The organism is Mycobacterium gordonae, assembly GCF_017086405.1.
GTDB lineage: Bacteria > Actinomycetota > Actinomycetes > Mycobacteriales > Mycobacteriaceae > Mycobacterium > Mycobacterium gordonae_D.
Genome location: NZ_CP070973.1, coordinates 2937249 through 3052591, shown reverse-complemented (window position 1 = coordinate 3052591; position 115343 = coordinate 2937249). Strand labels below are relative to the sequence as shown.

The following is a 115343-nucleotide window of genomic DNA, read 5'->3' as shown; positions in this document are numbered from 1 at the left end:
CCGGCGTCAGCTCGCCGTCGCGGACCTGACGTTCCACGTCGGGTCGAATCTTGCGCACCCCTGGATTGGACATCACCCGGTCCAGGACCGCATCGCGCACCATCTGCCAGGTCCAGTCGACCTGCTGCTCGCGGCGGCGCGCCTGGAACTGGCCGGCTTCGGTAAGCACTTCGCGGTGTTTCTCGATCGTTTCCCACAGCTCGGCCAACCCCGTGCCCTCGACCGCGCTCATTGTGAGAACCGGTGGACGCCAGAGCGATTCGCGCGGATGGATCAACCTCATCGCGCCGGAGAGTTCGCGCGCAGCCACCCGTGCGTCCTTGAGGTGCTCACCGTCGGCCTTATTCACCACCACGATGTCGGCAAGCTCCAGGACGCCTTTCTTGATGCCCTGCAACTGATCCCCGGCGCGCGCCAGGGTGAGCAGCACGAAGGTGTCGACCATGTTGGCCACCGCCACCTCGGACTGCCCGACTCCGACGGTTTCGATCAAGATCACGTCAAAGCCCGCCGCCTCCAACAGGACAACGGTTTCCCGGGTGGCCTTTGCTACCCCGCCGAGCGTCCCTGATGTCGGAGAGGGCCGGATGTAGGCGTCGGGGTGCGTCGCCAGACGTGCCATGCGGGTCTTGTCGCCCAGAATCGAGCCGCCGGTGCGCGTAGACGACGGGTCGACGGCCAGCACCGCGACCTTGTGGCCGCGGTCGATCAGGTGCATGCCCAGCGCCTCGATGGTGGTCGACTTACCCACCCCGGGGACGCCGGTGATCCCCACCCGGTGCGCGTTGCCGGCATCCGGAAGCATCGCCAGCAGCAACTGCTGCGACTGCTCGCGATGGTCGGAGCGGGTGGATTCGAGCATCGTGATGGCCCGGGGCAGCGCCGCGCGGTCGCCCGAGCGGATCGCGTCGGCCAGTTCCTCGACGGATGTCATCTAGGCGGCCACCCCGCGGTCGCGTCGACACTGAACCTAGGCACACGACACGCCGCGCACGGTGTGCGTGGCATCAGTCTCGACGCAAAGTCACCTTCGCACCCACGAGTCCTGCGTGACTCCTGGGTCTGGCGTGACCTCTGTGGCATGGCGCACACTAGTCCAGGTCATATCCCAGCCGGTCGGCCAGTTTGTGCAGCAGGCCGATCGCGGAGTCGGCGATCACCGTTCCGGGCGGATAGATCGCGGCGGCACCGGCCTGGTAGAGCTCGTCGAAATCGCCGGGCGGGATGACACCGCCGACCACGATCATGATGTCCGGGCGCCCCACCTCGGCCAACGCGTCGCGCAATGCCGGCACCAACGTCAAGTGGCCGGCGGCCAGCGAGGAGACCCCGACGACGTGCACGTCGTTGTCGGCCGCCTGCCGAGCGACCTCTTCGGGGGTGGAGAACAACGACCCGACGTCGACGTCGAACCCGATGTCGGCGAACGCCGTCGCGATCACCTTCTGGCCCCGGTCGTGCCCGTCCTGGCCCATCTTGGCGATCAGGATCCGGGGCCTGCGGCCGTCAGCCTCGGCGAATGTCTCGACGAGTTCGGTGGCTTTGGCGATATTGGGGGCTGTTCCCACCTCGTCACGGTAGACCCCGGCGATGGTGCGGATCTCAGCCTGGTGACGTCCGTAGACCTTCTCCAGCGCGTCGGAGATCTCCCCCACCGTCGCCTTGGCCCGGGCCGCATTGATCGCCAGCGCCATCAGGTTGTTACCCAGCCCGTCTTCGCCGGCCGGGCCGCTGGCCGCGGCCGCGCGACTCAACTCGGCCAGGGCGGCCTCGACGGCACCAGCGTCGCGATTCGCCCGCAGCTCTTCGAGTTTGGCCAACTGCTCCGCGCGAACCCGGCTGTTTTCGACCTTGAGCACCTCGATCTCTTGGTCCTCGACCACCTGATACTTGTTCACCCCGATCACCGGCTGCTGACCGGAGTCGATGCGGGCCTGGGTCCGCGCGGCCGCCTCCTCGATGCGCAGCTTCGGGATACCTTCGCTGATCGCCTGGGCCATGCCGCCGTGCTCGGCCACCTCCTCGATGTGGGCGCGCGCCTTCTGCGCCAGCTGGTGAGTCAGCCACTCCACGTAATACGAACCGGCCCAAGGGTCGATGGGTCGGGTGGTGCCCGACTCCTGCTGCAGCACCAGCTGGGTGTTGCGCGCGATGCGGGCGGAGAAATCGGTGGGCAGCGCCAGCGCCTCGTCCAGCGCGTTGGTGTGCAGCGACTGGGTGTGCCCCTGGGTCGCGGCCATCGCCTCGATGCACGTGCGGGCGACGTTGTTGAACACATCCTGGGCGGTTAACGACCAGCCCGAGGTCTGCGAATGGGTCCGCAGCGAAAGGGATTTGGCGCTCTTCGGCTCGAATTCGGCGACCAGCTCGCTCCACAGTAGCCGGCCGGCGCGCAGCTTGGCGACCTCCATGAAGAAGTTCATCCCGATGCCCCAGAAGAAGGACAGCCGCGGCGCGAACTTGTCGATGTCCAGGCCGGCGTCCAGGCCCGCCTTGATGTACTCGACGCCGTCGGCCAGGGTGTAGGCAAGCTCCAAATCGGCTGTGGCGCCAGCCTCTTGGATGTGGTAGCCGGAGATCGAGATGGAGTTGAACTTCGGCATCTTGGCGCTGGTGTAGGCGAAGATGTCGGAAATGATCCGCATCGACGGCTTGGGTGGGTAGATGTAGGTGTTGCGGACCATGAACTCTTTGAGGATGTCGTTCTGGATGGTGCCGGCCAGCTTGTCCGGCGGCACCCCCTGCTCCTCGGCGGCCACCACGTACAGCGCCAGAATCGGCAGCACAGCACCGTTCATGGTCATCGACACCGACACCGCGGACAGGTCGATGCCGTCGAACAACTGGCGCATGTCGAGGATGGAATCGATTGCCACACCCGCCATTCCGACGTCACCCTGCACGCGCGGATGGGCGGAGTCGTAGCCACGGTGGGTGGCGAGGTCGAAGGCCACCGACAGACCCTTCTGGCCCGCGGCCAGGTTGCGGCGGTAGAAGGCGTTGGACTCGGCGGCGGTGGAGAATCCGGCGTACTGCCGGATGGTCCACGGCTGGTTGACGTACATCGTCGGGTAGGGTCCGCGCAGGAACGGCGCCTCTCCGGGGAAACTGTTGAGCGGGTAACCTTCGTCGCCCGCCGCGGCCCGGTCGTCGGCGATGTACACCGGCTTGACGTCGATGCCTTCTGGTGTCTGCCACTGCAGTTGCTCGGGGGTGTACCAATGGGCCTTGGCCGCGGCGGCGACATGCTCTTCGACGGCCGCGGCCGTCGGTTTCGGCGCGCTCCGATCACTGCGCAGCGGAACGTCGGCAAAGCTTCCAATTGACGAGGGAACTGTGACCGGAGCCGCTTCACCGGCGACATCGTGGAACGTCACCGTTAAGCCCCCAACCTGGTGAGCAGATTCGAAAGCGCTTCGACTGCATTGATTTTCATGGTCAAGAATTCGTCGGGCCGGTGCTCGACTCCGGCCACCGCCTGCTCCGGGCCGGCGAGGTACACCCGCGCGATGCCGGCGTCGCGGGCGGCCCGCACCACGCCGGACACCTCACCGGGGTAGCGCTTGTCGGTGCCGCAGATGACCGCCGCCTTGGGTGACCCCGCTGCCATGGCGGCCTGCGCGACGCCCGCCGCGTCGACGGTGCCGGGGTTGATCGCCTCAATGCCACCGGATGCCAACAGGTTTGCCGCAAACGTGGTGCGAATGTTGTGCTCGGCCAACGGGCCCAGCGGCAGCAGCAGCGCCTGCGGTCGCTTGCCGTGCTCGGCGAGATAGCCGTCCGAGCGGTCGCGCAGCGCCTCGAACTCGGCCGCATAGCGCCGGACGTGGCCGGCCCTGCTCAGCGAATCACCCTGCGGCAGCGGGGCTTCACCGAGGTTGGGGAATTCGTTGACGCCGGTGATCGCGATGCGGCGGTGTGCGATGTCCTCGGCACGCCGCGCGGCCAGCTCACCGATCTGCGCGACCAGGTAGTCGCGGGCGTCGACGAACCCGCCGCGCGATTCGATGGACTGGAAGTGCTGCCAGGCCCGCTCGGCCAGCTGTTTGGTGAGGTCCTCCACGAACCACGACCCGCCGGCCGGGTCGAGAACCCGTCCGACGTGCGACTCCTCCAGGAGCAGCAGCTGAGTGTTGCGGGCGATCCGGCGCGCGAAGCTAGTGCCCGTGCCCGGCCAGCCGCCGGGGATGGACACGTCGAACGCGTAGACCAGCACCGTGTCAGCGCCGCCCACACCGGCGCCGAAGGCCGCCAGCGTGCACCGCAGCATATTCACCCACGGGTCGCGCTGGGTCATCATCGGCAACGAGGTCTCGGCGTGCACGACGGTCGCGCCGCCGTCGGGGTCGCCGGCCACCTCGGCAACCCGCGCCCACAACTGACGCACGGCGCGCATCTTGGCCACCGTCATGAATTGGTCGTCGTCGGCGGCGAGCCGGAAGCTGATCTGACGCAGGGCCTGCGGCACCGGCAACCCCGCTTCGGTCAGCACCCGCAGGTAGGCTACGGCCGCGGCGATCGTCGCGCCGAGCTCCCAGGCCGCGGTGGCTCCCAGGTTGTGGAAGGCGGGTCCGTCGACGGTGATCGCCCGCACACCCTGCCGGTCGGCGGCGCGCCGCGCCACGGCGACGACGTCGTCGAGCGTCGCGGCGCTGCGCTCACTCAGCGTCGCGGTCAAAGGGTCGCCGCCCAGGTCGACCGACACCAGCGCGAGTTGATCGGCCTCGACCTTGTCTAGCAGGGTGAATATGGCGTCAGCGGCCGCTACGTAGTCAACGCCGGCATCGAGGACGACCGGAGCCATGCTCAGGTAGACGCCGTCGAGCAGCGCCGCCAGCTGATTGGGCGCCACGCCCGACTCCCCCACCCGCAACAGCAGCCCGCTGACCCCCTCGCCGAGCGCGGCCAGCAACGCCGCGTTCGCCTCGCCCACCGGGGCGCCCGGCAAGGGAAACGCCTCCACGACCTTCCAGCCGGACTTGACGTCGCGTGATGCGTCGCCGCCGCGCAGGAAGGGCCAATGCCCTGGTAGCGGCGGCTCTGGCAGCTCGTCGAAAGCGGTGTAGAGCGGCCGGATGACGAAGCCGTCATAGGTCGGGGTGTCGAGGCGATGCTCAGGCCGGTCGCCCAGCTCGGCTGGATCGATCCGGGCGCTCTTCGCCAATACACCGGCAACCGCACTGCGCCAGCGCCCGCGAACCTGTTCTAGGTCGGCGAGTTCGGGTACGTCAATGGACACCGATTTACTCCTGTATCCGCAGCAACAGACTGTCTTGCTTCGGCTCACTTCCGGCTTGTCGCTTAGCTAACCAGGCTAATTGATCGGCACCGAAATCCAGGAATCGAGGTGCCGCCGAGCAGAACGGCGCCACAGCGAAAGGCCAGCCCGGGGAAACTGGATATTCATCTTGGCCCCGTACCCTAGGGAGCCGTGACGACCACCGCGATCAGCAGAACCACCGATACGGTGCGCGGTATCGCCATCGCTCTGGTCGCGGCGGCGCGTCAGGCGTCGGTACCGCGCATCATCACAACCGTGGTGGGAATCACAGTTCTGGTGGTGGTGGCGCTGCTGGTTCCGCTGCCCACGGCGCTGGAGATGCGCGACTGGGCCCGCTCGTTGGGGCCGTGGTTTCCGTTGGTGTTCTGGCTCGTGCACACCGTCGTCACGGTGCTACCGTTCCCCCGCACGGCGTTCACGCTGGCGGCCGGTCTGCTGTTCGGGCCGGTAATCGGGGTGCTCATCGCGGTGACCGCCAGCACAGCCAGCGCCGTTCTGGCGACGCTGCTGGTCCGCGCGACGGGATGGCGGTTGAACCGCCTGGTGCGCAGCCGCACCATCGGGCGGCTCGATCAGCGATTGCGCGAGCGGGGGTGGCTGGCCATCCTGTCGCTGCGGTTCATCCCTTTCGTGCCGTTTTCGGCGATCAACTACGCCGCCGGCGCCTCGGCCGTGCGGGTGGTGCCGTACATGTGGTCCACGGTCGCCGGCCTGCTGCCCGGCACCGCTGCCGTGGTGATCCTGGGCAACGCGTTCGCCGGGGACGCCAACCCGTTGATGGTCCTGGTGTCGGTGTGCACCGGAGCGCTCGGATTGTGCGGACTGGGCTACGAGATCCGCCAGTACCGGCAACACCACCGGCACACCGCCGAGCCGGCGCCCCAGCCCGCGCCCGAGCACGAACCGGCGGTAACACCCTGAGCGCTGCGCCCGCCGCGTAGGGTCGATTCTGATGTCACAGGCGCAGTTCATGCGCACGATCGTGCTGCTGGCCGGAGCGTTCCTCTCGGCCGTCGTAGCGTCGTGGCCGTTGCTGGCGCGCGGGCAGTCGCGCATCTACAGCTGGCGCCTGTCGCTTGTCGCGCTGCTGAGCACGGCAGCGTTTGTGGTCGCCATCTTCCTTCCAGGAGTCCGGAAGCCCGTCGCGCAACCCCTCGTCGATTTGCCCGCGTTACCCACGATCGGGCCGGGCACCGCCGTCGCCGTCACCTACACCGACGGAACCGGCGGCATGGTCTGCACCGCAGGATTTCTGGTGCGCACCACCACCGGCCAGAACGGGGTGCTCACCGCCGGCCACTGCAACAAGCCCGGCGAGGCCAGCCGGGTGAGCATGAATCACGGCGGCGGCCCGTATCAGAGTGTGGGGACCTTTACACAGACCGTCAGCGAGGGCACCCGCGGCGAGGCCCACGACATCGGGCTCATCACCCTCGATTCCGACGCCATTCCACGCAGTGCCTCGATCGCGGGGGCGATGCCGGTCGCCCGCGTTGCCGATGACGTGCAGGTCGGCCAGCAGCTGTGCAAATTCGGGATGAAGACCGGGCGGGTCGAATGTGGGCAGGTCACCGACGTCACCGAAAGCAAGGTCGTGTTCTTGGCGACCAGCCAGTGCGGCGACTCCGGCGGACCCGTGTACCTCATCCAGCCTGACGGCGCGGCAGCGGTGGGAATTCACATCCGCGGCGGGCGAGCCAACGACCCGAATCCCGGATGTTCGCTTCCCGCAACGTTTTCCGTTGCGGAGTTGGTGCGGCCGTGGCTCGACCAGTGGGGCCTGACCGTGGTGACCGGCTGACTGGGCGCCTTCCTCTGCCGGCGAAGTTGCCGCCACGGTTGCGCTGTGGGCCGAATGCGCAGCCGTCACTGCCATTTCGACGGCAAACCGGGCAGGGGCAGACTCAGCCGGAACTGCGCACCCCCGTCGTGAGCCAGGCACACCAAATCACCACCGTGCGCTCGCGCCAGCGCGCGGGCGATCGGCAGTCCCAGCCCGGCACCGCCGTGGTCGCGGGCGCGTCCGGCGTCCAGCCGCACCAACCGCTCGAAGACGCGGTAGCACTCGTCGTCAGGGATGCCCGGGCCGGTGTCGGTCACGGTGACCTGGGCCGCCCCCGGGTCCGCGGTCACGTCGATCGTGACGGTGCCGCCGGAGGGGGTGTGCCGTCGGGCGTTGTCCAGCAGGTTCGACAGAATCTGCGCGACGCGCGTTGGGTCCGCCCGGACGGTCAGCTGCTCGGCGCCGGTGCGCTCGATCGACAGTTGGGGCGCCAGCATCGCGGCCCGCTGCGCCTCACTGTCCGCGACACCGGCTAGGTCGGTGTCGTGGATGTCCAGCGGCAGCCCGGCGTCGATGCGGCTGAGATCGAGCATGTCGGCCACCAGCCGGCCCGCGCGTCGGGCGTCGGACTGCAGCAGGCTGGCCCGCCGGTACTGCGCGCTGCCTTCCGAGCCGCTCTCGTGGGCGGTGAGCTGTTCGGCGGCGGCTTGGATGCCCGCGATCGGGGTGCGCAACTCGTGCGCGGCGTCGACCAGGAATTGCCGGGTAGCGGCCTCGGCTCGCTGGGCGGCCTCGGCGGCCTGCCGGGCCCGTTGCTCGGAGTCTTCTAGAGCGTCCAGCATTCCGTCGAAAGCGCTTGCCGCCCGCCCTAATTCGGTGTCGGTACGAGATGGGAGCAGCCGTCGGCCGCGGTCGCCGGTAGCGATGTCCCCGGCCAGGGTGGTCAACCGGCCCAAGGGCCGCAGGGCCGCCTTGCTGACAGCAATCAGCAGCAGCGCGGCCACCACGAGTGTCACCAATCCGGCACCGATCATCAGTTGCCGCAACTGTCGGGTCACCTGGGTGGTCTGCGTGGTATCGGCGACCAGAATCAGCCGGGCGCCATCGGGCAATGGGTGCACCACCACCGTGGCGGTGCCGTCAGGCGGCGGCCCGGGCGGCGGGTGCGGGGGTGGTCCTGTCGGCGGTACGGGCAACGGTCCTGGCCGGCGACCGAACGGAGGCGGAGGCCCGGGCGGCGGCACCACCGGGCCGGCTTTGATGTCGGGGCTGATACCGGGGTCACCGAAGGTGGCGCCGTCCGCCATGACCACCAGCGCCCGCACGGTACCGCCGTTGAGCTGGGCCGCCAGCAGATCAGGTGGGGTGTTGGCGGCGACCAGGGCGTCGGCGCGCGAGGTGGCGGCCAGCAGGCGGTCGTGCAGGCTGCGACGCGCCTGCAGGCCCAGGCTGACGTCGATCGTCACGCCGAGCACCGCCAGCAGGACGGCCAGCAGGGCCACCACCAGCAGCACTACGCGCCGCTGCAGCGACGGGGTGGCGGTGGTGGGGTTTTGGGTCATGATCGCTGCGGCTGCAGGCGGTAGCCGATGCCGCGGACGGTCTGCACGATCCGTGGCCCGTAAGTCTCGAGCTTGCGCCGCAGGCTACTGACGTGCACCTGCACCAGGTTCGCGTCGTAGGCGTCGTAACCCCAGACAGCGTTGAGGATCTGATTGGCACTGACGATCCGGCCGCGCTGCTCGATCAGGAATTGCAGCAACCGCAATTCGGTGGCCGTCAAGTCCAGCGGGTGTCCGTCGCGAGCCGCCACGCCGGCCTCGGCGTCGAGGATCACATCGCCGAACCGCACCACCGTGGGCAGTCGCCCTCGCCGCCGCAGCACCGCGCCCACCCGCGACACCAGCTCGGCGAGCTCGAAGGGTTTGACGACGTAGTCGTCGGCGCCGCCGTCGAGGCCCCGCAACCGGTCCGGCAGCCCGTCGCGGGCGGTGATCAACACGATTCCGACGTCCCCGTACTCGCGGACGACGTCGATGAGTTCGAATCCGTCCCGTCCCGGCAGCATGATGTCGAGCACCACCAGATCGGGCCGCAGACCCGCCAGTGTTTGCTCCAATCCTGTTCCATCGCAACGGGTGTCGGTGTGATACCCGGCATCGGTCAATGCTTCGCTGACCATTTCCCGGATGGTTTCGGAGTCCTCGACCACCAGTACGCGCGGCGTGCCGACACTGAACTGATCCGTCGTCATGCCCCCATTCTTAGTCGCGACCGTGACGTGCCCGCGAATTTCCGGCGGTATTTCACGGTGGCAGCGCACAATCCCCGTATGAACTCCGACGTCAGCAACAATCCAGCACCACCTCGTCGGCATTCCACCGGCGCGCTGGTCGGCGCCGGGCTCGCCGGCGTGGCTCTCGGCGCGGCGGCCGCCTTCGCGGTGACCGGCCTGGTTTTCACTGTCCGCGTCCAGTTGCCCCCACCGCCGTACCCGCAGCTCTCCTCGGCGCCGGCGCCGCCGCCGTCCACCATCGCGCCGACGTCGACGTCGCCCGGCCTGCTGCCCGAGCGGCCCTCGCTGCCCGTGCCGCCCGGGCCGCCTTGATTTCTTCAGATCCACTTCAAGTTCGGCTTCTACCGTCGCGATTACCACCAATCCGACGACGTGAGGAGTCTCATGACCGCCGACCACACCACGACGACTGACTCGTCAGCCGCCGTGCCCGAGCCCGCGTCGCCCGTCGCACCCGTTACACCCGTTACACCCGTTACACCCGTGGTGGCGGAGAAACGCCGTCATTCCACGCGAGTGGTGCTTGGCGCCGGCCTCGTTGGCGGGCTCTTCGGTGCTTTCTTCACCGCGGGCGCCGCATTTCTGATCATGGCTTTCGGCTTCGGGCCTCCCCGCCGCCCCTGGCCCAGGGTTCGGCCCGGCCGGCGCATCGCACTACGGTTTCATGCCGCCCGGCGGACCGGGTGGTCCCGGCGGTCCGGGCGGTCCGGGCGGTCCGATGGCCGGACCCAAGGGGCCGCTCGGCATGGCACCGCCCATGGGGCCGCGCGGCCCCGGGATGCGGCCGCCGTTTCCCGGTCCGATGGGGCCGGGTGGCCCGGGTGGGCAGCAGCCGCCTGCACCGGGACAGGTGCCGGCACCTCCTTCGGCCGCGCCGAGCGCGTCGCCGACCGCGCCGCGGTAGCCCTCTCCCGTCCCCGTCCAGCCGCGAGGGTGCACAAAATGCCGCACCCACCGGCGTGTCGCTGCACCTCAGCGCACCCTCGCGGCCAGCGGCGAAGCGCGTGGCACCCGCGAGACGAGGAGGATCCCCGACGCTGAGTGCCCGAGCACGTCGGACGCCCGTCGGGTGGGCACGGATCCTCAGCCAGCGGGGGGTCGACCGGGTGTTGGCGGATTACCGTGCCCGCTACCCGCGCGCATGGCAGAACTTCAAGCGCGTGCTCGAAGAGACGCTCGAGGTACGGCTGAACTAAGCGTCCCGTGGTACCTTCGCCGTCATCGCCGCGAACAGCGCCAGGAAGAACACCGCCGGAAGCGCATTGGCCACCTTGTCCCGGACCCGGATATGGGCGCCCACGGCCAGCACGAAATACACGGTGAGCATCGCCGTGGTCAGCCTGGCCAGCCCCGGGAACCGGGTGACCGACGCCAACCCCACCGCGGCGGCCGCCTTCACCACCGGCAGGACCGGGCGGACGTTCTCGGGCACTTCGACGGTGTCCAACACCTTCTTGATCGGGGGCACCTGCACGGCGCACGCTACCGCGTCCACAGCGTGGAACGTCGCGAGCGCCGCATAGGTCTTGGGTGAAGTCAAAGTGCTCATCCGTCAATCCTATTGACGCAACTCCGGGGGCCCGCCCAGTGGGCGCTCCACCGGCTTGTTGGCTATCGCCTCCGCCTTGGCAACCGCCTGAGCGACCGTCGGATCGGTCTCGGTGGAGAACCAGTCGGCAACATCGGCATCGTCAGCGCCGGCGGCGTGCCTGGGTGGCTCGTCAACAGGAGACGGCTCGAACCGGAACACCCCGTCCTCGCCGGGCTTGCCCAGCAGGCGGGTGAAGCCCTGCAACGCCGCATTGAAATCGCTGGGCACGACCCAGACTTTGTTGGCGTCGCCGCGCGCCATCTCCGGCAACGTCTGCAGATATTGGTAGGCCAGCATCTCGGGCGTGGGCCGGCCGGCCTTGATGGCGGCGAACGTCTTCTCGATGGCCTTGGCCTCACCTTGAGCCCGCAGGTAGGCGGCGGCGCGCTCGCCCTGGGCACGCAGCACCCGCGACTGCCGATCGGCTTCGGCGGACAGGATAGCGGCCTGCTTGGCGCCCTCGGCAGCCAGGATCTGAGAGGCCTTCTGCCCTTCGGCCTGCATGATCGCCGCTTGTCTGGTGCCCTCGGCGGTCAGGATCATCGCGCGCTTCTCACGGTCGGCCTTCATCTGCTTCTCCATCGAGGCCTGGATCGACGGCGGCGGGTCGATGCTGCGCAACTCCACCCGGGCGACCCGCAGACCCCAGCGACCGGTCGCCTCGTCGAGCACGCCGCGCAGCTGAGCGTTGATCTGGTCGCGGGAGGTCAGGGTCTGCTCGAGGGTCATGCCGCCGACCACGTTGCGCAGCGTCGTGGTGGTCAGTTGCTCGACGCCGACGATGTAGTTGCTGATCTCGTACACCGCCGCCTGCGGCACAGTCACCTGGAAGTAGACGACGGTGTCGATGTTGAGGGTGAGGTTGTCCTCGGTGATGACGGGCTGCGGTGGGAACGAAACCACCCGCTCACGCAGGTCCACCCGCGCCCGGACGCGGTCGATGAACGGCACCAACAGGGTCAACTGACCGCTGACCGTGCGGCTGTACCTACCCAGCCGCTCGATGACCGCGGCCTCGGCCTGCGGGATCAACGCGACCGACTTGGCCACCACGATGATCGCAAAGATCACCAGAACGGCCAGCAACACCAGACCAGCTACCGCACCTTCCACCGGGATTCCCTTTCTCGAAAGCCCAACGAACTCTTACAAACTTTGGAAGACCACCGCAGTGGCGCCGTCGATCTTCACGACGGTCACCGACTGTCCGGGTTCGTACACGTCGGTGTCATTGAGCGGGCGCGCTGTCCACACCTGCCCGTCCAGCTTCACCTGCCCCTCGTCACGGGCCACCCGGTCGAGCACCAACGCCTTCTTGCCCTCGAGGGCCTTGATGCCCATGGCCGGAGCCTTGGCCGACGTCAGCCGCCGCCTGAGCTCCGGCCGCACCACAGCCAGCAGCAGCACCGACACGATCAGGAACACCAGTCCGTCGGCCCACACCGGCCAGTCGGTCAGCCAGCTGGTGCCGGCCGCGGCCAGGGCGCCACCGCCCAGCATCAGCAAGAACATGTCCCCGGTGAGCGCTTCGGCACCAGCGAGCAGCAGTGCGGCGATCAGCCAGATCAGCGCGGCAGGCATGGGCACAGAATACGCGTGATCCACCTCAGTGGCGGTGAACAACTACACTGCGAGGTCATGTGGTGCCCAAGTGTTTCGCTGTCCATGTGGGCCAACGCCTGGCTCGCCGGCAAGGCCGCGCCCGACGACGTCCTGGACGCGTTATCTCTCTGGGCGCCAAGGCAATCGGTGGCCGCGTATGATGCCGTCGCCGCGGGCCACACCGGCCTGCCCTGGCCCGATGTGAACGAGGCCGGTACGGTTTGCCTACTGCAGACATTGCGGGGGGCGGTCGGCCGCTCGACGGCGTCGCTGCGCGGCACCATCAACGTGGTCCTGCCGGTACCCGGCGATGTACGCGGCCTTTTCGCAGGAACGCAGTTCGCGGCCGACGCGCTGACCGCCGGTGAAGCCGTGATCATCAGCCATCCGACCGACCCGCACACCGCGATCGGCCTTGTCCCCGATTTCACCTACAGCGATTGCGAAGACAAGGACGGGGCAGGCGAGCCCGAATTGTGTGCGCTCACATGGATGGTGTACTCGCTCCCCGGGCCTCCGGCCTACGACTGTCACGACCTCGGCGGCGCCGAATACGAGCTGCGCTCCGCGGTGCGTTCAGCCGCCGACGCACTGGGCGTGATGGGTCTGGGATCGTCCAGTGGTGTCGACAACCCACGTGGCCTGGTCGAGCAATTGCTGGAATCGCAACGGCAACACCGGGTTCCCGATCATGCGCCGTCACGTGCGCTGCGTGTGCTGGAGAACGCGGCGCATGTCGACGCGATCATCGCGGTCAGCGCCGGGCTCAGCCGGCTACCAGACCGCATGACCGCCGCCCCGGAACTGATCGGCGCGCAATCGTCGTCAGAAGGTCAGATCGCCAACAATGCGTTGCGGCCGTTGACCGCTGTCGTGCGGTCGGCGCGCATGGCGGCGGTCGACGCCATCCTGCATTCCGCCTGGACGGACTAGCAACTAGCCCGCTGCGCAGTGCGGCGGACGGCACGGGTCGCCGTCGATACTGCCCAGACAGCCGGGCACCGGGCTGGGGCCGGCGATCCGCACCGGCTCCCGGCCGGCGCGCAGCTCGTCGATCAAATCGATTGCCAGGCGGGCGAATCGCGGATCAGCATTGGGCGTCCCGGCGCGAGCCAGCGCGATGCCCAGTTCGTTGGCCTGCAAACGCAACTCGTGGTCTAGATCCCACACCACCTCGATGTGGTCGGCGACAAAGCCAATCGGACAAACGATCACGGCCTCCGTGCCGGCATCGGCCAGCGCCGTGAGATGATCGCCGACATCCGGCTCCAGCCATGGCACCTGCGGTGGTCCAGAGCGCGACTGCCAAACCAGATCGTGTTCGGAATACCCGACCGCTGACGCAACCAGCCCTGCCGCATAGGCGACTTGGCGGCTGTAGAGGTTGGGCCCGCAACGCTGATCGGCGGCCGTGGGAATCGAGTGCGCGGTGAACACCAGGCGCGCGTCGTGTGGCACAGTCGCGGCCGCGGCGCGGACCGCGTCGGCGAACATCTCGATGAAGAGCGGGTGGTCGAAGTAGGTCCGCAGCTTCACCAGCTCCGGCGCCCCGGCACCGGCCGCCGCCCGCGCCCGGGCGATGTCCTCGACGTACTGGGTACAGCTGGAGTAGCCACTCCACGCCGACGTGGTGAAGGTCGCGGCGCGACGGATACCGTTGTCGCGCATGGTGGCAACGGTGTCCTCGACAAAGGGCGCCCAGTTCCGGTTGCCGAAATACACCGGCAGGCCCTGTTGCCGCTGCAGTTCGGCGATCAGCGCACGATTGATGCCATTGATCGGTGAGACGCCGCCGAAATGCAGGTAGTGCTCGGCAACGTCATCCAGCCGTTCCGGCGGCACGTTCCTGCCGCGGGTGACGTTCTCCAGGAACGGCCGGACCTGGTCGGGCCCTTCCGGCCCACCGAACGACAGCAGCAGGACCGCATCGAATTGCATTGCGTATCAGAGCAACTGGGTGTGGGCGCCGCCGTCGGCGTAGATGATGTCACCCGTTGTCGCCGGCAGCCATTCGGACAGCAGCGCACACACCGTCTTGGCGACCGGAGTGGGATCCTTCATGTTCCAGCCGATCGGCGCCCGCTGGTCCCAACCCTCTTCGAGCAGCTGAATCTGGGCACCCGCCTCGTCACCCAGCGCGCCGCCGACGATCGCGGCCATCGCCAACGTCCGGATCGGTCCTGCCGCAACGAGGTTCGAGCGCACACCGAACTTGCCGGCCTCCCGCGCGACGAAGCGGTTGACCGATTCCAACGCACTCTTGGCGACCGTCATCCAGTTATAGGCCGGCATCGCGCGGGTGGGGTCGAAGTCCATGCCGACGATGCCGCCACCGGGATTCATGATGGGCAACAACGCTTTTGCCAGCGAGGCGTACGAATACGCCGAGATGTGGATGCCCTTGGCGACGTCCTCGTAGGGCGCGTCGAAGAAGGGGTTGATGCCCATCCCGCTCTGCGGCATGAATCCGATCGAGTGCACGACGCCGTCGAGCTTGTTGCCCTCGCCGATGACCTCCTGCACCCGGCCGGCCAGACTGTCGAGGTGCTCTTGGTTCTGCACGTCGAGTTCGATCAGCGGGGCCTTCTCCGGAAGCCGGTCCACGATTCGCTGAATCAGCCGCAGCCGATCGAATCCCGTCAACACCAGCGAAGCGCCCTGCTCTTGAGCGACCTTGGCGATGTGAAACGCGATCGATGAGTCGGTGATGATCCCGGACACCAGGATCCGTTTGCCTTCGAGCAGTCCTGTCATTGTGAGTCCCCTTTTGCTCTCTTAGTGGCCCATGCCCATACCGCCATCGACCGGGATGACCGCGCCGGAGATGTAACTCGCGTCCTCGGAGGCCAGGAAGCTGACCACGCCGGCGACCTCGGCGGCGGTGCCGACCCGCTTGGCCGGGATGAATTGCAGCGCCCCTTCCTGGATTCGCTCATCCAGGGCTCGCGTCATATCGGTGTCGATGTATCCGGGGGCGACCACATTGGCGGTCACGTTGACCTTGGACAGCTCCCGGGCGATCGAGCGTGCCATGCCGATCACCCCGGCCTTGGAGGCCGCGTAGTTGGCCTGGTTGCCGATGCCCCAACTGCCGGAGACCGAACCGATATAGATCAGCCGGCCGAACTTCTTCCGCTGCATGCTGCGTGCGGCCCGCTGGGTCACGCGGAACGCGCCCGTCAGGTTCGCGTCGATGACCTTCTCGAACCGCTCTTCGGTCATCCGGATCAGGAACGCGTCCGCGGAGACTCCGGCGTTGGACACCAGCACCTCAACCGGGCCCTGGTGCTCTTCGACCTCTTTGAAGGCGCGATCCACGGCGTCGTTGTCGGTGACGTCACACTCGACGGCGAACAGCCCTTCCGGCGCCCCGGATCCGCGGTGCGTGACGGCAACCTTGTGGCCGTCGGCGGCCAACCGCTGTGCGATCGCCAGTCCGATCCCGCGGTTTCCGCCGGTGACCAGGACCGACCGGGATACGAAGGGGGGTTTGCCGCCGTCGGTGGCGGCCTCGCGGGTGGTATCGGTGGCTGTGTCAGTCACCCCGTCAACCTAGCGCCTGGACGCTGTAGGGCCGAAATTGGGCCGTCGTCAAGACCGGCGGGCACTGCGCAGGACCATGTCCACCGCCGCCCCGATGACGTCGTCATCCGGCAGAGTGCCGAACATCAGCGACGGGCACGCGACGACGCCGGAAAGCATCGAGATCGCCGCCTCCAATTCCGCACCGTCGAAGGCATCCTGCAGGATGCCGCGAATGGTCCGCTGTCCGTCGGTATTGATCTTGTTGCGGACTTCTCTCATCATGTCGTCGGTCGCCCACTGGGCCATCGCCGAAAGCACCTGATCGAGCCGATGGTCCAGCACGGCCTGGCGGAAAGTCGTGAGCTCGCCGATCAGATCGGTGCGGAGATCGCCGGTCGGCTGGTGATGCTCGACCTCGCCGAGGGCCTCCAGCGCAATGGCCGCGAGGTCGAACCGAGTAGGCCAGTGCTTGTAGAGGGTGGTTTTGGAGTATCCCGCCCGCTCGGCGACATGGGCGTGCGTCAGCGCGTCGGATCCCTCCCGCACCAGCACGTCGAAGGCGGTACGCGCGACGTCGGCCCGGGTTCGGACGATCCGGGCGTCCTCGCCCGTCTCGCCGGCCTGGGGACCGCGGCCAGGGGCCATCGATGCGTGTCCTTTCCGCTACCAGTTCTCGCAGATGGTTCAGGAAAAAGCTAGCTGATGGACACCGCAGCCAGAAGCGTATTGCCCTTTCACTATTGAACTAGTAGTACATTAATGGAAGATTTGTACTGCAAAGCTGCCGAGTCAGAAGGTTCGCCCATGAGTCCGAAAATCGATGCCGGCGCGTTGCTGGCCCGCCAGGCCGACCAGGTCGACACCCGCTATCACCCGTCCGCGGCACTACGGCGCCAACTGAACAAGGTCTTCCCCACCCACTGGTCGTTTCTGCTCGGCGAGATCGCGCTCTACAGCTTCATCGTGCTGCTGTTGACCGGGGTCTACCTGACGCTGTTCTTCGACCCGTCGATGAGCGAGGTCACCTACAACGGCGCCTATCAGCCGCTGCGCGGCGTAGAAATGTCGCGGGCGTATGAAACCGCACTGAACATTTCCTTCGAGGTGCGGGGCGGGCTGTTCGTGCGTCAGGTGCACCACTGGGCCGCGTTGATGTTCGCCGCCTCGATCATGGTGCACATGGCGCGCGTCTTCTTCACCGGCGCGTTCCGGCGGCCCCGGGAGGCCAACTGGGTGGTCGGGTCATTGCTACTGATCCTGGCCATGTTCGAGGGCTTCTTCGGTTACTCACTTCCCGACGACCTGCTCTCGGGCACCGGTCTGCGGGCGGCGTTGTCGTCAATCACCTTGGGAATTCCGGTGATCGGCACCTGGCTGCACTGGGGGCTGTTCGGCGGGGACTTCCCGGGAAACATCCTCATCCCGCGGCTGTACGCCATCCACATACTGGTCTTCCCCGGAATCATGCTGGCGCTGATCGGCGTGCACCTGGCACTGGTGTGGTTCCAGAAGCACACCCAGTTCCCGGGTCCCCGCCGGACCGAGCACAATGTCGTCGGCGTGCGGGTGATGCCTGTGTTCGCGGTGAAGTCGGGTGCCTTCTTCGCCGCGATCGTCGGAGTGCTGGGCCTGATGGGTGGGCTGCTGCAGATCAACCCGATCTGGAACCTGGGGCCCTACAAGCCTTCTCAGGTCGCGGCGGGCTCGCAGCCCGACTTCTACATGATGTGGACCGACGGCCTGGTCCGGCTGTGGCCAGCCTGGGAGCTGTACATCGGGCACTACACCGTTCCGGCCGCCGTCGCCGTCGCCGTGTTGATGGGTGTCATGCTGGGCGCCCTCGTTGCCTATCCGTTCCTGGAGAAGCGATTCACCGGTGACCGCGCGCACCACAACCTGTTGCAGCGTCCCCGCGACGTCCCGGTGCGCACGTCGATCGGGGCAATGGCGATCGCGTTCTACATCGTGCTGACGTTCTCGTCGTTCAACGACATCATCGCCTACCAGTTCCACATCTCATTGAACGCGATGACGTGGATCGGCCGGATAGGGATGGTGGTGCTGCCGCCCTTCGTCTACTTCATCAGCTACCGCTGGTGCATCAGCCTGCAGCGCAGTGACCGCGCCGTGCTCGAACACGGCGTCGAGACGGGCATTATCAGACGCCTGCCGCACGGCGCCTACGTCGAACTGCACCAGCCGCTGGGTGCGGTCGACGAAGCCGGTCACCCGATCCCGCTGGAATACCAGGGCACACCGATTCCCAAGCGGATGAACAAGCTCGGCCTTGGCGGGCGACCCGGCCAGGGCAGCTTCCTGTTCGCCGATCCACCGGCCGAGGCAGCGGCGCTGCGCGAGGCCGCCCATGCCGGCGAGCAGCGTGCCCTGACCGCGCTGCGTGAACGCCGCAACGGTAGCGGCGGCGGCCACGACGCCCACAGCAACGGGCACGAGGAAATCACGCCGGCAAGCGACGGTGGTATGACCTAACTGTGGTCGGGTGAGAACATGAGGACACGCCCAGTTCCGTTGTCGGTCACGTAAACCTGACCCCGGCTATCGACGGCGACACCATACGGATTATCGAGATGGTCCAATGGCACCTCAGTAGCCTCGGTGAGGTCGGCCGCAAATTTGAGCACCCGTTTATTCCCGGAGTCGGCGACGTAAAGGTTGCCGGCGGCGTCCACCGCCAACCCCTGCGGATGCGCCAGGAATTCGGCCGCCACCTGTTTGGGGGTACCGTCGCCGTGGGTCGGGATCTTCCACACCCGACTTCTTTTGGAGTCGGACACATACACGTTGTCGGCGCTGTCGACCGCGACATCGGTTACCGAGCCATCGTCGGGGGACTTGAAAAACTCGGTGCTGCTCGCGACGCCAGGGCCGAAACGCAGCACCCTCCCGGAAACGGACTCGGCAACGTACACCGACCCGGTGGAGTCCACCGCCACACCGCCCGGCGAATGCAGCTGCGCCAGCGGCTTGACGCCGTTGACGATGATGTCCGACCTGCCGTCGGTTTCCCCGAGCGTGAACACCCAGAGCCGGCCGGAATCGCTAGCGGGGTCGTGATCGGTGACGTAGATCGTTCCGGCACCGAATGCCAGCCCGACCGGCAAGTTCAGCGTCCCGCCGGTCAAGTCTCGGGAGTCCCCCGCCCGGAGCACGCGTCCGCTCGGATGTGACTGCGGCCCCGGCTCCGGCGCCGACGAGGCCGTGGATCCGTTGTCGCACAGGTAAACGATGCCGCGGCGGCTGATGGAAATTCCCGTCGGGGCGTGCAGGCCGGAAATAGTCGTGACGGCTTGCGAGGCCGCCGGATTCGACGGCTCGCCCGCTTCGCTTGCGATTGCGCTCGTCACGGTCGACAGGCCGAAGAGCAGCATCACCAACGACGAGGCCAGCATCACCGGCACCCGCGCGGAATGCGTGCCCAACAGCAGGACGGCCGTCGACGGGTTGGCCGGATCGTAATTGACCGTTACCTGCTCGCCGACCGGGTACTGCTCCCAAAGCGCCTCGTTATCGGCGAGCGAACGTGTGGACTTGGGAGCGTGCAGCACGTCGCCCTCGTACGAGACACCGTCCACTTCGTAGCGGTACTCGACCACGAGCCTGGAATTCTGTCCTAGGGTGATCTGAGAATTCGTCACCCGGCCCGGCGCACTCGGCCAGCCACGGCCGGGTTTGTCCCGCGCCATCGCGCGAACACCCTTTAGCAGCAGCACGACACCGATCACGGTCGCCGCCGCACCGACGAAGATCACTTCAAATTCGTCTGCCATTGAGCACCCTTCGGGGGCAATCTCAAGTCATTGAGCGGATAACATGCGATCATCGCCCATGAACTCGGGCCTTGAATAGGGCTTCGAATAGAGCTAAGTCGGCAACCGCCGGTTGATCAGCAACGCGGCCAGACCGGCGATGGCCAGCACCAAAGCGCCGAGCCGCAGCCAGCCCACGCTCGCGTCACCCTTGATGGTCTCGTAGCCGATCTGCTGTTGCAGAGAGGCATAGACGGCCTTCAACTCCGCCAGCGTGGCGGCGTTGTAAGCATTGCCGCCGGACAGTTGCGCGACCTTCTTCAAGGTCTCGTCGTCGACGGGCACCGGCTGGCGCTGGTCGTTGATCTCGACAAAGCCGTACGGGGTACCGAACGAAATCGTGGAGATCGGTACGCCCTGGTCCTTGGCGGTGCGGGCCGCGGTGAACGCGCCCTTGGGGTTGTCCGGGTTGGTCGGCATGGTCTCTTTGCCGTCGGAGAACAAAACGATGCGCGCCGGCGGGGGCGTGTCGCCGCCGCCGATCACCGCGCCGACGGTGGCAATCGCCTGCAGGGCGGTGAAGATGCCTTCCCCGGTGGCGGTGCGGTCGGCGAACTGCAGCTTGTCCAGAGCGTTCTTGGTTGCTTCCCGGTTGGTCGTCGGTGACACCAGCACGGTGGCGGTGCCCGCATAGGCAATCAGGCCGAGGTTGATTCCTGGAGTGAGCTCGTCGGCGAACTGCTTGGCCGCCTCCTGCGCGGCCACCATCCGGTTGGGCTCGACGTCGGTGGCGCGCATCGATTGCGACACGTCGATCACCAGCATCACCACGGCGCGGTTACGCGGGATACGCACATCGTTGGTCGGGCCGGCCATCGCGATGGTGAACAACACCAGCGACGCCGCCAACAGGATCGCCGGGATATGCCGCCACTTCGAAGGTCGTTTCGGCGCAACACTTTCCAGCAACTCCATGTTGGCGAAGCGCAACATGCGCCGCTGGCGCGCCAGTTGCAGCACCACATAAAGCGCGATCAGACCGGCGACAACGAACAGAAACAGGAAGAACCAGGAGTGTTCGAAGCCGGACAGCGACATCGGCCCCAGCAACGGCAACGTCATAGCAGACCCGTCATTTTGTAGATATCCGTCACCGGCGTCCCGCCATTGCCCCGCGCCGGCGGGAGGAGATGAAACGGACGATGTCACCGATCCAGTCGCGGTCGGTGCGCAGCGTCATCACCGGCGCACCGCAACCACGGATCGTGCGGGCCACGTCCTCGCGATGTTTGGCCGCAGCCCGAGCGAAATCGGTCTGCAGTTGCGCGTCGATCGTGAATTCGCGTACCGCCCCGGATTCGGCGTCCTGCAGCACCACGTCACCGATGTCGGGCAGTTCGACGTCGCGCGGGTCGAGTACCTCGATGGCCAGCACTTCATGGCGGGCCGCGATCGCGCGCAGCGGACGCATCCAATTGATCGGGCCGAGGAAGTCGCTGATGATCACCGCCATTCCGCGACGTCTTTCCGGTCTGCGCAACGCGTCGATCGCCGCGGACAGGTCGCCGCGGACGCCGACCGGCGCCTTGGGCGTGGTCGCAATGGCGCGCAACAGCGTGTGCACGTGCTCCCGACCCGACCGCGCCGGAACCCGAATCATGTTCTCGCCGTTGGAAATCAGCGCGCCAAGCCGGTTGCCACCGCCGACGTTGAGGAAGGCGATCGCCGCCGCTGCGGCCACCGCGAGGTCCCGCTTCTCGCACACCGAGGTGCCGAAGTCCAGGCTGGCGGACATGTCCACCACCAGCCAGGTTTCCAGCTCCCGGTCGGCGATCATCTGCCGGACATGCGGGTGGGTGGTACGCGCGGTCACCGCCCAGTCCATCCGCCGCACGTCGTCGCCCGGCTGGTAGATCCGCGACTCCCCCGGCTCGCTGCCCGGCCCCGGGATCAGACCCAGGTGGTCACCGTGCAGGATGCCGTCCAGCTTGCGGTTGATGGTCAGCTCGAGGGTGCGCAGCGCCGCCGACAACTTCGGGTCGTCGATGGTGCCGCGCATCATCGAGGGCGGGTGGTGAACCGCCTTCTTATCTCTCACCGACCGCCCGCCGCGGCGCCCTGCATCACCGGTGCCACCGAATGTCCTTGCTGCGGAACGGCATTCACCTGCGGCAGCGCGACGGTCTGCAACACCCGGTTGATCACGGTCTCTGCGGTGATCTCGTCGGCGAGCGCGTCATATGTCAGCACCAACCGGTGCCGAAGCACGTCCGGGATGACGTCGATGATGTCCTGCGGAATCACGTAATCACGCCCCCGCACCAGGCCCAGCGCGCGCGCCGCGGCGATGATGCCCAGCGACGCACGCGGCGAGGCGCCGAATGCGATCCAGGTCTTGACGTCGTTCATCCCCAGCTGTTCGGGGTGCCGGGTGGCGGTCACGATGCGGACCACGTAGTCGACCAGTGCGTGGTGGACGAAGCTGTTGGCCGCGACCCCCTGCAAGCGCAGCAGATCACCGGTGTTGAGGATCTGCTTGGGCTGCGGCGGGGTGACGCCCATCCGGTAGATGATCTCGCGCTCTTCCTCGGGCGACGGGTAGCCGACGTTGATCTTGAACAGGAAGCGGTCGCGCTGCGCCTCCGGCAGCGGGTAGACGCCCTCCTGTTCGATCGGGTTCTGCGTCGCCATCACCAGGAACGGGTTGGGCAGCGGGAATCTCTTGCCACCGATCGAGACCTGCCGTTCGGCCATCACCTCGAGCAGCGCGGACTGCACCTTGGCCGGGGCACGGTTGATCTCGTCGGCGAGCAGGAAGTTGACCACCACGGGGCCGAGTTCGGTGTCGAACTCTTCCTTGCCCTGCCGGTAGATGCGGGTACCGACGATGTCGGTAGGCACCAGGTCGGGCGTGAACTGGATACGCGCGAACGTACCGCCGACCACCCGCGCAAAGGTCTCGACCGCCAACGTCTTGGCGACGCCGGGAACACCTTCCAGCAGCACGTGGCCCTTGGCGAGCAGGCCGACCAACATCCGCTCCACCAATTGGTCCTGGCCCACGATGATGCGCTTGACCTCGAAGATCGCCCGCTCCAGGGTGTGCACCTCGGCGGCCAGTCCGTCCGCCCCACCGCCGGGGCCGGCTATCGGCGCCTCCTGGGTGGGTGGGCCCGAGTGAGCACCCTGGCCCGGGTAACCGCCACCTGCCGTTGTCATCAATAACCCTCCAGAGCTCATTCGGACACGACTGCTGTCACGACCACTGTCGCGGGGCAGCAACGTGCCCGCGTTCAACTATTCCAGGCGTCTGGAATTCCGTCGACGTCACCGGTTCGCTATTAGGCGACTCTCAGGCTCGCCCAACCGGCTCAGTACTCGATGATCCTAGTCAGATACGGGGTCATGCCCGGCTTGCGCACCGGGCTGACGGTGACTTTGCCCGCCAGGCTGGACGCCTCCAGCATCTGACCGTTCCCCAGATACATGGTGACGTGCTGGCCACCGTTCGGGCCGTAGAAGATGAGGTCGCCGCGCCGTGCCTCGTTCTGCGGGATGTGCCGCCCGGCGTTGTACTGGTCCCCGGAGAACCGCGGAATCAGCACGCCGACGCCGGCGAAGGCGTACCGCATCAAGCCGGAGCAGTCGAAACCGGTGGTGCCGGCACCGTCGTCGACGCCCTTGCTCGGACCATCCAGCGAGCCTCCGCCCCAGGAGTACGGAACCCCCATCTGGGATCCGGCCCGCCGGATCACGTGCTCGATGGCCTGCCGCCCGTTGGCCCGCGGGATCCGGCTGCCGCTGGTGTTGGCGGCCGCCGGAGCGGCCGAGCCGCCTAGGTTGATGCCCAGCCCAGACAGGAACTGCTGGCCGAGATTGAGCGTGGTCTGGGTGGCCTGCGCGGTGGCCTGCAACGAGGCGTTGGCCACGGCCAGCGGATCGCCAGGAGCGCCGGCGCTGATCGCGGCCGGCAGGGTGGGATCCCACTCACCCGGCTCGGCCGAAGCCGGGGCCGGAGCGCCCACAGCGATCAACAGCCCGGTCACCAACGCGGTGATCCAGACCAAGGAGAAACGAAATCGCTTGTGACGCATGAAACCTCGTTAATACTCGATGTAGCGGATGACGAAGGGCGTCATACCGCTGGTACGGACGGGCGCCGTACGCACCTTCAAACCGATGTCGGGCGCCTCGAGCATCTGGCCGTTGCCGAGGTAGATCGTCACGTGCTGACTACCGCCGGGGCCGTAGAAGATGACGTCGCCGCGGCGCATCTGGGCGGTAGGGATCTTGCGGCCCAGGTTGTACTGCGAACCGGAGTAGTGCGGCAGCTTGATACCCACTCCGGCAAACGAGTAGAGCACCAGTCCCGAACAGTCGAAGCCGGTGATGCCGGCACCCGAGTCGATGCCCTTGCTGGGACCCGCGGCGTTGCCACCGCCCCAGGAGTAGGGCACCCCGATCTGCGACATTCCGCGACGGATGACGTACTCGGAGGCCTGCCGCCCGTAGACCCGCGGGATGCGGCCGGCAGTGGTGGTCGCGGCCGCCGGCCCGCTGGCGACGGGATCGTTCGGCTTGATGAGGCCCAACTGTTGCAGGAAGTTGTGTCCCATCTGGGCGGTGACCTGGGCTGACGTCGCTGAATAGCCCAGCACCTGGTTCACTACGGCGACCGGGTCACCGGGGATGTTGGCGCTGGGCACCTGCGGCAGGGTCGGGTCCCAGCCGTCCCAGCGGCGCCCACCGCCGGGTCCGCCGGCCGCGTCCCACATGCCTGACGGCGGCGTGCCCTGCCCGCCGGACGCGTGCCAGGCGACGAGTTGTGCGGCCTGGAGCTTGGCTTCGGCCTGCTCACGCTCGGCGGCCACACGATTGACCTCTTCGCGCTGTTCGTCGAACTTGCGCCGGGTGTCACTGAGCGCCGTCACCGCCGCATCCTGGCTGGATTTGGCGTCGGCGGCGGCTTTGTCGGCCTTCTGCTTGGCCTGGCGCGCGGCGGATTCCTTGTTGACCTGCTCGGTACGCGCCCGCTGCAACCTGGCCATCACCGCCTGCGAACTCGTGGTCATGGTCTGCGCCGCCGACGCGGCAGCGATCATGTCCTCGGGGCTGCGGGCAGTAAGGAAGCCGTCCGATGGCCCATTCATATACGTGGCCGCGGCGAAGGTGTTGAACCGCTGCTGTGCGGCCGCGATGGCCGCGGTCGCATCCTTGACAGACTGCTGGCTAACCTCGAGTTCCCGCCCGGCGACCTCAGCCTGTTCCCGGGCCTCCTCGACCGCCACCAGCGCCTTGTTGACGCCCTCCTGCTCCATCTCGACGGTATTGGCCAGGTCTTCCAGACGCTGGCTGGCCTTGGCGACGTTGGCGATCAGCACCGCCATCGAGTCAGCCGACGGGTCAGCCCAGGCCACTCCGGGTTCGGGCGTTCCGAACAGCAGCGCGACGCTCAGCACCGTCGGCACGGCTGGCCGTACCAGCCTGGCGGCGGTTCGCGAAGCAGAGCCCGGGCGTTTCCGTCTCATGCGACTGCGGTCTCCTATGGGCTAAATCGGGTGTACGACGCGGGTTTTCGGGAAACTTGCGATAGGCATCAGAAGCATCAATCGCACCGTACGTCACAGCTGCCGCTAAAGAAACGCAAGTCACAAATTGCACTCTGGAAGTGCGTTTACTGTGACCGAACAGTGACCTGTAAGGTTTGCCGCAACTAGCGACGGACTCGTTGTATCAACGCCGACTAATAGGTCAAGAGCAGGTTAAAGGCCCTGGGCATCGTCGCTCGAAGCAACCTCAGTTGCCGGAGCCGACGTTGCTGGCTGGCGGTTGCCCAGCTGCATCAACCGGGTACCGACGGCCGCCGCGAACACACCGATCAGCAAAACAATCGTCAGCGCCGTCCAGGGGAACTCGGGCGTATTGAGCTCGTTGAGAAAATTCTGCGCGGACTGCACGGGGTTGCCGGTTTTCGAATGGTCCTCGCCGGCTTCCAGGGTGACGCGCGGATAGTGACTGCTGTAACTGCCGACGTAGCTCGGACTTAGGACCAACACCGTGGAGTCGGGGTAATCGGCGCCGACGACGGTCGCGATATCCCGCAACGGTGTGTCGTTGGGCGGGTTGTGATCGAGCAGCACGATCTTGAGATTGATACCGTCCCCGCGGGCCTGGCTGACCACTTCCTGCAGGCCGGGTTCGACGTTCGGCGTCGCGGCGACGCCGTCAACGGCCACCTGAGCCTTGATCGAATTGATGTCGACGTCCTGCGGGATGTATTCGGGCAGGAACGGGATCGTCTGCGGCAAATCGGTCTGCGGCAAATAGGTCAAAGTCCTCGCTCCTCCCACGGTGCTAGGAGCACCGTACCGGCTCTGCTTCGGGTGGTCGCGCGCCCCGCACCGCGACACTGCGACCAGGCACACGACGCGCCGACAGCGGTGTGCATGGTTTCAGTTTCAATGAACACGGCAGCCGCCCTTTCGTCCGGAACCGCACTGGACAAGACTGGGAACTACGGGCAGCCCCCCGTATTGCAGGACAAGCGTACTGTTAAAGTTGCACCGCACCCGTCGACACGGCCCGTCGGCGGCGAGAACTAAATCTTCGGGAGTTGATGTGAGCAGCAAGAATTCGTTCGGAGCCCGCGACACACTCAAGGTCGGCGACAACAGTTACGAGATTTATCGTCTGGATGCTGTCGAGGGCACCAAGAAACTCCCCTACAGCCTCAAAGTCCTCGCCGAGAACCTGCTGCGCACCGAGGATGGCGCCAACATCACCAAAGAGCACATTGAGGCGATCGCCAACTGGGACCCCGCCGCGGACCCGAGCATCGAGATTCAATTCACTCCCGCCCGGGTGGTCATGCAGGACTTCACCGGCGTCCCGTGCATCGTCGACCTGGCCACCATGCGTGAGGCCGTCGAAGATCTGGGCGGCGACCCGGAGAAGGTGAACCCGCTGGCGCCGGCCGAACTGGTGATCGACCACTCGGTGATCCTCGACGTATTCGGCCGGGCGGACGCCTTCGAGCGCAACGTCGAGCTCGAGTACGAGCGCAACGGCGAGCGCTACCAATTCCTGCGCTGGGGCCAGGGCGCATTCGACGACTTCAAGGTGGTGCCGCCGGGCACCGGCATCGTCCACCAGGTCAACATCGAGTATCTGGCTCGGACGGTGATGGTCCGCGACGGCGTGGCTTACCCCGACACCTGCGTGGGCACCGACAGCCACACCACGATGGTCAACGGCCTGGGCGTGCTGGGCTGGGGGGTCGGCGGCATCGAGGCCGAGGCCGCCATGCTGGGCCAGCCGGTGTCGATGCTGATTCCACGCGTCGTCGGCTTCAAGCTGACCGGTGAGATCAAGCCCGGAGTCACCGCCACCGACGTCGTGCTCACCGTCACCGACATGCTGCGCAAGCACGGCGTGGTCGGCAAGTTCGTGGAGTTCTACGGCGATGGTGTGGCCGAGGTGCCGCTGGCCAACCGCGCCACGCTGGGCAACATGAGCCCCGAATTCGGTTCCACCGCAGCAATTTTCCCGATCGACGCAGAGACCATCAAGTACCTGACCCTGACCGGCCGCTCCGAGGAACAGCTTGCGCTCGTCGAGGCGTACGCCAAGGAACAGGGCATGTGGCACGATCCGAACCACGAGCCCAAGTACTCCGAGTACCTGGAGCTCGACCTGTCCACCGTGGTGCCCTCGATCGCGGGGCCGAAGCGCCCGCAGGACCGAATCCCGTTGTCGGAGGCCAAGGTTGCGTTCCGCAAGGACATCCACAATTACGTGGAGGAGAACCACCCGGCGCCGGAGACCAAGCTCGACGAAGCCGTCGAGGAGTCCTTCCCGGCCAGCGACTCGGTGACGTTGTCCTTCGCCGACGACGGCGAGGTTGACCGGTTACCCTCCGCCGCCAACGGCCACTCGGGCCGACCCTCCCAGCCGATCGATGTGAAGTCCGAGGAGCGTGGCGAATTCGTGCTCGACCACGGTGCTGTCGTCGTCGCCGGCATCACGTCCTGCACCAATACGTCCAACCCGTCGGTGATGCTGGGCGCCGCCCTGCTGGCCCGCAACGCCGTCGAGAAAGGCCTGACCGCCAAGCCGTGGGTGAAGACCAACATGGCGCCCGGTTCGCAGGTGGTGACCGACTACTACAACAAGGCCGGCCTGTGGCCCTACCTGGAGAAGCTGGGCTTCTACCTGGGCGGCTACGGGTGCACCACGTGCATCGGCAACACCGGTCCCCTGCCCGACGAGATCTCGGCGGCGATCAACGACAACGACCTGTCGGTGACCGCGGTGCTCTCCGGCAACCGAAACTTCGAGGGCCGCATCTCCCCCGACGTCAAGATGAACTACCTGGCCTCACCGCCGCTGGTCATTGCCTACGCGATCGCCGGCACCATGGACTTCGACTTCGAGAACGACCCACTCGGGCAAGACACCGACGGAAACGACGTATTCCTCAAGGACATCTGGCCCACCACCGAGGAGATCGAAGAGACCATCGCCTCCTCGATCAACCGCGACATGTTCACCGAGTCCTACGCCGACGTCTTCAAGGGCGACGACCGGTGGCGGTCGCTGCCCACCCCGGAGGGCAACACCTTCGAGTGGGCCGAGGACTCCACCTACGTGCGCAAGGCGCCGTACTTCGACGGCATGCCCGCCGAACCCGAGCCCGTCAAAGACATCAAGGGCGCCAGAGTCCTTGCGCTGCTGGGTGACTCGGTGACCACCGACCACATCTCGCCGGCCGGCGCCATCAAGAAGGGCACCCCGGCGGCGCAGTACCTCGAGGAACACGGGGTCCAGCCCAAGGACTTCAACTCCCTCGGCTCGCGCCGCGGCAACCACGAGGTGATGATCCGCGGGACGTTCGCCAACATCCGGCTCAAGAACCAGCTGCTCGACGACGTCTCCGGCGGCTACACCCGCGACTTCACCCAGGACGGCGGTCCGCAGGCGTTCATCTTCGACGCGGCGCAGAACTATGCGACGCAGAACATTCCGCTGGTGGTGCTCGGCGGCAAGGAGTACGGCTCCGGTTCGTCGCGGGACTGGGCGGCCAAGGGCACGCTGTTGCTGGGCGTGCGTGCGGTGATCACCGAATCGTTCGAGCGAATCCACCGCTCCAACCTGATCGGCATGGGCGTCATCCCATTGCAGTTCCCCGAGGGTGAGTCGGCCAAGTCGCTGAAGCTGGACGGCACCGAGACCTACGACATCACCGGCATCGAGGCGCTGAACGACGGCAAGACGCCGAAGACGGTGAAGGTGACCGCCACCAAGGAGGACGGGTCCAAGGTCGAGTTCGACGCGGTGGTCCGCATCGATACACCGGGCGAGGCGGACTACTACCGCAACGGCGGCATCCTGCAGTACGTGCTGCGCAACATGCTCAAGTCCGCCAAGTCCGGCTAAACCGAGCACCGCGCCCGCCAGTGCCGAAGGTCAGCGAGGACCATCTGGAGGCTCGGCGCCGTCAGATCCTCGACGGTGCACGTCGCTGTTTCGCCGAGTACGGCTATGACCAGGCCACGGTGCGCCGACTGGAAAAGGCGATCGGGATGTCGCGCGGCGCGATCTTCCACCACTACCGGGACAAGGACGCCTTGTTCTTCGCGCTCGCGCGCGAAGACACCCAGCGGATGGCGGAGGTCGCGTCGCGCTCCGGGCTTATCCAGGTGATGCGCGACATGCTCGCCGCACCCGAGCAGTTCGACTGGCTGGCAACGCGGCTGGAGATCGCCCGCAAGCTGCGCCACGACCCAGAGTTCAGTCGCGGCTGGGCGGAGCGTTCGGCCGAACTGGCGGCAGCGACCACGGAACGGCTACACCGCCAGAAGCAGGCCGGGCGAGTGCGTGACGACGTACCCGCCGACGTGTTGCACTGCTACCTCGATCTGGTGCTGGACGGCTTGGTGGCCCGGCTGGCTTCCGGTGAGGATCCGCAGCGCCTGGCCGCGGTGCTGGATTTGGTGGAGAACTCGGTGCGCTCCCCGGCTTCGCCACGGACGTAGCTATTTACGCCGGGGGTCACTTTGGCAGAAATCGGCGCAGCGAACGCTCAGGCCAACTCGATGAGGTCCCGATACTCTTCTGACCAGTAGTCCTCGGTGCCGTCGGGCAGCAGCACCACTCGTTGCGGGTCGAGCGCCTCGGCCGCGCCCGGGTCGTGGGTCACCAACACCACGGCGCCCTGATAGCTGCGCAGCGCGTCGAGCACCTGCTCACGCGAGGCCGGGTCGAGGTTGTTGGTCGGCTCATCGAGCAACAGCACGTTGGCCGTCGAGGCGACCAGCCCGGCCAGCGCAAGGCGGGTTTTCTCACCGCCGGACAGCGTGCCGGCCGGCTGGTCAAGCTGCGGACCGGTGAACATGAAAGCCCCGAGCAGGCCGCGCAGGTCCTGTTCGCCCGATTCGGGCGCGGCGTGCCGGATGTTCTGCCAGACCGTCGCGTCATTGTCCAGAGTGTCGTGCTCCTGAGCGAAGTAGCCGATCCGCAAACCGTGTCCGGGTTCTAGACCCCCCGTGTCGGGCGTCTCCACACCCGCCAGCAGACGCAGCAGCGTGGTCTTGCCGGCGCCGTTGAGTCCCAGCACCACCACGCGCGAGCCACGGTCGATGGCCAGATCGAGCCCGGTGAACACCTCGAGCGAGCCATAGGTTCTGCTCAGACCCTTGGCCACCAACGGAGTCCGCCCACACGGAGCCGGGGTGGGGAACTTGATGCGGGCCACCTTGTCGGCAACCCGCTCTTCGTCCAGCGCCGCCATCATCCGGTCGGCGCGACGCAACATGTTCTGTGCCGCAACGGCTTTGGTGGCCTTGGCACCGAGCTTGGCAGCCTGGCTGCGCAGGGCGGTGGCCTTGCGTTCGGCGTTGGCCCGTTCCCGGCGCCGACGCTGTTCGTCGGTGGCGCGGGCGTCGAGGTACTTCTGCCAGGTCATGTTGTAGACGTCGACTTCGCCACGCACCGCGTCGAGGAACCACACCCGGTTGACGACGTCGGCGAGCAGGTCGACGTTGTGACTGATGATCACCAGCCCGCCGCTGTGGGAGCGCAGGAAATCCCGAAGCCAGCCAACCGAATCAGCGTCGAGGTGGTTGGTCGGCTCGTCGAGCAGCAGGGTCGTGCCGGAACCTGAAGCACCAGCCCCACCTTCTGAAGCCGCGAACAGAATGCGCGCGAGTTCGACGCGCCGGCGCTGGCCGCCGGACAGGGTGCGCAGCTGCTGGGTCAGCACCCGGTCCGGCAGGCCGAGACTGGCGCAGATGCGGCCCGCCTCGCTTTCGGCGCCGTAACCGCCGAGCGCGACGAACCGCTCCTCCAGCTGGCCGTAACGGCGGATCGCCCGGTCGCGCGCGTCGTCGTCGGCAACTTCGGCCATCAGGGCCTGCTGCTTTTCCAGGTCGGTGAGCAGCACATCGAGCCCGCGCGCCGAGAGCACCCGGTCACGGGCCAGCACGTCCAGGTCACCCTCTTTGGGATCCTGTGGCAGATAACCGATCTCGCCCTTACGGGTGACCGAACCGGCATACGGTTGGCCCTCCCCGGCCAGGATGCGCATGGTCGTCGTCTTGCCCGCGCCGTTGCGGCCGACCAGTCCGATCCGGTCGCCGGGCTGCACCCGCAGATCGGGACCGTCGGGCGAGAGCAGGATGCGCGCACCAGCGCGGACCTCGAGGTCCGTAGCCGTGATCACATTCGCTCCTTGGTCATTCGGCGCTATTTTTCGTCGGTGAATACCGCGGGGCGCCGCTCTGCGCGTGCGGCAACCGCCTCTTCGAAGTTGGAGGTGAGCAGACGGACGAAAAGCTGTCCGAGACCTTCGGCCTGCATGTGTCCCTCGAGGCTGCCGGCGTCCAGTCCACTCCATAGCGTGCGTTTGGTCAACTCGATACCTGGCCGCGAGAAGGCCGCCATGCGCGCGGCAATCGCATAACAGGTGTCCAATAGTTGGGCGCCCGGCACCTGGCACGACACCAATCCGATCCGCTCGGCCTCTTCGGCGGAGACGTCGCGGCCGGTCAGCATGATCTCGAATGCCCGCGAAGACCCGATGGCCCTGGGCAGCAGGTAGCTCAAGCCGAGCTCGCTGGCGGTGAGGCCGTTGTTGATGCCGGCCGCGCGGAAATAGGCGCTGGTGGAGGCCACCCGGATGTCGGCAGCCAGTGCCAGGCACAGTCCTCCGCCGATCGCCGCACCGTTGACCGCGGCGATGACCGGTTGGTGCAGCCGCCGCAACTTCAGGATGATCTCGTCGAGCAGCTCCATGGACCGCAGCGCGTACGTCGGCCGGGTGAGGTCCTCGACGTGCGGAACGGCCCCGGCGGATTTGTGGTCGGCCCCCGAGGAAAAGCCGCGGCCGGCGCCGGTGAGCACCACCACACGCACCGAGTTGTCGTAGGTGACCTCATCGAGAGCCTCTTTGAGCGGCACCATGACGTCGAACGCCATCGAGTTCATCCGCTCGGGACGGTTCAGCGTGATCAGGGCGATCTCGGGCCGCGGGTATTCCAGAAGGACCAAACTCACCTGGAAACGGTAACGCAGGCACGGCGCGGGACAGCGAGCGTCACCACAGCGGGGTTTCGCTCAGACCTCGGTCGCCTCTTCGAACTCGTAGCCCTTGAGCTGCTGCACCAGATCCTCCAACGCCGCAGGAGGCAGTGCGCCGGCCTGGTTGAACAGCAACTGGCCCTTCTTGAACGCCATCAGCGTGGGGATGGACCGGATCTGGGCGGCCGCAGCCAACTCCTGCTCGGCCTCGGTGTCAACCTTGGCGAAGATCACGTCGGGGTGCTTTTCCGATGCCGCCTTGAAGGTGGGGGCGAAAGCACGACACGGGCCGCACCAGGAGGCCCAGAAGTCGACGAGCACCATGTCGTTGCCGTTGATGGTTTCGTTGAACTGCGCAGCAGTGAGGTCTTGGGTAGTCACATCCGCCCTAACGCCGAGGTCGTAGTTGTTGTTCCCCGCCCGTTCACAGCAGGCTGGGTGTTGTCGGTTGGGCCCGATACGCCCGGAGCTGCTTCACCAGCTCGGCCATCACCATGGGATTCGCGATGCCAGGCTGCTTGAAAACCAGTTTCCCCCTCTTGAAAGCCATCAGCGTCGGCAGCAACGTCACGCCGGCCGTCTCGACGAGATCCCGCTCGATCTCGAAATTGACTTTGCCGTGCACGATGTCCGGGCAGTTCTGCGCCGACGTCTCATACGTCGGCGTGAAGACCTCACACGGTGCGCACAACGGCGCCCAGAAGTACACGAAGACGTTCTCGTTGCCCCTGACCGCCTGCCGGAAATCGGCTGCCGTCAGGTCCCGCGTAGATCCAGTGCCCATCAGCACTCGAGCGTACGTCAACGCGCCGCGGCAGACCGCCAGGTTCGGTTACTCAGCAGGCGCATGCCGTTGAGCGCGACCAGCAACGTCGACCCTTCGTGACCGGCCACCCCCAGCGGCAGCGGCAGTTGCCCGAAAAGGTCCCACAACACCAGCACGGTGATGAAGCTGCCGGCGAGGGCGAGGTTGGCGATCACCACCCGACGCGCCTGTCGGGCCAACCCGATGATCGTCGGGATGGTGTGCAGCTCGTCGGACACGGTCACTGCGTCGGCGGTCTGCAGGGTGAGGTCAGAGCCGGCACCCATGGCCATCGACACAGACGCCGTGGCCATCGCCGGGGCGTCGTTGACGCCGTCACCCACCACGAGCACCCGGTGACCGCCGGCCTGCAGTTCACGCACGGCCGCGACCTTCTGTTCGGGTAGCAACCCGGCGCGCACGTCCACGATCCCGGTGTCGCGGGCGACGAGCCGGGCCGCGCCGGGATTGTCGCCGGTCAGCAGCACCGGGGGGCCCGACGTCAACTCCGTCAGGGCCGCAACGGAGTCCACCGCGTCGCAACGGATCTCATCGGTCAGCCCCAGCACGCCGACGGCCAGCCCGTTTACGACCACGATTGCGGCCGTGGCACCGGCATCGATCAGACCGGTCACTTCACCCGGCAGCATCCCACCGAAACCGTGCGGACTGCATACCTCGACGAAGTCGGGCCCCACCGTGGCGCGCACGCCGCGGCCCGGCACCGCGCGGAAGTCGTCGGCGGCCGGAATGGCGACACCGCCTCGACGCGCTTCCCGGACAATTGCTCTACCCAGTGGATGCTCGCTGAATTGCTCTGCAGCAGCGGCTAATTCGAGCAACCTCGACACGTCGATCAGTTCCGGCCGCAGCGCTTCTACGGCGGTGAGGCGTGGCATCCCGCAGGTCAGTGTGCCGGTCTTGTCCAGTGCGACGATGCTGGTGTCGGCGAGCCGTTCGACGACGACGGCGGACTTCACCAGAATTCCATGCCTGCCGGCGTTGGCGATCACAGACAGCAGCGGCGGCATGGTGGCCAACACCACCGCGCATGGTGACGCGACGATCATAAAAGTCATGGCGCGCAACAGAGCCGGTTGCACCGCAGAACCCAACATCAGCGGGATCGCGATGAGCGCCACGGTGGCCGCCACCACCCCCATCGAGTAGCGCTGTTCGATCTTCTCAACAAGCAGTTGAGCTTGAGCCTTGGTGGCCGATGCCTCCGACACCAATGCCACGATCCGGGCGGCCACGCTGTGCGACGGATCGCGTGTGACGACCAAGCGCAGCACACCTGATCCGTTGACCGTGCCGGCGAACACTTCGTCGCCGGTGACCTTGACGACGGGCATCGATTCACCCGTGATCGAACACTGGTCAACCTCGGACGTACCGGACAGCACCACGCCGTCGGCAGGCATCCGCTCCCCCGGCCGCACCACCACGCGGTCGCCCACCGCCAGCTGATCGGCGGGCACCACCCGCTCGTCGCCGGCGCCGTCGACCAGCACGGCCTCATCGGGCGCAAGATTCATCAGACTCTTGACCGAATCCGCAGTGTGCTTGGTGGCAACCTCGTCGAGGGCTCCCGAGGTCGCGAAAATCACGATCAGCAGAGCTCCGTCGAAGATTTGACCGATCGCCACCGCACCGATCGCGGCGACGATCATCAGCAGGTCGACGTCGAGCGCCTTGTTGCGAAGTGCCTGCGCGCCTGCCCAGGCCGGGCCCCAGCCGCCGGCCAGGTAACACCCCAGGTACAACATCCACCACACGGCTGTCTGCGCGCCGGTGAGCTGGGCCCCCGCCCCGGCCAGGAACAGCGCCAGGGCAACGGTCGCCCACCGCACGGACAGCACCGACCACAACGCCGCGCGCCAACTCATGCCTCGGGCAGCGCGGAGGGGAACGCGGTCGAAAGAGACCTCCCGGGCGGCCACTTCGAAGGCGGTCAGTGTCATTCCGGCGGCCTCACAAGGGATGCTCTCGGTGCTGGGATTGCGGCAGGATGGTCCAAGTGTATTGACGCTTCCGGCGCCGGAGGTCTCGATTTGGTTCCGGTATGCCATTGAATTGGCTTATGGCACTTCGTGATACGCAACCCGCGCAGCGTTGCGGCGGAGTGTTGAGCGCCTGCCGTGCGCGCCCGCGGCAGGCGGCGAATTCCTTTGGTGGACTACTTAATTTCGGCTCGAAATTGCCTCCAAAAAGACTTTCGAAAAGGATGCATCGCTGCCGAATCGCGATACGATTCTGAAATCGCCGACTCTTTGCTGTGGAGGTACGAGATGTCGTTTGTGGTTGCCAATACCGATTTCGTGTCTCAGGCGGCGGGCAATCTGGCCCGGGTCGGATCACTGATCAGCGATGCCAACAACGCGGCGGCTGCCCAGACGACTGCCGTCGCGGCGGCGGGAGCCGACGAGATCTCGGCAGCCGTCGCCGCCATCTTCGGCGCACACGCGCAGTCGTATCAAACACTGAGCGCCGGTGCCACGGCGTTTCACGAGCAGTTCGTGCGGTTGCTGTCCGGGGGCGCGAATGCCTACTCCCTGGCGGAGGCCACCAATATCGGCCCGTTGCAGCCTGTCCTCGACCTGATCAATGCGCCCACCAATGCGCTGCTGGGCCGCCCCCTGATCGGCAACGGCGCGGACGGAACCGCAGCCAATCCGAACGGCCAGGCGGGCGGAATCCTGTTCGGCAACGGCGGCAACGGCTTCTCGACGGCGGTAGCTGGAGTGGCCGGCGGCAATGGCGGGGCCGCGGGTCTGCTCGGCAGCGGCGGACGGGGTGGTTCCGGCGGAGCGGGCGGGGTCGGCGGCGCCGGCGGCGCCGGTGGCTGGCTGTTCGGCAACGGCGGTTTCGGCGGTAACAGCGGCGGCAACGCTGCCGGCGGCGCCGGTGGTTCAGCCTTCCTCTTCGGCGCCGGCGGCAACGGCGGCAACAGTGTTGTCGGCAGCGGAATCGGCGGCGCGGGTGGCAACGGCGGGGTCTTGTACGGAAACGCCGGCAATGGCGGCAGCAGCTTCCTCGGCGGGGGCGGCGCCGGCGGCCGGGCCTACCTGTTGGGCGGCGGCGGCAACGGCGGAGACGCGTTGTCCCAAGGCGCCGCAGGCAATGGCGGCAACGCGGGACTTCTCTTCGGGAGCGCCGGCTTCGGCGGCACCGGCTTCACCAACGCCAACGGCGGTAACGGCGGCGATGGCGGCCTGTTCTTCGGCGCCGGGGACGGCGGTAATGCCGGCGGAGGAGTCGCGACCAGCCGCGGCGGCAACGGCGGCAACGCCCTACTGTTCGGCAACGGTGGCGCGGGCGGTGGCGGAGGTGCGCTCGGCACGCCCGGCCTCGGCGGCAGAGGCGGGCTGCTGTTCGGCCAGCCCGGCCCGAACGGCTGATAGACGGACCAGGTCAACAACCCCTCTGACTGGTTACGGTTGCGTACGTTTTCTCCCAGCAGCAAGACTGTGCCCGATCATCGGGCCGATCAGTCTGAGTGGAAGGAACCACATTGGGGCACTACATCGCCAACGTGCGCGACCTCGAGTTCAATCTGTTCGAAGTTCTTGACGTAGGCGCCGTCCTGGGCACCGGCAAATACGCTGACCTGGACGACGACACGGTCCGCACCATCCTGTCGGAGGCGGCCAGGTTGGCCGAAGGCCCGGTGGCCGAGTCTTTCGCCTTCGCCGACCGCCATCCCCCGGTGTTCGATCCGGCCACCCACTCCATCAGCGTCGCACCGGAATTGGTCAAGACCGTCCAGGCGATCAAGGACGCCGAGTGGTGGCGTCTGAGCCTGGCCGAGGAGATCGGCGGCATGGCCGCGCCGCCGCCGCTCACCTGGGCGGTCAACGAGATGATCTACTGCGCCAACCCCTCGGTCTGCTTCTTCAACCTCGGCCCGATCCTGTCGCAATCGCTGTTCGTCGAGGGTAACGACGAGCAGAAGCGTTGGGCCGCAATGGGAGTCGAGCGTGGATGGCAGGCCACCATGGTGCTCACCGAGCCTGACGCCGGCTCGGATGTGGGTGCGGGCCGCACCAAGGCGATCGAACAACCCGACGGCACCTGGCATCTCGAAGGAGTCAAGCGGTTCATCTCCGGCGGTGATGTCGGCGACACCACCGAGAACATCTTCCACCTGGTGCTGGCGCGACCCGAGGGCGCTGGACCGGGCACCAAGGGCCTGAGCCTGTTCTATGTTCCTAACTTCCTGTTCGACCCGGAGACCGGCGAACTCGGTGAGCGCAACGGGGTGTACGTCACCGGGCTGGAACACAAGATGGGCCTGAAGTCCTCCCCCACCTGCGAGCTGACCTTCGGCGCCACCGACGTCCCGGCCGTCGGGTATCTGGTCGGCGGTGTCCACGACGGCATCGCTCAGATGTTCCATGTGATCGAGAACGCGCGCATGACGATCGGGGTCAAATCCGCGGGAACCCTGTCCACGGGCTACCTCAACGCCCTCGCGTATGCGAAGGAACGGGTGCAGGGCGCGGACATGACCCAGATGACGGACAAGACCGCGCCGCGGGTCACGATCATGCACCACCCCGACGTGCGCCGCAGCCTGATGACCCAGAAGGCCTACGCCGAGGGTCTGCGGGCGGTGTACATGTACGCCGCCGCGCATCAATGTGATGCTGTGGCGCAACATGTTTCGGGCGCAGACCACGATCTGGCGCACCGCGTCGACGATCTGCTGCTGCCCATCGTCAAGGGTGTGGGCTCCGAGCGGGCCTACGAGGTGTTGACCGAATCGCTGCAGACGCTGGGCGGCTCGGGCTTCCTTACGGACTATCCGCTCGAGCAGTACATCCGAGATTCCAAGATCGACTCGCTGTATGAAGGCACCACCGCGATCCAGGCGATGGACTTCTTCTTCCGCAAGATCGTGCGCGACCACGGCCAATCCCTGCAGCACGTGACGACCCAGATCAACAAGACCATCGAGACCACTACCGAGTCGTTGAAGGACCAGGCCGAGTTGCTGCAGGCCGCGGTCGAAGACGTCACCGGAATGACGGGTGCGCTGATGGGGTATCTGATGTCGGCCGCCCAGCATCCCACCGACATCTACAAAGTGGGTCTCGGCTCGGTGCGCTACCTGCTCGCCGTCGGGGACCTGCTGATCGGCTGGCGACTGCTGGCGCAGGCGAATGTCGCCGCGGCGGCTCTGGCCGGCGAGCCGTCCGCCGCCGACATCGCTTTCTATGAGGGCAAGATCGGGGTGTCGGCATTCTTCGCCAAGAATGTGCTGCCGAAGTTGGCCGGAGTACGGACGGTGCTGGAAAACATCGACGACGAGATCATGCGCGTCTCCGAAGACGTTTTCTGACGCATGTCGTTTGTGATAGCGGTGCCGGAGGCACTGACGGCGGCGGCCTCTGACCTGGCCGGCATAGGTACGGCGATAGCGGTGGCCAACGCTGCGGCGGCGGCTCCCACCACTGGGGTGTTGGCCGCGGGCGCTGACGAAGTCTCGGCTGCAGTCATGGCCGTGTTTTCCGGCCATGCGGTGACTTATCAGTCGGTCAGCGCACAAGCGGCGCTCATCTACGAGCGGTTGGAGCAGGCGTTAATCACGGCCGGCGGCTGGTATGCGGCCGCCGAAACCGCCAACGCCGCGCCGCTTCAGAGCGCGGAGCAAGCCCTGCTCACTATGGTCAACGCCCCCACCGAAATGCTGCTGGGACGCCCCCTGATCGGCAATGGAGCCGACGCGCCGGCGGGAAGCGGCCTGCCTGGTGGACCCGGTGGTCTGCTCTACGGCAACGGCGGAAATGGCGGCTCCGGCGGGACCGGCCAACCGGGTGGGGCCGGCGGGTCCGCCGGCCTCATCGGAAACGGCGGCGCAGGCGGCGACGGCGGCGCCGCCGCGATCGGACAGCTCGGTCAGGCCGGCGGGCGGGGCGGCAACGGTGGGTTGCTCTTCGGTGCGGGTGGCGCGGGCGGCAACGGCAGCGCAGGACCCACCGCGACCGGCACGCCGGGCGGGGCCGGCGGTGCGGGCGGCCAGGCCGGGCTCATCGGCCCGGGTGGTGCCGGCGGGGCCGGTGGCACCGGCTCGGCCAGCGGCATCGGCGGATCTGGCGGGGCCGGCGGCAATGGCGGGTGGCTCTATGGCAACGGTGGCGTCGGCGGAGCCGGTGGAGGCGGCGGAGCAAGCAACGGCGACTTGACTGGCGGAGCCGGCGGCGCGGGCGGGACCGGCGGTAGCGCCGGGCTGATCGGCAACGGCGCCGTAGGCGGAGCCGGCGGTGCCGGTGCCACGGCAGAAGCCACGGGCATCAACGCCGGCGCCGTCGGCGGAGCCGGCGGCCACGGCGGAGCAGGCGGCCACGGCGGGTGGCTGTACGGTTCGGGCGCCGCTGGCGGGGACGGCGGCGGCGGCGGCGACGGCACTGGCACCGGTACAGGCGTCGGCGGGGCCGGCGGGACCGGCGGTGCAGGAGGCAACGCCGGCCTGATCGGCCAGGGCGCCGGGGCCGGCGCCGGCGGTAAGGGCGGAACCGGCAAAGGGGTTGGCGGAACCGTCGCGGTCGGTTACGGAGGCGCGGGCGGAGCCGGCGGCACCGGCGGCACCGGCGGGTGGTTGTACGGTGCCGGTGCGACCGGCGGGATCGGCGGCACCGGGGGCTCCGGCACCGCCACGGGCGGGGGGGCCAACGGCAGCGAGGGCGGCACCGGGGGCGCCGGCGGCGCCGGCGGCCGCGCCCGACTGTTCGGCGACGGTGGGACAGGGGGGCAGGGAGGCGCAGGTGGTAACGGCGAAGCCGGGGCCGGCGGCGCCGGCGGGGCAGGTGGCGACGCCGGGCTGATCGGCAATGGCGGTGTCGGCGGGCTTGGCGGCCCGGGCATCACATTCGGCCCCATCGGCGGGGTCGGCGGCAACGGCGGCGCCGGCGGTAATGGCGGCTGGTGGTACGGCGCCGGCGGGACCGGCGGGGCCGGCGGGGCCGGCGGCGACGGCTTCGATTTCGGCGGGGCCGGTGGAGCCGGCGGCAACGGCGGCAACGGCCGTCTGGTGGGCAACGGCGGGACCGGCGGGCACGGTGGCGCCGGCGGGACAGGCGCATTGTCCGACGGCGCGGACGGGCCCGGCGGCGGTGGCGGCGCGGGCGGGGCGCTGTTCGGCACGCCCGGCGTCAACGGGACGCCGTGACTCACCGCCACGAGGCGCTGAAAAGACTTGGCGGCGAGTGTTCCGCCCGCGTCACACTCGGCGCAACAGCAAGCGGCTAGACCGTGAAGCCGAGGGCGCGCAGCTGCTCGCGGCCGTCCTCGGTGATCTTGTCCGGTCCCCACGGCGGGTTCCAGACCCAATTGATCCTGATCTCGTCGACCAGACCGCTGCCCACCAGCGCGGAACGTGACTGGTCCTCGATGACATCGGTCAGCGGGCAGGCCGCCGACGTCAGGGTCATGTCGACCAGCGCGACGGTACCCTCGTCGCCTTTTTCCAGATTCAGGCCGTATACGAGGCCGAGGTCGACGACGTTGATACCCAGTTCCGGGTCGACTACGTCCCGCATCGCCTCTTCGACGTCGGCGAGCAAGAGCTCGTCAGGTGTGGTGGTTTCGCTCATTGTGCAACCTCCTCGAAGCCGGCATGCGCTTGTGCCAGCGCATCTTTGAACGCCATCCAGCCCAGCAGAGCGCACTTCACCCGAGCCGGATACTTGGCCACTCCGGCGAACGCCACCCCGTCGCCCAGCACGTCCTCGTCGCCCTGCACGTTGCCGCGGGAGGCGACCATCTCGGTGAAGGCGTCGATGGTCCTGAGTGCATCCGGCACGCTGTGCCCGATGACCTGTTCGGTCAACACCGACGTCGCCGCCTGGCTGATCGAGCAACCCTGCCCGTCATAGGAGATGTCGGCGACGGTCTGGCCGTCCTCGGAGAGTGTGACCCGCAACGTGACCTCGTCGCCGCAGACCGGGTTGACGTGGAACACCTCTGCGCCGAAGGGTTCCCGCAATCCGCGATTGTGCGGGTGCTTGTAATGGTCCAGGATCACGTCCTGGTACATCTGCTCGAGACGCAACGTCAGCCTCTTCCGAAGAATTCCAGGGACCGTCGTACACCCGCTATCAGGCGGTCGACTTCCTCGTCGCTGTTGTAGAGCGCGAACGACGCCCGCGCGGTGGCCGCCAGGCCGAACCGCCGGTGCAGCGGCAGCGCGCAGTGGTGTCCGACTCGTACGGCCACGCCTTCGTCGTCGAGCACCTGGCCGACGTCGTGCGCGTGCACGCCGTCGACGATGAAAGAGACTGGCGACCCGCGGTTCTCCATCGAGGCCGGCCCGACGATGCGCACGCCCTCGACACCCGACAGGCCCTCGATGGTCTTGGCGACCAGCTCACGTTCGTGCGCCTCGACCGCCGCCATGCCGACCGCGTCCAGATAGCGCGCGGCAGCGGCCAGTCCAACGACCTGTGATGTCATCGGGGTGCCGGCTTCGAAGCGCTGCGGGGCGGGCGCGTAGGTGGAGGTCGCCATGGTGACCGTCTCGATCATTGACCCACCGGTGAGGAAGGGGGGCATGACGGCGAGTAACTCGCGGCGGGCGTACAGGACGCCGATCCCGTTGGGGCCCAGCATCTTGTGCCCGGAGAACGCGGCGAAGTCGACCCCGAGCGCGTGAAAATCGACCGGTTGGTGCGGCACCGACTGGCAGGCGTCGAGCACCGTGAAGGCGCCGACTGCCCTGGCCCGCTCGACCAGTTCGCCGACCGGCGCCAGCGCGCCGGTCACATTCGAATGATGGCTGAAGGCGACGATTTTGACGTTCTCGTCGAGCCGCAACGAGTTCAGGTCGATGCGACCGTCTTCGGTGACACCGAACCACTTCAGGGTGGCGCCGGTGCGCCGAGCCAGTTCCTGCCAGGGCACCAGGTTGGCGTGGTGCTCGAGCTCGGTGGTGACGATCACGTCGCCCGGTCCGACGGCGTTCCCGAAACGGCTGTCACCGAACACGTACGACACCAGGTTCAGCGATTCGGTGGCGTTCTTGGTGAACAGCAGCTCGTCGGGCTCGGCGCCCACGAACGCGGCGATGTCAGCGCGACCCTGCTCGTAGGCGTCGGTGGCCTCTTCCATCAGCTGGTGCGCACCGCGGTGCACGCCGCCGTTGGAGGTGACGAGGAACTCGCGCTCGGCGTCCAGCACCTGCAGGGGGCGCTGCGAGGTCGCCCCGGAATCCAGGTACGCCAACTGATTTCCGCTGCGCATGATCCGCTTGAGGATCGGGAAATCGGCGCGGATCGCCGTGAGGTCCAACATGCCTACGCGCCTGCGGTCGCCTGCGTGAAGCGCACGTAGCCGTTCTGCTCGAGTTCGTCGGCCAGCTCCGAGCCGCCCGATTCGGCGATGCGGCCGCCGACGAAGACATGCACGTACTCCGGCTTGATATAGCGCAGGATGCGGGTGTAGTGCGTGATCAGCAGGATGCCGCCGTTCTCGGCGTCGGCGTAGCGGTTGACGCCCTCGCTGACCACCCGCAGCGCGTCAACGTCCAGGCCGGAATCGGTCTCGTCGAGGATGGCGATCTTCGGCTTGAGCAGCTCGAGCTGCAGAATCTCATGGCGCTTCTTCTCACCGCCGGAGAAGCCCTCGTTGACGTTGCGCTCGGCGAACGCAGGGTCGATCTCCAGCGCGGACATCGCGGCCTTGACCTCTTTGACCCAGTGGCGCAGCTTGGGCGCCTCCCCGCGAATCGCGGTGGCGGCCGAGCGCAGGAAATTCGACACCGAGACGCCGGGCACTTCGACGGGGTACTGCATCGCCAGGAACAGTCCGGCCCGGGCCCGCTCGTCGACGCTCATCGCCAGCACATCCTCGCCGTCCAGCGTGATCGAACCAGAGGTGACAACGTACTTGGGGTGTCCGGCGATCGCGTAGGACAGCGTCGACTTGCCGGAACCGTTGGGCCCCATCAGGGCATGCTTCTCACCGGATTTCACGGTCAGGTCGACCCCTTTGAGGATCGGGATCTCGCTTTCGCCGTCGGCGCCGCTCGGGTTGACGACGCTGACGTGTAGGTCTCTGATTTCCAGGATTGTCATGCGGTAGTTGCCTTCTCCGTCTTTTCCAGTTCGTGTTCGATAGCTGCGGTGAGGCGCTCGCGCACTTCGGGCACGGCGATCTTGGAGATGATCTCGCCGAAGAAGCCGCGGATCACCAGCCGGCGGGCCTGCTCTTCGGGAATGCCTCGGGAGCGTAGGTAGAACAGCTGCTCGTCGTCGAATCGCCCGGTGGCACTGGCGTGTCCCGCGCCGGCGATCTCGCCCGTCTCGATCTCCAGGTTGGGCACGGAGTCCGCGCGCGCGCCGTCGGTCAGCACCAGGTTGCGGTTCATTTCGAAGGTGTCGGTGCCGGTCGCCTCGGCACGGATCAGAACATCTCCGATCCACACCGTGTGCGCGTCGGGCAGCTTGGACGACGGATCTCCTTGCAGCGCACCCTTGTACAACACGTTCGACTTGCAGTCCGGCTGGGCGTGGTCGACCAACAACCGAGACTCGAGGTGTTGGCCGTCGTCGGCGAAGTACAGCCCCATCAAGTCGGCGTCCCCACCGGGACCGGCGAACCGCACGTTGGCGGCCATCCGTACCACCTCGCCGCCCAACGTGACGGTGACATGGCGCAGCACCGCGTCCTTGCCAAGCCGGGCGTGATGGGCGCTGACGTGCACCGCGTCGTCGGCCCAGTCGGCGACCCAGATGACAGTGAGCCGGGCGGCGTCGTCGACTACGAATTCCAGGTTGTCGGCGTAGGTTCCGCTGCCACGGTGATCGATGACGACGACGGCCGCACCGAGTTCTTCAACCCGGATCTGCAGGTGCCCATAGGCGGTGGCGCCCTGCCCGGGACCGGCGACGGTGATGGTGATCGGCTCCCCGACCTGGGTGTCACGACCGACGGTGACCAACATCGCTGCGTTGAACGACGAAAATGCTTGAGCGGCAACACGATCAACGGGAACACCGGCCTCGCCGAGGCGTTTGTCGCCGCGGCGCACCGACTCGATCCGCACGCCCTCCCGCTCGCTGACCGCGATAGCTGCGGTGCCGGTGGCTACCGCGGTGCCGTCGTGCAATCCACGCAAGCGCTTCAGCGGGGTGAAGCGCCACAATTCGTCGCGGCCGTGCGGAACCTCGAAGGCGTCGACGTCGAAGGACGAGAACAGCTCCCCCTTGTTCAGCGCTGTCGTCATCGGCGCCGATCCTCTTCACCGCTACGCGCTGCATCGTCGTTGGCGTGAGTCATCCGACCGCACCCTCCATCTGCAGTTCGATCAGCCGGTTGAGCTCGAGGGCGTATTCCATCGGCAGTTCCTTGGCGATCGGCTCGACGAACCCGCGCACCACCATCGCCATGGCCTCGTCCTCGGTCATGCCGCGGCTCATCAGGTAGAACAGCTGGTTCTCGCTGACCTTGGAGACGGTGGCCTCGTGGCCCATCGTGACGTCGTCCTCGCGGATGTCGACATAGGGGTACGTGTCGCTGCGGCTGATCGTATCGACCAGCAGCGCATCGCATTTCACGCTCGACTTCGACCCGTGCGCACCCTTGTTCACCTGAACCAGGCCGCGGTAGGAAGTGCGGCCACCGCCGCGCGCCACCGACTTGGACACGATGTTGCTCGACGTGTTGGGCGCCAGGTGCAGCATCTTGGCGCCGGTGTCCTGGTGCTGGTCCTCACCGGCGAAGGCGATCGACAACACCTCGCCCTTGGCGTGCTCGCCGGTCATCCAGACCGCCGGGTACTTCATGGTCACCTTTGATCCGATGTTGCCGTCGACCCACTCCATGGTGGCGCCCGCCTCGGCCCGGGCCCGCTTGGTGACCAGGTTGTAGACGTTGTTCGACCAGTTCTGGATGGTCGTGTAACGGCACCGGCCACCGGGCTTGACGATGATCTCCACCACCGCCGAATGCAGCGAGTCCGACTTGTAGATCGGCGCCGTGCAGCCCTCGATGTAGTGCACGTAGGCGTTCTCGTCGACGATGATCAACGTCCGCTCGAACTGGCCCATGTTCTCGGTGTTGATCCGGAAGTAGGCCTGCAGCGGGATGTCGACGTGCACGCCAGGCGGCACGTAGATGAAGCTGCCGCCCGACCACACGGCCGTGTTTAGTGCGGAAAACTTGTTGTCCCCGGCCGGGATGACGGTGCCGAAGTACTGCTTGAAGATCTCGGGGTGTTCGCGCAGCGCGGTGTCGGTGTCCAGGAAGATGACGCCCTGCTTCTCCAGATCCTCACGGATGGAGTGGTAGACGACCTCCGACTCGTACTGGGCGGCGACACCGGAGACCAGGCGCTGCTTTTCGGCTTCCGGGATGCCCAGCTTGTCGTAGGTGTTCTTGATGTCCGCGGGCAGATCGTCCCACGTCGCGGCCTGCTTTTCGCTGGAGCGCACGAAGTACTTGATGTTGTCGAAGTCGATGCCCTCGAGGTTGGAACCCCAGTTCGGCATCGGCTTCTTGTCGAAGATGCCCAACGCTTTGAGCCGGATGTTCAGCATCCAGTCCGGCTCGTTCTTCTTCGCCGAAATGTCGCGCACGACCGCCTCGGACAGCCCGCGTTGTGCCGCGGCGCCCGCAACGTCAGAGTCCGCCCAGCCGTAGCCGTACCTGCCCAGAGAGTCGATCGTCTGTTCCTGGGTCATCGGCTCGACGGTCCGTGCAGCTTCGAGTGTCATCAGGACGCTCCTTCAGTGCTTACTTGGGCTGGGTTGCGGCTCAGGCGCGGGCTGGGCGCCGGAGTAAGTGGTACGTGGGTGGTGCAGGCGCAGTCACCGTTGACGATCGTCGCCAACAACTGCACGTGGGTGCCGAGCACCTCGGACATCGCCTGCTGTTCGGCCTCGCACAATTCCGGGAATTTCTCGGCGACATGGGAGACCGGGCAGTGGTGCTGGCAGATTTGCACGCCGTGGATGGGTCCGCCCACCCGGGTCGTCGTGGCGACGTAACCGGCTTTGGTGAGCGCCTGCGCGATGCGATCTGCGGTGGCTTCGATGGCGTCTTCCTCGGGACCGTCGGCGGCCTCCACACCGGACAGGATCGCGTCGATCCGCCGCCGCGCGAACGTCTTCACCGCATCCTCGCCGCCGATCTCCCGCAGTTGTCGCATTGCGGCGGAAGCCAAGTCGTCATAGGCGTGGTCGAGCTTGGCGCGGCCGGCCGCGGTCAAGCGGTAGCGCTTGGCGGGCCGTCCCCGGCCCACCTGCTGCCAGGAGGCCGATGCGAAGGATTCCGCTTCACCGGCGTCGATCAGCGCGTCCAAGTGTCGCCGGACGCCGGTGGGCGTCAGGCCCAACCGGTCACCGATTTCGGTGGCGGTGCTGGAACCCGATTCGAGCAGCAGGCGGACGATGGTGCGCCGAGTGTGGCCATCCGAGCCGACAGCAACAGCTGCGGGCACGGCAGCTGGCGATTCGGATTGGATTTTCACAACACCAGTGTGTCGCAATTCCGGGGATCGGTCCAGCAAGGGTCCCCTTACGTGATCTGAGCAACAAACGAGAAGAGCAGAGAAAACACTTGATACGCGGGGGCACCGCATGCGGGGACATTGCGCGCGAACCCCAGCGCAGTGGCGACCACCGCTCCACATTGCCTCGAAAAATACGAAAAATTAGGTCGATTTGCGCAACCATTTGACGATGGCCGCAGGCACGGACCTTCAGGGCAAGGTGGCGGTCGTGACCGGCGGGGCCGGGGGCATCGGCCGCGCCCTGGGACGGCGCTTCGCCCAAGAGGGCATGAAGATGCTGCTGGCCGACGTCCTCGCCGAGCCGCTCGACGCAGCGACCCGCGAACTCAAGAGCGCAGGGTTCGAGGTCGCCGGCCTGGTCACCGACGTCACCGACTACTCCTCGGTCGAGGCGCTGGCGAACGAAGCGTTGCAGCAGTTCGGCGCCGTGCACGTCGTCTTCAACAATCCCGGAACGGGCGGCGTCTCCGAGGGTTACTTGTGGGAACACGACCTTGCAGACTGGCGCTGGGGGATCGATGTCAACGTGCTGGGCGTCATCCACGACATCAAGGCTTTCGTGCCCATCCTGCTCGAACAGGGCGAGGGGCACGTGGTCAACACCTGCTCGGGCAACGGCGGGTTCGCGCCGATCGCCCGGGGGGCCATGGGCGGGCCGGCCAACGCCGTCTACCCGATGACCAAGGCCGCGGTGCTCTGCCTGACCGAGGTGTACAACTTCGATCTACGTGCGCTGGCCGCCTTGGCCGACCGTATCGGCCCGACCCCGCAGGACCTCGGGCAAGACGATGCGGTCAGCGTCCCCAAGTGGGAGGCACCCCGCCAGACCGGACGCCACTGGCTGACGGGTGCCGATCCGTTGCCCGATTTGGTGCAGAGCTGACGACGGCGTCCCGAGGCGAGGCTCGCCGACGATCCGTGGACCGCAACAAACAGACGCGGCACGTTTCTGCTGACCACGGTCTTCGCCGCGCGATTGCACACCGGGCGCGGCGTGACACCCGAGGATGACGACAACTCCACAACATGACCGACGAACCCAGCGGTCTACGCACAGTGGCGCGGTCTACTCTGCTCTGATGGCAGCCCGCCACCATACGTTGAGCTCGTCGATCGCCAGTTTGCACGGCGACGAGCAGACGGTGGGCAAGCCGCTCAACGCCGCCGAGCACACCGCGATGCAGCGCACCCGGCTGTTCGGCGCCACGGGCACGGTGCTGATGGCGATCGGCGCGCTGGGCGACGGCGCCCGGCCGGTGGTTCAGGACCCGACCTTCGGCGTGCGATTGCTGAACCTGCCCTCGCGCATTCAAACGGTGTCGCTGACCATGACCACCACCGGCGCCGTGATGATGGCGCTGGCCTGGTTGATGCTCGGCCGTTTCGCGTCCGGCAAGCGCCGGATGTCGCGCGGTGAGCTCGACCGCACGCTGGTGTTGTGGATGCTGCCGCTGCTCATCGCACCCCCGATGTACAGCAAGGACGTCTACTCCTATCTGGCCCAGAGCCAGATCTCACTGGAAGGACTCGACCCGTATCGGGTGGGACCGGCCTCCGGTCTGGGCCTGGGTCACGTGTTCACCCTGTCGGTGCCCAGTCTGTGGCGCGAGACTCCCGCGCCCTACGGGCCGCTGTTTCTGTGGATCGGGCGGGGAATCTCCGCGCTCACCGGGGAGAACATCGTCGCCGCGGTGTTGTGTCACCGGCTCGTCGTCTTGTTCGGTGTGGCGTTGATCGTGTGGGCGACGCCGCGGTTGGCGCGCCGGTGCGGGGTGGCCGAGGTGAGCGCGCTATGGCTGGGGGCGGCCAATCCGCTGCTGTTCATGCACCTGGTCGCCGGCATCCACAACGAGGCGCTGATGCTGGGTCTGATGCTGACCGGTGCCGAGTTCGCATTGCGCGGCATCGATTCACAGCGCCCGCTCAAGCCGCAGTCGTGGCGGCTCGGGCCGGACTGGCAACCCCTGGGATTGCTGCTGGCCGGCTCGATCCTGATCGTGCTGTCCTCGCAGGTGAAGCTGCCGTCGCTGCTGGCGTTGGGCTTCGTCACGATGGCACTGGCCTACCGCTGCGGCAGTACCCTCAAGTCGTTTCTGCTGTGCGGCACCGCGATGGCGACCTTGACGCTGGCGGTGATGGGCCTCGTCGGCTGGGCCAGTGGGCTCGGCTTCGGCTGGATCTACACCCTGGGTACCGCCAATGTGGTGCGCAGCTGGATGTCGCCGCCGACGTTGTTGGCGCTCGGCACCGGCCAGGTCGGCATCCTGCTGGGCCTGGGTGATCACACCACTGCCATCTTGTCGCTGACCCGTGCGATCGGCGTGCTGATCATCATGGTGATGGTCTGTTGGCTGCTGGTGGCCGTCTTCCGCGGCCGGCTCCACCCGATCGGCGGCCTCGGGGTCGCGCTGGGCCTCACGGTGCTGCTGTTCCCCGTCGTGCAGCCCTGGTACCTGTTGTGGGCGATCATCCCGCTGGCCGCCTGGGCTACCCGCACCAAGTTCCGGGCCGCCGCGATCATCGTCACCCTCATCGTCGGCATCTTCGGACCGACCGCCAACGGCGACCGCTTCGCGCTGTTCCAGATCATCGACGCCACCCTGGCCAGCGCCTTCATCGTGGTCGTGCTCATCGCGCTGACCTATCACCGGCTACCGTGGCAAGCCCTTCCGGAGGAGACCGTCGAGCCCGAGCCACCGGTGACACTGGTCACTCCGGCTTCTGCTGAGGCCACCCCGTCCGCCGAGGCGGCACCCGACGCCTACGCTGATTCCACGTGAGCTCCGTCCCCCACGACCGCGATATAGCGGTACGACTGCGCGGGGTATGCAAGCAGTACGGGTCCGTGAAGGCCGTTTCGAGCCTCGATCTCGAGGTGCATGCCGCCGAGGTGTTTGCGTTGTTGGGTCCCAATGGCGCCGGAAAGACGACCACCGTCGAGATGTGCGAGGGCTTCATCCGCCCCGACACTGGCAGCATCGAGGTGTTGGGGCTGGACCCGATCGCCGACAACGCGCGCCTGCGCCCCCGCATCGGCGTGATGTTGCAGGGCGGCGGCGGTTACCCGGCAGCGCGTGCCGGCGAGATGCTCAACCTGGTGGCCTCGTACGCCGCCGACCCGTTGGACCCGGGCTGGCTGCTGGAAACCCTCGGCCTCACCGAAGCCGCCCGCACCACCTACCGACGGCTCTCCGGTGGACAACAACAACGGCTGGCGCTGGCGTGTGCCCTGGTCGGCCGCCCCGAGCTGGTGTTTCTCGACGAGCCGACCGCCGGCATGGACGCCCACGCCCGGCTGCTGGTGTGGGAGCTGATCGATGCGCTGCGCCGCGACGGCGTGACCGTGGTACTGACCACCCACCAGCTCAAAGAGGCCGAGGAACTGGCCGACCGCCTGGTGATCATCGACCACGGCACAACGGTCGCTGCCGGCACCCCGGCGGAACTGATGCGCAGCGGCGCCAAGGACCAGCTGCGCTTCAGCGCGCCGCCGAAACTCGACCTGGCGTTATTGACCGCCGCGCTGCCCGAGGACTACCGAGCTAGCGAGGTGTCCCCGGGTGAGTACCTGGTCGAAGGCGCGGTCGGCCCGCAGGTGCTGGCAACGGTCACGGCGTGGTGTGCGCGGATCGACGTGCTGGCCACCGACCTGCGCGTGGAGCAGCGCAGCCTCGAGGACGTCTTCCTGGATCTGACCGGCAGGAGGTTGCGATCGTGAGCGAGGTTTTCCCGGCCGGAACCTTCACCCCCGACCCGCGTCCCAGTGCCGTCTCGCGCATGCTGGTCGCACAGTTCAGCCTGGAGGCCAAGCTGCTGCTGCGCAACGGTGAGCAGTTGTTGTTGACGATGTTCATCCCAATCACCCTGTTGATCGGGCTGACCCTGCTGCCTTTCGGTTCGTTCGGCGAGCATCGCGCCGCGGTGTTCACCCCCGCGATCATGGCGCTGGCGGTGATCTCCACCGCGTTCACCGGGCAGGCCATCGCTGTCGCGTTCGATCGCCGTTACGGGGCATTGAAGCGGCTCGGGGCGACGCCGCTGCCGGTGTGGGGAATCATCGCCGGCAAGGCGCTGGCGGTGGTGTTCACCGTCTTCCTGCAGTCACTGGTTCTGGGATTGATCGGTTTTGCGTTGGGCTGGCGTCCGCCGGTGGCGGCCCTGGCGCTGGGCGGCGCGGTGATCGCGCTGGGCACTGCGGGGTTCGCGGCCCTGGGCCTGTTGCTCGGCGGCACCTTGCGCGCCGAGATCGTGCTGGCGCTGGCCAACCTGTTGTGGTTCGCCCTCGCCGGGTTCGGTGCGCTGACCCTGGAGACGGGCATGATTCCGACGGGCGTGAAGTGGGCAGCGCGGTTGACGCCGTCGGGCGCACTGACGGAGTCGCTGTCGCAGGCCATGAGCTTGTCGGTGGACTGGTTCGGGCTAGCGGTGCTCGCCGTGTGGGGTGCGGCGGGAGCGCTGGCGGCGCGGCGCTGGTTCCGGTTTGTGTGAAAGCGCTGAGTCTGCGTCCACGTCGCAAAATCTCGAGGAGGCCGCGCCCGGGATGCAGAACCAATGCTGAAGACCAGCCAGGCCCAGTTCTACTACGTGACGTAGTCGTCGTTACGATCGGGCGGTGGCCGTCGGACGAGCGCTGATGCGGTTGGTGGACCTGCTCCCCAACCCCAGCCTGCGCGTCCAGCGCATCGTCGCCGCGGCGGTGATTCTGACTCAAGGGGGCATCGCGGTCACCGGGGCCATCGTGCGCGTCACCGCGTCCGGGCTCGGATGCCCCACCTGGCCGCAATGCTTCCCCGGCAGCTTCACCCCGATAGCGGTATCGGAGGTACCGCGCATCCACCAGGCCGTGGAGTTCGGCAATCGGATGATCACGTTCGCGGTGGTCATCACCGCGGCCCTGGCCGTGTTGGCGGTGACGCGGGCACGCCGGCGCCGCGAGGTGCTGGTGTACGCCTGGCTCATGCCCGCCTCGACCGTTGTGCAGGCCGTTATCGGCGGCATCACCGTGCGCACCGGACTGCTGTGGTGGACGGTGGCGATTCACCTGCTGGCGTCGATGACGATGGTGTGGCTCTCGGTGCTGCTGTTCGTCAAAGTTGGGGAACCCGACGACGGCGAGGTACGCGAGCGGGTCGCCAGGCCAATGCGGTTGCTGACGGCGTTGAGCGCGATGAACCTGGCCGCGGTGCTAATCACCGGCACCCTGGTGACCGCCGCCGGGCCGCACGCCGGTGACAAGAGCCCGAGCCGGACGGTGCCGCGGCTCAAGGTCGAGATCAACACCCTGGTGCACGCGCACTCGTCGCTGCTGGTCTCGTATCTGTCGCTACTGATCGGCCTGGGCTTCGGGCTGTGGGCGGTGCAGGCCGGCCGCGTGGTGCTGCGGCGGCTGGGCGTGCTGGTCGCGGTCGTGGTCGCCCAGGCCGGCGTGGGAACCGCCCAGTACTACACCGGGGTCCCGGCCGTGCTGGTCGCGCTGCACGTTGCCGGTGCCGCGGCCTGCACCGCGGCCACCGCGGCGCTATGGGCGTCGATGCGAGAACGGACCCAACCCGAGGCGCTCCAAGGCTGACTCGACGGCCAGTGCGAATTCGCGCTGGGCTAGACCGCGGGTTTCGGCGTCCAGCCGCAGCCACCCCAGCGCCGGATCTACCAGCTGCAGTTCAAGCAGCCGGCGTCCGGCCAGATGTGCCCGCGCGTACAGCAATTCACCCTGGGCAGCTGCTACCGCGGCTGCGCCGACATCCCAGAGGTCGAAATCCGCCTCACCTTGATGCAGGCCGCCGTCCTGCCAGGTGAACGCGTGCGACGGTTTGCCGCCGAGGAAAACCAGGACGGTCTCCGGCTCGTCACCGGTTTCTTGTACGAACACGTTTTCCTGGCGGCCCTCGATGTAGTCCCGAGCATCCAACCGGTCGGTGAACCGCCGCAGGCCGGTTCCGACGGGGGCACCGACGTAGACACGGCCGTCGGACGGCAGCCGCAGCGGATCCCCAGGCGCATACAGCTCCCCCGGCACGGTCGGAACCCCCCGCTGCGCCAGCTCCGCCAGGTAGCGGCGCTCGACGTTCCAGGCGATGATCGGTGGGGGGTTCAGCAGGTTCTGCACGCGGGTGGTCCAGGCAAGGAACTCGTCGAGTCGGGCGGAATAGTCGCCGGCGTCGCGCAGGATCACCAGGTGTGCGTCGACGACGTGGGGGTCGTCCCATCCCAGCCACCGGGCATGCAGCCCTCGAGCACGCAGTGCCGCCACCAACCCGGCGTCGTCACCGGCGGCGCGCTGCGCACCACCGGCCAACACGATGCGCGGATGGAAGGTGTCCGGTCGGGCTAACTTCATGCCCGGGCATGATATCGGCATGCATGCGATCCAAGTCAGCGAAACCGGCGGCCCCGAAGTCCTGCGCTACAACGACATCTCCCAGCCCGAGCCGGGGCCCGGCGAGCTGCTGATCCGCTCCGAAGCCATCGGCGTCAACTTCATCGACACCTACTTCCGCTCCGGGCAGTACCCGCGCCCGCTTCCGTTCGTACTGGGTTCCGAGGTGTGCGGGACGGTGGTGGCGCTAGGGCCGGACACCGCGGGCGACATCAATGTCGGCGACCGCGTGGTGAGCGCCTCGGCGAACGGTTCGTATGCCGAATCATGCACGGCGCCGGCATATTTGACGGCACGCGTGCCCGACGGCATCAGCTCGGAAGTGGCCGCCTCGGCTCTGCTCAAAGGGCTGACGGCGCAATATCTGGTCAAGGCTGTGTATCCGGTTCAAGGTGGAGACAGCGTGCTGGTGCACGCCGGCGCCGGGGGCGTCGGGCTGATCCTGACGCAATGGGCGACCCATTTGGGGGCGCGGGTGATCACGACGGTGTCGACGCCGGAGAAAGAGCGGCTCTCGCGGGAGGCGGGCGCCGCCGAAGTACTTCCCTACCCCACCGATGCCTACCAGTTCGGACAACAGATTCGCGGGCTCACCGACGGCGCCGGCGTGGCAGCGGTGTACGACGGCGTGGGCGCCACCACGTTCGACGCCAGCCTGGCCAGTCTGGCCGTGCGCGGGACTCTGGCCCTGTTCGGCGCGGCCAGCGGACCGGTTCCGCCGGTAGATCCGCAACAACTCAACTACGCCGGGTCGGTGTACCTCACCCGGCCCTCACTGGCCCACTTCATCCGTAGCGGCGAGGAGTTCAGCGGGCGGGCCGCAGAACTGTTCGACGTGATCGGCAGCGGGGCCGTCCGGGTCGAGGTCGGCGGAACCTATCCCCTGGCCGAAGCCGCGCGCGCCCACAACGACCTCGAAGGCCGCAGGACCACCGGCTCGATCGTGCTGATGCCCTGAACAATCAGGCTCTACGTGGTTGTGCCGCTTACGAAAATCGCTGACGCATTGCAAGAGGCCGCGCGAGGTCCTCGGACGCTCTACACTTCCCTCCTATCGATTGGGCAAAAGTGGGAGTTGTGATGTCGTTCATGACCGCAACGCCGAGCGTAATCGGTTCGGCTGCAACCGATCTTACGAATATCGGCGCGGCGCTCAGCTCCGCCAATGGAGCCGCGGCGATCCCGACGATGAGGGTGCTGGCGGCCGGCGCCGACGAAGTGTCAGCACCATTGCGGCGCAGTTCAGCGAATACGCCCATGCGTATCAGCAGCTCAGCGCCCAAGCCGCAGTGTTCCAGGACCAGTTTGCGCGGGCCTTGAGCGCAGGCGCCCATGCATACAGCAGCGCCGAAGCGGCCAGCGCTTCGCCGCTACAGATGGCGCTTGACGCAGTGAACGAAAGCACCGTCGGATTGTTGGGACGTCCGCTGATCGGCAACGGCGTCAACGGCGCTCCGGGATCGGGCGCTGACGGCGGGCCTGGCGGGATCTTGATCGGTAACGGTGGCGCCGGCGGATCGGGAGCACCGGGATTGCCCGGCGGCCGGGGCGGAGCTGCCGGTCTCCTCGGTACCGGAGGCGCAGGCGGCGCCGGCGGAGACTTGGCCGCCGGAGTGGGTGGTGCAGGTGGGGCCGGCGGTGCCGGCGGGTTGTTTGGAGCGGGCGGGCACGGTGGCAACGGTGGAGCGGGTCCGGCGGGTGGCGGGGCCGGGGGCGCCGGGGGCGCGGGAGGCCTGTTCGGTCCCGGCGGCGCCGGCGGCAACGGCGGGTCGGGCCAGGACCGGGGTGGGGTCGGCGGCAATGGCGGCAACGGCGGCCTGTTAGTCGGCGATGGCGGACACGGCGGGGTCGGCGGTTCCAGCGGGCCGTTCAGCACGGCGGGTGCGGGCGGGGCAGGAGGCGACGCTGGCCTGTTGGGATCCGGTGGCGCCGGCGGAGCCGGCGGACTCAGCAGCATCAGCGGCACCGGCGGAGCGGGCGGCGCCGGGGGCCGCGCAGGTTGGATAGGCGATGGCGGTGCCGGGGGCACCGCCGGGTTCGGTGACTCGGCCGGTGGGCACGGCGGGACCGGTGGAGCGGGAGGCATGCTTCTCGGTTCTGGCGGTGCCGGCGGCAGCGGCGGCCACAGCCCGGCCAGCGGCGGTGCCGGAGGAGCCGGCGGGAATGCCGGCATGCTGGCTGGCGACGGTGGAGCAGGCGGGTCCGGCGGAGCCGGCAGCAACGCCGGGTTACTTATCGGCGGTGGTGGAGCAGGCGGCGCCGGCGGACGCGCTGCCATGCTCTTCGGTCAGGGTGGGGGCGGCGGCACCGGCGGGTTCGGCGACCACAGCAACGGCGGGACCGGAGGAGCGGGGGGCAGCGCCGGCCTGATCTTCGGCACCGGCGGCGCCGGCGGTGCCGGTGGTGCGGCATCTCTGGGCACAGCCGCAAATGGCGGGTCCGGCGGGGCCGGCGGCAAGGGTGGACTCATCGGCAATGGCGGTGACGGCGGGGCCGGTGGGGGGACGTCAGCGACGGGGGCCGCTGCCACCGGCGGCAGCGGCGGTGCCGGCGGGGACGCCTGGCTGATCGGCGATGGCGGCAACGGCGGCAACGCCGGGACGGGTGTGGCCGTGGGCAGTATCGGTCGCGGTGGAGCCGGTGGACGGTTGGTAGGAAAGGATGGTTCGCCTGGCCTGGCGTAGCGCCGGGTGTCATCTCGCACCGCCCGCGTCCCTGCTCCACGCTGTGAAATAGCTCCGCCGCCTCGCCCGTGCCCCTGCCTCACTACTCGGGCGGTTCGGACTCCCATGTGACGGGAAGCATCGGCAGCGTCGGCCCGCCCCCGAACGGGTCGCCGGCCAGCGTGATCAGTCCAGCTGGCTGGGCAACCTCGCGCGACACCGTTCCGGTGAACCCCAGAGCGCCCACGCCGTGTGACGAATACGTCGATTGTGAATCCTCATCGCTTGCAAGATCGGCGAATTCATCGGCGTACGCCCGCTGCGGATCGCCCCGTTGCCGACGCTTGCGCGCCTTTCGGCGGGCCGCGGTGGCCGCGGCGACGGCAGCGCTGTCCGGTTCCGCGGCTTTCGCACGCACACTTGCGCTCGCGTTGCTGCGATGCACCGGTCCGAAACCGACTCCCGGGCCGCCGCCGATCGCATAAGGCAGGAAAGCGTGGCCGGCGGGCGCGGGCGGTGGCGAGGATGGCGACGCCGAGCTGATGGTGCTCACCGTGGACGCAGGGGCGGTGGGCGGCGCCGGCGCCACCGACCCGGCAAGGGTCGGGGAGACACCGGCCGGGACCGCGGTGGCCACGTCTGCGGCGGGCGCCAGCGCCGGCGCGACCACGGGCGCGGCGGCCGGTATGGCGGCCAGTGCCGCCAGCGCGGCCAGACCGGCGGCTGCGGCAGGCAGCGTGGCCAGCGTCGACCACAGCGGTGACGTGGCGAGGGCCGCAGCCAGCACGGGATGAGCCACCAGGTACACGATGATCTGTGCCGGAGTGATGCCGGCGAGGGACTGCAGGGCTGCCACCGGATTGGTCAGCAGAAGCTGGATCCAGTCCTGAAGCCCCTGGAAGTCCTGGACGAACAGGAAGAGCCGGGAAACCCAGTAACCCGGTTGACCCGGCACCGTGTAGGAGGCGTAAGGGATTCCATTGAGGGTGCCGGCGGCGGGATCCCAGTTGATCCCGATGAGCCGCAGCGCGAACTGGAATAGCTGCTGAGGGATCAGTTGGACTTGCTGTATCGGGTCCGACACCGCGGCAGCGGGTGAGTTGAGTATCTGCGGCGCCGGGCCCGTCGGCGCAGTCGCGGCAACCGACGCGCCGGACTCCGCCTGGTAGGTGGCCATGGTGGTGGCGGCCTGGACCCACATGCGGACGTAGTCCGCCTCGTTGAGCGCGATCGGAATGGTATTGACGCCGAAGAAGTTGGTGGTGACCAGCACGGCGTGTGCGGCATGGTTGCCCGCCAGCTCGAGCGGCGTCGGCATGGCCGCCAGTGCGGCGGTGTAGGCCGCCGCCACCTCTTCGTGCCGGGCAGCCGTCGCGGCACTCTTGGCGCTCACCGCGGTCAGCCACTGCAGGCATGGCAGGTGGGCGGCAACGTAGGGCTGGGCGCTCGGCCCCTGCCAGGCGCCGCCTTGGACCGCAGCCAGGACTGCGCCGAGCTCGTCGGCGGCAGAGGTGTATTCGGCACTCAACGCCGCCCACGCTTGGGCGGCGATCAGCAACGCCGCCGGGCCCGGACCGCTACTCAGCAACGCCGAATGCACCTCTGGAGGCGAAGCCATCCAGATGGGAGCAGTCATCGTCAGCCGATGCCGAGCGGATCCCCGGTAGCCGCACAGGAGGTGCACGGCCCTGTGGGAACGACGCAGTACGTCATACCGAACACTCCTCTCGGTTTCGGGTACAACAAGATCCGATATCGCGACGGGGAGTACCGCAAATGGGGACCGCGCGGAGTGCCGACTTGCGCTTGCCTAGGACTGGCTGGAAGTACGCGAAAGCTGTTGCGCACGAAAGCATTTGCTGGGGGTTGAAGCAGGGACGCCGCGGAGCAGAGGTTTGGATCGTGATGGTTCTGGATGGTTCGGCCGAGCCCCGAGCGTGCACCAAATGACGGCCCCACCGGCGTGTCGCTGTACCGCGACGCACGCTCGCGCTGGAGGTGGGCTGAACCTAGAACAGCGTGGGCAGCGCGATCGCCGAGTCCACGGCCAGCGCGCAGAACACCAGCGCCAGATAGTTGTTCGACTGCAAAAACAGCCGCAGCGGCTTCACCGGCTCACCCGCCCGCACTCCTGCATACAACTGGTGAGCCATCGCCAGGAACCACACCCCGGCCACCACGGCCACCGCGGCATAGAGCCAACCGGCCGCCAATGCCAGCACTAAAGTCGCCAGCACCGTCAGCCAGGTGTAGATCACGATCTGCTTGGTCACCTGACGCTCGGTCGCCACCGCCGGCAGCATCGGCACGCCGGCGACTTTGTAATCCTCCTTGTACCGCATCGCCAGTGCCCAGGTGTGCGGCGGAGTCCAGAAGAAGATGACCGCGAACATCGCCAGCGCCGGCCAGCCGATCGTCCCGGTGACGGCCGACCAGCCGATCATCACCGGCATGCACCCGGCCGCACCGCCCCACACCACGTTCTGCGCCGTGCGTCGCTTAAGCAGCAGCGTGTAGACGAACACATAGAACGCGATGGTGGCCACCGCCAACAGGCCCGACAGCAGGTTGGTGGTCCACCACAGCCAGCAGAACGACGTCACGCTCAACGCCAGGCCGAAGACCAGGGCGTTGCGCGTCGGCACCGCGGCCCGCGCCAGCGGACGCCGCGCGGTGCGCTTCATCACCTTGTCGATGTCGGCGTCGGCCACGCAGTTGAGCGTGTTGGCGCCCGCGGCGGCCATCATGCCGCCGACCAGCGTGTTGAGGATGAGCAGCGGATTCACCGAGCCACGGTGGGCCAGCAGCATCGCTGGGATCGCGGTGACGAGCAGCAGCTCGATCACCCGGGGTTTGGTCAACGCCAGGTATGCCAGGAGGGTGCCGGTGATCCGGCCTGAAGTCCGGCCCGGCGCCTCAATGTCTGGGCGGCCGCGAACGCTCACGCATTAACTCCTCGGGAAAAATCGCAGCCGCGCGCAGCTTCTACTACGCATGATGGTAGACCGCGCCAAGACGGCCACAGCCCTGCAGGGTCGATCTACCCGAAATTTTCGACCTATTCGCCCGCCGCGGCGTTGGTGGCGACCACCAACCCACGACACGCTATTTTCACACAGGCTGCCGCGGGTACCCGCAATCTGGGCCTGCATGCGCCAGCAATCCCGCACTAGGGTGGGATTGATCAGTTTGATGACCCCAGGACTGAGGACTGAATGACCACACTTGAAGAGATCTCCGAGCTCACCCGACCGCACCACCCCGACGACTGGACCGAGATCGATTCGGCTGCGGTCGACACGGTGCGGGTGCTGGCCGCCGATGCCGTTCAGAAAGTCGGCAACGGTCACCCCGGGACCGCGATGAGCCTGGCTCCGCTGGCGTACACGCTGTTTCAGCGCGCGATGCGCCATGATCCCAGTGATGTCCACTGGCTGGGCCGCGACCGGTTCGTCTTATCGGCCGGTCACAGCAGCCTGACCCTCTATCTCCAGCTCTACCTGGGTGGCTTCGGCCTCGAACTCTCTGACATTGAGGCACTGCGCACCTGGAAGTCCAAGACTCCCGGACATCCGGAGTTCCGGCACACCGAAGGCGTCGAGATCACCACCGGCCCCCTCGGTCAGGGATTGGCATCGGCCGTCGGGATGGCAATGGCGGCGCGCTACGAACGCGGCCTGTTCGACCCGGACGCCGAACCCGGCACCAGCCCGTTCGACCACTACATCTATGTGATCGCCTCCGACGGGGACATCGAAGAAGGCGTGACGTCCGAGGCGTCGTCGCTGGCCGGGGTGCAGCAGTTGGGCAACCTGATCGTGTTCTACGACCGCAACCAGATCTCCATCGAGGACGACACGAACATCGCCCTGTGTGAAGACACCGCCGCGCGCTACCGCGCGTACGGCTGGCACGTCCAGGAAGTGGAGGGTGGCGAGAACGTCGTCGGCATCGAGGAGGCGATCGCCAACGCGAAGGCCGAAACCGGCCGACCGTCGTTCATCTCGTTGCGCACCATCATCGGTTTCCCTGCCCCCAACCTGATGAACACCGGCAAGGCCCATGGCGCCGCGCTCGGCGACGACGAGGTGGCAGCCACCAAGAAGATCCTCGGCTTCGACCCCGACAAGACGTTCGAGGTGCGCGACGAGGTCATCGCGCACACCCGCAAGCTGGTGGACCGGGGCAAGGAAGCGCACGAGAAGTGGCAGGCCGACTTCGACGCGTGGGCGCAGCGTGAACCCGAGCGCAAGGCGCTGCTGGACCGCCTGACCGCCGAGGAACTGCCCGAGGGCTGGGACGCCGACCTCCCACACTGGGAAGCCGGCGACGACGCCGTCGCCACCCGCAAAGCGTCCAATGAAGTGCTCGATGCGGTGGGCCCGAAATTGCCGGAACTGTGGGGCGGTTCGGCCGACCTGGCCGGCAGCAACAACACGACCATCAAGGGCGCCGAGTCGTTCGGTCCACCGTCGATCTCAACGAAGGACTACACCGCGTCCTGGTACGGCCGGACGCTGCACTTCGGCGTCCGCGAGCACGCGATGGGCGCCATCTTGTCCGGGATCGTGCTGCACGGCCCCACCCGGGCCTACGGCGGCACGTTCCTGCAGTTCTCCGACTACATGCGTCCGGCAGTGCGGCTGGCATCGTTGATGGATATCGACACCATCTACGTCTGGACCCACGACTCGGTAGGCCTGGGCGAGGACGGCCCGACGCACCAGCCGATCGAGCATCTCTCGGCGCTGCGGGCCATTCCGAATCTGTCGGTGGTACGCCCGGCCGACGCGAACGAGACGGCGTATGCCTGGCGCACGGTCCTGGCCCGGGGCAACGGCAGCGGTCCGGTCGGCCTGATCCTCACTCGTCAGAACGTGCCGGTACTAGAAGGCACGAATTTGGACGGCGTGGCGCGCGGCGGCTACGTGCTCGGCGGCCCCGAGGGCGACGACGACCCCGACGTGGTGCTGATCGGCACCGGCTCCGAGGTGCAGCTCGCCGTCGAGGCCCAGAAGTTGTTGGCCGAGCGCGACATTCTCGCGCGGGTCGTGTCGATGCCGTGTGTGGAGTGGTTCGAGTCGCAACCCTCCGAGTACCGCGACAGCGTGCTGCCTCCGTCGGTCTCGGCGCGGGTGGCTGTGGAGGCCGGTGTCGCGCAGTCGTGGCACAAGCTGGTCGGCGATACCGGCAAGATCGTGTCGATCGAGCATTTCGGGGAATCCGCCGATTACAAGACGCTGTTCCGCGAGTACGGCTTCACCGCCGAAGCCGTCGCTGCCGCTGCGGAAGAAGCACTGGATAACTGAGAAAAGGTGATCAGATGACCCAGAACCCAAACCTCGCCGCGCTCAGCGCTGCGGGGGTATCCGTGTGGCTCGACGACTTGTCCCGGGACCGGATCAAATCGGGCAACCTGCAGGAAGTGATCGATACCAAGTGCGTCGTAGGGGTGACCACCAACCCGTCGATCTTCCAGAAGGCGCTGGCCGACAGCGACACCTACGACGACCAGATCGCCGAGCTGGCCGAGCGCGGCGCTGACGTCGACGCCACCATCCGCACCGTCACCACCGACGACGTCCGCAACGCGTGCGACGTGCTGCGGCCGCAGTGGGAATCGTCTGACGGAGTCGACGGCCGGGTCTCGATCGAGGTCGACCCTCGCGTGGCCCACGACACCGACAAGACCACCCAGCAGGCCGTGGAACTGTGGAAGATCGTCGACCGGCCGAACCTGCTGATCAAAATCCCGGCCACCGAAGAGGGCATTCCCGCCATCGCCACCACCCTGGCCGAAGGCATCTCGGTCAACGTCACGCTGATCTTCTCGGTGGAGCGCTACCGCGCCGTGATGGACGCTTACCTCGACGGGCTCGAGAAGGCGAAGCAGGCCGGCCACGACTTGTCCAAGATCCATTCGGTGGCATCGTTTTTCGTCTCCCGGGTGGACACCGAGATTGACAAGCGTCTGGACGAGATCGGCTCCGACGACGCGCGGGCGCTGCTCGGCCAGGCGGCGGTCGCCAACGCCCGGCTGGCCTACGCGGCCTACCAGGAAGTCTTCGAGGGCGGCGAGCGATTCCAGGCGCTGCAGGCCGACGGAGCCCGGGTGCAGCGCCCGCTGTGGGCGTCCACCGGCGTCAAGAACCCGGACTACTCCGACACGCTCTACGTCACCGAGCTGGTGGCTCCCAACACGGTGAACACCATGCCGGAGGCGACAATTGACGCCGTCGCCGATCACGGCACGATCCACGGCGACACGATCACCGGCACCGCGTCGGAGGCCCAAGCGGTGTTCGACAAGCTGGACGCGATCGGCATCGATCTGACCGATGTATTCCTGGCACTGGAGAACGAAGGAGTCGAGAAGTTCGAGGCATCCTGGAGCGAGTTGATCGAGGAGACTCAGGCGCAACTCGACTCCGCCGACAAATGAGTCGCGCCGGCGACGACGATGCAGAACGCGGCGATAGGCAGGAGCGGCGTTCATGACCCCAGCCGCTGAAGCGCAGTGGCACAACCCACTGCGCGACAAGCGGGACAAGCGGCTACCCCGAATCGCCGGCCCCTGCGGCATGGTGATTTTCGGGGTCACCGGTGACCTGGCCCGCAAGAAAGTGATGCCGGCCATCTATGACCTGGCCAACCGCGGACTGCTGCCTCCGACGTTCTCGTTGGTGGGTTTCGCGCGCCGGGACTGGGACACCGAGGATTTCGGCCAGGTGGTACACGACGCCGTCAAGGAACACTGCCGGACTCCGTTCCGGCAGGAGAACTGGGACCGGCTGGCCGAGGGCTTCCGTTTCGTCCCAGGCGCTTTCGATGACGACGACGCGTTCAACCGGCTCGCCGAAACGCTGGAGAAGCTGGACGCCGAGCGCGGCACCGGTGGAAACCACGCGTTCTATCTGGCGATCCCGCCCAAGTCGTTCCCCGTGGTCTGCGAACAGCTGGAAAAGTCGGGACTGGCGCGGCCGCAGGGCAATCGGTGGAGCCGAGTCGTCATCGAAAAGCCGTTCGGCCACGATCTGAAGAGCGCGCAGGATCTCAACCGGACCGTCAACTCCGTCTTCCCGGAGGAGTCGGTGTTTCGCATCGACCACTATCTGGGCAAGGAGACGGTGCAGAACATCCTGGCGCTGCGCTTCGCCAACCAGTTGTTCGACCCGATCTGGAATGCCCACTACGTCGACCACGTACAGATCACCATGGCCGAAGACATCGGACTCGGCGGGCGAGCCGGATACTACGACGGCATCGGCGCAGCGCGTGACGTAATCCAAAACCACCTCATGCAACTACTCGCGCTCACCGCGATGGAGGAGCCGGTCAGCTTCACTCCGAAGTCGTTGCAGACGGAGAAGATCAAGGTCCTCTCGGCGACGCAGCTCGCGCAGCCGCTCGACGAGACCACCAGCCGGGGCCAGTACACCGCCGGTTGGCAGGGCGGCGACAAGGTGGTGGGACTGCTCGACGAAGAGGGCTTCGCCAAGGACTCGGTAACCGAGACGTTCGCCGCGATCACCCTCGAGGTCGACACGCGGCGCTGGGCCGGCGTGCCGTTCTATCTGCGGACCGGAAAGCGGTTGGGCCGCAGGGTTACCGAGATCGCGCTTGTCTTCAAGCGGGCACCGCATCTGCCGTTCGACGCAACCATGACCGACGAGCTCGGCACCAATGCCATGGTCATCCGGGTGCAGCCCGACGAGGGCATCACCTTGCGGTTCGGTTCGAAAGTGCCTGGCACCGCGATGGAAGTCCGCGACGTCAACATGGACTTCTCCTACGGCTCGGCGTTCGCCGAGGAGTCACCGGAAGCCTACGAGCGGCTGATCCTGGACGTGCTGCTGGGTGAACCGTCGCTGTTTCCGGTGAACGACGAAGTCGAATTGGCTTGGGAGATATTGGATCCGGCCTTAAATAATTGGGCGTCGCACGGCAAACCGGATCCGTACGAGGCGGGCACGTGGGGGCCGGAATCGGCGTTCGAGATGCTGCGCCGCAGCGGCCGGGAATGGCGGCGCCCATGAGTCCCGCCAACGACCAAGCAGTGAGGGCGTAGTGTTTCGCGCCGGCGACGAAGCGGTGGGGCACGCACCCCACCAAGGGGAGGGCCCGCCCGCTCGCGGGGCAGCAGTGAGGAGGAGCGGCGTACGTGATCGTCGAACTGCCTGACACCACGACCACTGCGGTCAACAAGAAGCTCGACGAAATGCGCGAGATGGCAGGCGTCGTCACCATGGGCCGGGTGCTGACGCTGATCATCGCGCCGGACAGCGAAGCCGTGGTGGAGGATTCCATCCAGGCGGCCAACGACGCCAGCCACGAGCATCCCAGCCGCATCATCGTGACGATGCGCGGCAACGCCTATGCCGACGAACCCCGTCTGGACGCGCAGATCCGCGTGGGCGGTGACGCGGGCGCCGGGGAGGTGGTGGTGCTCCGTCTTTCCGGTCCCCTGTCCGGACACGCCGCCAGCGTCGTCATCCCCTTCCTGCTGCCCGACATCCCGGTGGTGGCCTGGTGGCCCGACAATGCTCCGGCGGTGCCCGCCCAGGATCCGTTGGGCAAGTTGGCAATTCGGCGCATCACCGATGCCACCAATGCCGTCGACCCGTTGGCCGCGATCAAGAGCCGGTTGCCCGGCTACACGGCCGGCGACACCGACCTCGCCTGGAGCCGCATCACCTACTGGCGGGCGTTGCTGACCTCGGCCGTCGACCTGCCACCGCACGAGCCGATCGAATCGGCTCGCATCAGCGGCCTGGAGACAGAACCCGCATTGGACATCCTGGCGGGCTGGCTGGCCAGCCGGATCGACGGCCCGGTCCGGCGAGAGGTCGGCGAGCTCACGGTGGAGCTGGTACGCAAGAGCGAGACCATCGTGCTCAGCCGGCCGCAGGACGGAACCACGGCAAAACTGAGCCGAACGGCCAAGCCAGAAGCACTGGTTCCGTTGGCACGCAGGGTAACCGGTGAATGCCTGGCCGAGGACCTGCGTCGACTGGATGCCGACGAGATTTACCACGCCGCGCTCGAGGGCATCAAGAAAGTGCAGTACCAATGAACATCGATATCGAGGTATTTCCCACCACAGAGGGTCTCGCACGCGCCGCGGCCCAGCGACTGGTGGAAACCATTGCGGCCGCAGCGGCGGCGCGGGGACAAGCGCTGATCGCGTTGACCGGCGGCGGTAACGGCGTCGCACTGCTGCGCGAACTGGCGTCACACCCGGTCGACTGGTCTGCGGTGCACCTGTTCTGGGGCGACGAACGCTACGTCCCGGAAGACGACGGGGAACGCAACGAGAAGCAGACCCGCGAGGCGCTGCTCGATCGCATCGACATTCCCGCCAGCCAGGTGCACCCGATGGCGGCCAGCGACGGCGATTTCGGCACCGATCTCGAGGCCGCGGCCCTGGCGTACGAGCAGATCCTGGCGGCCTATGCCGCGCCCGGTGAGCCGGCGCCGAGTTTCGACGTCCATCTGCTGGGCATGGGACCCGAAGGGCACATCAACTCGCTGTTCCCGCACACCCCCGCGGTGCGCGAGACCGGCCGCATGGTGGTCGCGGTGGCGGACTCCCCCAAGCCACCGCCGCAGCGAATCACGTTGACATTGCCGGCCGTTCAGCGTTCCCGCGAGGTGTGGCTGCTGGTGTCGGGCGAGGGCAAGGCCGACGCGGTGGCGGCGGCCATCGGTGGTGCCGATCCGGTGTCGTTGCCCGCCGCCGGAGCGGTCGGGCGCGAGATCACCCGGTGGCTGCTCGATGAGGGCGCCGCGGGCAAACTGTCCCGTTGAGGTCGCGCAGACTCTGAGAGGTCTGTATCCGCCGGTGTCGAGCGGGTAATAATGACCTTCATGGCAGACAGAAGCGGCGACCGCCCCACCCCGGCTCGGCAAAGAATGAAGACGCTCACCCAGGCGGCATTGAATGCCGACAAGACGGTAGAGCAGGTGGAGGACGTCCTGGACGGGCTCGGCGCTTCCCTGGTTGAGCTGAACAGGTCGCTGTCGGCGCTCAACAGCACCGTCACACGTCTGGAGACCGGCCTGGACCATCTGGATGGAACCCTGTCCAGCCTCGACGATCTCGCCAAGCGCCTGCTCGCGGTGCTGCAACCGGTGGAGGCCATCCTGGAACGGATGGACAACATCGTGAGCTGGGGCGAGACGATGATGATGCCGATCAATGCCACCGAACACGTGATGCGCGGGGTGATGGACAGACTCCGAAACCGGGGCGTGCGCTGACTCCGTGACGCGCGCCAACCCCATTCCCGCCCCGCCGTACGCGGAAGCAACCGGCCTGCCGTGGGATGAGGCCGTCGAAGACGCGGTCGCTGCCATCGCTGCTGCCCGCGATCGCTGCGGCGACACGTTCGCCCTGAAAAGTGGCGGGGACCGGTATCTGTTCACCTTCTCCCCCGCCGGTGTCGAGTCGTTCTACGCCCTGCCGGAAGAGCAGGCCAGCAAGGGGGTTGCCGACTTCCTGATGTTGCGGCGCAAACTGCCCGACGAGATCTTCGCCGGGCGTCGCACCTTGCCCGGCAACCTGTTTCGTCGCGACGACGTCGCCGGCTACCTGACGAATCTGGACCGGGCGTTGCGGCAGACTGCCACGGAACTGGGTTCGTCCGGTTCGGTGGATGTCTTCGACCTCACCCGCCGGCTCGGCCACCGGATGGGGCTGGCCTCGTGGGCCGGGCCAGGTTGCTCCGACGGTGCCGCCTTCGAGCGTCTGGTCGAGGCCTTCGACACCTTGGACGGCTCGGACGCGTTCGTCCATCCCGACCGGATGGCTGCGGTGGCCGCCTCGGACAAGCGCGCCGAGCGGGCCGCGCTGGACCAGATCAGCGAGATCGTGGCGGCCGCGGCGCAACGCTACGCGCACGGCGAGGTCGATACCCACAGTCTGTTCGGCCGGATCGTCGACGCGTGGTCGGATGAATCCACCGAGACCCGCATGCGCGGCATCGCCCACGACGTCGCTCTGATCCACATCGCGTCCATGTCGAACCTGGCGGCCGCGCTAGGCTGGGCGCTGGTCGACCTGATCGAACGCCCGGCACACCAGGAGCGGATCCGCAATGACGACAACGAATTCGCTCAGCGTTGCGCGCTGGAGTCCACCCGCCTGGCACAGCGCTCGATCATGAGTCGAACAGTGTTGTCACCGGTGGACCTCGACACCGGCGAGGTCACCTACCGGGTGCCGCCGGGCTGGACTATCGCCACGCTGTTGCCGTTGCTCAATGCCTCGGCAGGACCTGGGCTTTCCGAGTGGGATCCGGACCGATGGACCCGGCACCGGTTGACCGAGCCCACCGGTCTGCCGTCGCCGATGCTGGTGACGGCTTTCGGTCACGGCCGCCATTCGTGTCCGGCGCAACCCTTCTCGCTGGCCGCTATGACAGCAGCCATGACGCAGTTGTTGCGCGGTTACGAACTGAACCCCGGCTGGGACACGCATCCGCGGCCCGTTCCAGCGCAGATCGGTGGAGTGGCGCGGGCCGAGGGACGCTGCCCGGTCGACTACGTGGCCGTTCGCTAAGCCGTGTCCACCGTCGTCGCCTTTCACGCCCACCCGGACGACGAAGTCATCCTGACCGGAGGCACGCTGGCCAAAGCGGCGGCGGCCGGTCATCGGGTGATAGTCGTCACGGCCACCGACGGACGGATGGACAGCGGCGACGACCGCACCCGGCTGGACGAATTGCTCACGAGCACAGGCATACTCGGTGCCCACCGAACCGAGTGCCTGGGCTACGCCGACAGCGGATACGGTCCCGACTTCTATCCGGACCCGCCGGGCCGGGTGCGTTTCGGCCGTGCGGACGTCGAGGAGGCCGCGCAGCGCCTCGCCGCGATACTTCGGTCCGAGGACGCACAGTTGCTGCTCAGCTACCAGGCCAACGGCGGGTACGGACACCGCGACCATGTGCAGGTACATCATGTCGGCAAACGGGCCGCCGAATTGGCCGGCACGCCAAGAGTTCTCGAAGCGACCATGCCCCGCGAACTGCTGCGCCGGATCAGCGACCTGTGCACTCTGCTGCGCCTTCCCTCGCCTTACGACCCGGATGTGCTCGGCGACGCCTACGCGCCGGCGGCCAGCATCACGCATCGCGTCGACGTCCGCACGTTTGTAGGGCAGAAGCGGGATGCGGTCGCCGCCCATCGCTCACAGCTGGGCACCGGCTTTGCGGCTCGTGTCTACGGGGCGCTGTTGCGAGTGCCGTCCCCTATCTTGGGCGCCATTTTCCGGCACGAATGGTTTGTCGATCCCGCGGCCACGCCCGGACCGTTGCGCGACAACATCTTCGACAACGGCAACTCCGGCGGGCCGGCGCCTTCACATCTTGGTTGACCGGGCCAGGACAAAGCTGTACAGGCCGTAGGTGATGATCCCCGCGCCGGCGGCGATCAGCAGCACTACTCCAAAGGGCTGGGCGCCCAGGGTCTTGAGAGCCCCGTCGAGTCCGGTGGCCCTATTCGGCTCCGATCGCGAGGCGGCGACCACCACCAACACACCCGCGGTGGCGATGACCAGCCCTTTACCGACGTAACCCGCGATCCCGATGCGGCGTACCAGCGTGCCGGCGTCGCCGTTGAGATCGTCGACGAACTTGCGGCCGGCTCCCTTGTAGACGTGGTATCCGCCCACCGCGACGACACCCACTCCGGCGGCAATGAGCGCGAGGGTGCCGGCGGTGCTCTGCAGCAGGCGGGCGCTCATGGTCGAACTCTGCTCACCCGAGGATTCCCCGGCACCATGAGCGAATCCGAAGGCTGAGTACGCGAATCCCAGGTAGACCATGGCCACGCCGAAGGTCTTGGCCCGCTGCATGCCGCCCGGTTCGTCCTGCGAGTCGCGCTCACAGGCCCGGCCGAGCACCGTTTCGGTGAGCCTCCACAGCCCGAGTGTCAGCAGCGCGGCAGCGGCGAGCCAGAGAGCGAACTTACCGCCGGGACGCGCCGCCAAAGCCGCCAGGGCACCCGACTGGTCAGCGGTGCCACCGTCGCCGAGCGCAACGCGTATGGCGAGGTACCCGATCAGCAGATGCAAGACCCCGCTCACCACGAACCCGGCGCGTGCGAGCTTCTCGAAGACGCCGTTCTGGGCCACCCGTGCCGCGGTGGCCGGACGAGTGTTGTCGGTCATCGGACTCCCTTCGCCTGAAGGGGTTGCCCGTTATCCGCTGTTGCGTAACGCGCTGGCGAGTCCGTTCATCGTCAACAGGATCCCGCGCTGCATCAGCTCGTCGTCCTCACCCGAGCGGTACCGGCGCAGCAGCTCCACCTGCAGGTGGTTCAACGGCTCCAGGTAGGGGAAGCGGTTGAACACCGAGCGCGCCAGTGCCGGGTTGTCCGCCAGCAGGTCCTCCTCGCCGGTGATGCGCTTGTACATCGCGATGGTGCGGTGGTGTTCGTCGACGATCTTGTCAAAGACCCTGCTGCGCAAGGCTTCGTCGTCGACCAGCTCGGCATAGCGGGCCGCCAGCCCCAGATCGCTCTTGGCCAGCACCTGCGCCATGTTGGACAACACACTGCGGAAGAACGGCCAGCGCTGGTAGAGCTCGTGTAGCACCCCGAGCCGGTCCTCTTCACTCTCCGGGCCCGCGGCGATCCACTGCTCGAATGCCGAACCGGTGCCGTACCAGCCCGGCAGCATCACCCGCGATTGACTCCACGCCAGCACCCACGGGATGGCCCGCAGATCCGAAATCGACGAAGTGGGCTTACGGGAGGTGGGACGGCTGCCGATGTTGAGCGACCCGATCTCGCTGACCGGCGTCGATGCCATGAAGTACTCGACGAAACCCGGTGTCTCATGAACCAATTCGGCGTAGGCGCGCTGCGCGAGGGTGGCGATCTCGTCGAGCACGGCGTAGGCCGGCTCGGCCGCGTCACCGAGACCCTCGACGTCGAGCAGCGTCGACTCCAGCGTCGCGGCCAACAGGCTTTCCAGGTTGCGTCGAGCGGTCTGCGGTTCGGCGTACTTGGCGGCGATCACCTCGCCCTGCTCGGTGAGGCGCAGCGATCCATTCACCGCCCCCGGCGGCTGAGCGAGGATGGCCTGGTAGCTGGGGCCACCGCCGCGGCCCACCGTGCCGCCGCGACCGTGGAACAGCCGCAACCGGATTCCGCCGTTGCGCGCGGCCTCGACCAGAGCCAGCTCGGCGCGATAGACCGCCCAGTTGGCGGCCATATAGCCGCCGTCCTTATTCGAATCGGAGTACCCCAGCATCACTTCCTGCATGTCACCGCGGGCGGCCACCATAGCGCGGTAGAGCGGAAGGTCCAGCATCGCCTGCAGGATCGCCGCACCGTTGTGCAGGTCATCGATCGTCTCGAACAGCGGCGAAATCCCGACCGGACAGTAGGGTTCCTCTCCCGAGGCGTCCAGCAGCCCGGCCTCTTTCATCAGGATCGCCGCTTCGAGCACGTCCGACACCGAGCGGCACATCGAAATCACGTAGTTGGGAACCGCCGCGGGACCATAGGTTTGGACGGCGTAGGTGGCGGCGCCGATGATGTCGAGCTCTTTGCGCGCCAGCTCGGACAGCTTTGCCCGGGTGCTCACCAGGGGGCGGCGGGTGCTGAGCTCGGTCACCAGCAGCTCGACGCGTTCGTCTTCGGGCAGCGATGCGTAGTCGGGATGCACCCCGGACCACGCCAGCAATTCGGCTACCACCTCCTCGTGCACGTCGGAGTTCTGCCGAAGATCCAACGCGGACAGGTGAAAACCGAAGACGTGCACTCCTTCTCGCAGTAGCGCCAGTCGGTCGTCGGCCAGCACCGCGCTGCCGTGGGTGCGCAGCGAGGCGTCGATCGTGTCGAGGTCGGCGCACAGCTCACCGGGCGTGGTGTACGCCGGCAGGCCCAGGTCCAGCAGGTGCTGTGGTTGCTCGTCGAGGATCTGCCCGGCGGTCGCGCTCAGCCGGGATCGGATTACCCGCAACGCCCGCCGGTAGGGCTCGTCGTCGCGGGCCTTGTCCTGGCACCCTTCGGCCAGTTCGGCGAGCTGCGGGGTCACCCTGAGCAGCCGCGACGACATCGACAGCTCTTGCTCGAGCTGGTCGAGTTCGGCGAGGTAGTGCGCCAGCGCGGTGTAGGCGGCGCTGCCGGTGGCCAGCCGCACCACGTCGGCGGTGACGTTCGGATTGCCGTCGCGGTCGCCGCCGATCCAGGAACCCGGCTGCAACATCGGCCCGGCCAACAGGTCCGCGTCGGGCCAGCGGGCGCGCAGCGCCTCCCGCACTTCGGCGTTGACCTTGGGCAGCACCTCGAAGAACGAGGCGGGGTAATAGCGTAGGCCCGCGGCGATCTCGTCGGAGATCTGCAGGCGGGAGAGCCGGATGATCGCGGTCTGCCACAGCGTGAGAATCTGGCGGCGCAGTTCGGTTTCGATGCTGCGGCCGCTGTCGGTCTGGGTGTGTCCCTCCGCATGCAGACGCATCAGCTCGGTGATCCGGTGCTGGGTGACGAAGACGGTGCGTCGCCTGGTCTCGGTGGGGTGGGCAGTGATCACTGGAGCGACCAGCGCCCCCTCGAGCGCTTTGGCAACGGTCGCCGAATCGAGTTCTGCGCGGTCGAGTTTCGCGTAGGTGGCGGCCAGACTGCTGTCCTGGGGTGGCTCGCCGGCGGCGACGTGGATGCCACGGCGACGCTCGCGGTGGATGTCCTCGGCGACGTTGGCCAGCAACGCAAAGTGGGTGAATGCCCGGATCACCGGAATGGCGTGGTGGATGTCGATGCCGTCGAACATGCGGGACACCTCGTTGCGGTCGATCTCCGAGCGCCGCACCCGGAACGATTCCACCCGCGCACGTTCGACAATGTCGAAGACCTCTTCGCCGTTCTGGTCACGCACGGTGTCACCGAGGATGGCGCCCAGCATCCGGATGTCGGCGCGCATCGGCTCGGTCGCTTCGCGCCCCAACTTGGTGCGATGGACATCGCCGATCGGCTCCAGGGCGGTTTCGGTCACGTCAACCATGTGTCCAAGTATCGGTGCCGATCCCCGAGTCGGCCATCCGGGCACCATTGCTGCCGCGCCGGTGAGTTTGAGCGCCTTGAGCCGGGGTAAAGGGGCAGATGCTTGCAACGAAGAGTCGTTCACCGGAGTCAGCCCTGGTCTGGATAAGGCGGCTGGCCATGGTTCTCATCCTGGGCACCGTGGGCCTCAGCACTTCACCGCAGGCGTCGGCCGACGTGTCGTCGCTGTTGGGCGGTGCGAAATCGGCACCGGACCTCGTGGTGGACACGACCCCGGTCGAGCCGGGCGTGGTGCGCGTCGACACCGAGATTCCGAGTGCGCGAGCCACCGGCACCGGCACCGGCATCGTGTTGAGCCCCGACGGCGTCGTGCTGACCAACAACCACGTGATCAGGGGTGCCACCACCATCACGGTGTCGAACATCGGCAACGGCCAGCGTTACCCGGCAGACGTGCTCGGGTACGACCGCAAGAACGACATCGCCGTGCTGCAGCTCCGCGGCGCCAGCGGCCTGCCCGTCGCACCCACCGCCGACTCGTCGAGTGTGCGGGTCGGCGATCCGGTGACGGCCGTTGGCTTTGCCGACGGCAGAGGACTGACCCCCGCGTCGGGCAACGTCCGCGCGCTCAACCAAAGCATCGTCGCCAACGATCAACTCACCGGCAGTAGTGAGCAGCTCTCCAACCTCATCGATTTCGACGCGAATGTCCGCCCCGGCGATTCCGGCGGACCGTTGGTGGATCGTAGCGGCCGGGTTGTGGGCATCGTCACTGCCGCGTCGGAGACCTATCAGATGACCAGCACCGGTGGCTTCGCCATCCCGAGCAACCGCGCGCTGTCCGTCGCCGACTCGATCCGCTCGGGCAATTCCGCCGGCTCGGTGCACGTCGGACCCACCGGCATCCTGGGCGTCGCGGTGACCAGCGGCGGTGGTCAAGGAGGCGTTCCCGTCGCCGGGGTCCTGGGCGGCACCCCCGCCGAGGCCGCGGGCCTGCGCAGTGGTGATGTGATCACCGCGGTCGACGGCACACAGATCGCCGACGCGACCGAGCTGACCGATGTCATCGATCGGCACCGCCCCAACGACACCGTATCGGTGACCTATCTCGACGGTCAGCGAGTCAGCCGGACCGTACCGGTGGCGCTGGCGGACGGGCCGCCCAACTGACGCCCGGCTTGCCGGTCGCAGGTCTTTCGCCGACGTTCGGTAGGCTGCCCGCTATGGAATTGGCTCTACAGATCACCCTGGTGGTCACCAGCGTGCTGGTGGTGTTGCTGGTGCTGCTGCACCGCGCCAAGGGTGGCGGCCTGTCCACGCTGTTCGGTGGCGGTGTGCAGTCGAGCCTCTCCGGTTCGACGGTCGTGGAGAAGAACCTGGACCGGTTGACGCTATTCATCGTCGGCATCTGGTTGGTGTCCATCGTCGGCGTGGCCCTGCTGATCAAGTACCGCTAGTGTCTTGAGTCATTAATTACGGTCCAGCTGTTAAGCTGGGTTGTGCCCATGCCACAGGCTGCCGTGATCGTGTTGACCGATGCTGAACGTGCCGAGTTGGAGGGCTGGGCTCGGCGTCGAACTAGTGCTGCGGGGTTGGCGTTACGGTCGCGAATTGTGTTGGCGGCCGCTGACGGTGAGTCCAATTCCGACATGGCTACCCGGATGGGAATCTCACGGACAACGGTCCAGCGGTGGCGTAACCGCTTTGTTGAACAGCGCTGTGATGGGCTGCTCGACGAGCCGCGGCCGGGGAGGCCTCGGATGGTGGGCGATGGGCAGATCGAAGCGTTGATCACGGCGACGTTGGAGACCACCCCTGCCGATGCCACGCACTGGTCGACACGGTCGATGGCCACCCACCTCGGGTTGAGCCAGTCGATGGTCTCGCGGGTATGGCGCGCGTTTGGATTGGCGCCGCACAAGCAGGATTCGTGGAAACTGTCTAAGGATCCGCTGTTCGTGGAGAAGGTCCGCGACATCGTGGGGCTCTACATGGACCCGCCCGAGCGTGCCCTGGTGCTCTGCGTCGATGAGAAAACCCAGATCCAGGCGCTCAACCGGACGCAGCCGGTGTTTCCGATGCTGCCCGGTACGCCGGCGCGGGCCAGCCACGACTACGTGCGCTACGGCACGTCGAGCCTGTATGCGGCCCTGGACCTGGCCAGCGGCAAGATCATCGGCTCCCTGCACGCCCGACACCGCTCCCAGGAGTTCCTAGCCTTCCTGAAAAAGATCGACCACGAAGTGCCCGCCGACCTGGACTGCCACGTCATCCTCGACAACGCCTCAACACACAAGACCCCAGCGGTAAAGCGTTGGCTGACAACACATCCCCGGTTCGTGCTGCACTTCACCCCGACCAGCTCAAGCTGGCTCAACCTCGTCGAACGCTGGTTCGCCGAATTGACCACCAAAAAATTGCGCCGCGGCACCCACACCTCGGTCCGTCAACTCAACGCCGACATCCGCGCCTGGATCGACACCTGGAACGACAACCCCAGGCCGTACGTATGGACCAAGACCGCCGACCAAATCCTGGCCAGCATCAGCAACTACTGCACCCAAATTAATGACTCAGGACACTAGACGCCTCATGAGCCGGTGGGGAGCCCGCTGCGGGCGTCACCAGCGCTGCGCGGTACGTTTCGCTGTCGTTCACATCGGCGCTGTCGTGTTCGCACGCGGCCAACAAGTCGGGTAATTCAGGTCGGCAACGATAGTGGACTTTGGTGCCGCAGCGCCAAATTCTCGGAGCGCCCCAGAGTTCGTATTGCATTCAATTTTTCGCGGTTCAGCACACACGCGATCACCCCGTTGACCGACGCCGCAGATTGGGCTGTGGGCCTATTGGAATGCCCGAGTGATGAATTATCGTTGACCGCCATGAGTGATGCCTGGCAGCTGGGACCCGACGCCCGGAATCCACAGCAACCTGCGCTTCAGCATCAACCTGGTTGTTCGTCCTCACCGGGCCAGGGCATCGCAGTCACCGCCCGTTACTTCCCCCCTGCGATCATGATGGCCCTGTTCAAGCCGACAATACTGGTCGATGGGTATCCGGCCCCGCCTGCCCACTGGGGTCGCAATGTGGTCCCGACACGACCCGGCCCGCATCGCGTAGAAGTGCACGTCGACTACTGGTTGCCGCCACAGATGGGCCCGGCTTACACCGAGGTCGACGTCCCCGCCGGCCGCCTGGTCGAACTTGAATATAAAGTGCCGATATGGGCTTACGGCTTCGGTTCGCTCGGTCCGCCGCCGCAGAAATACAATAACGTCGGCGCCACCATCGCGACCGCGGCGATATTCGCGTTTTTCTTCATATTGATGCCGCTATTACTCGTGTTGCGCATGGTCGGTGTCTTGCCCTGATCATTGCCAACGCGTGCGCACGGCACGATCAGGGCAGCGGCCCCCCGGCAGCAATCGCCGCCAGCGTCGCGAACTGCTCCCCGTCCAGCGACGCCCCGCCGACCAGACCACCGTCGATGTCGCTCTGAGCCACCAGGTCGCCGACGTTCTTCGCGTTCACCGAGCCGCCATAGAGCACCCGCACGGACTGCGCGACCTGCGGTGAGGCCAGCGCGGCCAGTTCCTCGCGGATCGCCGCGCACACTTCCTGAGCGTCGGCCGAGCTGGCCACCCGGCCGGTGCCGATCGCCCAGACCGGTTCGTAGGCGATGACGACGTTGTCGATCTGCTCGGCCGACAGGCCGGCCAGCGAACCACGCAGCTGTTCGACATTGTGCGACACATGGTTGCCGGCTTCGCGGACTTCCAGGTGCTCGCCGATACAGACGATCGGGGTCAGCTCGTGCTTGAGCGCTGCCGCGGCCTTCGCGGCCACCAACGCGTCGTCCTCGTTGTGGTAGGTGCGACGCTCGGAATGTCCGACCACGACGAAGCTGCAGCCCAGCTTGGCCAGGAACGCCCCGCTGATCTCACCGGTGTAGGCACCGGAATCGTGCCGCGAGAGGTCCTGCGCGCCATAAGTCAGCCGCAGTTTGTCGCCGTCCACCAGGGTCTGCACGCTGCGCAGGTCGGTGAACGGCGGGATCACGGTGACGTCGACCTTGTCGAAGTACTTGTCCGGCAACGAGAATGCAATCTTCTGCACCAGGGCGATCGCCTCGAAGTGGTTAAGATTCATCTTCCAGTTGCCGGCGATCAACGGCTTGCGGCTCACGAGTCACCTCCGGTCGGCTGGGGCTCACCAAGCACCTCGATGCCCGGAAGTGATTTGCCCTCAAGGTATTCCAGCGACGCACCGCCGCCGGTGGATATGTGTGAGAACGCGTCTTCGGCAATCTTCAGGGCGCGCACCGCGGCAGCGGAGTCACCGCCGCCGACGACGCTGAACGCGCCCTTGCCGGTCGCCTTGACGATCGCCTCGGCGACACCCCGGGTGCCCTCGGCGTAGGACGGGAACTCGAAGACGCCCATCGGCCCGTTCCAGAAGACGGTCCTGGCGTTGGACAGCAACGTGGTGAACCGCTTGACCGATCCTGGGCCGATGTCCAGACCCATCAGATCATCTGGAATCTCGTTGGCAGCCACGGTTTGCGGCGGTGAATCGGCGGCGAATTCCTCGGTCACCACGATGTCCACCGGCAGCCGCAACACGTCGTGATAGGTCTCCAGCAGCCTGCTGCAGGTGTCCACCATGTCCTCTTCGAGCAGCGACTTGCCCACCGAATAGCCCTGCGCGGCAAGGAATGTGAAGCACATGCCGCCACCGATCACGATGCTGTCGGCCTTGGTGGCCAACGACTCGATCACGCCGAGTTTGTCCGACACCTTCGATCCGCCCAGCACCACCGCGTACGGCCGCTGGGTCGAGCTGGTCAACTGCTGCAGCACCTCGATCTCGTCGGCGACCAATGTGCCCGCATAGTGCGGCAACACCGTGGCGATGTCATACACCGAAGCTTGCTTACGGTGTACCACACCGAACCCGTCGGAGACGAAAGCTCCACCGGGCCAGACCAGTTCGGCAAGCTGCCGGGCCAGCGCGAGGCGTTCGCCATCGTCCTTGCTGGTCTCGCGCTTGTCGAAGCGGATGTTCTCCAGCAGCAGGATGTCACCGTCGGTAAGCCCCTCGGCGCGGGCGAGCGCGTCGGTGCCCACGACGTCCCCGGCCAATTGCACGTGCCGGCCCAGTTGCTCACCGAGCGCGGCAGCAACCGGCGCCAGTGAGTACTTGGGGTCGGGGCCATCCTTGGGGCGGCCGAGATGGGCGGTGACGACCACCTTGGCGCCTGCGTCCAACAACGCCTTCAACGTCGGCACCGATGCGGTGATCCGCCCCGGGTCGGTGATGTTGCCGTCATCGTCGAGTGGCACGTTCAGATCGGAGCGCACCAACACGCCGCGGCCCGAAACACCCTCGGCGAGCAGGTCTTTCAGAGTCGGGACGCTCACGGCTAGAGCGACTTGCCGACGAGCTTGACCAGGTCGATGAGGCGGTTGGAGTAGCCCCATTCGTTGTCGTACCAGGAGACGACCTTGGCCTGGTTGTCGATGACCTTGGTCAGCCCGGAGTCGAAGATCGAGCTGTGCGGGTCGGTGACGATGTCGCTGGAGACGATCGGGGCGTCGTAGTACTTCAGGATGTTCTTGAGCCTGCCCTCGGCAGCCGCCTTGAACGCCGCGTTGATCTCCTCCGCCGAGCCCGGCTTGGACAGTTCGACCGTCAGGTCGGTCACCGAACCGGTCGGGATCGGCACCCGCAGCGCGTACCCGTCCAGCTTGCCTCTCAGCTGAGGCATCACCAGCCCGATGGCCTTGGCCGCCCCGGTGGAGGTCGGCACGATGTTCAGCGCCGCCGCCCGTGCCCGACGCAGGTCCTTGTGGGGACCGTCTTGCAGGTTCTGATCCTGGGTGTAGGCGTGGACGGTGGTCATCAGCCCCTTGACGATGCCGAACTCGTCATCGAGGACCTTGGTGACCGGCGCCAGGCAGTTGGTGGTGCACGAGGCGTTGGAGATGATGTTCTGGCTGCCGTCGTACTTGTCGTCGTTGACCCCGAGCACGATGGTGATGTCTTCATCGGTGGCCGGGGCGGAGATGATCACCTTCTTGGCCCCGGCATCCAGGTGGCCCTTGGCCTTGGCGGCGTTGGTGAACAGACCGGTGGACTCGACCACCACGTCGACGCCCAGCTCACCCCAGGGCAGCGCCGCGGGTCCCTCCCGCACCGCCAGCGCCTTGATCTTGGCGGGGCCCACCACGATGGTGTCCTCACCTTCCAGGCTCACGTCATAGGGCAGCCGTCCGAGGATCGAGTCGAACTTCAACAGATGCGCCAGGGTGTGGTTGTCGGTGATGTCATTGACGGCCACGATCTCAATCGCGGCATCGGAAGCCGCCAGGCCCTGCTCCTGCTGAGCCAACAGGGCTCGGTAGAAGTTGCGTCCGATTCGACCAAAGCCGTTGATGCCAACTCGGACCGTCACGTGTCTCTCCTCTTCCTTGTGTCCGCTGGTAAGCGCTCGCCGTCAGCCTAGATCAGTGCACAATCCACGGCGCGGCCTGACCGGCGGCGGCGTTGTCATTTACCCGGCACAACGTTCGACAAGGGGTTAAACCTTCCCGAACGTCACCATTTGGAAACGGCACGGTGCGGCACCGTTTGTCTCTTGGATCGGCGTCTGACAATCAACCCGGTCGTCGGGATACGACCCGACGGATCTGCTGGAGCGCGAATGAAGGAGCTGACGTTGATGACGATCTTCGATCGATTCAACCTCAAGGTGTTTGCTGCCGCCGCGGGGGTGTGCGGGGCCGCATTGTCGCTGAGTCCGACTGCGGCAGCGGTGCCGCTGAAGACCGGTGGCCACGCGTGCATCCAGGGAATGTCGGGTACGGCCGGCGGAGCCGAAGGCGCCCCCGCTGCAATCCCCGGAGCCGCAGGCGCGGCGGGCGCGGGCGGAGTACCGGTGTGCTGCGCTTACGGCGGCCCGGCCGCGGCCGGTGGCGCTGGGGCCGCGGGTGGAGCCGCGGGCGCAGGTGGAGCACCGGCCGGGGCGCCGGCGACCCCCGCCGGTGGACCGGCGCCCACGGAGAACTGCGGCCCGGCCAGCGCTCCTATCACCGGCATGTCCGGTGTCGGTGCTCCGGTCGTGGTGCCTGGACCGGTGGGCGCCGCAGCCGTGCCGGCAGTCGCTCCGGTGGTGGTTCCCGGGCCGGTGGCGGCACCCGTACCCATCGGCGCACCCGTACCCATCGGCGCACCCGTACCCATCGGCGCACCCGTACCCATCGGCGCACCCGTACCCATCGGCGCACCCGTACCCATCGGCGCACCCGTACCCATCGGCGCACCCGTACCCATCGGCGCACCCGTACCCATCGGCGCACCCGTACCCATCGGCGCACCCGTACCCATCGGCGCACCGGTCCCCGTCGCCGGACCGGTCCCCGTCGGCGCCCCCGTACCGGCGGGTGCACCGGTTGGCGCTCCGATCACCACCATGTCCGGGACGGGCAAAGGCGACCCGACCGGGCCGGCGCCGGCAGGTGGGCCCGTAGCCGGCCAGCCCCTGCCGGCCGGCCCAGGCGGGGCCGCGGGCTGACGCCGGCGAGGCTGCGGGCTGACGCCGCCGGGCAGGGATTCAGTCAGGTGGTGCGCAACCACCGCAACGCAGATTCGGCGGCGTGGTAACCGCACAATCCGTGGATTCCGGCTCCCGGCGGCGCGGACTGTGAGCACAGAAAGACCCCCGGCACGCCGATCCGATACGGGTCGACCGCGATGCGCGGCCGAAACAGGATCTGCAACCTGTCGTTGGCGCCACCGATGATGTCGCCGCCGATGTAACTGGCGTTGTGGGCTTCCAGCTCGGCGGTGCTGGTACTTACCGTGGCAACGATGCGCTCGCGGAATCCGGGGGCGAACCGCTCGATCTGGTCGACGATCGCCGCGGTCGCGTCACCGGTGTAGCCGAACGGTACGTGCGCGTAGGCGTAGATCGGGTTGATGTTGCCCGCCGAACGCGACCTGTCGGCCAGGTACTGCTGCCCGAGCAACACGAACGGGCGCTCGACCATGGTGCCTTGCGCTCGACGGCGTTCGGTGTCGGCGATCTCCTCGAAGCCGCCGCCAAGATGCACCGTGCCCGCGCGGGCGCAGTCGGGATTGGTCCACGGAATGTCGCCCTCGATCGCGAAGTCCACCTTGAACGCCGAGGACCCTTCGCGATAGCGGCGGTAGGACCGTGTGATGCGGGTTGGCATGGCGTCGCCGTAGATGGCCAGCACCTGGGCGGGGCTCAGGTCGAGCATGACGATGTCGGCGTTGGGGATGTCGCGCCGACTGGTCACCTTAACCCCGGTGGTGACCCGTCCACCTTCGGCGTCCAAGGCTGCGCTCAGAGCTTTGGTGATCGCCCCCGATCCGCCTTCGGCGACCGGCCAGCCGTAACGGTGTCCGCTGGCCAGGATCATCAACCCGAGTGAGGCCGTCAGCGGACGGTCGAGCCGGGTGAAGGCGTGCGCGGCCGCGCCGCCGTAGAGGGCCCGCGCCTGCTCGGTGCGGAAGTAGCCAGCCACCACGGTGGCGGGCAGCACCGCGCGCGGACCGAACAGCGCGAGCCGGACGGGGTGACGCGGGATGTTGATGACGGGACGCAGCAGGTCATCGGCCAGGTCGTCGAAGCCTTTGGCGAGTCCGCCGACGGCGGCGCGCCAGCGGAGCCGGTCGGCGCCCAGTCCCTTGGCCGTCTTGGCCACCGACTGGTACAGCATCCCGGCGGATCCGTCGTCGAGCGGGTGAGCGCAGTCCGCCTCCGGCCACTTCCAGGTCAGCCCGTAACTCTCGAGTTCGATCTCCTGCCAGAACGGTGATCCGACACCCAGGGGATGAAAGGCCGAGCAGTAGTCGTGGATGACGCCGGGCACCGTCAGTTCGCCAGAACGCACTCCCCCTCCGATGGTGTCCTGGGCTTCCAGGACATGCACGTCGATGCCCTGCCGGGCGAGATGGATCGCCGCGGCCATACCATTGGGCCCGGCGCCGACGATGATCGCTTTCGTCATGAGGTGCCGTGGACGACGGGCTCCGTCGTGACGTGCACCGGGAACTCGTCGCCCGGCGCCGGCCACGGTTGGCGGGTCAGCATCTCGCGGACGTCGACGTAGCCGGATTCGATGAGACCGGTCTTGGCGTCGACGATTCGGTACCACTGTTTCTGAATGTGGATCGGCTGACCTTCCAGGACGATGACGCGGACGTCACCGTCCTCAAAGCTGCAGCGCCGTTGTAGCGCTTCCAACAACTGCTCGTTGTGCAGGTGACCTTCACCGAAGTTCCACCCGACCAGGGGTCCGGCCACGATCTCGCCGTCTCGCACGCTGTAGTCGGCTTCGTTCTCGATTGCCCGGGGCAGTAGGCCGTTGAGGGCACGTCCGTGGGTGTGCATGGCGCGGAACGCCCCCACCTTGTCCGACATCACCTCGGCGGTTGCCGCGCCGTACAGCTTGGTGAGCTGATTGACAACCAGCGCAGAGCTTTTCACTACGTTGGCTTCGATCTTGTCCTCGGCGCCGGTGCGGAAGCACCAGGTGCTGGTCGCCCAGTTGCCGGCGTAGTAGCGCATCGAGGGCAGAAACGAAATCTTCTCGGGGAACATGTTTCCCACGATGACGACGACGACTGCGATCGCGATGAGCGCCAACAGCAGCGGCGATCTCAGCTCGGTGGCGCCGATCGCGCCGTAATGCCCGAACAAATAGAACAGCGAGAACATGAAGAATACGTTCCACTCCAACGGAACCCCCATCGGGAGGTTGGACAGGATGTTGAGGTGGAACAACACCATGAATCCGATCAGGAACCACCGCCACGGATGATCGCCGGCGAAGAACACCAGCACCGTGGGAACGATGAATTCCGCTGTGGTGCCACCGACGTGGGCCATCAGCTTCGGTAGCCAGGTGGGGCGAAGATCGTCAACGTGGTCGCGGTAGAGCAGGTGCTTGACCGGGAGGAAGAGACGGCTGCGCAGGAGCGCGTTGTTGCTCGTCATCACGGCCACCACGTAAGGGAAGTGGTGGTTGAGCTTGGACGTCGCCGCTCCCCACCACAGGCACAGCATGATGATCTTGAACGCCGCGATCTGGTCGGTGAACGGGAAGAAGAACACGAACAACTTCAGCCAGTAATGTTCGCCGCGGGCGGCCAGGAAGATCGTCTTGTCACGCAGGCCCAGCAACGCGAGCGCGACGATCGTGGGGATGACCAGCACCGGGTCGATCAGACCGACGTCACCGCCGCCCGTCACCGGCCCGCCGTGCCCCGGGGACACCAGCGCCCACACCGCACCGCCCAGCACGATCGCGTACAGCACGACGTCGACGATGCCGCGCGAATCGCCGCGCGTGAAAGGCACCTTGTCCGGCCAGGCCGGCAGGCGAATTGTCTTGGGACGCAACCAGTACAGGACACCACCGATCGGCGGCATGAAGCGTCCGGTGAGCGGCCCGGAGCCACAACCCAGGCCGAGGACCTCGAACAGCAGGGTGAAGATGATGACCTTCTGGTACACGATCGGTTGCGTCCACCAGTCGCCGATGTGACTCAGCCCGCCCAGACCGGGTGTCAGTCCGATGATGGCCGCCGGAGCCGCGACGTACAGGCCGATCTTGAGTAGGTACAGCAGGTACACCGCGTACGGCGTTCCGAAGCCGTTCTCCGCCCAGTGCCGGGTGACGACCTGCAGTCGCTTTGCCCGGGGCAGGGTCAGCCAGGTGTCATGATCGACATCGGGAAGGTCCGGTGAGATGAATCCCATGGCTGGCCTCGTTCCAGGAGGAATCTGTCTGGCCCGTCCAATCTATCGGCACCACCCGACCGTGGTGTAGACCTACCCGAGCGGGTTTCGTAACTTACTGCGGTGCAATGCAATTCGTGCTCGGCCGGCCCGGCGGCAGCACCGCCGCCGGGAAGCCCGCCAGCGGCAATGCCATCCGCGTGACCCCTCATCACACACGGATGGCTTGCCCGCTGGGACCCCCGCCGACTTGTCGCGGTCGAGCAGTTCGCGCAGGAGGTTTCGGTCCTGACGTTGCATGCCCAGAAACCGCCGGAGCTCACGCACCTGATCTGGGCGACCCTGCTGTTCAGCGACGACGATCGCCCGCTGATAGATGTCCATCTGCAGATTGGTCCGCTTACAGATCTGAGTGATCAGCCGCAACGCGCAATCGGCCTGGCTGCTGTTGGCGGCGGGCCGGTCCATGTCTGCCTCTTTCGGTTGGCGGTTGACGTGGGCAAACGCTAACTCGCAGGGACCGCCGACCGGCTATGCGCTGAGACCGAATCTGTCGATTACTTTTGTGCCCGCAGCACAGCCGGCGCCATCCATCGGCAGGCCTCTAGCGCGGTCTGGACCTTGAACACCGCGTCGGGATCATCGAAGTTCTGCCCGCAAAGTTCCATCGCTTGCCCGACCCTGTACTGAATTGTGTTGCGGTGCAATATCATTGCTTCGGCGGTGGCGACAAAACTGCGGTTGCGGATCAGGAATTCGCGCAGAGTCTCGCGCAGCCACTCGTTGCGCTCACCGGCGCCGGCGAGGTCGCCCAGCGTGTCGGCCACGAAGCGCCGCAATTCGTCCACGTCGCCGGCCATCAACGCCACCGGCGCCACGTCGTCGTAGCAGACGACCGGCCTGCTGTGGCGGTCTCCGCCGGCCAGTACCACCGTCTTCACCAGCTCGGCCTGTTTCATTGTGGCCCGGAAGCCACGCAGTCCGTGGCCGAACCGGCCGCACGCCACCCGCGCCCCGATGCTCGCCGATTCGAATGCGCTTGGGATGCTGCACAGGTCGGCTGCACCGCCGACCGAGAACCACAGCCGCGCCTCACGTTCGTCGGTCGGCACCAGCAGCGATCGGCCGGCCGCGTCCAGTTCGGCCGCCATCAAGCAGCGCACCTCGTCAAACCGAGCGACCACCTGGTCGATGGGCACCGTGTCGTCGACCCACACCACGGCCGCGACGTGGCGCCCGTCCAGCCCATAGCGCAGCACCTTCTCGGCGCGCTGCACGTCGACCGGGGTCCCGGCCAGCACCTCGCTGACCCAGTGCTGCTGCAGACCGCTACGCCGGCTCAGCCAGCGGTCGTGCTCCTCCTCGTAGGCCAGGATCAGCTGATCGGCCACCAGGTCGATGACGCGGGCCGAGCGATTCACCAGGTCGATGATCGTGGGCACCTGCTGCTGCGGCTCCAACAGCGACACGTACTGCATCGCCACTTCCAGGAACCGCGCATGTCCCAGTCGATGCGCCCGAACCAGTGGCGCCAGCGGGATGTCCCGCTGTGCGGACGCCCGCGCGTAGGCAAGCGCGGCGGGGGGCGCCTCGAGCAGCGCCGTCGGCGCATCCCGTTCCAGGTAATGCACCGCGGCGACGAAGTTCTCGGTGAGGCTCGCGTGCCACAGGTCCATCATTCGCGGGTCGTGTTTGAGCCCTTGGATCTCGCCTCTCATCATGTCGAACAGCTCGGTGGTGAAAGTGTCGCGAATCGCGTCCATCTGCCGGGCGATCAACGCGACGCACCCGGAACCCACCACATTTCCCGCTTCGGCCACCCTGAGAGTCCCTTCTGCAGCAGCGTGAACCTGGAACCAAGCACACTGTGCACCTTCGGCGGCTTCCACGGGAGGCTTTCGGTCACGATGCCGGCACACAACCGCGGGGGCGGTCGCTACGATCTGAGGGATTCGACGGCAAGGGAGCCTCAGTGAGCAACGACAACGAAGACCCGGAACGGGGCGATATCGGGAAGTTCGATCCGGGCATGACCCGGCGCATGATCAGCGTCATGCGGCCGGTCTTGAAGACCTACTTCCGGTCGGAGGTGCATGGCCTCGATGGGTTCCCGCCTGGCGGGGCGTTGGTTGTCGCCAACCACTCCGGCGGTCAATTCCCGATGGACGTCCCGATCTTCAGCACTGACTTCTACGACAAGTTCGGCTACGACCGCCCGGTGCTGACGCTGAGCCACGACATCCTGTTCATGGGCCCGACGGCGGACTTTTTCCGCAAGACCGGCTACATCCGGGCCAACCGGGAGAACGCGGCCGCGGCACTGCGCTCCGGAGGGGTGGTCGTCGTCTTCCCGGGCGGCGACTACGACGCCTACCGGCCGACGTCGGTGGAGAACGTCATCGACTTCAATGGCCGCAAGGGATACGTCCGCACCGCGATCGAAGCGGGAGTCCCCATCGTGCCGATGGTGGGTATCGGCGGTCAGGAGACTCAGCTGTACCTCACCCGCGGCACCTGGCTGGCCCGAAATCTAGGCATCAAAAAGCTCCTGCGCAGCGACATCCTGCCGCTTTCCTTCGGATTCCCCTTCGGGTTCAGCGCCGCCATCCCGCCCAATGTCCCGCTGCCGGCCAAGATCAAGATGCAGGTGCTCAAACCTATCGACATCGCAGCACAATTCGGCGATGACCCGGATGTCGACAAAGTCGACGAGTATGTCCGGTCAGTCATGCAAGAGGGGCTCAACGAGCTCGCCGCCAAGCGTCGATTCCCGATTGTGGGCTGAGCCATGGCATCTCGTCTTGAAGAGATTCGCGGCGTGCTCGCCACCCTGCGCCGTGCGGGCATGATCGCGCCGATGCGGCCCGACCGCTATATGCGAGTGGCCGTCGCGATGGCCCGTGAAGGAATCGGTTTCACCGCCGGCTTCGCCGGTGCGGCGCAACGCTGCCCCGACCGGCCCGGGCTGATCGACGAACTCGGCACCCTGACATGGCGACAGATGGACCAGCGCGGCGACGCATTCGCCGCCGCGCTGCAGGCCCAACCGGGCGGACCACCCAAGGTGGTCGGCATCATGTGCCGCAATCACCGCGGGTTCATCGACGCGCTATTGGCGGCGAACCGGGTCGGCGCCGATGTCCTGCTGCTCAACACCTCTTTCGCCGGCCCCGCGCTGGCCGAGGTGGTCAGCCGCGAGGGCGTCGACGCGATCGTCTACGACGAGGAGTTCACCCCGACGGTGGATCGGGCGCTGGCGGACGCGCCGAACGCGACCCGGATCGTGGCGTGGGCCGACGAACCGCACGAGGTGACCGTCGAGAAGCTCATCAAAGCCCACACCGGCCAACGGCCCCAGCGCACCGGCGGCAAGAGCAAGCTGATCCTGCTCACCTCCGGAACCACCGGAACACCCAAGGGCGCCAAACATTCCGGCGGCAACGGCGGGATCAAGACGCTCAAGGGTGTGCTGGACCGGACGCCATGGCGGGCCGAGGAGCCCATCGTGATCGTGGCGCCGATGTTCCATGCGTGGGGCTTCTCCCAGCTGGTGCTGGCTTCCTCGCTGGCCTGCACCGTGGTCACCCGGCGCAAGTTCGATCCCGAAGCGACGCTGGCCCTGATCGACCGCCATCAGGCGACCGGCCTCGCGGTGGTGCCGGTGATGTTCGACCGGATCATGGAACTGCCCGACGAGGTCCGGAATCGGTACAGCTGCAAGTCGTTACGTTTCGCCGCGGCGTCGGGTTCGCGGATGCGGCCCGACGTCGTCATCGCCTTCATGGACCAGTTCGGCGACGTGATCTACAACAACTACAACGCCACCGAGGCGGGGATGATCGCAACCGCCACTCCGGCGGATCTGCGCGCCGCACCGGATACCGCGGGCAAGCCGGCCGACGGAACCCAGATTCGAATTCTGGACTCGGATTTCCAGGAAGTGCCCACCGGCGAGGTCGGCACCATCTACGTGCACAACGGCAGCCAGTTCGATGGCTATACCTCCGGCAAGACCAAGGACTTTCACGCCGGCTATATGTCTTCGGGTGACGTCGGATACCTCGACACGAACGGCCGGCTGTTCGTGGTGGGGCGCGACGACGAGATGATCGTGTCCGGCGGTGAGAACATCTACCCGATCGAGGTGGAGAAGACGCTGGCGGCCCACCCGGACGTCGCCGAAGCCTCGGTGATCGGCGTCGACGACGAACAGTACGGCCAACGGTTGTCGGCGTTCGTAGTGCTCGAGCCGGGTGCCGCTGCGACGGTCGAGACGCTCAAGCAGCACGTGCGGGACAACCTCGCCAACTACAAAGTGCCGCGCGAGATCACCGTGCTCGACGAGCTTCCCCGCGGCAGCACCGGCAAGATTCTGCGCAATGAACTCAAGGCCCGGGTGAGCGGCTCATGAACGCCCGGCGCGTGCTGCGGCAGCTGCGCCGGCCCCGGCCACTGACCCGGGCAACGGTGGAACTCGTCAACGCCGCCAACGGATTACGCCCGATCACCCGCAACCCGTATGCGTCGCCGACGGTGTTCTGGTTCGGCTGGCCCACGTCAGAGGTGCCGGGCCTGTACGCTTCGGTGTCCGCGCTGGACGCCGTGCGTCGCGGTCGACGCGGCGACTTCGCCGGTCTGAAAGGAAAGGTTGCGCTGGCGTTGACCGCGGCGTCCTGGGCGATCCTGGCTGTCATCCGATACCGCGGAATAACAACTTCGGGACCGATTTTGGAAGCAGGGCTGACCGAGCAGCTCGGGCCTGACTACACCGATCAACTCAAAGACCTGCCCACCGAACCGACCCGGCGGGGACGACGAAATCCGCCGCTGCGCACCACGGTGGCGCGGCGCCGCTTCGTCGACAAGCAGAACATCGTCTCCTACGGACCCCACGGACGGGCGAACCTGGCCGACATCTGGCGCCGCCGCGACCTGCCAATGGACGGCAAAGCGCCTGTCCTGCTGCAGATTCCCGGTGGAGCATGGATGATCGGGTGGCGTCGACCGCAGGCGTATCCCCTGATGAGCCACCTCGTTTCGCGGGGCTGGGTCTGCGTGTCGATGAACTACCGGGTGTCGCCGTGGCACACCTGGCCGGCCCACATCGTCGACGTCAAGCGGGCGCTGGCGTGGGTCAAGGAGAACATCGCGGCCTACGGCGGAGACCCGAACTTCGTTGCGCTGAGCGGTGGTTCGGCCGGCGGACACCTGACTGCCCTGGCGGCTCTGACTCCCAACGAGCCCAAGTTCCAGCCCGGCTTCGAAGACGCCGATACCTCGGTGATGGCGGCCGTGCCGTTCTACGGTCGCTACGACTGGTACTCCACCGACGCTCCGGGACGCGAGCAGTTCGTGCAGGTCCTCGAACGATTGGTGGTGAAGCACAAACTCGACACCCATCGGGAAATCTACGAAGAGGCCTCGCCACTGCGGTATGTGCATGTGGACGCGCCACCGTTCTTCGTCCTGCACGGGACCGACGACTCCCTGATCCCGGTCGCCGAGGCGCGGGAGTTCGTCGACGAGTTGCGTTCGGTGTCGAAGGCTCCGGTCGCCTACGCCGAGCTGCCCAATGCCCAGCATGCCTTCGACATTTTCGGGTCGCCGCGCGCGAACAAAGCCGCGGAGGCAGTCGCCCGGTTCTTGTCCTGGGTCTATGTGACGAACTACTCCAACGACCGTTAGGGCCTACAGGCCGGCCGCGGCTTCCAGCTCGGCCAGAGCTGGCTCGATGGCGTCGGCCATCTCGTCGATGTCGTTGGCCACTTCGGGCGTCGTGACGAATCCGAAGTCCAGGTACTTCTGGTAGGAGAAGCAGGTGATGTTCAGCGCGACGTCCATCACCGGCGGCCCCAGCGGAACCAGCGAATCGAGCTTGGCACCGGCCATGTAGAGCGGGATGGGCGGGCCGGGCACGTTGGACACGACCAGGTTGATCGGCGCGAGGTTGTGCGACAGTCCGCTGGCGGTATAAGCGCGGGCGGCCAGCTGTAGCAGCCCGGGCGGCGTGGTCTCGGTGAGCCCCATGATCTGGTGTGCCGAAAGCGCTTTGGCCATTTCCTTGGCGTTCTGGGTGCTCTCGTGAATGGCCTTGAGCCGCTCTGCGGGGTCGTCGATGTCAGTGGCCAGCGATGCCGTCATCGAGCTGATCTGGTTGCCGACGTCGGATTTGTTCTCCTCGGTACGGGTGGACACCGGAATCTGGGCGATCAGCGGCTTGTAGGGCAGCTCGTCGCGCTTCTGCAAGTACTCGCGCGCCGCGCCGGCGACCAGCGCGAGCACCACGTCGTTGAGCTTGACGCCGAACGCGTCCTTGACGGCCTTGACCCGGTCCAGTTCCACGCGACAGCCGGTGATGCGCCGGTGCGGCGAAACCTGCGCGTTGAATCGTGTCTTGGGGGCATCGAAATAGCGTGGCGGCCGGGCGCCCACCCCCAGCGCGGCGATCTGCTGACGCACGGTCTGCTCCAGCAACCGGGCGATGCGGAACGGCGTCATGATGCCGACGTTGATCAGCGCGCCGAGCGCCCGCCGCTCCAGGCCGGGGATGGTGAACCCGACGAATCCCACCGTTTCTTTCTGCGGCGGGCGAGGCTCGGGCGTGACGTCCAGGAGTATCTCACCCAGCCCGGCCCCGGAGACGCCGTCGACGATGGCGTGGTGCATCTTCGTCAAGGTGGCGATGCGGCCGCCTTCGACGCCTTCGATGACCCACAGTTCCCACAGCGGCCGGGAGCGGTCCAACTTGTAGGACATCAGCCTGCCGACGAGTTCCTCGAGTTCGCGGCGGCCGCCGGGAGCCGGGACACCAATGCGCCGGACGTGGAAGTCGATGTCGAGTTCCTCGTCCTCGACGAACCACGGGCGGTCCAGCCCGAGCGGGGATCCCGTGACTCGCCAGCGCAGCTGCGGGATCTCCGGCAATCGCTCGATGAGCAGCTCACGGAGTCGCTGGAAGCTGTAGTCGGGCGCCTTCTTGGGGTCGCAGATCGCCAACGCACCGACATGCATGTGCCAGCCGGCGGTCTCGGCAGACCAGAACGCTGCATCAACACTCGAGAGCCGTTTCATCCCACGACCGTAGCCCGCAGCCACCTTCGGAAGCCAATACTTCTTCCTCACAACGCCGATTTGTTACGGCGAGCAGAGGACCGATTCGCTGCTCGCGAGGGCCCCAGCTCGCGCGGCTCAGGCGTCTTCGAGCAGGTCGGGGGTCACCGCGGATTCGGTGTCGGGAATCCCGTCCACTTTCGCCTTGCGGTCGGCCATCGACAGCAGGCGCCGAATACGACCTGCCACAGCGTCTTTGGTCATCGGCGGGTCGGCGAGCCGACCGAGTTCCTCCAGCGAGGCCTGCCGGTGCTCGACGCGCAACTGACCGGCGGTCGCCAGGTGGTCGGGCACCGTGTCGCCGAGTATCTGCAGGGCACGCTCCACCCGGGCAGCCGCGGCCACGGCCGCGCGGGCCGAGCGGCGCAGGTTGGCGTCGTCGAAATTGGCCAGCCGGTTGGCGGTCGCGCGAACCTCGCGGCGCAGTCGGCGCTCCTCCCAGATCAGCCGGGTGTCCTGCGCTCCCATCCGGGTGAGCAGGGCGCCGATCGCCTCGCCGTCACGCACCACCACCCGGTCGGCGCCGCGCACCTCGCGCGCCTTGGCGCTGACCCCCAGGCGCCGTGCCGCCCCGACGAGCGCCAGCGCCGCCTCCGGCCCGGGGCAGCTGACTTCCAGCGCCGAAGACCGGCCCGGTTCGGTCAGCGAGCCGTGCGCCAGGAAAGCTCCCCGCCAGGCGGCTTCGGCGTCGGCGATGCTGCCGCCGACGACCTGCGCCGGCAGGCCACGGACCGGGCGTCCGCGCATATCGAGCAGGCCGGTCTGCCGGGCCAGCGCTTCGCCGTCGCTGGCCACCCGCAACACGTACCGCGTGTTCTTGCGGATTCCGCTGGCCGACAACACATGCACCACCGCGTTGTAGCCGTACAGGTCGAAGATGTCCTTGCGCAGCCGCCGCGCGATGCTGCCCAGATCCACCTCGGCCTCCACGACCACGCGGCCGGCGACGATGTGCAGGCCGCCGGCGAACCGCAGCAGGGACGTGACTTCCGCGCGCCGCGCGCTGACCGACTTGACTACCAGACGGCTCAGCTCATCCTTCACTTCAGTCGTCATCGCCACGCGTCGTCACCCCTCGGTCTTACCCCGTCGATCGGCATCTCTTCGGTGGCCTTCACCGCGGGCGCCGCCGGATCCCTGTCTCGCACGAGCACCCCATCCAGGACTGCGGCCAGCTTGCCCGGGTCATGTAAAGGTGTACCAGGTCGGGCCACGTCGGCGAAGTGGACCTCGGCCTGCAGCAGGGTCGCGGTGCGTCGTAGTTGGTCGCGTTCGCGGTCGCTCGGGACGCGATCGGAGTCGATGATGATGTCGTCGACGGTGAATCCCGGCGCGTGCTGGGCCAGCACGTGCAGATGGCGCTCCACCGAGAAGCCCGCCGTTTCGCCCGGTTCCGCGACGAGATTGAGCACCAGCGCCTTACGGCCACGGGTGGCCTGCAAGGCCTGATGCAGCCCGGGCACCATGACGTGCGGGATCACGCTGGTGAACCAGGAGCCCGGTCCCAGCACCACCAGTTCGGCCGACATGATGGCGTCGACGGCTTGGCGGGTCGCGGGCGGATCGGCGGGCAGCAACCGCACCCGGCGAACCTTGCCCGGCGTCGATGCGATGGCGACCTGACCCCGGATCACCCGGAACATGCGTGGGTCGGATTCCAGACCGGACACGTCGGCCTCGATCTGCAGGGCAATCGGGCACATCGGAAGCACCCTGCCCTTGACGCCGAGAATGCGCCCGATCTCGTCGAGGGCCGCGACGGGGTCGGCGAGCACCTCCGAGAGCCCGGCCAGCAACAGGTTCCCGATCGGGTGCCCGGCCAGCGCGCCACTACCACCGAAGCGGTGCTGCAGGATGGTCGCCCACAATCGGCCATGCGGACTGTCGGATGCCAACGCCGCCAACGCCATTCGCAAGTCGCCCGGCGGTACCACGTCCAGCTCGCTGCGCAGCCGCCCCGAGGAGCCGCCGTCGTCGGCGACGGTCACGATGGCGGTGACGTGCGGGGTGAGCCGGCGCGCCGCCGACAGCGTCGCATACAAACCGTGGCCGCCGCCGAGCGCGACGATGTTGTCCGTCATTCGCGACCCAGATCCCGGTGTAGTGCCCGCACGGTCAACTGCGGATCGGACCGCAACAAGCCCATGAGCGCCTCGGCGATCGCCACGCTGCGATGCTTGCCGCCGGTGCAGCCGATGGCGACCGTCATGTAACGCTTCCCCTCCCGCCGGTAGCCGTCGACAACCAGCGCCAGCAACCGATGGTAAGTCTCGAGGAACTCGGCCGCTCCGGGTTGGCTGAGCACGTAGTCGCGTACCGGTTCGTGTTGACCGGTCAGCGGACGCAACTCGTCCACCCAGTGCGGGTTGGGCAGGAACCGGACGTCCATCACCATGTCGGCGTCCATCGGCAGGCCGTATTTGAAGCCGAAGGACTCGACCGTGACGCTGGTGGTCGCGCCGCCGTTGCCACCGAAGGCCCGCTCGATGCTTTCCCGCAGGCTGCGCACCGAAAGGGTCGACGTATCGATGATCAGGTCGGCGGTGGCGCGCACCGGAGCCAGCATCCGGCGCTCGGCGGCGATGCCTTCGGCCAGCGTCTGCTGGCCCTGCAGCGGATGACTGCGCCGGTTGTTCTCGTAGCGGCGTACCAACATGTCGTCGGACGCCTCCATGAACACCACCCGAGGCGTGATGTTGCGGGTCGCCAGTTCGTTGCGCACCTCGTCCAGATCGCCGGTGAATCCACGGGACCGCACATCCATGACCACCGCGAGCTGGGTGATCCGTGACCCGGCGGCCAACCCGAAATCGACCATGCGGGTGATCAACTGGGGTGGCAGGTTGTCGGCCACATACCAGCCGAGATCCTCGAGCACCTTGGCGGCCGTGCCGCGGCCGGCGCCCGACAGTCCGGTCACCAGCACGACGTCGATGCCGGCTGAGGTGTCACTGCTCGTCATTCCGGAGCTCCCGTCACGTCGGGCCGTAGTGCCTCCAGGACGGCGGTGGCGGTGGCCACGCCGATACCGGGAACGGCGGTGATCTGGTCGACGGTGGCCTCCTTGAGGCGGGCGATCGATCCGAAGTGGGTGACCAGTGCCTTGCGCCGGTGCTCGCCCAACCCGGGCACGGAGTCCAGCGCCGAGGCCGTCATTCGCTTGGATCGCTTGCTGCGATGGTAGGCGATGGCAAACCTGTGCGCTTCGTCACGCACTCGCTGCAGCAGATACAGACCCTCACTGTTTCGGGGCATGATGACCGGGTCCGGTTCTGCGGGTACCCAGATCTCTTCCAGCCGCTTGGCCAGGCCGATTACCGCGACATCGGTGACACCCAGCTCCTCCAGTACGGCACTGGCCGCATTGACCTGCGGCGCCCCGCCATCCACCACGTACAGATTGGGCGGGTAGGCGAAGCGGCGCGACTTGCCCTCCGCGGAAAGCATATTGGGGTCGCTCTGGTCGCTCAGATGCCGCAGGAAGCGGCGCCGCGTCACCTCCGCGATGGACGCCACGTCGTCCGAGCGCCCCTGCCCCGCTGCCTCGCGGATGCCGAAATGCCGGTAGTCCGACTTGCGCGGCAGGCCGTCCTCGAAAACCACCAGCGAGCCGACGACATCGGTGCCCTGCACATGGCTGATGTCGACACACTCGATGCGCAACGGGGCATCCGCCAGACCGAGGGCATCCTGAATGTTCTGCAGTGCAGCCGATCTGGCATTGAAGTCACCGGCGCGCTTCAGCTTGTGTTGTTGCAGCGCCTCTTTCGCATTGCGCTCCACCGTCTCAGCCAGCGCCTTCTTGTCGCCGCGCCGCGGCACTCGCAGGGTGACCTTCGAACCTCGCAGCCCGGACAGCCAGCTGGCCAGCTCGTCGTGATTGGAAGGCAGGCAGGGCACCAGCACCTCACGCGGCACCGGGTTGACGGCTTCGTCGGCGGCACCACCCAATTCAGCCTGTTCGCCATAGAACTGGGTGAGAAACTGTTCTACCAACTGCTCGGCACCGGAATCACCCGGATCCCCGGACTTTTCGACGATCCAGCCCCGCTGACCGCGAACCCGTCCCCCGCGCACGTGGAAGACCTGTACCGCGGCCTCGAGGTCGTCGTCGGCGAAAGCGACCACGTCGGCGTCGGTGCCGTCCCCGAACACCACGGCCTGCTTCTCCATCGCCCGCCGCAGCGCGCCCAGGTCGTCTCTGAGCCGGGCCGCCCGTTCGAAGTCCAGCTCACCCGATGCCGCGTGCATCTGTTGTTCCAGCTCGCGCGCGAAACGCTCGGTTTTGCCGGACAGGAAGTCGCAGAAGTCTGCGACGATCTGGCGGTGTTGCTCGGCGCTGACCCGACCGACGCACGGCGCGGAGCATTTGTCGATGTAGCCGAGCAGACAGGGCCGGTCGATCTGGTTGTGCCGCTTGAAGACTCCGTTGGAGCAGGTGCGAGCCGGGAAAACGCGGGTGAGCAGGTCCAGTGTTTCGCGAATCGCCCACGCATGCGAGTACGGCCCGAAATACCGCACCCCCTTGCGTCGGGGTCCGCGGTAGACCATCAACCGCGGGTACTCCTCGTTCAGGGTGACGGCCAGTACCGGATAGGACTTGTCGTCGCGGTAGCGGACGTTGAAGCGCGGGTCGAACTCCTTGATCCAGTTGTACTCCAGCTGGAGCGCCTCGACCTCGGTGTTGACCACCGTCCACTCGACCTTGGCGGCCGTGGTCACCATCTGCCGGGTACGCGGATGCAGACCTGCGACGTCGGCGAAATACGACGTCAGGCGGCTACGCAGGCTTTTGGCTTTGCCGACGTAGATGACGCGGCCGTGGGCATCCCGGAAGCGGTAGACGCCCGGCTCGACCGGGATGGACCCGGGCGCGGGACGGTACGTGGCGGGATCGGGCACGCATCCAGGCTAGTGGTGCCCGGCGACGACACTCACGCCGGTTTACCGGCTCCCCAGTCAGCCGAGACTGAAGTCAGACACATCAACGTCGGCGTGTCGTGGGCAAGGTTTCAGTGTCGCGGCAGCCGACCCGGTATCAGCGCGCGTGCAGGTCCGGGCGGTGGCGGGCCAACTCGTCGCGGACGGCGTCCATCGCGTGCACGGCGCGTTCCTTGTCCACCGCCTGGATCGCCATGATCGGGATGTACTCGTCGTCGGGCAGGTCCACCCGGGCCCAGCGGCTGCCCACCGGGAAGGACACGCCCACCACGTCGGCCCACGGGATCAGCTTGTCGCTGAACACATTGCGTACCGAGATACCCGCCGCACCGACACGTAACCGGGGGCGGGTGAACAGCAGTGCCAGGCCCGCCAGCACGACTCCCAGCACACCCATCGCCACCTGGTCGGCGGTCTGGAAAACCACGCCGCTCGAGCCCATCTTGAGCACCAGCCCGATCGCGATGTGGGCCACCACCAGCACCACGGCCGCGGCATAGGCGAACATCGGGGTCAGGCGGGGACGGCACACCAGGTCCCACTCACCGGACTTGGATGTCGTCACGATTGAGCGCGCAGGTCGCGCAGGGTAAGCGCCGTGGTCAGGGCCGCTGCGGCGGCCTGGGCGCCCTTGTCTTCGGCGGACGACGGCAAGCCGGCCCGATCCAGTGCCTGGGCTTCGGTGTTGGTCGTCAGCACCCCGTTGGCCACGGGAGTGGAGGCATCCAGCGACACCCGCGTGAGGCCCTGGGTCACCGCGTCGCAGACGTAGTCGAAGTGCGGCGTCTCACCACGGATTACCACCCCGAGCGCGACGACCGCGTCATGATCGCGGGCCAACTCCTGGGCGACGACGGGAATCTCGATCGCACCGAGTACCCGAACCACGGTGGGTTCGTCGATGCCGGAATCGGTTGCCACCCTGCGGGCACCGGCCAGCAGCGCATCACAGATCGTGTCATGCCAGGTGCTGGCGACGATGGCAAGCTTGATGTCCGACGCGTCGAGCACCGGGATGTCCGGCACGCCCGCACCACCGCTCATAATGCCCCGCCGAATTCGCCTGGGAGATGCACCGATTCGTGGAAATCATCCAGCCCGGCCAGGTCGTGGCCCATCTTGTCGCGTTTGGTCATCAGGTAGCGGATGTTCTCCGCGTTCGCCCGTACCGGCAACGGCACCCTTTCAATGATGTGCAGTCCGTACCCGTCCAGTCCGACGCGTTTGGCCGGGTTGTTGGTCAGCAGCCGCATCGAACGCACGCCGAGGTCGACGAGTATCTGAGCGCCGATACCGTAATCCCTTGCGTCAGCCGGTAATCCAAGCTTGAGGTTGGCGTCCACGGTGTCTTCGCCGGCGTCTTGCAGCTGATAGGCCTGCAACTTATGCATCAGGCCGATGCCCCGGCCCTCGTGTCCGCGCATGTAGAGCACCACGCCACGGCCCTCGCGGGCCACCATGGCCATCGCGGCGTCCAGCTGAGGCCCGCAGTCGCAGCGACGCGACCCGAACACGTCGCCGGTGAGGCACTCCGAGTGCACACGCACCAGCACGTCGTCACCCTCGGCGGTGGGCCCGGCGATGTCACCGCGGACCAGCGCGACGTGTTCGACGTCCTCATAGATGCTGGAGTATCCGATTGCGCGGAACTCTCCGTGGCGTGTCGGGATCCGCGCCTCGGCGATGCGCTCGATGTGCTTCTCGTGCTTGCGGCGCCACTCGATCAGATCCGCGATAGTGATCATCGCGAGCCCGTGTTCGTCGGCGAACACCCGCAGCTCGTCGGTCTGGGCCATCGCGCCCTCGTCTTTTTGGCTGACTATCTCGCAGATGGCACCGGCCGGCTGCAGTCCGGCCATCCGGGCCAGATCCACGGCCGCCTCGGTGTGCCCGGGTCGGCGCAACACCCCGCCGTCCTTGGCGCGCAGCGGAACGACGTGCCCGGGCCTGGTGAAATCCGCGGCGATGCTCGCCGGGTCGGCCAGCAGCCGCATGGTGGTCGCCCGGTCCGAGGCCGAGATCCCGGTACCCACACCGATCCTCGCGTCGACAGTGACGGTGTAGGCGGTGCCGTGCTTGTCCTGGTTCACCGCATACATCGGCAACAGGCCGAGCCGATCGCAGACCTCGCCGTCCAGCGGAACACACAGGTACCCCGAGGTATAGCGGACCATGAACGCGACCAACTCGGGAGTGGCCTTCTCGGCCGCGAAGATCAGATCGCCTTCGTTTTCGCGTTCCTCATCATCGATGACGACGACGGCCTTACCCGCCGCGATGTCGGCAACCGCCCGTTCGACGGAGTCCAACCTGGTCATCTCGTGTCCTCACCTGCCTGCTTTTGCTCTCAAGTATGAACCACCGCAGGCCCGCGTTTGTTACCTCCTTGCTGTGTGGGGCCCCCACCTCAGCTGCCGGCCCGCAACAGGCGCTCCACATATTTAGCGATCACGTCCACTTCCAGATTTACCTGGGTGCCCACCGGGGCGGACCCCAACGTCGTCAGCTCGCGGGTGGTCGGAATCAGCGAGACCTCGAACCAGTCCCGGGGCTCGGCGCCCAGACCGGAAACGGTCAGCGAAATCCCGTCAACGGTGATCGAACCCTTCTCCACGACGTAACGCGCCACCGAGGCGGGCATCTCAACACGCACCACCTCCCAGTGCTCGGAGGGGGTGCGGGCGATGATCTCCCCGGTGCCGTCCACATGGCCCTGCACGATGTGCCCACCAAGCCGGCTGTCGATGGCGGCGGCGCGCTCCAGGTTCACCCGGCTCCCCGGCCGGAGCTCACCCAGGTTCGAACGGTTAAGTGTCTCGGCCATGACATCGGCGCTGAACTGGCCGTCCGGCAATACGTCGACGACCGTCAGGCAGACCCCGTTGACGGCGATCGAGTCCCCGTGACCGGCATCGGAGGTGACGGTCGGACCGCGGATGATCAGTCGCGCGGCGTCAGCCAGCGCGTCGCGGCCGGTCACCTCTCCGAGTTCCTCGACAATTCCAGTGAACATCGCACCAGGTTAATGAGTGTCCGAGCGGCCCCGCACCCGCCTGGTTCCCCGGCCGGGTCAGGGGCACCCTCTACGATGCAGGGTATGCAAAAATCCCGCCGTCTTCTGGCTGTCCTCGCTGCGCTGAGCGTCGCGATCACGCTCGCCGCAGGGTGCTCGATCAAAAAGAAGGACAGCGGCGGGCCGCTTCCCGACGCGAAGGCCACCCAGCAGCTGGTCGCCCAGGCCACCGAGGCCAGCAAGGCCGTCAAGAGCGCTCACATCGTGTTGACGGTGAACGGCAAGATTCCGGGCTTGTCCATCAAGACCCTCACCGGCGACCTCAACACCGAGCCCACCGCCGCCAAGGGCAACGTCAAGCTGACGTTCGCCGGCTCAGACATCGACGCGGACTTCGTGGTGATCGACGGGATCCTCTACGCCACGCTCACGCCGAACAAGTGGAGCGATTTCGGCAAGGCCTCTGACGTGTACGACCCCTCGCAGATTCTGAGCGCGGACAAAGGCGTTGCCAACGTGTTGGCCAACTTCAGCGAGGCGAAGGCCGACGGCCGCGAGAACATCAACGGGCAGAACACCGTCCGGATCACCGGGAAGACCACGGCCCAGGCGGTGAACGCGATCGCACCGCCGTTCAGCGCGTCGGATCCGGTGCCGACGACCATCTGGATCCAGGACGGTGGTGATCACCAGCTGGTGCAAGCGAGGCTGGAGCGCGGCACCGGAAACTCGGTGCAGATGACCTTGTCCAACTGGGGCCAGCAGGTCCAGGTCACCAAGCCCCCGCTGAGCTGATGGCCATGCAAACGGGACGCCGAATAGCGATCAGTGCGGGCAGCCTGGCGGTGCTGCTCGGTGCCCTCGACACCTATGTCGTGGTCACGATCATGCGCGACATCATGAGCAGTGTCGGCATCCCGGTGAACCAGCTGCAGCGGATCACCTGGATCGTCACGATGTATCTGCTGGGCTACATCGCCGCGATGCCGCTGCTGGGCCGCGCTTCCGACCGGTTCGGGCGCAAGTTCGTGCTGCAGGCCAGCCTGCTCATGTTCATCGTCGGCTCGGTGGTGACCGCGCTGTCGGTGCAGATCGGCAACTGGACGATCGAGGCCGGCGACTACATCTTGCTCTCGCCGGACCCGAACCGGGCCTTTCACGTGCTGATCGTGGGCCGCACCATCCAGGGCATCGCCAGCGGCGCCCTGTTGCCGGTGACGCTGGCGCTGGGCGCCGACCTGTGGTCGGAGCGTAACCGCGCCGGGGTCCTCGGCGGCATCGGGGCCGCACAGGAACTGGGCAGCGTGCTGGGTCCGCTGTACGGCATCTTCATCGTCTTCCTGTTCCACGACTGGCGACACGTGTTCTGGATCAACGTCCCGTTGACCCTGATCGCCATGGTGATGATCCACTTCAGCCTGCCCTCACACGACCGCAGCGACTCCCCCGAGAAGATCGACATCACCGGCGGTCTGCTGCTGGCCCTCGCGTTGGGCCTGGCCGTGATCGGCCTGTACAACCCCAACCCCGACGGCAAACAGGTGTTGCCGAGCTACGGCCTGCCCCTGGTGATCGGCGCGGCCGTCGCAGCGCTCGCGTTCTTCGCTTGGGAGCGTTTCGCACGCACCCGGCTCATCGAACCGGCCGGTGTGCATTTCCGACCGTTCCTGTCGGCGCTGGGCACCTCGGTCTGCGCCGGCGCCGCCCTGATGGTGACGCTGGTGAATGTGGAGTTGTTCGGCCAGGGCGTGCTCCAGATGGACCAGAACCAGGCGGCGGGCCTGCTGTTGTGGTTCCTGATCGCGCTACCGATCGGCGCCGTCCTCGGCGGGTGGATCGCCACCAGGGCCGGCGACCGGGTCGTGGCTTTCGTCGGGATGTCGATCGCGGGCGCGGGCTATTGGTTGATCTCGTACTGGCGCGGCGACCTGATGCAGCGCAAGCACGACATCCTCGGGCTGATGCTGCCGGCAGTGCACACCGACCTGCTGGTCGCGGGCCTGGGACTCGGCCTGGTGATCGGACCGCTGTCGTCGGCGGCGCTGCGGGTGGTGCCCGCGGCTCAGCACGGCATCGCCTCGGCCGCCGTGGTGGTCGCCCGGATGACCGGCATGCTGATCGGCGTGGCGGCACTGAGCGCCTGGGGGCTGTACCGGTTCAACCAGAACCTGGCGCACCTCTCGGCGACCATCCCGCCCGATGCCAGCGTGCTGGAACGCGTGACCATCCAGGGACACCAGTATCTGCAGGCTTTCGCGCTGATGTACGGCGACATCTTCAAAGTCACCGTCGTCATCTGTGTGGTGGGTGCGTTGCTCGGCCTGCTGATCGGCGGTCGCCACGAACACGCGGACGAGCCGGACGCCGCCGAGCCCCCGGCCCTCGAATCGCCGTCCGCGGTAGTGAGCGAAACCGCTAGCGAGCGACCAAGCTGAGCAGCAGGTCCGGTCCGACCTGCTCGACACTGTCGAACTGCCAGCGCAGCGCATGCGCCATGCTGGACACCCCGACGTCGTCGACGGCGGTCACCGGACCACCGAGCAAGATCGGCGCGACGTAAGCCAGGATCCGGTTGATCGCGCCAGCTCGCAGGAAGGCCCCGGCCAGCGTGGGGCCACCTTCCAGCAGGACATCGGTGCGGTCCGACAGCGCCCTGAGCACGTCGACGGGCTCGCGGGTGCGGATCACCATGGTCCGTGAATCGTCGTTGAGGACGTTGGCTTCCGGCGGGATTTCGCGTCTGCCCACCACTACCCGCAGCGGCTGCTGTGACGACAGCGAGCCATCGGGCAGCCGGGCGGTCAGCGTGGGGTTGTCGGCGAGAACGGTGCCGGTGCCGACAACGATCGCGTCCGCGATCGCGCGGCGCCGGTGCAAGTCTGCGCGAGCCGCCTCGCTGGATATCCACTGGCTCGATCCGTCGGCCGCGGCGCTGCGGCCGTCGATACTGGTCGCGTACTTCCAGGTCACATGCGGAAAGCCGGTGCGCTGCTTGTGCAGCCACTCACGCAGCGGGCCGGCCGCCACCTGGTCGGCCATGATCCCCGACCGCACCTGCAGTCCCGCCGCCGTCAGCCGGCCGGCCCCGCCACCCGCGATGCCGTTCGGGTCGTTGAGGGCGTAGATGACCGTGCCCACCCGGGCCTCGATGAGGGCATTCACGCACGGCGGTGTCTTGCCGTAGTGGTTGCACGGCTCCATGGTGATCACCGCGATACCACCGGCGGCCAGACCGCCGGCCCGGCGCAGCGCGATGACCTCGGCGTGGTCGCCACCGGCCGGCTGAGTGGCGCCGACGCCGACAACCCGGCCCTCCTGGTCGACGATCACCGCGCCTACCGGCGGATTCGGATAGGTGGTGCCTTTGACCTGATAAGAGTGCTCGATGGCCAGTTTCATGGCCTCTTCGATGCTCTTGACCTGCGCGGGAGTGTTCGGGCCGGTCATGAGCGATGCCCAGATGACGCGACGCCGCACTGGCCTGTCGCCGGAGCCCTTGAACCGCGGCTGCCGGATCCTGCGCGCCGTAGACCGATGATCCCGCGACGAAGCAGTCGACGCCGGCTTCAGCGGCCTGCTCGATGGTGTCCTGGTTGATCCCGCCGTCGATCTCGACGAGGATCGTCAGCTCCCCCGCGTCGACCAGCTTGCGAACCGTGCGCACCTTGCTCAGCACCTCCGGGATGAAGCTCTGACCGCCGAAACCGGGCTCGACGGACATGATCAGCAGCGTGTCGAATTGGGGCAGGATTTCCAGATACGGCTCCAGTGCGGTACCTGGCTTGACGCTGATTCCAGCCTTGGCCCCGGCGGCGCGGATGTCACGCGCCACCCCGACCGGGTTGTCGGTGGCCTCGGCGTGGAAGGTCACGTTGTAGGCGCCGGCCTCGGCGTACGGCGGCGCCCAGCGGTCCGGGTTGTCGATCATCAGGTGGCAATCCATCGGAATGCTGCTGGCCGCCAGCAAGCTCTCCACCACCGGCAGGCCGATCGTCAGGTTGGGCACGAAATGGCCGTCCATCACGTCGACGTGCAGCCAATCGGCCCCGTGCACTGCGGCGGCTTCGTCGGCGAGCCGAGCGAAGTCGGCCGCCAGGATCGACGGCGCTATCAGCGGACCCCCCGTACCAGACATGTGCGACAGACTACTAATTCTCCGGGAGCCGGCGCAGGGCAGCCGCGAACATGGCGTCGGTGCCATGCCGGTGCGGCCACAACTGCACGTACGGGCCGCCGCCCAACGCGTCGACCGGGTCGAACAGCGGCCGGGCGTCCAGCGCCTCGACCGGGTGGCGGCGCAGCGCGTCTGCGACGACTCCCACCGTCTCGGCAAGGTGCGGCGAGCAGGTCGCGTACAGCACTACGCCGCCGGGTCGGGTGAGCGAGATCGCGGCGGCCAGCAGCTCGCGTTGCAGTCGCGCCAGGGCGGGCACGTCGGAGGGCTGGCGCCGCCAGCGCGCCTCCGGCCTGCGACGCAGCGCGCCCAGTCCGGTGCAGGGCACGTCGACCAGCACCCGGTCGAACTGCGCCGACAGGCCGGTTTCCCGACCGTCCACCCGCAACACCTCGACCGGCAGCCCGCGGGTGTTCTCCACCACCAGGTCGGCCCGATGCCCGGCGGGTTCCACGGCGGTCACGGTGGCTCCGGACTGCGCGCCGAGGGCGGCCAGCAGTGCGGTCTTCCCGCCAGGCCCGGCGCATAGGTCCAGCCAGCGCCCGTTGTCGCCGTCCACGGCAGCCAGGGTCAGTGCCCGGGCCACCAGCTGGCTGCCCTCGTCCTGCACCAGCGCGCGGGCCTCGCGTACCGGCTCCAGCTGCCCGGGGTCCCCGCCGGGCAGGTACACCGCATAGGGCGAGTACCGCCCGACCGTGCCCTGCACCGCCTCGGCGAGTTCGGCGGCAGTCAGCACCCCGGGGCGGGCCGCGAGGTGCAGCTGGGGCCGTTGGTCGTCACTGGCCAGCACCGCGTCCAGCTCACCGGCCGCTGGTCCCAGCGCATCGGCGAAGGCCTGCGCGATCCAGCGGGGATGGGCATGCGCGAACGCCGCGTAACCGACCGCGTCGTTGCGGGGCGCCAACTCGTCCACCCAGGATTTCTCGTCCCGTGCCGAAATGGTGCGCAACACACCGTTGACGAAACCGGCTCGCGCGGAATCGAATTCGATCCCCGCCTGGTCGACGGTGGTGGACACCGCGGCATGGGCGTCCACCCGGGTGCGCAGCATTTGGTACGCGCCCAGCCGCAGCAGGTCGAGCAACACCGGATCGATGGTCTGCGGCGAGCGGCCGGCAGCGGCTCCGATGATGACGTCCAACAGGCCGGCGCAGCGGCACGTTCCGTAGGTGAGTTCGGTGGCGAAAGCCGCATCGCGGCCGCTGATACCGCGCTCGCGCAGCAGCGCGGGCAGCACCAGGTTCGCGTAGGCATTGCGCTCGCTGACGGCCCGCAGCGCGTCGAACGCGGCACGGCGCGCGGGGTCCAGCGGTTTGCGCCGCGGTCGGTGCTGCGGCTTCTGGGGTTTGCGGTCGGGGCGTTTGCGGTAGGGCTGGTCCTGGGTCATGACGCCCGAATCTCGGGGTCGAGCCGAGCGCCCCGCGTCCAGTCGGCGGCGTTCATCGCCTTCTTTCCGGGGGCTGCACCTGGCCCAGTCGGACCGGTTGGGAAGCCGTACCGACCCACACGCTCTTGCGGTCAATCCGTATCTCACCGGGTTCAAGGGATTGGGGTCCAGTCGAATCAAGTTGCACCGGGCCGACTTTCACTCGCATAGCGCCGATGAGCGTCCAGGCGCCCGGGTTCGGCGTGACGGAGCGGATCCGTCGCTCGACCACTTGGGCCGGCAGGTCCCAGCGCACCCGGGCCTGCTCGACGGTGATCTTGGGCGCCAGGCTGACTCCCTCGGTGGGTTGCGGACGCGGCGTCAATGCCTGGTCCGCGATGCCGTCCAGGGTGCCCGCCAGCAGTTCCGCACCCGACGTCGCCAGTCGCGCCAGCAGATCGCCGGCCGTATCGGTCGGACGGATGGTCTCGGTGACGATGCCGTATACCGGCCCGGAATCCAGGCTTGGTTCGATCTGGAAGGTGGTGGCCCCGGTGATGGTGTCACCCGCGGCGATCGCGGCCTGGACCGGCGCCGCGCCCCGCCAGGCAGGCAAGAGCGAGAAGTGCAGGTTGACCCAGCCGTACGGGGGAACCGCGAGCAGCGCATCCCCGAGAAGTGCGCCGTAGGCCACCACGGCGCAACATTGCGGCGCCAGGTCGGCCAGCTCGGCCACGAACTCCCGCGAGTTGGGCCGTTCCGGCCGCAATACCGGGATGCCGCGCTCCAGCGCCTCTCGAGCTACCGGCGACGGTTCCGGCGTGCCGCGCCGCCCCGATGCGGCATCGGGCCGGGTCAGCACGGCGATCACCTCGTGCCGAGGTGACTCGAGGAGGCGGCGCAGAGCGGGCAACGCGGGTTCGGGGGTACCGGCGAAGACGAGGCGCACCGGCACAGTCTATGAACTCAGGCTGAACCGAAGCGCTCGACAGTCCGACAGCGAAGTCACAGCGACTTACTAACTTGCCTATGCATACTGTGTCCGTACGCTACTAATAGCATCTTTCACTCCACTTCAAGGAGACCCACCATGACAATCGACACCCCAATCCGCGCCGACGACACGCTGGCGGCCACCCACCGGGCCATGTGGGCCCTCGGCGACTATGCGCTGATGGCCGAAGAAGTGATGGCCCCGCTCGGACCCCTGCTGGTGGCCGCCGCTGGTATCGGACCGGGCGTTCATGTGCTCGACGTCGCCGCCGGGTCGGGCAACATCTCGCTACCCGCGGCCAGGACCGGCGCGACCGTCACGTCGACCGACCTCACCCCGGAGCTGCTCCAGCGCTCGCAGGCGCGCGCGTCCATGGAGTGCCTGAAGTTGCAGTACCAGGAGGCTAATGCCCAGGCACTTCCGTTCGACGACAACACATTCGACGCGGTGATCTCGGCGATCGGAGTGATGTTCGCCCCGGACCACCAGCGCGCCGCCGACGAGTTGGTCCGGGTATGCCGCCCGGGCGGCACGATCGGCCTGATCAGCTGGACGCAGGAGGGTTTCTTCGGCCGGATGCTGGCGACTATCAGGCCCTACCGGCCCAGCCTGTCGTCGGACCTGCCCCCGTCTGCCCTGTGGGGACGCGAGGCCTACATCACCGGGCTACTCGGGGACCGCGTCGCCGACGTCGAGACCCAGCGCGGGCTGCTCGAGGTGACGCGATTCGACACCGCCCAGGACGTCCACGACTACTTCAAGAACAACTACGGCCCGACGATCGAGGCGTACGAGAACATCGGGCGCAACGGGGTACTGGCCGCCGAACTCGACGCCCAGCTCGTCGAGCTTGCCGACGAATATCTGTCCAACGGCGCCATGGAATGGGAATACCTGCTGCTCACCGCGCACAAGCGGTGAAAACCGGAGCGGTCCGGCGCTCACATGTCGAGCAACTCGATGTGAGCGTCGGGTTCGCCGCCGGCGGCGGTGAACGCGGTGAGCGCGCGGACCAGCCCATGGCGTTCGGCCGGGGGCATCTTCTCGACGATGCGTGCGATCTCGGTACGCCGGTTGGCCGTCACCTTGGCGACCACTTCGCGGCCGCGCTTGGTGAGGGTGGCAAGCAGTTCGCGACGGGAGGTTGGGTGCGGCATGCGGTCGATCAGTCCTGCGCTGACCAGCCGATCGACCATGCGGCCGGTGGCCGACGGCTGCACACCCAACAGGGTCGCCAACGTCGCCAGATTCACCGGACCGCGGTTGGACAAGATGACCAGCGTGCGGAACTGCGGGATGGTGATCGTGTCGTCTACCGCGGCAATAGAATTAGCCGAGATACCGACCAACAGCCTTGACGCCGTCAACAACGAATCGGTGATCATGTCCAGCGAATCCGTGGTCGCATTCTCTGGTGCCATCGAAGCCCCCTTCCCCGGTGCTTAGCTAGAGCAGAGAAATTGTAACAGCCTCCTACAATGGAATAACTTAATTGTTGCTTGCCAATATAGTTGCTGACGGATTTGTTTGCGGGGAGCGGCGGCGACTTCGACACCGCAGGAGATCCGATGACCAGTTCCGTCTGCGAAGCCCCGGCAACCACGCACCGGGCCATGTGGCAACTCGGCGACTACCCCACCTACGCCGATGAGGTGTTGTCGCCGCTGGGACAGATACTGCCCTCCGCCTCGGGTATCGGCCCTGGTGACCTGGTTCTGGATGTCGCGGCCGGTACCGGCAACGCATCGATACCCGCAGCCGCGGCCGGCGCCCACGTGACCGCCATCGACCTGACCCCCGAACTGCTGCAGCATGCAAAGCTGCGAGCGGCCGAGCAAGGGCTGCGACTGCGTTGGCGTGAGGCCAACGCCGAGGCCCTGCCCTTCCGGGCGGAGGAGTTCGACGCGGTGCTCTCGTCTATCGGGTCCATGTTCGCCCCCCGCCAGCAGCGCACCGCCGACGAAATGGCCCGGGTCTGTCGCCGCGGGGGCAAGATCAGCGTGCTGAGCTGGACGCCGGACGGCTTCTACGGCCGGTTGCTGTCCGCCGTACGGCCCTTCCGTCCGATGATGCACCGCAGGTCCCCTCACGAAACATGGTGGGGTTGCCCGAGATACATCAGCGTGCTCTTCGGCGATCACGTCAGCGACATCCGCACGCGATCAGGTGCGTTGCGGGTCGACCGCTTCGACTCCCCCGAAGCCTGTCGCGACTACTTCAAGCGGCACTACGGTCCCGTCGTCAACGCCTACCGACAGATCGCCGGAGATCCGGCGTACACCGCCGCACTCGACGCGGAACTGGCCGAGCTCGCCGCCGAGTACCTCCACGACGGTGTAATGCGTTGGGAATACTTGATTTTCACTGCCCGGAAGCGCTGAACCACGTCACCCGATATGCAGCGGGTCGATCTGCACCCGAACCGGCTCATGGGTTTGCCGGGCGCTGAGCACACCCACCGCGCCGCGCAGTGCGGCGGCCAGCCGCAGGCCGTCCTCCCGGCGCACCCGAACCAGCATCCTGGTGACCGCGGCATCGGCCGCAATGCCCGCCGGCCGGCGCGCTCCCGCGGGCAGATCGACCGGTCCCAGCAGCTCCACCTCGTCGGGTAGCCGCGCCTCGTCGAGCAGGGTGGCCACCGCCTCCGCAGTGCCGTCCAGGGCGGCGATGTGCACACTCGGGGGCAGGCCCACCTCGGCGCGCGCCGCCAGCTCAGCGTCGGCGTGGCCGATCGGATCCCAGCGAATCAGCGACTGCACCGTCGGAAGCGCCGATTCGGCGACCACGGTGACCACCCCGCCGGCACCGCGGGGCCGTACCAGGGCAGCGGCGTTCATCCAGCGCCAGAGCGCGTCCTCGGCCGCGCGCAGGTCCTGGCGGCCCAGCAGTGCCCAGGTATCGAGCAACAACGCGGCACCGTAACCGCCCGCGGCACACGGTTCGGCGCCGGGAGTGGCCACCACCAGCGCCGGCCGCGCCGGCACCTCGGACACGATGACGTCGCCCGCGGAGGTGACCACCGAAGTGCCCGGGAATGCCCGGCCGAGTTCTTCGGCGGTGCGCCGGGCCCCGACAATTGCCGCACGTACCGCGTCGGACCCGCATCGACCGCAGCGCAGCGCCGGGTCGACCCGCCCGCACCAGCGGCACATAGCACCGCCACCACGATCGGTCAGCGCCAGCGGTCCGGTGCAATGCCGACAGCGCGCGATCGTTCGGCAACGACCGCACGCCAGCGACGGCACATAGCCGCGTCGCGGCACCTGCACCAGCACCGGAGCCCCGGATTCCAGCGCGGATCGGGCGGCCCGCAGCGCGATCGACGGCAGGCGCGCGGTGTGTGCCGCCGGGTCGCGCTCGTCGGCATATCCGCTGTCGTCGAGCGCCACCACCCGCGGCGTGCGAACTCGCACCACGGGCCGGGCCGCGACGATGTCCTGTGCCCACCCGCTGCGCACCAGCGCCTGCGCCTCCGCGGTCCGGGAGTAACCGCCGATCAGCGCGGCGCAGCGCGCCTGATGCGCACGCAGCATCGCCACCTCGCGGGCGTGCGGATACGGCGCCCGCGGCTCGGCCAGGCTGTCGTCGGCGTCCGACCACACCATGACCAGCCCGAGATCGGTCACCGGCGCAAACACCGCGCTGCGGGTCCCGATCACCACGCGCGCGCTGCCCCGTAGCGCGGCCAGCCACCGCCGGTACCGCGCGGCAGGGCCGAGTCCGGCGGACAGCGCCACCACACTGGCCTCGTCGACCCGCGCCACCGCCGCCTGCCACAACCGGTCGAGATCGCGCTGGTCGGGCACGATCGCCAGCGCCGAGTGTCCGGCCGCAACGGTCTGGGCGGCGGCCTCGGCGAACCGGTCCGCCCACGACTCCCCCGGCAGGGCCTGCCATACCGCCCGAGCGGCCCGGGATTCGGCCAGCGCATCCAGAAACTGACCGCCACGACCGTAGCCCTGCCAGGCGGCGGCATCCACCGGCTGCACCACCGGCAGGGCAGGTATCGCGGGCAATTCCTTCTCGACCCGGGCATGCCGGGCAGGCACAGCCAGGCGCAACACATCCGGCCTGGTGCCGGCGTAGCGTGCGGCGACCGCTTCGACCAGTCGCCGGATCTCCGGAGTGAGGACGGGTTCGGCGGAAACGACCCGGTCCAGCCAGCCGAGCTTTCCCGGATGGTCGGTGTCGTGGCGTCGTTCCAGCACGAACCCGTCGACCAACCGACCGTGAAAGCGCACCCGGACCCGCACTCCGGGCTGGGCGTCGTCGGACTGCTCCGGTGATACCAGATAGTCGAACTCACGATCCAGGTGCGGCACCGACAGCATCGGCAGCACCCGCGCGATCGGCTCCACTTCGGCCACCGCACCGGCAATAGGCCCAGTTACGTTGTCAGACAGACTTTTTCTCGTCACGGTGCGGCCACCGTAACTGCGCCCAGCGACAACTAGCTCTCGGCGGACGCGGTCACGTCGGTGCGGCCGAAGAAGAAACCGGCCGTGATCAGGATCTCGGCGGCGGCGTACGACCACCAGATCGGCACCGCCAACGCCTCGTTGCCCAGAATGAATCGGCTGATCGCGATCATCGAATCCGACGCCGCGAAGCACAACGCTCCCACGGCGGTCCAGATGGTGGGCAGCTTGGCCAGCAGCGCGGTGCACACCATCGCCGACAGCACGGTGATGTAGACCGTTACCGGGAGGGTCAGGTTTTCCTTGCCGTTGTCCAGATGCGGCCAGAACCAGGTCAGCATCGACGCCGAGGCCACCACCATCGCCGCGGCGGCTGCCATCCGCGGCCGGGACGGAGCGACGTGCGGAACCAGCGCACCCAGAAAACAGATGTGCGCCAACAGAAATGACCCCAGGCCCAGAACGAACGACATGGTCCACCACGGGATCGCGAGCAGCCAGTCACCACCGGCGGAGAACAGCAACGCAAACACCAGCCAGCGTCGCTCCCGGACGACGGGATGCGCAAAGGCGGCAACCATGAGCAGCAACGCCATCGACGCTTTGAACGGTGGCTGCAGGATCCACTGCCCAGTGAGTTCGCTGCCGGGCGGCAGACGCAAGGCGATGACCGTCAGGTAGACGCCGTAGGCGATTCCCGCCCAACCGGCGGCCACCCAGCCCATAACCATGAGGCGGGATGCGTACGGTACCTCCATGCCGAATTTCGACAACACCGCCTTGCTTCGGGGTAACGAGAAACCCGGAGTCGATCCCATCCTGCTGAAGGTACTGGACGCGGTTCCGTTTCGGCTATCGCCCGACGACGGAATTGACGCCGTCCGACAACGACTGCGTGACCTGCCGCGCAGGGCGGTGCATCCCGAACTGCGGGTCGAGGACCGTGCGATCGACGGGCCGGGCGGACCGATCAACATCAGAATCTACTGGCCGCCAACGCAGTCCACTGCACCAGTGGTGTTGTTCTTTCACGGCGGCGGCTTTGTGATGGGCGACCTGGACACCCACGACGGCACGTCGCGCCAACATGCGGTCGGCGCCGATGCGATCGTGGTCTCCGTCGACTACCGCCTGGCACCCGAGCACCCCTACCCTGCCGCTGTCGAGGATGCCTGGGCCGCAACGAGATGGGTTGCCGAGTGCGGTTCCGAGATCGGTGCCGACACCAGCCGGATCGCCGTCGCAGGTGACTCCGCGGGCGGCACCATCGCGGCCGCCGTCGCCCAGCGAGCCCGCGACGAAGGCGGGCCGGCCATCACATTCCAGCTGCTGTGGTACCCCTCCACCATGTGGGACACGTCGCTGCCGTCGTTTACCGAGAACGCCAACGCACTGATCCTGGATTCGAAGGCCATCGCCGACTTCTCCCGTTGGTACGCAGGGGAAGTCGACATGTCGAACCCACCGCCCGGGATGGCTCCGGGACGAGCGGACAACCTCGCTGACCTGCCGGCCGCCTACATCGCCGTTGCCGGGTTCGACCCGCTGCGCGACGACGGCATCCGCTACGGCGAGCTCCTGGCCGGCGCCGGTGTCCCCGCCGAGGTGCACAACGCCGAAACGATGGTGCACGGGTACGTCGGCTACGCCGGCGTAGTGCCCGCTGCCACCGCCGCGATGGAACGCGGTTTGGCCGCCTTGCGCGTTGCGCTACACGGGTAGCGGCCCGCCTGCATACGCTGTTTCCATGACGGACCCGACCAATGCCCGACCGGAGATCGATCCGCTGCTCAAGATGCTGCTCGATGCCGTTCCGCTGACCTTCACAGCGTCCGACGGTGTCGAGGTTGCCCGCACCCGGCTTGCCGCGCTCAAGGCTCCTCCGGAACTACTCCCTGATCTGCGGATCGAGGACCGCAAGATCGGCTACGGCGAACACACCGATATTCCAGTGCGGATCTACTGGCCCCCCACCGCGGCGCAGGACGACTTGCCGGTGGTCGTCTTCTACCACGGCGGCGGCTGGGCACTCGGCGACCTGGACACCCACGACCACGTCGCCCGTGCGCACGCCGTGGGTGCGGAGGCGATCGTGGTGTCCGTGGATTACCGGCTTGCCCCTGAGCATCCTCACCCGGCAGCGGTCGAGGACAGCTGGGCGGCACTGCGCTGGGTCGGGGAGAACGCCGCCGAACTGGGCGGTGATCCGTCCCGGATCGCCGTCGCCGGTGATTCCGCCGGTGGCAACCTCTCGGCGATCATGGCGCACCTGGCCCGCGACCACGACGGGCCATCGGTGGTCTTCCAGCTGTTGTGGTACCCGTCCTGCATCGGTGACCGGAGCCTGCCGTCGTTCATCGAGAACGCCAACGCACACATCCTCGACGACGACGTCATAGAGGCGTTCTTGAACTGGTACGTCCCTCACCTCGACGTCAGCGACCACACCACCCTGCCGGTGAATCTGGCCCCTGGTAACGGCGTGCTGGCCGGCCTGCCACCGGCGTTCATCGGCACGGCCCACCACGATCCGCTGCGCGACGACGGTGCGCGATATGCGGAATTGCTGAGCGAGGCAGGCGTTCCGGTGGAACTGGTCAACGAGCCGAACATGGTGCACGGGTACGTCAGTTTCGGCTTGGTGGTGCCGGCCGCCGCGGCGGCGACCAACCGCGGTCTCGCCGCGCTGAAGAAGGCGTTGCACTCCTGAATTTTCTTGCTTAAGAACGTTTTTGGCGATTGCGCCGAAAACCCGACTCTAACGACGGACTCGCCATAGGATGATCCGGTCGGGCTTGACGCTACCTGTCGGGAGGTACGCAATGTCATATGTGATCGCGGCGCCGGAGTGGGTGGCTGCCGCTGCCTCGGACCTGGCGAACATCGGCTCGACGCTGTCCGCCGCCAATGCCGCCGCGGCGTTTCCCACCACCGGCGTGCTGGCCGCGGGTGCCGACGAGGTGTCTGTGCTCATCGCCGCCATGTTCGGCGGCCACGCGCAGGCCTACCAGGCGTTGAGCGCACAGGCGTCGGCGTTCCATGCCCAATTCGTCGAACTGATGACCGGCGGTGCGAACGCCTACGCGGCCGCAGAAGCCTCAAATGTCGAACAGACGCTGCTGAACGCGATCAACACCCCCACTCAGGTGCTGCTCGGACGTCCGTTGATCGGCAACGGCGCCGACGGCGCGACACCGGGCGCGGCCGGCGGGGCCGGCGGGCTGCTGTACGGCAACGGGGGCAACGGTGCTGCTGGAGTCAGCGCCGGCGTGGCCGGTGGTGCGGGCGGAGCCGCCGGGTTGATCGGCAACGGCGGCGCCGGCGGGGTCGGTGGTGTGGGGGCCGCCGGCGGCGCGGGCGGCAACGGCGGGTGGCTGTACGGGACCGGCGGCGCCGGAGGAACGGGTGGAGTGGGTGCCACCGTCATGACCGGGCCCGGCGGTGCGGGCGGCATGGGCGGCGCCGGCGGTGCTGGCGGCCTGTTCGGCAACGGAGGGGTCGGCGGACAAGGGGGCCAGGGTGGAATCAATCCGGCCGACCTCGCACTAGGTGGCCCCGGTGGCGCGGGTGGTGCCGGTGGAACCGCGTTATTCGGCAATGGTGGCACCGGCGGGGTTGGTGGACTGGGCGGCGCGGGACTCGGCGGCGGTGGCCTCAGCGGAGCGGGCGGCGCGGGCGGTTCAGTACAGCTCGTCGGCCACGGCGGAGCCGGCGGGGCCGGCGGGAACGCCATCGGTGGCGGCGGCGCTGGCGGCGCCGGCGGTACCGGCGGATCTGTCGGGCTGATCGGCGACGGCGGCGCAGGGGGGGCCGGCGGAACCGGCTTGTTCAGCAATGGCGGAGGCGGAGGCAACGGCGGCGTCGGCGGACTGTTGTACGGCAACGGTGGCGGCGGCGGGACCGGCGGGTCGATCGTCACCAACAGCACCAATATCGGCGGCGCCGGCGGTGCTGGCGGTGCGGCCCGGCTGTTTGGTAACGGCGGGGCCGGCGGCGCAGGCGGCAACGGCAATGCCGGGGGCGGCAATGGCGGTGCGGGCGGCGTGGCAGGCCAGTTCGGAAACGGCGGAGCCGGCGGCAACGCCGGAAGTGCAGCCGGAGGACGCGGGCCCGGCGGCATCGGCGGCGCCGGTGGCTTCGCGAACCTCTTCGGCAACGGTGGCGCCGGTGGCGCCGGTGGGACCAGCGGATTCGACCCGATCGCCTTCACCGGGGTGAAGGGCGGCGCGGGAGGTGCCGGCGGAACCGCCGGCTGGATCGGCGCGGGCGGAGTAGGCGGCGCGGGAGGTGCTGGGGGCAGTGGCACCGCATTCATTAATTCCCCTGGTGGTCCAGGCGGAACGGGTGGCGATGGCGGGGCCGCCAGGCTGCTCGGCAACGGCGGCGACGGCGGCAACGGCGGTCCCGGCGGAGCGCCCGGGACAGGCAGCATCGGCGGCACCGGCGGGGTCGCCGGCAACGGCGGCGCCCGCGGGCAACTGCTGGGTGGCTCCGGCGCCACCGGGCTCCCCGGCGCGCCGGGCTGACGCGCACTGGTGGACCAGCTGGTCTTCCTACGGCGGGTCTGCACAGTTCGTCGGCAATGTCGGTGCGGGGTGGCTCCGGCGGGCCCAACCGCATCCTGGTAAGGACTTGAGGGGCGGCGAGGCATTCTGCCGGGTTAGCGAAGCCGCACGGCTTAAACGTGATTCCGGGCCGTACGCTGCGAATAGCAGCAATGCACCACCGAAGTTCGGCGGCGTGCAACGCCATCGGAGGAATGCGCAATGGCTACCGCTCCTGACCACGAAGTCCTGATCGTCGGCGCCGGGTTCTCCGGTATCGGCGCCGCCATCAAGCTCGACGAGGCGGGATTCGCCGACTATCTGATCGTCGAATCCGGCGACGGCGTCGGCGGCACCTGGTACTGGAACACCTATCCCGGTATCGCCGTGGACATTCCGTCGTTCTCCTACCAATTCTCGTTCGAGCAGAGCCCGGACTGGTCACGCACCTACGCACCGGGGCGGGAACTCAGGGCATACGCCGAACACTGCGTGGAGAAGTACGGCATCAGGTCCCGAATCAGGTTCAACACCAAGGTGATCGCCGCGGAGTTCGACCAGGAGCACGGCCTGTGGCGGGTGCATACCGACCCCGGCGGGGAGGTCACCGCCCGGTTCATCATCAGCGCCAGCGGGGTTTTGACGGTGCCCAAACTGCCCGACATTGACGGGGTCGATTCTTTCGACGGCACCACCATGCACACCGCGCGCTGGGACCACAGCCAGGACTTGACGGGCAAGCGCGTCGGGATCATCGGCACCGGCGCCTCGGCCGTCCAGATCATCCCGGAGATCGCGCCGGCGGTCGCGAGCCTGACAGTCTTTCAGCGCACGCCCATCTGGTGCTTCCCGAAGTTCGACGTTCCGCTGCCGGCGGCGGTGCGCTGGGCGATGCGGATTCCCGGCGGCAAAGCGGTGCAGCGGGCGCTCAGCCAGGCCTTCGTCGAAGCCAGTTTCCCGATCTCGGCGCACTATTTCACGGTGTTTCCACTGGCCAAATGGATGGCGGCGGCGGGACGCCGATACCTGCGCCAGGAGGTCGACGACCCCGAGGTGCGCGAACAGCTGACGCCGCAATATGCGGTGGGTTGCAAACGGCCGGGCTTCCACAACACCTATCTGTCCACGTTCAACCGCGACAACGTGCACTTGGTCATCGAACCCATCGACAAGATCACCCCGTCGTCCGTCACCACCACCGATGGCGCCTCCCACGACGTCGATGTGTTGATCCTGGCCACCGGCTTCAAGGTGCTCGATACCGACGACGTACTGACTTATGCGGTCACCGGCGTGGGGGGACAATCGTTGAGCCGGTTCTGGGACGAGCACCGCACCCAGGCCTACGAGGGCGTCAGCATTCCCGGCTTCCCGAATTTCTTCGCCGTCTTCGGGCCCTACGGCTATGTCGGGTCGTCCTACTTCGCGCTGATCGAGACCCAGACCCACCACATCCTGCGCTGCCTGAAACGGGCACGCCAACAGGGTGCGACGCGGGTCGAGATCACCGAGGAAGCCAACGACCGGTATTTCGCCGAGATGATGCGCCGGCGCTATCGGCAAGTGTTCTGGCAGGACAGCTGCCGGCTGGCCAACAGCTACTACTTCGACAAGAACGGCGACGTTCCGCTGCGACCCACCACGACGGTCGAAGCCTATTGGCGCAGTAGGCATTTCGATTTGGACGACTACCGATACACGGGATAGGCCCGCACTTTTCCCGGGCTGCGAGCGCCCGCGTTTCGCCGACGACACGCCGCGACAGCCGGCATTTTTGCGGACGCTCGCGCCAGCACGGGACGCACCCGCGGCTAGGCTCAGACCATGGCGAAAGTGTTCTCCCGAATCGACGAGTCGCTGCGTGAGTTCATCGGCGAACAGGCAATGTTCTTCGTCGCCACCGCCCCGTCTGAGGGCGGTCGAATCAACCTGTCCCCCAAGGGATACGCCGACACCTTCGCGGTACTCGACGATCACACCGTCGCCTACCTGGATCTGTTCGGCAGCGGCGTGGAGACCATTGCGCACCTGCGGGACAACGGCCGGATCACGCTGATGTTCTGCTCGTTCACCCGCAACTCGCGCATTCTGCGACTGTTCGGCACCGGGCGGGTGCTGCGCCCGGATGACGACGACTTCGCCAGTGTGCGAGCGCATTTCGGCGAGCTTCGAGCGGGAGTGCGGGCAGCAATTGTGATCGACGTGGAACGGATCGCCGACGCGTGCGGGTTC

The 115343-nt window shown here is 67.2% G+C and carries 98 protein-coding genes and 3 pseudogenes (2 of these 101 cut by a window edge); 42 read left to right on the top strand and 59 right to left on the bottom strand.

Annotated features, from left to right (window positions below):
- The 3 genes from meaB to mutA all read right to left on the bottom strand — a co-directional run.
- A protein-coding gene (meaB, locus tag JX552_RS13125; protein ID WP_205877805.1) for a methylmalonyl Co-A mutase-associated GTPase MeaB crosses the window boundary here: on the bottom strand, positions 1 to 934 show its 5' portion. Its footprint begins 41 nt before the window's first position; 934 of the gene's 975 nt are visible here — the first part of the coding sequence; it begins with the start codon at positions 932 to 934; its stop codon lies off the left edge, out of view.
- Between the two features lie 157 nt (positions 935 to 1091).
- The gene (gene scpA / locus JX552_RS13120; RefSeq protein WP_205878409.1) at positions 1092 to 3323 is read right to left on the bottom strand and encodes a methylmalonyl-CoA mutase; all 2232 of its coding nucleotides are present in this window, start codon (positions 3321 to 3323) and stop codon (positions 1092 to 1094) included.
- 56 nt (positions 3324 to 3379) lie between these two features.
- On the bottom strand, positions 3380 to 5239 hold the full coding sequence (mutA, locus tag JX552_RS13115; RefSeq protein WP_205877804.1) for a methylmalonyl-CoA mutase small subunit: 1860 nt from the start codon (positions 5237 to 5239) through the stop codon (positions 3380 to 3382).
- Between the two features lie 192 nt (positions 5240 to 5431).
- Here mutA and JX552_RS13110 point away from each other — a divergent pair, with 192 nt between their 5' ends.
- Positions 5432 to 6202, top strand: coding sequence for a TVP38/TMEM64 family protein (locus tag JX552_RS13110; RefSeq protein ID WP_205877803.1), 771 nt, complete (start codon positions 5432 to 5434; stop codon positions 6200 to 6202).
- A gap of 31 nt (positions 6203 to 6233) precedes the next feature.
- Complete coding sequence (locus JX552_RS13105) at positions 6234 to 7082, top strand: S1 family peptidase (protein WP_205877802.1); 849 nt, start codon at positions 6234 to 6236, stop codon at positions 7080 to 7082.
- Positions 7083 to 7147: 65 nt separating this feature from the next.
- Here the strand turns inward: JX552_RS13105 and JX552_RS13100 are convergent, their stop codons facing one another.
- Together JX552_RS13100 and JX552_RS13095 are read right to left on the bottom strand one after the other, a co-directional pair.
- On the bottom strand, positions 7148 to 8626 hold the full coding sequence (locus tag JX552_RS13100) for a HAMP domain-containing sensor histidine kinase (protein ID WP_205877801.1): 1479 nt from the start codon (positions 8624 to 8626) through the stop codon (positions 7148 to 7150).
- On the bottom strand, positions 8623 to 9318 hold the full coding sequence (locus JX552_RS13095) for a response regulator transcription factor (RefSeq protein ID WP_205877800.1): 696 nt from the start codon (positions 9316 to 9318) through the stop codon (positions 8623 to 8625). Before JX552_RS13095 ends, JX552_RS13100 begins: the two co-directional genes overlap by 4 nt.
- A 78-nt stretch (positions 9319 to 9396) precedes the next feature.
- Here JX552_RS13095 and JX552_RS13090 point away from each other — a divergent pair, with 78 nt between their 5' ends.
- On the top strand, positions 9397 to 9672 hold the full coding sequence (locus JX552_RS13090; RefSeq protein WP_205877799.1) for a hypothetical protein: 276 nt from the start codon (positions 9397 to 9399) through the stop codon (positions 9670 to 9672).
- An 880-nt stretch (positions 9673 to 10552) separates the two neighbouring features.
- Here JX552_RS13090 and JX552_RS13085 read toward each other — a convergent pair.
- The 3 genes from JX552_RS13085 to JX552_RS13075 are packed head-to-tail and all read right to left on the bottom strand — an operon-like array spanning position 10553 to position 12532.
- Positions 10553 to 10909 carry a DoxX family protein gene (locus JX552_RS13085; protein ID WP_205877798.1) on the bottom strand — a complete coding sequence of 119 codons (357 nt, stop codon included), beginning with the start codon at positions 10907 to 10909 and terminating at the stop codon, positions 10553 to 10555.
- A 9-nt stretch (positions 10910 to 10918) separates the two neighbouring features.
- A complete protein-coding gene (locus JX552_RS13080) occupies positions 10919 to 12064 on the bottom strand; it encodes an SPFH domain-containing protein (protein WP_205877797.1) in 1146 nt (381 codons plus the stop codon).
- 33 nt (positions 12065 to 12097) lie between these two features.
- The gene (locus JX552_RS13075; protein ID WP_205877796.1) at positions 12098 to 12532 is read right to left on the bottom strand and encodes an NfeD family protein; all 435 of its coding nucleotides are present in this window, start codon (positions 12530 to 12532) and stop codon (positions 12098 to 12100) included.
- A gap of 57 nt (positions 12533 to 12589) precedes the next feature.
- On the opposite strand from JX552_RS13075, the gene JX552_RS13070 reads away from it, so the two are divergent.
- Positions 12590 to 13486, top strand: a complete 897-nt coding sequence (locus JX552_RS13070) for a hypothetical protein (RefSeq protein WP_205877795.1) — start codon at positions 12590 to 12592, stop codon at positions 13484 to 13486.
- 3 nt (positions 13487 to 13489) lie between these two features.
- Here JX552_RS13070 and JX552_RS13065 read toward each other — a convergent pair whose 3' ends face one another.
- From JX552_RS13065 to JX552_RS13050, 4 genes are read right to left on the bottom strand one after another with little or no spacing between them, the layout of a single operon-like run.
- Positions 13490 to 14491: a ferrochelatase gene (locus JX552_RS13065; RefSeq protein ID WP_205877794.1), complete on the bottom strand. Its 1002-nt coding sequence runs from the start codon at positions 14489 to 14491 to the stop codon at positions 13490 to 13492.
- A 6-nt stretch (positions 14492 to 14497) separates the two neighbouring features.
- Positions 14498 to 15307, bottom strand: a complete 810-nt coding sequence (gene inhA / locus JX552_RS13060) for an NADH-dependent enoyl-ACP reductase InhA (RefSeq protein ID WP_205877793.1) — start codon at positions 15305 to 15307, stop codon at positions 14498 to 14500.
- Between the two features lie 21 nt (positions 15308 to 15328).
- Positions 15329 to 16096 (bottom strand): 3-oxoacyl-ACP reductase FabG1, encoded by a 768-nt coding sequence (gene fabG1 / locus JX552_RS13055; protein WP_205877792.1) that lies wholly within the window; start codon positions 16094 to 16096, stop codon positions 15329 to 15331.
- Positions 16097 to 16144: 48 nt separating this feature from the next.
- On the bottom strand, positions 16145 to 16723 hold the full coding sequence (locus JX552_RS13050; protein ID WP_205877791.1) for a TetR/AcrR family transcriptional regulator: 579 nt from the start codon (positions 16721 to 16723) through the stop codon (positions 16145 to 16147).
- Positions 16724 to 16882: 159 nt separating this feature from the next.
- Here JX552_RS13050 and qcrB point away from each other — a divergent pair, with 159 nt between their 5' ends.
- The gene (gene qcrB, locus JX552_RS13045; RefSeq protein ID WP_205877790.1) at positions 16883 to 18568 is read left to right on the top strand and encodes a cytochrome bc1 complex cytochrome b subunit; all 1686 of its coding nucleotides are present in this window, start codon (positions 16883 to 16885) and stop codon (positions 18566 to 18568) included.
- Here qcrB and JX552_RS13040 read toward each other — a convergent pair.
- The 7 genes from JX552_RS13040 to JX552_RS13010 all read right to left on the bottom strand — a co-directional run bounded on the left by JX552_RS13040 (position 18565) and on the right by JX552_RS13010 (position 26168).
- Positions 18565 to 19866 carry a DUF3592 domain-containing protein gene (locus JX552_RS13040; protein WP_205877789.1) on the bottom strand — a complete coding sequence of 434 codons (1302 nt, stop codon included), beginning with the start codon at positions 19864 to 19866 and terminating at the stop codon, positions 18565 to 18567. The two genes, qcrB and JX552_RS13040, sit on opposite strands and share 4 nt — an antisense overlap.
- Before the next feature lie 93 nt (positions 19867 to 19959).
- On the bottom strand, positions 19960 to 20967 hold the full coding sequence (locus tag JX552_RS13035) for a VWA domain-containing protein (RefSeq protein ID WP_205877788.1): 1008 nt from the start codon (positions 20965 to 20967) through the stop codon (positions 19960 to 19962).
- A gap of 28 nt (positions 20968 to 20995) precedes the next feature.
- On the bottom strand, positions 20996 to 21907 hold the full coding sequence (locus tag JX552_RS13030) for a DUF58 domain-containing protein (protein ID WP_205878408.1): 912 nt from the start codon (positions 21905 to 21907) through the stop codon (positions 20996 to 20998).
- A gap of 32 nt (positions 21908 to 21939) precedes the next feature.
- Positions 21940 to 23064, bottom strand: a complete 1125-nt coding sequence (gene moxR1 / locus JX552_RS13025; RefSeq protein ID WP_205877787.1) for a chaperone MoxR1 — start codon at positions 23062 to 23064, stop codon at positions 21940 to 21942.
- A gap of 152 nt (positions 23065 to 23216) precedes the next feature.
- Complete coding sequence (gene ripB / locus JX552_RS13020; RefSeq protein ID WP_205877786.1) at positions 23217 to 23939, bottom strand: NlpC/P60 family peptidoglycan endopeptidase RipB; 723 nt, start codon at positions 23937 to 23939, stop codon at positions 23217 to 23219.
- 9 nt (positions 23940 to 23948) lie between these two features.
- Positions 23949 to 25373 carry an NlpC/P60 family peptidoglycan endopeptidase RipA gene (gene ripA, locus JX552_RS13015; RefSeq protein ID WP_205877785.1) on the bottom strand — a complete coding sequence of 475 codons (1425 nt, stop codon included), beginning with the start codon at positions 25371 to 25373 and terminating at the stop codon, positions 23949 to 23951.
- A gap of 234 nt (positions 25374 to 25607) precedes the next feature.
- Positions 25608 to 26168 (bottom strand): Rv1476 family membrane protein, encoded by a 561-nt coding sequence (locus JX552_RS13010; RefSeq protein ID WP_205878407.1) that lies wholly within the window; start codon positions 26166 to 26168, stop codon positions 25608 to 25610.
- A gap of 295 nt (positions 26169 to 26463) precedes the next feature.
- On the opposite strand from JX552_RS13010, the gene JX552_RS13005 reads away from it, so the two are divergent.
- Together JX552_RS13005 and JX552_RS13000 are read left to right on the top strand one after the other, a co-directional pair.
- Positions 26464 to 29280 carry an aconitate hydratase gene (locus JX552_RS13005; protein WP_205877784.1) on the top strand — a complete coding sequence of 939 codons (2817 nt, stop codon included), beginning with the start codon at positions 26464 to 26466 and terminating at the stop codon, positions 29278 to 29280.
- 20 nt (positions 29281 to 29300) lie between these two features.
- Positions 29301 to 29879, top strand: a complete 579-nt coding sequence (locus JX552_RS13000; RefSeq protein ID WP_205877783.1) for a TetR/AcrR family transcriptional regulator — start codon at positions 29301 to 29303, stop codon at positions 29877 to 29879.
- Positions 29880 to 29926: 47 nt separating this feature from the next.
- On the opposite strand, the gene JX552_RS12995 is transcribed toward JX552_RS13000, so the two are convergent.
- From JX552_RS12995 to JX552_RS12975, 5 genes are read right to left on the bottom strand one after another with little or no spacing between them, the layout of a single operon-like run.
- A complete protein-coding gene (locus tag JX552_RS12995) occupies positions 29927 to 31564 on the bottom strand; it encodes an ABC-F family ATP-binding cassette domain-containing protein (RefSeq protein WP_205877782.1) in 1638 nt (545 codons plus the stop codon).
- A gap of 23 nt (positions 31565 to 31587) precedes the next feature.
- Positions 31588 to 32415, bottom strand: coding sequence for an enoyl-CoA hydratase (locus JX552_RS12990; RefSeq protein ID WP_277396093.1), 828 nt, complete (start codon positions 32413 to 32415; stop codon positions 31588 to 31590).
- A 42-nt stretch (positions 32416 to 32457) separates the two neighbouring features.
- Positions 32458 to 32802: a thioredoxin gene (gene trxA / locus JX552_RS12985; protein WP_205877780.1), complete on the bottom strand. Its 345-nt coding sequence runs from the start codon at positions 32800 to 32802 to the stop codon at positions 32458 to 32460.
- A gap of 43 nt (positions 32803 to 32845) precedes the next feature.
- Entirely contained in the window at positions 32846 to 33205 is a 360-nt protein-coding gene (locus tag JX552_RS12980) for a thioredoxin domain-containing protein (protein ID WP_205878406.1), read from the bottom strand.
- A gap of 17 nt (positions 33206 to 33222) precedes the next feature.
- Positions 33223 to 35190 (bottom strand): heavy metal translocating P-type ATPase, encoded by a 1968-nt coding sequence (locus JX552_RS12975; protein WP_205877779.1) that lies wholly within the window; start codon positions 35188 to 35190, stop codon positions 33223 to 33225.
- Positions 35191 to 35517: 327 nt separating this feature from the next.
- Here JX552_RS12975 and JX552_RS12970 point away from each other — a divergent pair, with 327 nt between their 5' ends.
- From JX552_RS12970 to JX552_RS12960, 3 genes are all read left to right on the top strand, one after another.
- Positions 35518 to 36627, top strand: a complete 1110-nt coding sequence (locus JX552_RS12970; RefSeq protein WP_205877778.1) for a PE family protein — start codon at positions 35518 to 35520, stop codon at positions 36625 to 36627.
- Positions 36628 to 36740: 113 nt separating this feature from the next.
- The gene (locus tag JX552_RS12965; RefSeq protein ID WP_205877777.1) at positions 36741 to 38570 is read left to right on the top strand and encodes an acyl-CoA dehydrogenase; all 1830 of its coding nucleotides are present in this window, start codon (positions 36741 to 36743) and stop codon (positions 38568 to 38570) included.
- Positions 38571 to 38573: 3 nt separating this feature from the next.
- Positions 38574 to 40397, top strand: coding sequence for a PE family protein (locus JX552_RS12960; RefSeq protein ID WP_205877776.1), 1824 nt, complete (start codon positions 38574 to 38576; stop codon positions 40395 to 40397).
- A 76-nt stretch (positions 40398 to 40473) separates the two neighbouring features.
- Here JX552_RS12960 and JX552_RS12955 read toward each other — a convergent pair whose 3' ends face one another.
- The 7 genes from JX552_RS12955 to JX552_RS12925 are packed head-to-tail and all read right to left on the bottom strand — an operon-like array spanning position 40474 to position 46694.
- On the bottom strand, positions 40474 to 40821 hold the full coding sequence (locus JX552_RS12955; RefSeq protein WP_205877775.1) for a metal-sulfur cluster assembly factor: 348 nt from the start codon (positions 40819 to 40821) through the stop codon (positions 40474 to 40476).
- Positions 40818 to 41285 (bottom strand): Fe-S cluster assembly sulfur transfer protein SufU, encoded by a 468-nt coding sequence (gene sufU, locus JX552_RS12950; protein ID WP_205878405.1) that lies wholly within the window; start codon positions 41283 to 41285, stop codon positions 40818 to 40820. The genes JX552_RS12955 and sufU overlap by 4 nt, the downstream gene beginning before the upstream one ends.
- Positions 41282 to 42517, bottom strand: a complete 1236-nt coding sequence (locus tag JX552_RS12945) for a cysteine desulfurase (protein ID WP_205877774.1) — start codon at positions 42515 to 42517, stop codon at positions 41282 to 41284. The genes sufU and JX552_RS12945 overlap by 4 nt, the downstream gene beginning before the upstream one ends.
- Before the next feature lie 2 nt (positions 42518 to 42519).
- The gene (gene sufC / locus JX552_RS12940) at positions 42520 to 43299 is read right to left on the bottom strand and encodes a Fe-S cluster assembly ATPase SufC (protein WP_205877773.1); all 780 of its coding nucleotides are present in this window, start codon (positions 43297 to 43299) and stop codon (positions 42520 to 42522) included.
- Positions 43296 to 44450, bottom strand: a complete 1155-nt coding sequence (sufD, locus tag JX552_RS12935; protein WP_205877772.1) for a Fe-S cluster assembly protein SufD — start codon at positions 44448 to 44450, stop codon at positions 43296 to 43298. The genes sufC and sufD overlap by 4 nt, the downstream gene beginning before the upstream one ends.
- 49 nt (positions 44451 to 44499) lie before the next feature.
- Positions 44500 to 45906, bottom strand: a complete 1407-nt coding sequence (gene sufB, locus JX552_RS12930) for a Fe-S cluster assembly protein SufB (protein ID WP_431195982.1) — start codon at positions 45904 to 45906, stop codon at positions 44500 to 44502.
- A gap of 32 nt (positions 45907 to 45938) precedes the next feature.
- A complete protein-coding gene (locus JX552_RS12925) occupies positions 45939 to 46694 on the bottom strand; it encodes a helix-turn-helix transcriptional regulator (protein ID WP_241011021.1) in 756 nt (251 codons plus the stop codon).
- A 211-nt stretch (positions 46695 to 46905) separates the two neighbouring features.
- Here JX552_RS12925 and JX552_RS12920 point away from each other — a divergent pair, with 211 nt between their 5' ends.
- The 5 genes from JX552_RS12920 (at position 46906) to JX552_RS12900 (ending at position 52305) form a co-directional block, all read left to right on the top strand.
- Positions 46906 to 47619: an SDR family NAD(P)-dependent oxidoreductase gene (locus JX552_RS12920; RefSeq protein WP_277396068.1), complete on the top strand. Its 714-nt coding sequence runs from the start codon at positions 46906 to 46908 to the stop codon at positions 47617 to 47619.
- A 196-nt stretch (positions 47620 to 47815) separates the two neighbouring features.
- Positions 47816 to 49516, top strand: coding sequence for a polyprenol phosphomannose-dependent alpha 1,6 mannosyltransferase MptB (gene mptB, locus JX552_RS12915; protein ID WP_205877769.1), 1701 nt, complete (start codon positions 47816 to 47818; stop codon positions 49514 to 49516).
- Positions 49513 to 50454 (top strand): ABC transporter ATP-binding protein, encoded by a 942-nt coding sequence (locus tag JX552_RS12910; protein ID WP_205877768.1) that lies wholly within the window; start codon positions 49513 to 49515, stop codon positions 50452 to 50454. The genes mptB and JX552_RS12910 overlap by 4 nt, the downstream gene beginning before the upstream one ends.
- Before the next feature lie 59 nt (positions 50455 to 50513).
- The gene (locus JX552_RS12905) at positions 50514 to 51224 is read left to right on the top strand and encodes an ABC transporter permease (RefSeq protein WP_205878403.1); all 711 of its coding nucleotides are present in this window, start codon (positions 50514 to 50516) and stop codon (positions 51222 to 51224) included.
- A gap of 145 nt (positions 51225 to 51369) precedes the next feature.
- Positions 51370 to 52305, top strand: coding sequence for a COX15/CtaA family protein (locus JX552_RS12900; protein ID WP_205878404.1), 936 nt, complete (start codon positions 51370 to 51372; stop codon positions 52303 to 52305).
- On the opposite strand, the gene JX552_RS12895 is transcribed toward JX552_RS12900, so the two are convergent.
- Positions 52255 to 53073 carry an ATP-grasp domain-containing protein gene (locus JX552_RS12895; protein WP_205877767.1) on the bottom strand — a complete coding sequence of 273 codons (819 nt, stop codon included), beginning with the start codon at positions 53071 to 53073 and terminating at the stop codon, positions 52255 to 52257. The genes JX552_RS12900 and JX552_RS12895 overlap by 51 nt on opposite strands.
- Before the next feature lie 19 nt (positions 53074 to 53092).
- On the opposite strand from JX552_RS12895, the gene JX552_RS12890 reads away from it, so the two are divergent.
- Together JX552_RS12890 and JX552_RS12885 are read left to right on the top strand one after the other, a co-directional pair.
- Positions 53093 to 54070 (top strand): quinone oxidoreductase family protein, encoded by a 978-nt coding sequence (locus JX552_RS12890; RefSeq protein ID WP_205877766.1) that lies wholly within the window; start codon positions 53093 to 53095, stop codon positions 54068 to 54070.
- Between the two features lie 122 nt (positions 54071 to 54192).
- A pseudogene (locus JX552_RS12885) lies at positions 54193 to 55697 on the top strand (PE family protein); the annotation flags it as partial.
- A 181-nt stretch (positions 55698 to 55878) separates the two neighbouring features.
- Here JX552_RS12885 and JX552_RS12880 read toward each other — a convergent pair.
- Positions 55879 to 57411, bottom strand: coding sequence for a PPE family protein (locus JX552_RS12880; RefSeq protein ID WP_205877765.1), 1533 nt, complete (start codon positions 57409 to 57411; stop codon positions 55879 to 55881).
- A gap of 373 nt (positions 57412 to 57784) precedes the next feature.
- Positions 57785 to 58720 carry a heme o synthase gene (locus tag JX552_RS12875; protein WP_205877764.1) on the bottom strand — a complete coding sequence of 312 codons (936 nt, stop codon included), beginning with the start codon at positions 58718 to 58720 and terminating at the stop codon, positions 57785 to 57787.
- Positions 58721 to 58990: 270 nt separating this feature from the next.
- Between JX552_RS12875 and tkt the strand changes: the two genes are divergently transcribed.
- The 8 genes from tkt to JX552_RS12835 all read left to right on the top strand — a co-directional run bounded on the left by tkt (position 58991) and on the right by JX552_RS12835 (position 68151).
- On the top strand, positions 58991 to 61084 hold the full coding sequence (gene tkt / locus JX552_RS12870; RefSeq protein ID WP_205877763.1) for a transketolase: 2094 nt from the start codon (positions 58991 to 58993) through the stop codon (positions 61082 to 61084).
- 14 nt (positions 61085 to 61098) lie between these two features.
- Complete coding sequence (gene tal / locus JX552_RS12865; protein ID WP_205877762.1) at positions 61099 to 62217, top strand: transaldolase; 1119 nt, start codon at positions 61099 to 61101, stop codon at positions 62215 to 62217.
- A gap of 52 nt (positions 62218 to 62269) precedes the next feature.
- Positions 62270 to 63811: a glucose-6-phosphate dehydrogenase gene (gene zwf, locus JX552_RS12860; protein ID WP_205877761.1), complete on the top strand. Its 1542-nt coding sequence runs from the start codon at positions 62270 to 62272 to the stop codon at positions 63809 to 63811.
- Between the two features lie 125 nt (positions 63812 to 63936).
- A complete protein-coding gene (gene opcA / locus JX552_RS12855; RefSeq protein WP_205877760.1) occupies positions 63937 to 64848 on the top strand; it encodes a glucose-6-phosphate dehydrogenase assembly protein OpcA in 912 nt (303 codons plus the stop codon).
- Entirely contained in the window at positions 64845 to 65582 is a 738-nt protein-coding gene (gene pgl / locus JX552_RS12850; protein WP_205877759.1) for a 6-phosphogluconolactonase, read from the top strand. Before opcA ends, pgl begins: the two co-directional genes overlap by 4 nt.
- A gap of 51 nt (positions 65583 to 65633) precedes the next feature.
- On the top strand, positions 65634 to 66035 hold the full coding sequence (locus tag JX552_RS12845; protein ID WP_205877758.1) for an ATPase: 402 nt from the start codon (positions 65634 to 65636) through the stop codon (positions 66033 to 66035).
- Between the two features lie 4 nt (positions 66036 to 66039).
- Entirely contained in the window at positions 66040 to 67335 is a 1296-nt protein-coding gene (locus JX552_RS12840) for a cytochrome P450 (RefSeq protein ID WP_205877757.1), read from the top strand.
- Between the two features lie 3 nt (positions 67336 to 67338).
- Positions 67339 to 68151, top strand: a complete 813-nt coding sequence (locus tag JX552_RS12835) for a PIG-L deacetylase family protein (protein WP_205877756.1) — start codon at positions 67339 to 67341, stop codon at positions 68149 to 68151.
- Here JX552_RS12835 and JX552_RS12830 read toward each other — a convergent pair.
- Entirely contained in the window at positions 68137 to 68946 is an 810-nt protein-coding gene (locus JX552_RS12830; protein ID WP_205877755.1) for a DUF1206 domain-containing protein, read from the bottom strand. The two genes, JX552_RS12835 and JX552_RS12830, sit on opposite strands and share 15 nt — an antisense overlap.
- Before the next feature lie 30 nt (positions 68947 to 68976).
- Positions 68977 to 71784 carry a phosphoenolpyruvate carboxylase gene (ppc, locus tag JX552_RS12825; protein WP_205877754.1) on the bottom strand — a complete coding sequence of 936 codons (2808 nt, stop codon included), beginning with the start codon at positions 71782 to 71784 and terminating at the stop codon, positions 68977 to 68979.
- 158 nt (positions 71785 to 71942) lie between these two features.
- Between ppc and JX552_RS12820 the strand changes: the two genes are divergently transcribed.
- The 4 genes from JX552_RS12820 (at position 71943) to JX552_RS12805 (ending at position 75154) form a co-directional block, all read left to right on the top strand.
- Positions 71943 to 72953: a S1C family serine protease gene (locus JX552_RS12820; RefSeq protein ID WP_241011020.1), complete on the top strand. Its 1011-nt coding sequence runs from the start codon at positions 71943 to 71945 to the stop codon at positions 72951 to 72953.
- Positions 72954 to 73006: 53 nt separating this feature from the next.
- Complete coding sequence (gene secG / locus JX552_RS12815; protein ID WP_205877752.1) at positions 73007 to 73240, top strand: preprotein translocase subunit SecG; 234 nt, start codon at positions 73007 to 73009, stop codon at positions 73238 to 73240.
- A 42-nt stretch (positions 73241 to 73282) separates the two neighbouring features.
- On the top strand, positions 73283 to 74368 hold the full coding sequence (locus JX552_RS12810; RefSeq protein ID WP_205876017.1) for an IS630 family transposase: 1086 nt from the start codon (positions 73283 to 73285) through the stop codon (positions 74366 to 74368).
- Positions 74369 to 74665: 297 nt separating this feature from the next.
- Positions 74666 to 75154, top strand: coding sequence for a hypothetical protein (locus JX552_RS12805; protein ID WP_241011019.1), 489 nt, complete (start codon positions 74666 to 74668; stop codon positions 75152 to 75154).
- Positions 75155 to 75182: 28 nt separating this feature from the next.
- Here the strand turns inward: JX552_RS12805 and tpiA are convergent, their stop codons facing one another.
- From tpiA to gap, 3 genes are read right to left on the bottom strand one after another with little or no spacing between them, the layout of a single operon-like run.
- Positions 75183 to 75968 carry a triose-phosphate isomerase gene (gene tpiA / locus JX552_RS12800; RefSeq protein ID WP_205877751.1) on the bottom strand — a complete coding sequence of 262 codons (786 nt, stop codon included), beginning with the start codon at positions 75966 to 75968 and terminating at the stop codon, positions 75183 to 75185.
- On the bottom strand, positions 75965 to 77203 hold the full coding sequence (locus JX552_RS12795; RefSeq protein ID WP_205877750.1) for a phosphoglycerate kinase: 1239 nt from the start codon (positions 77201 to 77203) through the stop codon (positions 75965 to 75967). Before JX552_RS12795 ends, tpiA begins: the two co-directional genes overlap by 4 nt.
- A 2-nt stretch (positions 77204 to 77205) precedes the next feature.
- Positions 77206 to 78237 (bottom strand): type I glyceraldehyde-3-phosphate dehydrogenase, encoded by a 1032-nt coding sequence (gap, locus tag JX552_RS12790; RefSeq protein WP_205877749.1) that lies wholly within the window; start codon positions 78235 to 78237, stop codon positions 77206 to 77208.
- 267 nt (positions 78238 to 78504) lie between these two features.
- On the opposite strand from gap, the gene JX552_RS12785 reads away from it, so the two are divergent.
- Complete coding sequence (locus JX552_RS12785; RefSeq protein ID WP_205877748.1) at positions 78505 to 79356, top strand: beta-xylosidase; 852 nt, start codon at positions 78505 to 78507, stop codon at positions 79354 to 79356.
- A 43-nt stretch (positions 79357 to 79399) separates the two neighbouring features.
- Here JX552_RS12785 and JX552_RS12780 read toward each other — a convergent pair whose 3' ends face one another.
- The 4 genes from JX552_RS12780 to JX552_RS12765 form a co-directional block, all read right to left on the bottom strand.
- Positions 79400 to 80818 (bottom strand): phytoene desaturase family protein, encoded by a 1419-nt coding sequence (locus JX552_RS12780; RefSeq protein ID WP_205877747.1) that lies wholly within the window; start codon positions 80816 to 80818, stop codon positions 79400 to 79402.
- Positions 80815 to 82572: a DUF3556 domain-containing protein gene (locus JX552_RS12775; RefSeq protein ID WP_205877746.1), complete on the bottom strand. Its 1758-nt coding sequence runs from the start codon at positions 82570 to 82572 to the stop codon at positions 80815 to 80817. The genes JX552_RS12780 and JX552_RS12775 overlap by 4 nt, the downstream gene beginning before the upstream one ends.
- Before the next feature lie 72 nt (positions 82573 to 82644).
- Entirely contained in the window at positions 82645 to 83019 is a 375-nt protein-coding gene (locus JX552_RS12770; RefSeq protein WP_205877745.1) for a hypothetical protein, read from the bottom strand.
- A gap of 89 nt (positions 83020 to 83108) precedes the next feature.
- Complete coding sequence (locus tag JX552_RS12765) at positions 83109 to 84371, bottom strand: PucR family transcriptional regulator (RefSeq protein WP_205877744.1); 1263 nt, start codon at positions 84369 to 84371, stop codon at positions 83109 to 83111.
- A gap of 209 nt (positions 84372 to 84580) precedes the next feature.
- On the opposite strand from JX552_RS12765, the gene JX552_RS12760 reads away from it, so the two are divergent.
- From JX552_RS12760 to JX552_RS12750, 3 genes are read left to right on the top strand one after another with little or no spacing between them, the layout of a single operon-like run.
- A complete protein-coding gene (locus JX552_RS12760) occupies positions 84581 to 85336 on the top strand; it encodes a 1-acyl-sn-glycerol-3-phosphate acyltransferase (RefSeq protein WP_205878401.1) in 756 nt (251 codons plus the stop codon).
- Between the two features lie 3 nt (positions 85337 to 85339).
- Positions 85340 to 86962, top strand: a complete 1623-nt coding sequence (gene fadD12 / locus JX552_RS12755; RefSeq protein ID WP_205877743.1) for an acyl-CoA ligase FadD12 — start codon at positions 85340 to 85342, stop codon at positions 86960 to 86962.
- Entirely contained in the window at positions 86959 to 88236 is a 1278-nt protein-coding gene (locus tag JX552_RS12750; protein WP_205877742.1) for an alpha/beta hydrolase, read from the top strand. Before fadD12 ends, JX552_RS12750 begins: the two co-directional genes overlap by 4 nt.
- Before the next feature lie 3 nt (positions 88237 to 88239).
- On the opposite strand, the gene JX552_RS12745 is transcribed toward JX552_RS12750, so the two are convergent.
- The 9 genes from JX552_RS12745 to JX552_RS12705 all read right to left on the bottom strand — a co-directional run bounded on the left by JX552_RS12745 (position 88240) and on the right by JX552_RS12705 (position 97615).
- Positions 88240 to 89622, bottom strand: coding sequence for a WS/DGAT/MGAT family O-acyltransferase (locus JX552_RS12745; RefSeq protein ID WP_205877741.1), 1383 nt, complete (start codon positions 89620 to 89622; stop codon positions 88240 to 88242).
- Between the two features lie 117 nt (positions 89623 to 89739).
- Positions 89740 to 90717, bottom strand: coding sequence for a DNA-binding protein WhiA (whiA, locus tag JX552_RS12740; protein ID WP_205877740.1), 978 nt, complete (start codon positions 90715 to 90717; stop codon positions 89740 to 89742).
- Positions 90714 to 91742 carry a uridine diphosphate-N-acetylglucosamine-binding protein YvcK gene (gene yvcK / locus JX552_RS12735; protein ID WP_205877739.1) on the bottom strand — a complete coding sequence of 343 codons (1029 nt, stop codon included), beginning with the start codon at positions 91740 to 91742 and terminating at the stop codon, positions 90714 to 90716. Before yvcK ends, whiA begins: the two co-directional genes overlap by 4 nt.
- Complete coding sequence (gene rapZ / locus JX552_RS12730; protein ID WP_205877738.1) at positions 91739 to 92623, bottom strand: RNase adapter RapZ; 885 nt, start codon at positions 92621 to 92623, stop codon at positions 91739 to 91741. The genes yvcK and rapZ overlap by 4 nt, the downstream gene beginning before the upstream one ends.
- The gene (gene uvrC, locus JX552_RS12725; RefSeq protein WP_205877737.1) at positions 92620 to 94563 is read right to left on the bottom strand and encodes an excinuclease ABC subunit UvrC; all 1944 of its coding nucleotides are present in this window, start codon (positions 94561 to 94563) and stop codon (positions 92620 to 92622) included. The genes rapZ and uvrC overlap by 4 nt, the downstream gene beginning before the upstream one ends.
- A 136-nt stretch (positions 94564 to 94699) precedes the next feature.
- Positions 94700 to 95110: a PH domain-containing protein gene (locus JX552_RS12720; RefSeq protein WP_205878400.1), complete on the bottom strand. Its 411-nt coding sequence runs from the start codon at positions 95108 to 95110 to the stop codon at positions 94700 to 94702.
- A gap of 53 nt (positions 95111 to 95163) precedes the next feature.
- Positions 95164 to 95646 carry a 6,7-dimethyl-8-ribityllumazine synthase gene (gene ribH, locus JX552_RS12715; RefSeq protein WP_205877736.1) on the bottom strand — a complete coding sequence of 161 codons (483 nt, stop codon included), beginning with the start codon at positions 95644 to 95646 and terminating at the stop codon, positions 95164 to 95166.
- Positions 95643 to 96920, bottom strand: coding sequence for a bifunctional 3,4-dihydroxy-2-butanone-4-phosphate synthase/GTP cyclohydrolase II (locus tag JX552_RS12710; protein WP_205877735.1), 1278 nt, complete (start codon positions 96918 to 96920; stop codon positions 95643 to 95645). The genes ribH and JX552_RS12710 overlap by 4 nt, the downstream gene beginning before the upstream one ends.
- 89 nt (positions 96921 to 97009) lie before the next feature.
- A complete protein-coding gene (locus JX552_RS12705; protein WP_205877734.1) occupies positions 97010 to 97615 on the bottom strand; it encodes a riboflavin synthase in 606 nt (201 codons plus the stop codon).
- Between the two features lie 75 nt (positions 97616 to 97690).
- On the opposite strand from JX552_RS12705, the gene JX552_RS12700 reads away from it, so the two are divergent.
- Positions 97691 to 98410 carry an LppX_LprAFG lipoprotein gene (locus JX552_RS12700; RefSeq protein WP_205877733.1) on the top strand — a complete coding sequence of 240 codons (720 nt, stop codon included), beginning with the start codon at positions 97691 to 97693 and terminating at the stop codon, positions 98408 to 98410.
- A gap of 5 nt (positions 98411 to 98415) precedes the next feature.
- Positions 98416 to 100050, top strand: coding sequence for an MFS transporter (locus tag JX552_RS12695; RefSeq protein ID WP_205878399.1), 1635 nt, complete (start codon positions 98416 to 98418; stop codon positions 100048 to 100050).
- Here JX552_RS12695 and ribD read toward each other — a convergent pair.
- From ribD to fmt, 4 genes and pseudogenes are all read right to left on the bottom strand, one after another.
- On the bottom strand, positions 100031 to 101062 hold the full coding sequence (gene ribD / locus JX552_RS12690) for a bifunctional diaminohydroxyphosphoribosylaminopyrimidine deaminase/5-amino-6-(5-phosphoribosylamino)uracil reductase RibD (protein WP_205877732.1): 1032 nt from the start codon (positions 101060 to 101062) through the stop codon (positions 100031 to 100033). The genes JX552_RS12695 and ribD overlap by 20 nt on opposite strands.
- Positions 101063 to 101066: 4 nt before the next feature.
- A pseudogene (rpe, locus tag JX552_RS12685) lies at positions 101067 to 101759 on the bottom strand (ribulose-phosphate 3-epimerase); the annotation flags it as partial.
- A 4-nt stretch (positions 101760 to 101763) separates the two neighbouring features.
- Positions 101764 to 103176: an RsmB/NOP family class I SAM-dependent RNA methyltransferase gene (locus JX552_RS12680; RefSeq protein ID WP_205877731.1), complete on the bottom strand. Its 1413-nt coding sequence runs from the start codon at positions 103174 to 103176 to the stop codon at positions 101764 to 101766.
- A pseudogene (gene fmt, locus JX552_RS12675) lies at positions 103173 to 104104 on the bottom strand (methionyl-tRNA formyltransferase). Before fmt ends, JX552_RS12680 begins: the two are co-directional and overlap by 4 nt.
- 141 nt (positions 104105 to 104245) lie before the next feature.
- On the opposite strand from fmt, the gene JX552_RS12670 reads away from it, so the two are divergent.
- Complete coding sequence (locus JX552_RS12670; RefSeq protein ID WP_205877730.1) at positions 104246 to 105070, top strand: class I SAM-dependent methyltransferase; 825 nt, start codon at positions 104246 to 104248, stop codon at positions 105068 to 105070.
- Positions 105071 to 105090: 20 nt separating this feature from the next.
- Here JX552_RS12670 and JX552_RS12665 read toward each other — a convergent pair whose 3' ends face one another.
- Positions 105091 to 105570, bottom strand: a complete 480-nt coding sequence (locus tag JX552_RS12665; RefSeq protein WP_205877729.1) for a MarR family transcriptional regulator — start codon at positions 105568 to 105570, stop codon at positions 105091 to 105093.
- Between the two features lie 147 nt (positions 105571 to 105717).
- Between JX552_RS12665 and JX552_RS12660 the strand changes: the two genes are divergently transcribed.
- On the top strand, positions 105718 to 106530 hold the full coding sequence (locus JX552_RS12660; protein ID WP_205877728.1) for a class I SAM-dependent methyltransferase: 813 nt from the start codon (positions 105718 to 105720) through the stop codon (positions 106528 to 106530).
- Between the two features lie 6 nt (positions 106531 to 106536).
- Here JX552_RS12660 and JX552_RS12655 read toward each other — a convergent pair whose 3' ends face one another.
- Positions 106537 to 108480, bottom strand: a complete 1944-nt coding sequence (locus JX552_RS12655; RefSeq protein ID WP_205878398.1) for a primosomal protein N' — start codon at positions 108478 to 108480, stop codon at positions 106537 to 106539.
- A gap of 119 nt (positions 108481 to 108599) precedes the next feature.
- Positions 108600 to 109325, bottom strand: a complete 726-nt coding sequence (locus tag JX552_RS12650) for a lysoplasmalogenase (RefSeq protein ID WP_205877727.1) — start codon at positions 109323 to 109325, stop codon at positions 108600 to 108602.
- Between JX552_RS12650 and JX552_RS12645 the strand changes: the two genes are divergently transcribed.
- From JX552_RS12645 to JX552_RS12625, 5 genes are all read left to right on the top strand, one after another.
- A complete protein-coding gene (locus JX552_RS12645) occupies positions 109324 to 110289 on the top strand; it encodes an alpha/beta hydrolase (protein ID WP_205877726.1) in 966 nt (321 codons plus the stop codon). The two genes, JX552_RS12650 and JX552_RS12645, sit on opposite strands and share 2 nt — an antisense overlap.
- 25 nt (positions 110290 to 110314) lie before the next feature.
- Entirely contained in the window at positions 110315 to 111277 is a 963-nt protein-coding gene (locus JX552_RS12640) for an alpha/beta hydrolase (RefSeq protein WP_205877725.1), read from the top strand.
- A gap of 112 nt (positions 111278 to 111389) precedes the next feature.
- Entirely contained in the window at positions 111390 to 113093 is a 1704-nt protein-coding gene (locus tag JX552_RS12635) for a PE family protein (RefSeq protein WP_205877724.1), read from the top strand.
- A gap of 240 nt (positions 113094 to 113333) precedes the next feature.
- On the top strand, positions 113334 to 114818 hold the full coding sequence (locus JX552_RS12630) for a flavin-containing monooxygenase (protein ID WP_205877723.1): 1485 nt from the start codon (positions 113334 to 113336) through the stop codon (positions 114816 to 114818).
- Positions 114819 to 114935: 117 nt separating this feature from the next.
- Positions 114936 to 115343, top strand: the 5' portion of a protein-coding gene (locus JX552_RS12625; RefSeq protein ID WP_205877722.1) for a pyridoxamine 5'-phosphate oxidase family protein. It continues 162 nt past the right edge of the window; 408 of the gene's 570 nt are visible here — the first part of the coding sequence; the start codon lies at positions 114936 to 114938; its stop codon lies beyond the right edge, outside the window.

Excerpts from the sequence above, each read along its gene's own strand:
- ppc (WP_205877754.1), bottom strand. The coding sequence starts at position 71,784 with ATGGTTGACGTGACCGAAACCGCCCTGGAGCCGATCGGCGATGTCCAT.
- JX552_RS12780 (WP_205877747.1), bottom strand. The coding sequence starts at position 80,818 with ATGACGAAAGCGATCATCGTCGGCGCCGGGCCCAATGGTATGGCCGCG.
- JX552_RS12635 (WP_205877724.1), top strand. The coding sequence starts at position 111,390 with ATGTCATATGTGATCGCGGCGCCGGAGTGGGTGGCTGCCGCTGCCTCG.
- JX552_RS12665 (WP_205877729.1), bottom strand. The coding sequence starts at position 105,570 with ATGGCACCAGAGAATGCGACCACGGATTCGCTGGACATGATCACCGAT.
- JX552_RS13090 (WP_205877799.1), top strand. The coding sequence starts at position 9,397 with ATGAACTCCGACGTCAGCAACAATCCAGCACCACCTCGTCGGCATTCC.
- JX552_RS13075 (WP_205877796.1), bottom strand. The coding sequence starts at position 12,532 with ATGCCTGCCGCGCTGATCTGGCTGATCGCCGCACTGCTGCTCGCTGGT.
- moxR1 (WP_205877787.1), bottom strand. The coding sequence starts at position 23,064 with ATGACAACGGCAGGTGGCGGTTACCCGGGCCAGGGTGCTCACTCGGGC.
- fadD12 (WP_205877743.1), top strand. The coding sequence starts at position 85,340 with ATGGCATCTCGTCTTGAAGAGATTCGCGGCGTGCTCGCCACCCTGCGC.
- JX552_RS12975 (WP_205877779.1), bottom strand. The coding sequence starts at position 35,190 with ATGACACTGACCGCCTTCGAAGTGGCCGCCCGGGAGGTCTCTTTCGAC.
- JX552_RS12655 (WP_205878398.1), bottom strand. The coding sequence starts at position 108,480 with ATGCTGTCGGTGCCGCACCTGGATCGTGAGTTCGACTATCTGGTATCA.
- JX552_RS12695 (WP_205878399.1), top strand. The coding sequence starts at position 98,416 with ATGCAAACGGGACGCCGAATAGCGATCAGTGCGGGCAGCCTGGCGGTG.
- rapZ (WP_205877738.1), bottom strand. The coding sequence starts at position 92,623 with ATGACGAGCAGTGACACCTCAGCCGGCATCGACGTCGTGCTGGTGACC.
- JX552_RS13100 (WP_205877801.1), bottom strand. The coding sequence starts at position 8,626 with ATGACCCAAAACCCCACCACCGCCACCCCGTCGCTGCAGCGGCGCGTA.
- qcrB (WP_205877790.1), top strand. The coding sequence starts at position 16,883 with ATGAGTCCGAAAATCGATGCCGGCGCGTTGCTGGCCCGCCAGGCCGAC.
- JX552_RS12890 (WP_205877766.1), top strand. The coding sequence starts at position 53,093 with ATGCATGCGATCCAAGTCAGCGAAACCGGCGGCCCCGAAGTCCTGCGC.
- JX552_RS12905 (WP_205878403.1), top strand. The coding sequence starts at position 50,514 with ATGCTGGTCGCACAGTTCAGCCTGGAGGCCAAGCTGCTGCTGCGCAAC.
- JX552_RS12630 (WP_205877723.1), top strand. The coding sequence starts at position 113,334 with ATGGCTACCGCTCCTGACCACGAAGTCCTGATCGTCGGCGCCGGGTTC.
- JX552_RS12640 (WP_205877725.1), top strand. The coding sequence starts at position 110,315 with ATGACGGACCCGACCAATGCCCGACCGGAGATCGATCCGCTGCTCAAG.
- JX552_RS12785 (WP_205877748.1), top strand. The coding sequence starts at position 78,505 with ATGACGATCTTCGATCGATTCAACCTCAAGGTGTTTGCTGCCGCCGCG.
- zwf (WP_205877761.1), top strand. The coding sequence starts at position 62,270 with ATGACCCCAGCCGCTGAAGCGCAGTGGCACAACCCACTGCGCGACAAG.
- JX552_RS13035 (WP_205877788.1), bottom strand. The coding sequence starts at position 20,967 with ATGACGTTGCCGTTGCTGGGGCCGATGTCGCTGTCCGGCTTCGAACAC.
- JX552_RS12820 (WP_241011020.1), top strand. The coding sequence starts at position 71,943 with ATGGTTCTCATCCTGGGCACCGTGGGCCTCAGCACTTCACCGCAGGCG.
- JX552_RS12760 (WP_205878401.1), top strand. The coding sequence starts at position 84,581 with ATGACCCGGCGCATGATCAGCGTCATGCGGCCGGTCTTGAAGACCTAC.
- sufB (WP_431195982.1), bottom strand. The coding sequence starts at position 45,906 with ATGACCCAGGAACAGACGATCGACTCTCTGGGCAGGTACGGCTACGGC.
- ribH (WP_205877736.1), bottom strand. The coding sequence starts at position 95,646 with ATGAGCGGTGGTGCGGGCGTGCCGGACATCCCGGTGCTCGACGCGTCG.
- JX552_RS12805 (WP_241011019.1), top strand. The coding sequence starts at position 74,666 with ATGAGTGATGCCTGGCAGCTGGGACCCGACGCCCGGAATCCACAGCAA.
- JX552_RS13105 (WP_205877802.1), top strand. The coding sequence starts at position 6,234 with ATGTCACAGGCGCAGTTCATGCGCACGATCGTGCTGCTGGCCGGAGCG.
- JX552_RS12980 (WP_205878406.1), bottom strand. The coding sequence starts at position 33,205 with ATGGGCACTGGATCTACGCGGGACCTGACGGCAGCCGATTTCCGGCAG.
- ripB (WP_205877786.1), bottom strand. The coding sequence starts at position 23,939 with ATGCGTCACAAGCGATTTCGTTTCTCCTTGGTCTGGATCACCGCGTTG.
- JX552_RS12900 (WP_205878404.1), top strand. The coding sequence starts at position 51,370 with ATGCGGTTGGTGGACCTGCTCCCCAACCCCAGCCTGCGCGTCCAGCGC.
- JX552_RS12945 (WP_205877774.1), bottom strand. The coding sequence starts at position 42,517 with ATGTTGGACCTCACGGCGATCCGCGCCGATTTCCCGATCCTCAAGCGG.
- JX552_RS12770 (WP_205877745.1), bottom strand. The coding sequence starts at position 83,019 with ATGGACCGGCCCGCCGCCAACAGCAGCCAGGCCGATTGCGCGTTGCGG.
- JX552_RS13030 (WP_205878408.1), bottom strand. The coding sequence starts at position 21,907 with ATGATGCGCGGCACCATCGACGACCCGAAGTTGTCGGCGGCGCTGCGC.
- JX552_RS13095 (WP_205877800.1), bottom strand. The coding sequence starts at position 9,318 with ATGACGACGGATCAGTTCAGTGTCGGCACGCCGCGCGTACTGGTGGTC.
- JX552_RS12680 (WP_205877731.1), bottom strand. The coding sequence starts at position 103,176 with ATGACCCAGGACCAGCCCTACCGCAAACGCCCCGACCGCAAACCCCAG.
- sufD (WP_205877772.1), bottom strand. The coding sequence starts at position 44,450 with ATGACGACAGCGCTGAACAAGGGGGAGCTGTTCTCGTCCTTCGACGTC.
- mptB (WP_205877769.1), top strand. The coding sequence starts at position 47,816 with ATGGCAGCCCGCCACCATACGTTGAGCTCGTCGATCGCCAGTTTGCAC.
- JX552_RS12960 (WP_205877776.1), top strand. The coding sequence starts at position 38,574 with ATGTCGTTTGTGATAGCGGTGCCGGAGGCACTGACGGCGGCGGCCTCT.
- JX552_RS12895 (WP_205877767.1), bottom strand. The coding sequence starts at position 53,073 with ATGAAGTTAGCCCGACCGGACACCTTCCATCCGCGCATCGTGTTGGCC.
- JX552_RS12670 (WP_205877730.1), top strand. The coding sequence starts at position 104,246 with ATGACAATCGACACCCCAATCCGCGCCGACGACACGCTGGCGGCCACC.
- JX552_RS13040 (WP_205877789.1), bottom strand. The coding sequence starts at position 19,866 with ATGGCAGACGAATTTGAAGTGATCTTCGTCGGTGCGGCGGCGACCGTG.
- JX552_RS13050 (WP_205877791.1), bottom strand. The coding sequence starts at position 16,723 with ATGGCCCCTGGCCGCGGTCCCCAGGCCGGCGAGACGGGCGAGGACGCC.
- ribD (WP_205877732.1), bottom strand. The coding sequence starts at position 101,062 with ATGACCGGCCCGAACACTCCCGCGCAGGTCAAGAGCATCGAAGAGGCC.
- JX552_RS12705 (WP_205877734.1), bottom strand. The coding sequence starts at position 97,615 with ATGTTCACTGGAATTGTCGAGGAACTCGGAGAGGTGACCGGCCGCGAC.
- tkt (WP_205877763.1), top strand. The coding sequence starts at position 58,991 with ATGACCACACTTGAAGAGATCTCCGAGCTCACCCGACCGCACCACCCC.
- JX552_RS12720 (WP_205878400.1), bottom strand. The coding sequence starts at position 95,110 with ATGTTCGCCTATGCCGCGGCCGTGGTGCTGGTGGTGGCCCACATCGCG.
- inhA (WP_205877793.1), bottom strand. The coding sequence starts at position 15,307 with ATGACAGGACTGCTCGAAGGCAAACGGATCCTGGTGTCCGGGATCATC.
- JX552_RS13085 (WP_205877798.1), bottom strand. The coding sequence starts at position 10,909 with ATGAGCACTTTGACTTCACCCAAGACCTATGCGGCGCTCGCGACGTTC.
- yvcK (WP_205877739.1), bottom strand. The coding sequence starts at position 91,742 with ATGACGGACAACATCGTCGCGCTCGGCGGCGGCCACGGTTTGTATGCG.
- ripA (WP_205877785.1), bottom strand. The coding sequence starts at position 25,373 with ATGAGACGGAAACGCCCGGGCTCTGCTTCGCGAACCGCCGCCAGGCTG.
- JX552_RS12645 (WP_205877726.1), top strand. The coding sequence starts at position 109,324 with ATGCCGAATTTCGACAACACCGCCTTGCTTCGGGGTAACGAGAAACCC.
- JX552_RS12920 (WP_277396068.1), top strand. The coding sequence starts at position 46,906 with ATGGCCGCAGGCACGGACCTTCAGGGCAAGGTGGCGGTCGTGACCGGC.
- JX552_RS12750 (WP_205877742.1), top strand. The coding sequence starts at position 86,959 with ATGAACGCCCGGCGCGTGCTGCGGCAGCTGCGCCGGCCCCGGCCACTG.
- JX552_RS12775 (WP_205877746.1), bottom strand. The coding sequence starts at position 82,572 with ATGGGATTCATCTCACCGGACCTTCCCGATGTCGATCATGACACCTGG.
- JX552_RS12700 (WP_205877733.1), top strand. The coding sequence starts at position 97,691 with ATGCAGGGTATGCAAAAATCCCGCCGTCTTCTGGCTGTCCTCGCTGCG.
- JX552_RS12845 (WP_205877758.1), top strand. The coding sequence starts at position 65,634 with ATGACCTTCATGGCAGACAGAAGCGGCGACCGCCCCACCCCGGCTCGG.
- sufC (WP_205877773.1), bottom strand. The coding sequence starts at position 43,299 with ATGACAATCCTGGAAATCAGAGACCTACACGTCAGCGTCGTCAACCCG.
- pgl (WP_205877759.1), top strand. The coding sequence starts at position 64,845 with ATGAACATCGATATCGAGGTATTTCCCACCACAGAGGGTCTCGCACGC.
- JX552_RS12745 (WP_205877741.1), bottom strand. The coding sequence starts at position 89,622 with ATGAAACGGCTCTCGAGTGTTGATGCAGCGTTCTGGTCTGCCGAGACC.
- JX552_RS13065 (WP_205877794.1), bottom strand. The coding sequence starts at position 14,491 with ATGCAATTCGATGCGGTCCTGCTGCTGTCGTTCGGTGGGCCGGAAGGG.
- JX552_RS12880 (WP_205877765.1), bottom strand. The coding sequence starts at position 57,411 with ATGACTGCTCCCATCTGGATGGCTTCGCCTCCAGAGGTGCATTCGGCG.
- tal (WP_205877762.1), top strand. The coding sequence starts at position 61,099 with ATGACCCAGAACCCAAACCTCGCCGCGCTCAGCGCTGCGGGGGTATCC.
- JX552_RS12710 (WP_205877735.1), bottom strand. The coding sequence starts at position 96,920 with ATGACCAGGTTGGACTCCGTCGAACGGGCGGTTGCCGACATCGCGGCG.
- JX552_RS12970 (WP_205877778.1), top strand. The coding sequence starts at position 35,518 with ATGTCGTTTGTGGTTGCCAATACCGATTTCGTGTCTCAGGCGGCGGGC.
- JX552_RS12660 (WP_205877728.1), top strand. The coding sequence starts at position 105,718 with ATGACCAGTTCCGTCTGCGAAGCCCCGGCAACCACGCACCGGGCCATG.
- JX552_RS12830 (WP_205877755.1), bottom strand. The coding sequence starts at position 68,946 with ATGACCGACAACACTCGTCCGGCCACCGCGGCACGGGTGGCCCAGAAC.
- JX552_RS13070 (WP_205877795.1), top strand. The coding sequence starts at position 12,590 with ATGTGGTGCCCAAGTGTTTCGCTGTCCATGTGGGCCAACGCCTGGCTC.
- JX552_RS12650 (WP_205877727.1), bottom strand. The coding sequence starts at position 109,325 with ATGGAGGTACCGTACGCATCCCGCCTCATGGTTATGGGCTGGGTGGCC.
- whiA (WP_205877740.1), bottom strand. The coding sequence starts at position 90,717 with ATGACGACTGAAGTGAAGGATGAGCTGAGCCGTCTGGTAGTCAAGTCG.
- secG (WP_205877752.1), top strand. The coding sequence starts at position 73,007 with ATGGAATTGGCTCTACAGATCACCCTGGTGGTCACCAGCGTGCTGGTG.
- JX552_RS12955 (WP_205877775.1), bottom strand. The coding sequence starts at position 40,821 with ATGAGCGAAACCACCACACCTGACGAGCTCTTGCTCGCCGACGTCGAA.